At 69.9% G+C, this 112269-nt stretch carries 108 protein-coding genes, 9 tRNA genes and 2 pseudogenes (2 of these 119 cut by a window edge); 55 read left to right on the top strand and 64 right to left on the bottom strand.

Annotation, left to right across the window (positions count from 1 at the left end):
* A protein-coding gene (locus ACIA5C_RS16830) for a hypothetical protein (protein ID WP_396055354.1) crosses the window boundary here: on the top strand, nt 1-290 show its final stretch. 958 nt of this gene lie to the left of the window's left edge; the window shows 290 of its 1248 coding nt (coding positions 959-1248); its start codon lies off the left edge, out of view; the stop codon is at nt 288-290.
* A 113-nt stretch (nt 291-403) separates the two neighbouring features.
* On the opposite strand, the gene ACIA5C_RS16825 is transcribed toward ACIA5C_RS16830, so the two are convergent.
* The 4 genes from ACIA5C_RS16825 to ACIA5C_RS16810 all read right to left on the bottom strand — a co-directional run bounded on the left by ACIA5C_RS16825 (nt 404) and on the right by ACIA5C_RS16810 (nt 3025).
* On the bottom strand, nt 404-712 hold the full coding sequence (locus tag ACIA5C_RS16825; RefSeq protein WP_396055352.1) for a hypothetical protein: 309 nt from the start codon (nt 710-712) through the stop codon (nt 404-406).
* Nucleotides 713-875: 163 nt separating this feature from the next.
* The gene (locus tag ACIA5C_RS16820; protein ID WP_396055350.1) at nt 876-1676 is read right to left on the bottom strand and encodes a hypothetical protein; all 801 of its coding nucleotides are present in this window, start codon (nt 1674-1676) and stop codon (nt 876-878) included.
* Nucleotides 1673-2275, bottom strand: coding sequence for an RNA polymerase sigma factor (locus tag ACIA5C_RS16815; RefSeq protein ID WP_396055348.1), 603 nt, complete (start codon nt 2273-2275; stop codon nt 1673-1675). Before ACIA5C_RS16815 ends, ACIA5C_RS16820 begins: the two co-directional genes overlap by 4 nt.
* Before the next feature lie 21 nt (nt 2276-2296).
* Nucleotides 2297-3025, bottom strand: a complete 729-nt coding sequence (locus tag ACIA5C_RS16810) for a TetR/AcrR family transcriptional regulator (protein ID WP_396055346.1) — start codon at nt 3023-3025, stop codon at nt 2297-2299.
* A gap of 95 nt (nt 3026-3120) precedes the next feature.
* On the opposite strand from ACIA5C_RS16810, the gene ACIA5C_RS16805 reads away from it, so the two are divergent.
* Both ACIA5C_RS16805 and ACIA5C_RS16800 read left to right on the top strand, forming a co-directional pair.
* The gene (locus ACIA5C_RS16805) at nt 3121-4650 is read left to right on the top strand and encodes an MFS transporter (protein ID WP_396055344.1); all 1530 of its coding nucleotides are present in this window, start codon (nt 3121-3123) and stop codon (nt 4648-4650) included.
* A gap of 38 nt (nt 4651-4688) precedes the next feature.
* On the top strand, nt 4689-5441 hold the full coding sequence (locus ACIA5C_RS16800; RefSeq protein WP_396055342.1) for an SDR family oxidoreductase: 753 nt from the start codon (nt 4689-4691) through the stop codon (nt 5439-5441).
* Nucleotides 5442-5514: 73 nt separating this feature from the next.
* Here the strand turns inward: ACIA5C_RS16800 and ACIA5C_RS16795 are convergent, their stop codons facing one another.
* A complete protein-coding gene (locus ACIA5C_RS16795; protein WP_396055340.1) occupies nt 5515-6120 on the bottom strand; it encodes a TetR/AcrR family transcriptional regulator in 606 nt (201 codons plus the stop codon).
* A 94-nt stretch (nt 6121-6214) separates the two neighbouring features.
* On the opposite strand from ACIA5C_RS16795, the gene ACIA5C_RS16790 reads away from it, so the two are divergent.
* Nucleotides 6215-6625, top strand: coding sequence for a heme-binding protein (locus ACIA5C_RS16790; RefSeq protein WP_396055338.1), 411 nt, complete (start codon nt 6215-6217; stop codon nt 6623-6625).
* Between the two features lie 215 nt (nt 6626-6840).
* A complete protein-coding gene (locus tag ACIA5C_RS16785; RefSeq protein WP_396055336.1) occupies nt 6841-7968 on the top strand; it encodes a hypothetical protein in 1128 nt (375 codons plus the stop codon).
* 347 nt (nt 7969-8315) lie between these two features.
* Here ACIA5C_RS16785 and ACIA5C_RS16780 read toward each other — a convergent pair whose 3' ends face one another.
* Nucleotides 8316-8714 carry a hypothetical protein gene (locus tag ACIA5C_RS16780; RefSeq protein ID WP_396055334.1) on the bottom strand — a complete coding sequence of 133 codons (399 nt, stop codon included), beginning with the start codon at nt 8712-8714 and terminating at the stop codon, nt 8316-8318.
* Between the two features lie 546 nt (nt 8715-9260).
* On the opposite strand from ACIA5C_RS16780, the gene ACIA5C_RS16775 reads away from it, so the two are divergent.
* Nucleotides 9261-9572 (top strand): hypothetical protein, encoded by a 312-nt coding sequence (locus ACIA5C_RS16775; RefSeq protein WP_396055332.1) that lies wholly within the window; start codon nt 9261-9263, stop codon nt 9570-9572.
* A gap of 573 nt (nt 9573-10145) precedes the next feature.
* Here ACIA5C_RS16775 and ACIA5C_RS16770 read toward each other — a convergent pair.
* Nucleotides 10146-10871 carry a hypothetical protein gene (locus ACIA5C_RS16770; RefSeq protein ID WP_396055330.1) on the bottom strand — a complete coding sequence of 242 codons (726 nt, stop codon included), beginning with the start codon at nt 10869-10871 and terminating at the stop codon, nt 10146-10148.
* Nucleotides 10872-11979: 1108 nt separating this feature from the next.
* Nucleotides 11980-12345 (bottom strand): hypothetical protein, encoded by a 366-nt coding sequence (locus ACIA5C_RS16765; RefSeq protein ID WP_396055328.1) that lies wholly within the window; start codon nt 12343-12345, stop codon nt 11980-11982.
* Between the two features lie 1010 nt (nt 12346-13355).
* Between ACIA5C_RS16765 and ACIA5C_RS16760 the strand changes: the two are divergent.
* From ACIA5C_RS16760 to xerC, 3 genes and pseudogenes are all read left to right on the top strand, one after another.
* Nucleotides 13356-13703, top strand: a pseudogene (locus tag ACIA5C_RS16760) (replication initiator); the annotation flags it as partial.
* Nucleotides 13645-13926, top strand: coding sequence for an excisionase family DNA-binding protein (locus ACIA5C_RS16755; protein ID WP_396055326.1), 282 nt, complete (start codon nt 13645-13647; stop codon nt 13924-13926). The pseudogene ACIA5C_RS16760 and the gene ACIA5C_RS16755, both read left to right, overlap by 59 nt.
* Complete coding sequence (xerC, locus tag ACIA5C_RS16750; protein ID WP_396055324.1) at nt 13923-15089, top strand: tyrosine recombinase XerC; 1167 nt, start codon at nt 13923-13925, stop codon at nt 15087-15089. Before ACIA5C_RS16755 ends, xerC begins: the two co-directional genes overlap by 4 nt.
* 68 nt (nt 15090-15157) lie before the next feature.
* Here the strand turns inward: xerC and ACIA5C_RS16745 are convergent.
* The 3 genes from ACIA5C_RS16745 to ACIA5C_RS16735 form a co-directional block, all read right to left on the bottom strand.
* A tRNA-Val gene (locus ACIA5C_RS16745) sits at nt 15158-15229 on the bottom strand.
* A gap of 18 nt (nt 15230-15247) precedes the next feature.
* Nucleotides 15248-15318: transfer RNA gene (locus ACIA5C_RS16740), tRNA-Cys, on the bottom strand.
* Between the two features lie 38 nt (nt 15319-15356).
* A tRNA-Gly gene (locus tag ACIA5C_RS16735) sits at nt 15357-15429 on the bottom strand.
* A gap of 150 nt (nt 15430-15579) precedes the next feature.
* Here ACIA5C_RS16735 and eis point away from each other — a divergent pair.
* Complete coding sequence (gene eis, locus ACIA5C_RS16730) at nt 15580-16758, top strand: enhanced intracellular survival protein Eis (protein ID WP_396055322.1); 1179 nt, start codon at nt 15580-15582, stop codon at nt 16756-16758.
* On the opposite strand, the gene ACIA5C_RS16725 is transcribed toward eis, so the two are convergent.
* The 5 genes from ACIA5C_RS16725 to ACIA5C_RS16705 all read right to left on the bottom strand — a co-directional run bounded on the left by ACIA5C_RS16725 (nt 16745) and on the right by ACIA5C_RS16705 (nt 22060).
* A complete protein-coding gene (locus ACIA5C_RS16725) occupies nt 16745-18223 on the bottom strand; it encodes a glycosyltransferase family 39 protein (RefSeq protein WP_396055320.1) in 1479 nt (492 codons plus the stop codon). The genes eis and ACIA5C_RS16725 overlap by 14 nt on opposite strands.
* A gap of 37 nt (nt 18224-18260) precedes the next feature.
* Nucleotides 18261-18551 carry a protease inhibitor I42 family protein gene (locus tag ACIA5C_RS16720; RefSeq protein ID WP_396055317.1) on the bottom strand — a complete coding sequence of 97 codons (291 nt, stop codon included), beginning with the start codon at nt 18549-18551 and terminating at the stop codon, nt 18261-18263.
* 96 nt (nt 18552-18647) lie between these two features.
* Nucleotides 18648-19376: an FAD:protein FMN transferase gene (locus ACIA5C_RS16715; RefSeq protein ID WP_396055643.1), complete on the bottom strand. Its 729-nt coding sequence runs from the start codon at nt 19374-19376 to the stop codon at nt 18648-18650.
* Nucleotides 19377-19408: 32 nt separating this feature from the next.
* A complete protein-coding gene (locus ACIA5C_RS16710; RefSeq protein ID WP_396055315.1) occupies nt 19409-19897 on the bottom strand; it encodes an FMN-binding protein in 489 nt (162 codons plus the stop codon).
* Between the two features lie 18 nt (nt 19898-19915).
* Nucleotides 19916-22060 (bottom strand): ferric reductase-like transmembrane domain-containing protein, encoded by a 2145-nt coding sequence (locus ACIA5C_RS16705; RefSeq protein WP_396055313.1) that lies wholly within the window; start codon nt 22058-22060, stop codon nt 19916-19918.
* A 167-nt stretch (nt 22061-22227) separates the two neighbouring features.
* Here ACIA5C_RS16705 and cbiE point away from each other — a divergent pair, with 167 nt between their 5' ends.
* Genes cbiE through ACIA5C_RS16680 form a run of 5 tightly spaced genes read left to right on the top strand, consistent with a single transcriptional unit; the run spans nt 22228 to nt 26101 of the window.
* Entirely contained in the window at nt 22228-23442 is a 1215-nt protein-coding gene (gene cbiE / locus ACIA5C_RS16700) for a precorrin-6y C5,15-methyltransferase (decarboxylating) subunit CbiE (protein ID WP_396055311.1), read from the top strand.
* Nucleotides 23439-24182, top strand: coding sequence for a precorrin-4 C(11)-methyltransferase (cobM, locus tag ACIA5C_RS16695; RefSeq protein WP_396055641.1), 744 nt, complete (start codon nt 23439-23441; stop codon nt 24180-24182). Before cbiE ends, cobM begins: the two co-directional genes overlap by 4 nt.
* On the top strand, nt 24170-24934 hold the full coding sequence (locus tag ACIA5C_RS16690) for a cobalt-precorrin-6A reductase (protein ID WP_396055309.1): 765 nt from the start codon (nt 24170-24172) through the stop codon (nt 24932-24934). Before cobM ends, ACIA5C_RS16690 begins: the two co-directional genes overlap by 13 nt.
* A gap of 13 nt (nt 24935-24947) precedes the next feature.
* On the top strand, nt 24948-25577 hold the full coding sequence (locus tag ACIA5C_RS16685; protein ID WP_396055307.1) for a hypothetical protein: 630 nt from the start codon (nt 24948-24950) through the stop codon (nt 25575-25577).
* Complete coding sequence (locus tag ACIA5C_RS16680) at nt 25574-26101, top strand: hypothetical protein (RefSeq protein ID WP_396055305.1); 528 nt, start codon at nt 25574-25576, stop codon at nt 26099-26101. The genes ACIA5C_RS16685 and ACIA5C_RS16680 overlap by 4 nt, the downstream gene beginning before the upstream one ends.
* Here ACIA5C_RS16680 and ACIA5C_RS16675 read toward each other — a convergent pair.
* From ACIA5C_RS16675 to ACIA5C_RS16660, 4 genes are all read right to left on the bottom strand, one after another.
* On the bottom strand, nt 26098-26673 hold the full coding sequence (locus ACIA5C_RS16675; RefSeq protein ID WP_396055303.1) for an isochorismatase family protein: 576 nt from the start codon (nt 26671-26673) through the stop codon (nt 26098-26100). The two genes, ACIA5C_RS16680 and ACIA5C_RS16675, sit on opposite strands and share 4 nt — an antisense overlap.
* Nucleotides 26670-28049: an MFS transporter gene (locus tag ACIA5C_RS16670; protein WP_396055301.1), complete on the bottom strand. Its 1380-nt coding sequence runs from the start codon at nt 28047-28049 to the stop codon at nt 26670-26672. Before ACIA5C_RS16670 ends, ACIA5C_RS16675 begins: the two co-directional genes overlap by 4 nt.
* Nucleotides 28046-28483: a MarR family winged helix-turn-helix transcriptional regulator gene (locus ACIA5C_RS16665; protein WP_396055299.1), complete on the bottom strand. Its 438-nt coding sequence runs from the start codon at nt 28481-28483 to the stop codon at nt 28046-28048. Before ACIA5C_RS16665 ends, ACIA5C_RS16670 begins: the two co-directional genes overlap by 4 nt.
* A 159-nt stretch (nt 28484-28642) precedes the next feature.
* Entirely contained in the window at nt 28643-29203 is a 561-nt protein-coding gene (locus ACIA5C_RS16660) for a TetR/AcrR family transcriptional regulator (protein ID WP_396055297.1), read from the bottom strand.
* A 58-nt stretch (nt 29204-29261) separates the two neighbouring features.
* Between ACIA5C_RS16660 and ACIA5C_RS16655 the strand changes: the two genes are divergently transcribed.
* Together ACIA5C_RS16655 and ACIA5C_RS16650 are read left to right on the top strand one after the other, a co-directional pair.
* On the top strand, nt 29262-30134 hold the full coding sequence (locus tag ACIA5C_RS16655) for an SDR family NAD(P)-dependent oxidoreductase (protein ID WP_396055295.1): 873 nt from the start codon (nt 29262-29264) through the stop codon (nt 30132-30134).
* Nucleotides 30125-30859 (top strand): SDR family oxidoreductase, encoded by a 735-nt coding sequence (locus ACIA5C_RS16650; protein ID WP_396055293.1) that lies wholly within the window; start codon nt 30125-30127, stop codon nt 30857-30859. The genes ACIA5C_RS16655 and ACIA5C_RS16650 overlap by 10 nt, the downstream gene beginning before the upstream one ends.
* Here ACIA5C_RS16650 and zwf read toward each other — a convergent pair.
* Nucleotides 30830-32230, bottom strand: coding sequence for a glucose-6-phosphate dehydrogenase (zwf, locus tag ACIA5C_RS16645; protein WP_396055291.1), 1401 nt, complete (start codon nt 32228-32230; stop codon nt 30830-30832). The two genes, ACIA5C_RS16650 and zwf, sit on opposite strands and share 30 nt — an antisense overlap.
* Before the next feature lie 30 nt (nt 32231-32260).
* Nucleotides 32261-33211, bottom strand: a complete 951-nt coding sequence (locus ACIA5C_RS16640; RefSeq protein WP_396055289.1) for a GlxA family transcriptional regulator — start codon at nt 33209-33211, stop codon at nt 32261-32263.
* 93 nt (nt 33212-33304) lie between these two features.
* Here ACIA5C_RS16640 and ACIA5C_RS16635 point away from each other — a divergent pair, with 93 nt between their 5' ends.
* Nucleotides 33305-33427 carry a hypothetical protein gene (locus tag ACIA5C_RS16635; protein WP_396055287.1) on the top strand — a complete coding sequence of 41 codons (123 nt, stop codon included), beginning with the start codon at nt 33305-33307 and terminating at the stop codon, nt 33425-33427.
* A gap of 62 nt (nt 33428-33489) precedes the next feature.
* Nucleotides 33490-34224, top strand: coding sequence for a lysozyme (locus ACIA5C_RS16630; protein ID WP_396055285.1), 735 nt, complete (start codon nt 33490-33492; stop codon nt 34222-34224).
* Nucleotides 34225-34292: 68 nt separating this feature from the next.
* On the opposite strand, the gene ACIA5C_RS16625 is transcribed toward ACIA5C_RS16630, so the two are convergent.
* On the bottom strand, nt 34293-34475 hold the full coding sequence (locus ACIA5C_RS16625) for a hypothetical protein (RefSeq protein ID WP_396055639.1): 183 nt from the start codon (nt 34473-34475) through the stop codon (nt 34293-34295).
* A 303-nt stretch (nt 34476-34778) separates the two neighbouring features.
* Here ACIA5C_RS16625 and ACIA5C_RS16620 point away from each other — a divergent pair, with 303 nt between their 5' ends.
* Nucleotides 34779-35951 (top strand): hypothetical protein, encoded by a 1173-nt coding sequence (locus tag ACIA5C_RS16620; protein ID WP_396055283.1) that lies wholly within the window; start codon nt 34779-34781, stop codon nt 35949-35951.
* Between the two features lie 271 nt (nt 35952-36222).
* On the opposite strand, the gene ACIA5C_RS16615 is transcribed toward ACIA5C_RS16620, so the two are convergent.
* The 7 genes from ACIA5C_RS16615 to ACIA5C_RS16585 all read right to left on the bottom strand — a co-directional run bounded on the left by ACIA5C_RS16615 (nt 36223) and on the right by ACIA5C_RS16585 (nt 43216).
* Complete coding sequence (locus ACIA5C_RS16615) at nt 36223-37257, bottom strand: hypothetical protein (RefSeq protein ID WP_396055281.1); 1035 nt, start codon at nt 37255-37257, stop codon at nt 36223-36225.
* A 624-nt stretch (nt 37258-37881) separates the two neighbouring features.
* Nucleotides 37882-38397 carry an AAA family ATPase gene (locus ACIA5C_RS16610; RefSeq protein ID WP_396055279.1) on the bottom strand — a complete coding sequence of 172 codons (516 nt, stop codon included), beginning with the start codon at nt 38395-38397 and terminating at the stop codon, nt 37882-37884.
* 946 nt (nt 38398-39343) lie between these two features.
* Complete coding sequence (locus ACIA5C_RS16605) at nt 39344-39811, bottom strand: hypothetical protein (RefSeq protein ID WP_396055277.1); 468 nt, start codon at nt 39809-39811, stop codon at nt 39344-39346.
* Nucleotides 39812-39933: 122 nt separating this feature from the next.
* Nucleotides 39934-40461: an AAA family ATPase gene (locus tag ACIA5C_RS16600; RefSeq protein WP_396055275.1), complete on the bottom strand. Its 528-nt coding sequence runs from the start codon at nt 40459-40461 to the stop codon at nt 39934-39936.
* Nucleotides 40462-40596: 135 nt separating this feature from the next.
* Nucleotides 40597-41289 (bottom strand): hypothetical protein, encoded by a 693-nt coding sequence (locus tag ACIA5C_RS16595; protein ID WP_396055273.1) that lies wholly within the window; start codon nt 41287-41289, stop codon nt 40597-40599.
* Nucleotides 41290-41395: 106 nt separating this feature from the next.
* Nucleotides 41396-41953, bottom strand: coding sequence for a pentapeptide repeat-containing protein (locus ACIA5C_RS16590; protein ID WP_396055271.1), 558 nt, complete (start codon nt 41951-41953; stop codon nt 41396-41398).
* Nucleotides 41954-42004: 51 nt separating this feature from the next.
* The gene (locus tag ACIA5C_RS16585; protein ID WP_396055269.1) at nt 42005-43216 is read right to left on the bottom strand and encodes a hypothetical protein; all 1212 of its coding nucleotides are present in this window, start codon (nt 43214-43216) and stop codon (nt 42005-42007) included.
* 191 nt (nt 43217-43407) lie between these two features.
* On the opposite strand from ACIA5C_RS16585, the gene ACIA5C_RS16580 reads away from it, so the two are divergent.
* Nucleotides 43408-44112 carry a SemiSWEET transporter gene (locus ACIA5C_RS16580; protein WP_396055267.1) on the top strand — a complete coding sequence of 235 codons (705 nt, stop codon included), beginning with the start codon at nt 43408-43410 and terminating at the stop codon, nt 44110-44112.
* A gap of 81 nt (nt 44113-44193) precedes the next feature.
* On the top strand, nt 44194-44544 hold the full coding sequence (locus ACIA5C_RS16575) for a nitroreductase family deazaflavin-dependent oxidoreductase (protein ID WP_396055265.1): 351 nt from the start codon (nt 44194-44196) through the stop codon (nt 44542-44544).
* Between the two features lie 145 nt (nt 44545-44689).
* Here the strand turns inward: ACIA5C_RS16575 and ACIA5C_RS16570 are convergent, their stop codons facing one another.
* The 4 genes from ACIA5C_RS16570 to ACIA5C_RS16555 all read right to left on the bottom strand — a co-directional run bounded on the left by ACIA5C_RS16570 (nt 44690) and on the right by ACIA5C_RS16555 (nt 47190).
* Nucleotides 44690-45082 (bottom strand): type II toxin-antitoxin system VapC family toxin, encoded by a 393-nt coding sequence (locus tag ACIA5C_RS16570; protein ID WP_396055263.1) that lies wholly within the window; start codon nt 45080-45082, stop codon nt 44690-44692.
* Between the two features lie 16 nt (nt 45083-45098).
* On the bottom strand, nt 45099-45293 hold the full coding sequence (locus ACIA5C_RS16565) for a hypothetical protein (protein ID WP_396055261.1): 195 nt from the start codon (nt 45291-45293) through the stop codon (nt 45099-45101).
* An 81-nt stretch (nt 45294-45374) separates the two neighbouring features.
* Nucleotides 45375-46160 (bottom strand): SDR family NAD(P)-dependent oxidoreductase, encoded by a 786-nt coding sequence (locus ACIA5C_RS16560; protein ID WP_396055259.1) that lies wholly within the window; start codon nt 46158-46160, stop codon nt 45375-45377.
* A gap of 31 nt (nt 46161-46191) precedes the next feature.
* Entirely contained in the window at nt 46192-47190 is a 999-nt protein-coding gene (locus tag ACIA5C_RS16555; RefSeq protein ID WP_396055257.1) for a fatty acid desaturase family protein, read from the bottom strand.
* A gap of 109 nt (nt 47191-47299) precedes the next feature.
* Between ACIA5C_RS16555 and ACIA5C_RS16550 the strand changes: the two genes are divergently transcribed.
* The 3 genes from ACIA5C_RS16550 to ACIA5C_RS16540 all read left to right on the top strand — a co-directional run bounded on the left by ACIA5C_RS16550 (nt 47300) and on the right by ACIA5C_RS16540 (nt 50655).
* Complete coding sequence (locus ACIA5C_RS16550) at nt 47300-48586, top strand: sensor histidine kinase (RefSeq protein ID WP_396055255.1); 1287 nt, start codon at nt 47300-47302, stop codon at nt 48584-48586.
* Nucleotides 48538-49173: a response regulator gene (locus tag ACIA5C_RS16545; protein ID WP_396055253.1), complete on the top strand. Its 636-nt coding sequence runs from the start codon at nt 48538-48540 to the stop codon at nt 49171-49173. The genes ACIA5C_RS16550 and ACIA5C_RS16545 overlap by 49 nt, the downstream gene beginning before the upstream one ends.
* 258 nt (nt 49174-49431) lie before the next feature.
* Nucleotides 49432-50655 (top strand): ABC transporter substrate-binding protein, encoded by a 1224-nt coding sequence (locus ACIA5C_RS16540; protein ID WP_396055637.1) that lies wholly within the window; start codon nt 49432-49434, stop codon nt 50653-50655.
* On the opposite strand, the gene ACIA5C_RS16535 is transcribed toward ACIA5C_RS16540, so the two are convergent.
* Together ACIA5C_RS16535 and ACIA5C_RS16530 are read right to left on the bottom strand one after the other, a co-directional pair.
* Nucleotides 50652-51692: a WD40/YVTN/BNR-like repeat-containing protein gene (locus ACIA5C_RS16535; protein WP_396055251.1), complete on the bottom strand. Its 1041-nt coding sequence runs from the start codon at nt 51690-51692 to the stop codon at nt 50652-50654. The genes ACIA5C_RS16540 and ACIA5C_RS16535 overlap by 4 nt on opposite strands.
* A gap of 9 nt (nt 51693-51701) precedes the next feature.
* Nucleotides 51702-53393: an alpha/beta hydrolase gene (locus tag ACIA5C_RS16530; protein ID WP_396055249.1), complete on the bottom strand. Its 1692-nt coding sequence runs from the start codon at nt 53391-53393 to the stop codon at nt 51702-51704.
* A gap of 171 nt (nt 53394-53564) precedes the next feature.
* Between ACIA5C_RS16530 and ACIA5C_RS16525 the strand changes: the two genes are divergently transcribed.
* From ACIA5C_RS16525 to ACIA5C_RS16510, 4 genes are read left to right on the top strand one after another with little or no spacing between them, the layout of a single operon-like run.
* Complete coding sequence (locus tag ACIA5C_RS16525; RefSeq protein WP_396055247.1) at nt 53565-55346, top strand: diguanylate cyclase domain-containing protein; 1782 nt, start codon at nt 53565-53567, stop codon at nt 55344-55346.
* A 2-nt stretch (nt 55347-55348) separates the two neighbouring features.
* The gene (locus ACIA5C_RS16520) at nt 55349-57112 is read left to right on the top strand and encodes an acyl-CoA dehydrogenase (protein ID WP_396055245.1); all 1764 of its coding nucleotides are present in this window, start codon (nt 55349-55351) and stop codon (nt 57110-57112) included.
* 10 nt (nt 57113-57122) lie between these two features.
* Nucleotides 57123-58082 (top strand): non-homologous end-joining DNA ligase, encoded by a 960-nt coding sequence (gene ligD, locus ACIA5C_RS16515; RefSeq protein ID WP_396055243.1) that lies wholly within the window; start codon nt 57123-57125, stop codon nt 58080-58082.
* Between the two features lie 37 nt (nt 58083-58119).
* On the top strand, nt 58120-58302 hold the full coding sequence (locus ACIA5C_RS16510) for a hypothetical protein (RefSeq protein WP_396055241.1): 183 nt from the start codon (nt 58120-58122) through the stop codon (nt 58300-58302).
* On the opposite strand, the gene ACIA5C_RS16505 is transcribed toward ACIA5C_RS16510, so the two are convergent.
* The gene (locus ACIA5C_RS16505; protein ID WP_396055239.1) at nt 58266-58685 is read right to left on the bottom strand and encodes a hypothetical protein; all 420 of its coding nucleotides are present in this window, start codon (nt 58683-58685) and stop codon (nt 58266-58268) included. The genes ACIA5C_RS16510 and ACIA5C_RS16505 overlap by 37 nt on opposite strands.
* A 344-nt stretch (nt 58686-59029) precedes the next feature.
* Complete coding sequence (locus tag ACIA5C_RS16500) at nt 59030-59356, bottom strand: hypothetical protein (protein WP_396055237.1); 327 nt, start codon at nt 59354-59356, stop codon at nt 59030-59032.
* A gap of 396 nt (nt 59357-59752) precedes the next feature.
* Here ACIA5C_RS16500 and ACIA5C_RS16495 point away from each other — a divergent pair.
* The 6 genes from ACIA5C_RS16495 (at nt 59753) to ACIA5C_RS16470 (ending at nt 60340) form a co-directional block, all read left to right on the top strand.
* Nucleotides 59753-59826: transfer RNA gene (locus ACIA5C_RS16495), tRNA-Trp, on the top strand.
* 115 nt (nt 59827-59941) lie between these two features.
* A tRNA-Ala gene (locus ACIA5C_RS16490) sits at nt 59942-60014 on the top strand.
* A gap of 18 nt (nt 60015-60032) precedes the next feature.
* Nucleotides 60033-60104, top strand: a tRNA-Met gene (locus ACIA5C_RS16485).
* Between the two features lie 4 nt (nt 60105-60108).
* Nucleotides 60109-60182 (top strand) — tRNA-Arg (locus ACIA5C_RS16480).
* A 5-nt stretch (nt 60183-60187) separates the two neighbouring features.
* A tRNA-Lys gene (locus ACIA5C_RS16475) sits at nt 60188-60260 on the top strand.
* Nucleotides 60261-60262: 2 nt separating this feature from the next.
* A tRNA-Met gene (locus tag ACIA5C_RS16470) sits at nt 60263-60340 on the top strand.
* 65 nt (nt 60341-60405) lie between these two features.
* Here ACIA5C_RS16470 and ACIA5C_RS16465 read toward each other — a convergent pair.
* Nucleotides 60406-61218, bottom strand: coding sequence for a CDP-alcohol phosphatidyltransferase family protein (locus ACIA5C_RS16465; RefSeq protein ID WP_396055235.1), 813 nt, complete (start codon nt 61216-61218; stop codon nt 60406-60408).
* A 675-nt stretch (nt 61219-61893) separates the two neighbouring features.
* Between ACIA5C_RS16465 and ACIA5C_RS16460 the strand changes: the two genes are divergently transcribed.
* The 3 genes from ACIA5C_RS16460 (at nt 61894) to ACIA5C_RS16450 (ending at nt 65760) form a co-directional block, all read left to right on the top strand.
* Nucleotides 61894-62337 (top strand): hypothetical protein, encoded by a 444-nt coding sequence (locus ACIA5C_RS16460; RefSeq protein WP_396055233.1) that lies wholly within the window; start codon nt 61894-61896, stop codon nt 62335-62337.
* Between the two features lie 78 nt (nt 62338-62415).
* The gene (locus tag ACIA5C_RS16455) at nt 62416-64086 is read left to right on the top strand and encodes an AMP-binding protein (protein WP_396055231.1); all 1671 of its coding nucleotides are present in this window, start codon (nt 62416-62418) and stop codon (nt 64084-64086) included.
* Between the two features lie 9 nt (nt 64087-64095).
* Nucleotides 64096-65760, top strand: a complete 1665-nt coding sequence (locus ACIA5C_RS16450; RefSeq protein WP_396055229.1) for an ArnT family glycosyltransferase — start codon at nt 64096-64098, stop codon at nt 65758-65760.
* A 133-nt stretch (nt 65761-65893) separates the two neighbouring features.
* Here the strand turns inward: ACIA5C_RS16450 and ileS are convergent, their stop codons facing one another.
* Nucleotides 65894-69004, bottom strand: a complete 3111-nt coding sequence (gene ileS, locus ACIA5C_RS16445; protein ID WP_396055227.1) for an isoleucine--tRNA ligase — start codon at nt 69002-69004, stop codon at nt 65894-65896.
* Nucleotides 69005-69062: 58 nt separating this feature from the next.
* On the bottom strand, nt 69063-70682 hold the full coding sequence (locus tag ACIA5C_RS16440; protein ID WP_396055225.1) for an AMP-binding protein: 1620 nt from the start codon (nt 70680-70682) through the stop codon (nt 69063-69065).
* A gap of 64 nt (nt 70683-70746) precedes the next feature.
* On the opposite strand from ACIA5C_RS16440, the gene ACIA5C_RS16435 reads away from it, so the two are divergent.
* Nucleotides 70747-71562: a LuxR C-terminal-related transcriptional regulator gene (locus ACIA5C_RS16435; RefSeq protein ID WP_396055223.1), complete on the top strand. Its 816-nt coding sequence runs from the start codon at nt 70747-70749 to the stop codon at nt 71560-71562.
* Nucleotides 71563-71564: 2 nt separating this feature from the next.
* A complete protein-coding gene (locus ACIA5C_RS16430) occupies nt 71565-72551 on the top strand; it encodes a zinc-binding dehydrogenase (protein WP_396055635.1) in 987 nt (328 codons plus the stop codon).
* A 15-nt stretch (nt 72552-72566) separates the two neighbouring features.
* Here the strand turns inward: ACIA5C_RS16430 and ACIA5C_RS16425 are convergent, their stop codons facing one another.
* The gene (locus tag ACIA5C_RS16425) at nt 72567-72917 is read right to left on the bottom strand and encodes a hypothetical protein (RefSeq protein ID WP_396055221.1); all 351 of its coding nucleotides are present in this window, start codon (nt 72915-72917) and stop codon (nt 72567-72569) included.
* Nucleotides 72918-72950: 33 nt separating this feature from the next.
* Here ACIA5C_RS16425 and ACIA5C_RS16420 point away from each other — a divergent pair, with 33 nt between their 5' ends.
* Entirely contained in the window at nt 72951-73964 is a 1014-nt protein-coding gene (locus ACIA5C_RS16420) for a helix-turn-helix transcriptional regulator (protein WP_396055219.1), read from the top strand.
* A gap of 95 nt (nt 73965-74059) precedes the next feature.
* Here ACIA5C_RS16420 and ACIA5C_RS16415 read toward each other — a convergent pair whose 3' ends face one another.
* Nucleotides 74060-74908: an HAD family acid phosphatase gene (locus ACIA5C_RS16415; protein ID WP_396055217.1), complete on the bottom strand. Its 849-nt coding sequence runs from the start codon at nt 74906-74908 to the stop codon at nt 74060-74062.
* A gap of 20 nt (nt 74909-74928) precedes the next feature.
* Nucleotides 74929-77970 (bottom strand): EAL domain-containing protein, encoded by a 3042-nt coding sequence (locus tag ACIA5C_RS16410; protein ID WP_396055215.1) that lies wholly within the window; start codon nt 77968-77970, stop codon nt 74929-74931.
* A 56-nt stretch (nt 77971-78026) separates the two neighbouring features.
* On the opposite strand from ACIA5C_RS16410, the gene ACIA5C_RS16405 reads away from it, so the two are divergent.
* Nucleotides 78027-78662, top strand: a complete 636-nt coding sequence (locus tag ACIA5C_RS16405; protein ID WP_396055213.1) for a class I SAM-dependent methyltransferase — start codon at nt 78027-78029, stop codon at nt 78660-78662.
* A 17-nt stretch (nt 78663-78679) separates the two neighbouring features.
* A complete protein-coding gene (locus ACIA5C_RS16400; protein WP_396055211.1) occupies nt 78680-79045 on the top strand; it encodes an ATP-binding protein in 366 nt (121 codons plus the stop codon).
* Between the two features lie 62 nt (nt 79046-79107).
* Here the strand turns inward: ACIA5C_RS16400 and ACIA5C_RS16395 are convergent, their stop codons facing one another.
* The gene (locus ACIA5C_RS16395) at nt 79108-79452 is read right to left on the bottom strand and encodes an Lsr2 family protein (RefSeq protein WP_396055209.1); all 345 of its coding nucleotides are present in this window, start codon (nt 79450-79452) and stop codon (nt 79108-79110) included.
* Nucleotides 79453-79724: 272 nt separating this feature from the next.
* On the opposite strand from ACIA5C_RS16395, the gene ACIA5C_RS16390 reads away from it, so the two are divergent.
* Entirely contained in the window at nt 79725-80867 is a 1143-nt protein-coding gene (locus ACIA5C_RS16390; protein WP_396055207.1) for a cellulose binding domain-containing protein, read from the top strand.
* 63 nt (nt 80868-80930) lie between these two features.
* On the opposite strand, the gene ACIA5C_RS16385 is transcribed toward ACIA5C_RS16390, so the two are convergent.
* The 4 genes from ACIA5C_RS16385 to ACIA5C_RS16370 all read right to left on the bottom strand — a co-directional run bounded on the left by ACIA5C_RS16385 (nt 80931) and on the right by ACIA5C_RS16370 (nt 84796).
* Nucleotides 80931-82559, bottom strand: a complete 1629-nt coding sequence (locus ACIA5C_RS16385; protein ID WP_396055205.1) for an FAD-dependent oxidoreductase — start codon at nt 82557-82559, stop codon at nt 80931-80933.
* Nucleotides 82560-82717: 158 nt separating this feature from the next.
* Entirely contained in the window at nt 82718-83185 is a 468-nt protein-coding gene (locus tag ACIA5C_RS16380) for a GNAT family N-acetyltransferase (protein WP_396055203.1), read from the bottom strand.
* 122 nt (nt 83186-83307) lie between these two features.
* Nucleotides 83308-84039, bottom strand: a complete 732-nt coding sequence (locus ACIA5C_RS16375; protein ID WP_396055201.1) for an HAD family hydrolase — start codon at nt 84037-84039, stop codon at nt 83308-83310.
* A gap of 1 nt (nt 84040) precedes the next feature.
* The gene (locus ACIA5C_RS16370) at nt 84041-84796 is read right to left on the bottom strand and encodes an ROK family protein (RefSeq protein ID WP_396055199.1); all 756 of its coding nucleotides are present in this window, start codon (nt 84794-84796) and stop codon (nt 84041-84043) included.
* A 77-nt stretch (nt 84797-84873) separates the two neighbouring features.
* Between ACIA5C_RS16370 and ACIA5C_RS16365 the strand changes: the two genes are divergently transcribed.
* Entirely contained in the window at nt 84874-85704 is an 831-nt protein-coding gene (locus ACIA5C_RS16365) for a TrmH family RNA methyltransferase (RefSeq protein WP_396055197.1), read from the top strand.
* On the opposite strand, the gene ACIA5C_RS16360 is transcribed toward ACIA5C_RS16365, so the two are convergent.
* Nucleotides 85674-86387, bottom strand: a complete 714-nt coding sequence (locus ACIA5C_RS16360) for an SDR family NAD(P)-dependent oxidoreductase (protein WP_396055195.1) — start codon at nt 86385-86387, stop codon at nt 85674-85676. The genes ACIA5C_RS16365 and ACIA5C_RS16360 overlap by 31 nt on opposite strands.
* Before the next feature lie 86 nt (nt 86388-86473).
* On the opposite strand from ACIA5C_RS16360, the gene ACIA5C_RS16355 reads away from it, so the two are divergent.
* A complete protein-coding gene (locus tag ACIA5C_RS16355; RefSeq protein ID WP_396055193.1) occupies nt 86474-87304 on the top strand; it encodes a LysR family transcriptional regulator in 831 nt (276 codons plus the stop codon).
* Between the two features lie 9 nt (nt 87305-87313).
* On the opposite strand, the gene ACIA5C_RS16350 is transcribed toward ACIA5C_RS16355, so the two are convergent.
* The 10 genes from ACIA5C_RS16350 to ACIA5C_RS16305 form a co-directional block, all read right to left on the bottom strand.
* Complete coding sequence (locus ACIA5C_RS16350; RefSeq protein ID WP_396055191.1) at nt 87314-88231, bottom strand: DNA-3-methyladenine glycosylase family protein; 918 nt, start codon at nt 88229-88231, stop codon at nt 87314-87316.
* A gap of 285 nt (nt 88232-88516) precedes the next feature.
* The gene (locus ACIA5C_RS16345; RefSeq protein ID WP_396055189.1) at nt 88517-89722 is read right to left on the bottom strand and encodes a Pecanex-like protein 1; all 1206 of its coding nucleotides are present in this window, start codon (nt 89720-89722) and stop codon (nt 88517-88519) included.
* A gap of 45 nt (nt 89723-89767) precedes the next feature.
* Entirely contained in the window at nt 89768-90580 is an 813-nt protein-coding gene (locus ACIA5C_RS16340) for a DUF4142 domain-containing protein (RefSeq protein WP_396055187.1), read from the bottom strand.
* Nucleotides 90581-90625: 45 nt separating this feature from the next.
* Nucleotides 90626-91294: a hypothetical protein gene (locus ACIA5C_RS16335; protein WP_396055185.1), complete on the bottom strand. Its 669-nt coding sequence runs from the start codon at nt 91292-91294 to the stop codon at nt 90626-90628.
* A 192-nt stretch (nt 91295-91486) separates the two neighbouring features.
* Nucleotides 91487-92272 carry a zf-HC2 domain-containing protein gene (locus ACIA5C_RS16330; RefSeq protein ID WP_396055183.1) on the bottom strand — a complete coding sequence of 262 codons (786 nt, stop codon included), beginning with the start codon at nt 92270-92272 and terminating at the stop codon, nt 91487-91489.
* Entirely contained in the window at nt 92269-92961 is a 693-nt protein-coding gene (locus tag ACIA5C_RS16325; RefSeq protein ID WP_396055181.1) for a sigma-70 family RNA polymerase sigma factor, read from the bottom strand. The genes ACIA5C_RS16330 and ACIA5C_RS16325 overlap by 4 nt, the downstream gene beginning before the upstream one ends.
* Nucleotides 92962-93392: 431 nt before the next feature.
* Entirely contained in the window at nt 93393-94355 is a 963-nt protein-coding gene (locus ACIA5C_RS16320; protein WP_396055179.1) for a hypothetical protein, read from the bottom strand.
* Nucleotides 94352-96838, bottom strand: coding sequence for an AAA family ATPase (locus tag ACIA5C_RS16315; protein ID WP_396055177.1), 2487 nt, complete (start codon nt 96836-96838; stop codon nt 94352-94354). The genes ACIA5C_RS16320 and ACIA5C_RS16315 overlap by 4 nt, the downstream gene beginning before the upstream one ends.
* 70 nt (nt 96839-96908) lie before the next feature.
* Nucleotides 96909-98060 carry an exonuclease SbcCD subunit D gene (locus tag ACIA5C_RS16310; protein ID WP_396055175.1) on the bottom strand — a complete coding sequence of 384 codons (1152 nt, stop codon included), beginning with the start codon at nt 98058-98060 and terminating at the stop codon, nt 96909-96911.
* Nucleotides 98061-98069: 9 nt separating this feature from the next.
* On the bottom strand, nt 98070-99860 hold the full coding sequence (locus tag ACIA5C_RS16305) for an ATP-binding protein (protein WP_396055173.1): 1791 nt from the start codon (nt 99858-99860) through the stop codon (nt 98070-98072).
* Between the two features lie 192 nt (nt 99861-100052).
* Between ACIA5C_RS16305 and ACIA5C_RS16300 the strand changes: the two genes are divergently transcribed.
* Nucleotides 100053-100343, top strand: coding sequence for a hypothetical protein (locus ACIA5C_RS16300; RefSeq protein WP_396055171.1), 291 nt, complete (start codon nt 100053-100055; stop codon nt 100341-100343).
* On the opposite strand, the gene ACIA5C_RS16295 is transcribed toward ACIA5C_RS16300, so the two are convergent.
* Nucleotides 100331-101101 carry a pyrimidine reductase family protein gene (locus ACIA5C_RS16295; protein WP_396055169.1) on the bottom strand — a complete coding sequence of 257 codons (771 nt, stop codon included), beginning with the start codon at nt 101099-101101 and terminating at the stop codon, nt 100331-100333. The genes ACIA5C_RS16300 and ACIA5C_RS16295 overlap by 13 nt on opposite strands.
* A 155-nt stretch (nt 101102-101256) precedes the next feature.
* Here ACIA5C_RS16295 and ACIA5C_RS16290 point away from each other — a divergent pair, with 155 nt between their 5' ends.
* Both ACIA5C_RS16290 and ACIA5C_RS16285 read left to right on the top strand, forming a co-directional pair.
* Complete coding sequence (locus ACIA5C_RS16290) at nt 101257-101943, top strand: amino acid-binding protein (RefSeq protein WP_396055633.1); 687 nt, start codon at nt 101257-101259, stop codon at nt 101941-101943.
* Nucleotides 101944-101992: 49 nt separating this feature from the next.
* The gene (locus tag ACIA5C_RS16285) at nt 101993-102988 is read left to right on the top strand and encodes a GNAT family N-acetyltransferase (protein ID WP_396055167.1); all 996 of its coding nucleotides are present in this window, start codon (nt 101993-101995) and stop codon (nt 102986-102988) included.
* Here ACIA5C_RS16285 and ACIA5C_RS16280 read toward each other — a convergent pair.
* Together ACIA5C_RS16280 and bioB are read right to left on the bottom strand one after the other, a co-directional pair.
* A pseudogene (locus ACIA5C_RS16280) lies at nt 102950-103177 on the bottom strand (hypothetical protein); the annotation flags it as partial. The gene ACIA5C_RS16285 and the pseudogene ACIA5C_RS16280 sit on opposite strands and share 39 nt — an antisense overlap.
* Nucleotides 103123-104106, bottom strand: a complete 984-nt coding sequence (gene bioB / locus ACIA5C_RS16275; RefSeq protein ID WP_396055165.1) for a biotin synthase BioB — start codon at nt 104104-104106, stop codon at nt 103123-103125. The pseudogene ACIA5C_RS16280 and the gene bioB, both read right to left, overlap by 55 nt.
* 84 nt (nt 104107-104190) lie before the next feature.
* Here bioB and ACIA5C_RS16270 point away from each other — a divergent pair, with 84 nt between their 5' ends.
* The 4 genes from ACIA5C_RS16270 to ACIA5C_RS16255 all read left to right on the top strand — a co-directional run bounded on the left by ACIA5C_RS16270 (nt 104191) and on the right by ACIA5C_RS16255 (nt 110372).
* On the top strand, nt 104191-105327 hold the full coding sequence (locus tag ACIA5C_RS16270) for an 8-amino-7-oxononanoate synthase (protein WP_396055631.1): 1137 nt from the start codon (nt 104191-104193) through the stop codon (nt 105325-105327).
* Nucleotides 105328-106742: 1415 nt separating this feature from the next.
* A complete protein-coding gene (gene bioD / locus ACIA5C_RS16265; RefSeq protein WP_396055163.1) occupies nt 106743-107501 on the top strand; it encodes a dethiobiotin synthase in 759 nt (252 codons plus the stop codon).
* A 106-nt stretch (nt 107502-107607) separates the two neighbouring features.
* Entirely contained in the window at nt 107608-108903 is a 1296-nt protein-coding gene (locus tag ACIA5C_RS16260; RefSeq protein WP_396055161.1) for a hemolysin family protein, read from the top strand.
* Between the two features lie 113 nt (nt 108904-109016).
* Entirely contained in the window at nt 109017-110372 is a 1356-nt protein-coding gene (locus ACIA5C_RS16255; protein ID WP_396055159.1) for a discoidin domain-containing protein, read from the top strand.
* Here ACIA5C_RS16255 and ACIA5C_RS16250 read toward each other — a convergent pair.
* A complete protein-coding gene (locus tag ACIA5C_RS16250) occupies nt 110360-110890 on the bottom strand; it encodes a DUF1697 domain-containing protein (protein WP_396055157.1) in 531 nt (176 codons plus the stop codon). The two genes, ACIA5C_RS16255 and ACIA5C_RS16250, sit on opposite strands and share 13 nt — an antisense overlap.
* A gap of 167 nt (nt 110891-111057) precedes the next feature.
* Here ACIA5C_RS16250 and ACIA5C_RS16245 point away from each other — a divergent pair, with 167 nt between their 5' ends.
* Nucleotides 111058-111636 carry a GAF domain-containing protein gene (locus ACIA5C_RS16245; protein WP_396055155.1) on the top strand — a complete coding sequence of 193 codons (579 nt, stop codon included), beginning with the start codon at nt 111058-111060 and terminating at the stop codon, nt 111634-111636.
* A 34-nt stretch (nt 111637-111670) separates the two neighbouring features.
* Nucleotides 111671-112269: the 5' portion of a diacylglycerol/lipid kinase family protein gene (locus ACIA5C_RS16240; RefSeq protein ID WP_396055153.1), read on the top strand. 304 nt of this gene lie beyond the right edge of the window; 599 of the gene's 903 nt are visible here — the first part of the coding sequence; it begins with the start codon at nt 111671-111673; the stop codon falls past the right edge of the window.

Below are 112269 nucleotides of genomic sequence, written 5' to 3'. Positions count from 1 at the left end.
ACTTCAAACTCTACCTGGTCTACAGATCCGCGATAGCCGGCAGCATCTGGATCACGCTGGAAAAGCTCGAGTGGGGCTGCACGGCGCGGGTTAAAAAGAACGCGCAGGGCGTCTGGGACGCGCCTTATGACATCAAGCTGTCGCCCCCAGCCGGAGAGGACAAGAAAGGGGCGACGTCAGACGAACTGCCGACCTGGGACAGCAAGAGCAATGGGGATGTGTATGAAGCCGATAAGGCTGAGTTCGACGACGCGTGGTCAAAGATTCCCACTGACGAATTCCCACCATAGGCCGGCAACAGCCTCTCGGTGCACGGTTTCCGGTGGCGGCTCTCCGACACTGCCGGCGGAACGCAGCCGCCGCCGCCCCGATACGTCGGAGCGGCGGCGGTTGGTCAGTGCTGTCAGACGTCGGACGACTCGCGGCTGCCTGCCTTGGCCAGTCCACGGCTGACCATGTACCCGATGGTCAACAGGGTGATGTAAAGCCACGCCCGGTCGGCGCGGAAGTAGTCACCCGCGGACCCGTTGTCGCCGTTACCGTTGCCGTCGACCACCACCGAGGCGATCAGGATCGCCACCGTGATGACGACGTAGGCGACGAACTCGGTCGTCTTGTATGCGGCCTTGGTCTCGGACAGCCGGCGGCGCGGAACCCCGGCGACCGCGATGTCGTCGTCGTGCCCTGACGTGCCGGTGGCTGGGCTGGTCAATGTATCTCCCGGTGCGATAGTTCGCGGAACCGCATGCCGCTGGTGAGCGACGGGCGGTGGATTCGGGCGATGCCCGAGGAACGACATCGATCCATCGTTGTCGATGGCTGGGTACCCGGCATCGACGGGTCTAAACGGCCGGGCCCGGACACCTCCGTGCCGGCTATCCGATCGGAAGCCGGGCGGCGCGCGGGTCCACGGTCGTCATGCCGGCGCCGGTGCGTACTTCCAGTTCGCAGCCGGTGGGGTCGCCGCGGTCGCTGGGCCACCAGACGCCCCATATGCCGCCGCGCAGAGTGGCGGTCACTCGAAGGCCGTTGGTCAGCCGCAGGTCGACACCGGTCACGGCGGGACCGCTCAGCCCGTACAGCTGAAACGCCTGGATCCCGCCCCTGCCGCCGTGGGGCGGCGTCTCGATGTTGTCGCCGAGCACCAGAACGGATCCGTCCCGCGGTCTGGTGAACGGCTTGTCGGAGACGGTGGTCACCATGCCGTTGAGCCCGTCGCGCCCGTCGGCCTTCAGGCCGGACAGTGCGATCAGCGGATCGGTGGGCGTGCCGCTCCCCATCGAAACGTCGACGCAGTAGGTGAAGCCGCCGCGCCGGTCGACCAGGACCTCGCGGCGGGCGGCCGCTTTCGGACGAGCCGGGACCCCCTGGACGCCCACGCCGCCGACGCCGAGGTCGCTGCATTTCGACGCCCAGCGCTCGATTTCCTTGTCCGGGGCGGTCAGTGGTGGGGCGCCCTGCGGGACGGCGGTCCAGGCGGCGTAATTCGGCGGCACCGGGTCGGGCCGGACGGCGAAAACGATCGCACCGACGGCGACGACCACCCCGGCGAGGACGCCGGCGAGGGCCAGCCGGCGGCTGCGGGCCGCGGCGGTACGGGGAATGGCCCGCGCCACGAGCATTCGCCGGATGTCGGCTCGGCGCTGTGGTTCGAGGCGGGATCGCAGCTCGGTCATGGCATCTCCTGTCGGGGTGCTGAGGCGGCCACCGGGCCGGACGTTTCGGCCTCGAGCCGGGAACGCGCCCGCGACAGCCGCGATCGAACCGTGCCGACCGGCACCCCGAGCGCCACCGCCGCCTCGGCGTAGGTGAGGCCCTGCCAGACACAGAGAACGAGTACGTCGCGGTCGGACGGCTTCAGTCGCCGGAAGGCCGCCCCCAGCCGGACCAGGTGCCGCTCGTCGTCGAGCCGGGCGGCGACATCGTCGGCGTGGTCGGGGGTGGCCGGCGCGGGCCCCAGCCGTTCCAACGCCCGGCGATGCCGGAGTGCGGTACGCCAGCGATGCTGCATGGTCCGGCGCGCGATCCCGTACAGCCACGGCAGCGCATTGCTGTCGATCAGCTCGACTTCGGCCCGCCGCCGCCAGGCCTCCAGAAACACCATGGAGACCAGATCATCGGCGGCGTCGATCGAGCCGGTGCGGCGGGCGCAGAAGGCCCGGACCGCCGCTGCGTGCCGGTCGAAGAGCACGCCGAAGCACTCGGCCTCCCCCTGGCACGCGCGTCGCCAGAGCTCGCCGTCGTCGGCCCGCTCGATTTCCGCCGTGTCGCTCACACCCCTCTTATGGCCGCTGGGTCAGTCGAGTTCCCGGGTTCGCTGAATCAGGGCCGCCAGCCCGTCGAGGATGAGGGCCAGCCCGAAGGTGTACTGCGTGGTGTGGAAGTCCGGCTCGGGTGAGGCAGCGCCGGACTGCGAGAGGTGCGGGAAAGAAGCCGGGTCGACCAGGGCGGCCATCCGCTGCCCGTAGGTTCCCGGTTGCACGGACGGCTTGCGGTGCGCCCCGACCGCGCCGATCTGCAGGCTCAGCGCGGTCTGTGAGCGCACGTAGCCGTCGATGACCAGCAGGGTCGAGAGCTGGCGCGGGAGGGGCAGTCCGGTGCCGGCCAGCGCGGCCAGGCCGGCCTCGGTCCAGCGCAGCGGGTTCGGCTCCAGCGGCGGCTCGGCCAGCGGCACGCTCACGATCCACGGGTGCTCGATCAGCCGGGCGGCCAGCGCGGACGCCCATTGCTCGACGCCGGTGCGCCAGTCCGGGGCCGGCGGCAGGTCGGGCCGGCCGTAGGCCACGTGCAGCATGAGCGACAACAGCTCGTCTTTGGAGTCGAGGTAGCGGTAGAGCGACATGGTGCTCACGTCCAGGTGGGTGGCCATCGCTTTCATCGATACCGCGTCCAGCCCGTCGCGGTCGGCCACGTCGACCGCGGCCCGGCCGATCTCTTGAAGGCTCAGCGTCGGCTTGGGCCCGCGGCGGCGGGCCGTGTCGCGGCCCCAGAGCTGCTGCAGGTAGCGGGGGAGGTCGGCGTCCATGGGCCCACGTTATCAGTTTCTGCTTGACCCGTACGCAGTTAATCGTCTAGCTTCGTTTCTGCGTACCACGTACGCAGATTATGGAGGACCTGAAGATGCCTACCACCACCCGCCGCGAATGGATCGCGCTCGGCGTGCTCTGCCTGCCCCTGCTGGTCGTCTCGATGGACGTGTCGGTGCTGTTCTTCGCGGCCCCGTTCATCGCCGCGGACCTGCACCCGAGCGCCGTCCAGCAGCTGTGGATCTTCGACATCTACGGGTTTGTGCTGGCCGGACTGTTGCTGACCATGGGCGCGCTCGGCGACCGCATCGGCCGCCGCCGGCTGCTCATGATCGGCGCAGTCGGATTCGCGCTGAGCTCCCTGCTGGCGGCGTTCGCGCCCACAGCCGGCTTACTGATCCTCGCCCGCGCCGTGCTGGGCATCGCCGGATCGACGCTGATGCCCTCGACCCTCGCGCTGATCCGCACGATGTTCCCCGACCCGGCGCAGCGCATCAAGGCGATGTCGATCTGGAGCGCGGTCATGGCCAGCGGCGTCACCGTCGGCCCGGTGATCAGCGGCCTGCTGCTCGACTCGTACTTCTGGGGCTCGGTCTTCCTGATCAACATCCCGGCGATGGCACTGCTGCTGATCATCGCGCCGGCCCTGCTGCCCGAATCATGCAGCGCGAGGCCGGCCCCGGTCGACTGGCTGAGCTCGCTGATGGCGCTGGCGTCGATCCTGCCGGTGACCTACGGCGTGAAGAGTCTCGCCGAGAACGGCTGGGCCACCCGCCCGGCGCTGATCCTCGCGACCGGCCTCGTCGTCGCGGTCGCCTTCACCGCTCGCCAGCTGCGCCTCGACCACCCGCTCATCGACGTCCGCGCCCTGCGGCAGCGGCTGGTCGGCGGCTCCGTCCTGATCAACCTGATCGGCACGTTCGCCCTGATGGCCAGCTCGGTCGTCATCACCCAGTTCCTGCAGTCGGTGCTCGGCCTCGACCCGCTGATCGCTGCACTGTGGAGCGTCCTGCCGGCGGTCGGCGTCGGCGCCGCGGCACCGCTGGCCGCCCACCTGTCACCGGTGCTCGGCCGGCCCCGCGTGATGGCCGGCGGGTTCGTGCTCGGCGCCACCGGCTTCGGCGTCCTGATCGGGGTCCGGCTGGACGGCTTCATGCCCCTGGCGGTGGCCCTGATCGGCGCCGGACTGGTCGCCGCCGGCATCGTGTCGGTGATGACGCTGGTCGCCGACTACGTGCTCGGCGTCGCCCCGGCCGACCGGGCCGGCGCGGTCGGCGGACTGATCGAGACCTCCAGCGAGCTCGGCGGGGCACTCGGCATCGCCCTGCTCGGAAGCGTGCTGGCCGCCGCCTACAAGGGCGCCGCGACCACCCTGCTCCCGGCGGGGCTACCGACCGGCGTGAGCGGCCCGGCGAGCCAGACCATCGCCGGCGCCTCGGCAGCCGCCCAGAGCCTGCCGGCCGGCGCCGCCCACCAGGTCGTGCACGCCTCCCGCGCGGCCTTCGTCACCGCCATGCACACCACCAGCGTGGTCGCCGCGGTCATCCTCGCGATCGCCGCGGTCCTGACCCTGGTGCTGCTGCGGGTTCCGGCGCCGGGCCGGCATGCCTCCCTGAACCACTGAAGAGTTCACCCGACAACGAAGGGCCAAGAACCATGGGAATGTTGGACAACAAGACAGCACTGGTCACCGGCGGATCGCGGGGCATCGGCCGGGCCGTCGCGCTGCGGCTGGCCGCCGACGGCGCCGAGATCGCCGTCCACTACGCCGGCAACGACGCCGCGGCCGCCGCGACGGTGGCCCGGATCGAGGACGAGGGCGGCCGCGCGTTCCCGATCAAGGCCTGCTTCGGCGACGACGGCGCCCTGGACGCGCTGTTCGACGGACTGGCCGGGCGGCGCCTCGACATCGTGGTCAACAACGCCGGCCTGAGCTCGGGCAACTCAATCGCGCAGGTGACCCAGCAAGAACTCGAGCGCCTGTTCGCCATCAACGTCAGCACGCCGTTCTTCCTGATCCAACGGGCCCTGCCGCTGCTCAACGACGGCGGGCGCATCATCAACATAGGCTCGACGGCCAGCCGGTTCGCGGTCTCCACCCAGATCGGCTACACCATCAGCAAGGCGGCGTTGGAGTCGATGGCGCCGTCGCTGGCCAACGAGCTGGGCGCGCGAGGCATCACGGTGAACACGGTCGCGCCGGGCGCGGTACGCACCGACATGACGGCCGGCTACACCGCGATACCCGAGGTGGTGGCCAGCATCGAGGCGATCACCGCGCTGGGCCGCCTGGGCGAGCCGGAGGACGTCGCCGAGGTCGTCGGCCTGCTGGCGGGTCCGGCCGGCCGCTTCGTCACCGGCCAGACCATCGACGTCTCCGGCGGCGCCTTCCTCGGCCCGATCGTCCCGGCTTGACCGGCCGACCTCGCTGCTTTCTTCTTTCACACGAGTCGCCTTACCGCCGCTCTCGGCGACCGCTGACATCGCGTCAGAGTTGAAGGCCGACCAGTTTGGTCAGAAAGCGATCGAGCTGGTCGGTCAGGGGTGGCCAGGGCAGGTCCGGTTCGTTGATGCGCTGAGCCAGCATGCCGTTCACCGCGGTGCGCAGGTCGATCGTCACGGTGAGCGCGTCGTCGCGCGGGGCGGCGCCGGCGTCCATGCAGCGTTGAACGGCAGCGCGGGTGCGTTCGACCATGACCTCTTTGAACGGCATCCCGAGGCGGCGGTGGACACCGCTTTCGTGCAGCACCTTGTAGAGGCCCGGGTGGGCCTGGGCCCACTCGGACTGGGCCAGGATGCGGGCCCGCAGTTGTGCGGCGGGGTGGTGGTCGTGGGCGGCCTCGGCGGCGTCGCCGACGGCGACGAGTTCCTCGTGGCAGCGCTGGGTGGCGGCCAGCACGAGCGCGTCGCGGTCGGGGAAGTAGAGGTAGACCGACGTCGCGGCGACGGAGACCTCACGCGCGACCGCACGGAGCGACAGCGCCTGGTCATCGCCGAGTTCGTCGAGCATGCGCACGCCGGCCGTCAGGATCTCCTCGCGGAGCAGATCGCCCCGCCCGCGGGTGTTCTGCTTGCGCCGGCCGGTGGTGTCCATCCCAGCGAGAATAGCTGGACACCCATTGCGCTACGGCTGTATTCCAATCATGCTGGTCGGGCAAGGACTGCCCATATCACCCAAGGGGATCGCCATGCCGCTCACGCTCCAAGAGGCCCAGACAGTGATCACCGGCGCACACGAGCGCGCCGCCAAGATAGCCGCACCGGTCACGGTCGCGGTCGTCGACGAAGGCGGACACCTGCAGGCCCTCGGCCGCATGACCGGCGCCCCGCCGCTCTCAGCCCAGATCGCCGAGGCCAAAGCGGCCACCGTCGCCCTCTTCCGCCGCGACGGCGCCGCACTGCGCAAGATGCAGGAGACCTCGCCTGCCTTCTTCGCCCAGCTCGACCGGGCCGTGCGCGTGCCCATCCTGACGGGCGCCGGCGCGGCGCTCATCATGCGGGGGGACACCGTCCTCGGCGCACTGGCAGTGAGCGGCGGCATGGCACCTGGCCAAGACGACGAATGCGCTGAAGCCGCCCTTGCTGTCCTCGCTACCTAAGGTGTCGCCCTTCGATGGCGTCAAGCCACGGTGCGGGGCAGCCTTGGCCGGCCCGGGGCCGGTGTCGCCGCCGGTAGTGGGCAGGGCCGCTGACCACCGACTCCGCGACGGCCTGCGGTCAAAGCCGTCGAGAGCCGTTCAACGCAACTGGGAACACCGCGCTGCTCCCAATCTGCTTCGCAAGGCCGGGCTGGACAGTCAGAGATCATCGTCTGGTGAGTGACCTGACGTGGGACGACCCCGCCGGCGGCATTGTCGCAATCGCTTTGCCGGCGTCTGGCACGGTGGCGACCATGCGGTGGTGGGTGGCGGTCATGGTCGTGCTGGCCGGGGTGGTGGCGCTGCCGCCGCCGGCGGGGGCGGCCGAGCGGCGCCGCGTGTGCCAGGTGCGAGACGATCGGCTCACCGAGCTTTCCGGGCTGGTCGCTACGGGGTCGGGGTACGTCGTGGTCAACGACGGGTCCGACCTCGCCGGCCATCGGAAGATCTTCTACCTGAACGCCAGGTGCGCGGTGGTACGCACCGTCTCTTATCCGTCGCGGCCGCGCGACACCGAGGACCTGGGAATCGCCCGGGACGGCACGCTGTGGGTGGCGGACATCGGCGACAACGACGCCGAGCGCGGCACGGTCGCGCTGTGGCGGCTGGCGCCTGGGGCGAAGGCGCCGGTGTTGTACCGGTTGTCCTACCCGGACGGCGCGCACGACGCCGAGGCGTTGCTGCTTGCCCCGTCGGGCACTCCGGTCATCGTGACGAAATCGGTGGGCGCCGGCGGCGTCTACGTGCCGGCCGGCCCGCTGACCGCCGGCCGGATCACGCCGCTGCGCCGGGTGGGCGACGTGGCGTTGCCGGTGACGACCACGAGCAACCCGTTCTCATTCGGCGGGCGCCTGTTGATCACGGGCGGCGCGGTCAGCCCGGACGGGCGGTTCGCGGTGCTGCGTACGTACGCGGACGCCTTTGAATTCGCTGTTTCCGGTGGCGATGTCGTCGCCGCGGTGACTACGGGCCGGGCACGGCCGGTTGCGATGCCGGACGAACCGCAGGGAGAGTCGGTCGCCTACAGCGCTGACGGGACCGCCCTGTTGACCGTCTCGGAGGGCAGCGACCCGGTGATCCTGCGCTACCCGCTGCCGGGCCGTGCGGCCGTGACCTCGCCGGCGGCGACCAGGGCGTCGCGCGGGCCGTCGTCGTCCGCCCGGCCGTCCACGTCCGAATCGGCCCGGGTGGCCGCCGCCGGCCACAAGGGCGTGCTCTCCTTCGGCCGGGTCGTGACCGGGGCGATCCTCGTCGCCGGCGCACTGGTCCTCATCCTGACCGGAGCGTCGCGGCGTCGACGCTGACACCAGTCACCGGGCCATACGAAGTGTCGACCTCCACACGGTCGCCGACTCCTCTGCAACGCATTCGACCTCGCCAGAAGAGATCGGCGACAAACCGATCACACCCGTCAGGTCAACACACCTGGTAACTGCCACGCCTGTCACCGCTCACGAACCGCGGCGAATCCGGCTGCACCGCGATGCTCTGGAATACGTCGTAGACCAATGCCTGGAGGCGGCCAAGAAGGGCTCAGCGCTTACACGCCACCGGCGAATGGTGGTCCGGCCCGCTGGGCCGGACCGCCATTCGGCACTGGTCGCCTAGGGGCACTCCGCGGGCGGCTTCGGCCGCTTGCCGAAGACGAGGTTCACCTTCGAGCCGCGGGCCACCTGCGTACCCGCCGACGCGCTCTGCGAGGCACCGTGTTGAGGTGATCGCAGTCGACCGTCTGGCTCTGGGAACCGACCGACAGCCCGGCGTCAGCCGGCTCGGACGCGGCCGTGGTCGGGCCGTCGTCGATCACGTTGGGCACCGTCGAGGTCGTCGGCGCGTTGATCACCCAGGTGAAGCTGTATGTTCCGGCCGGGTTGGCCGGATTGGCGTCGTGTCCGGTGATCGCGGCCTGGAAGGTACCCGCGACTGTGGGCGTACCGGAGATGGCGTTCATCCGGGGTATCCGCACTCCGGTGGGCACGACATCGACTCCGGCGTCGGCCAGGACGGGGTCGAACAGGGCCGGGTACCTGTCGTCACGGTCGCGGATCATGTATTTCACCTGCGGGCGGTCCGGGCCACCCAGCCAGCCGTCGGGTGCGCAGTGGCGCCGAGGATCCGGATGCGGCGGCCGGCGTGCCCGATGACCGCGAGAACGTAGAGGCGGGCGCCGATGACGGCGTGGGCCGGGAAGCGCAGGAACGCGGGGGTGCCGGATCGGGAGAGTATGGCTGGTGCGGTGAACGGCAGCAGGGACCAGGCATCCGCGGCATCGTTGAATGGGGCCAGGCCGTACAGGACGACCGGGATGGGGTGCAGCGTGGTGAAGGCGTGCTCGCGCCAGGAGTACGGGGCCGCCGGTCGAGGCAGTCGGCTTACGGCCCAGGTCGCGCAGGTCCGGGCAATGGAAGCGCAGGGCCTCGGCCAGCTGGCCGTAGCGCAACTCGAGCGTGATCGAGTCCGTCTCGATCGGGCATCCGTTCGTGCCGACGGCGGGCAGCCGAGATAAGGGGCCAATCTGGCGGCTAGTTTGACCAGGGCACAAGCGGTCAGGAAGAGGCAGAAAGCCAGCCCGCCTGTGACGGACACCCCGGCCCGCATGCCGACGATCCTGCCCGGCCTACGGTTCGACGACCTGCGGCACACCCACCGCACCTGGCTGGACGAACACAACCTGCCCGAAGCCCTGAAAGCCAGCGTCTCGGCCCCCAGATCCCCGGACACCGCTGGCTCGACGCCGGCAGCCACTGGTAACGGACGAACCACCGACACCGGCGTTACCGTGAGAGCACACAAACAGAAAAGCACCGATGAGGAAGATCCTCGAATCGGTGCTCTGAACTGCGAGAACTTTCGTGGGCGATACTGGGATCGAACCAGTGACCTCTTCCGTGTCAAGGAACGATCGTGACAGTTTGACCTGTGCAAGAACCCTGGCTGAGCTGCACGGACGGTCCAACACCGTCCACGGTAGTCCGGCCCGGTGTTCCTTGGTTGTCACTCAGCTAGTCACCCGTGACGTCGAAAAGTGGCCTACGGGCACTTACCCTCCAGGGCGTGCACCCGCTGCTCAATGTTGAGAAGGAGCTCGGATGCAGACCGGGCTACCTCCCTGGTGGCCTTCACCTCGGTTTGATGCGGAGTTTCTTCTCTAGGACCGAGCTTCGCAAGATCCTTTTTTAACTGGTCAATCAGGTTCGCAGCTGGGCTAATCACGATTTGAGTCTAGGCTGTCTGTGGCCACTTGGAGGCAGAATTCGTGTTCGGCAGTTGTTGTCAAGACATCGCCCGTAGCTAGCCGTTCGACTCCTTGACCCCCAGGCAGCTTATGATCATGAATGAGCTTGGTCAACCGGACGTTCGCCCCCGGTAACTGCCGATTGTCACCCAGTTAGTCATCCAGCGGCCCCGGTGGCGGCTAGCGTGGCTGGAGCGACGTGAAGTCTTAGTTAACTGCCCGGTTCGTCACGATCGACAGGTCGGGTCAGTCACCATCTTTGGCATAGGTGGTGACGTCAAAAACAATCTTATTCGTAGCCATGGAGGTGATTTTTAGAGCTACAAAGCGCTTTTCACTGGTGATGATGCAGAGGTACGGGTGACTTTTTAAATAGTTAATCGCAATGGCACCGTTACTTGCATAACCACCAACGGTTCTGCAGGTCTGGTAACTCGGCTGGGTAGCGACTGAAACACCCATCGCGTTAGAGGCTGCGAAGTTGATCTCTGAATCCGCGTACCAGCCAATGTCACCGCTTCCACCGTTCAGTAGTCCCCATTGAGGATCATCCCGAGGAGCGTCCAAATCGGGATAAAAGTTTAGTTGCTGTGTCAACGTCAGAACTCCGTGGTGATAGACAGCCTGAGATCCATCTCCAGGAGAAGGGTTCGGGGAGGTGGAAGGGTCGCCGCGACTGGCCGTAGCAGAAGCACGGAGATCTTGGATCGTTTTGTTCGCAGTCGCTAACTCGGTTTGAAGATTTTCGTTGGCCTTCTGGAGCTGCTGGACTTGTTGATTCGAAGTGTCGACTTTGGTCGTAGCGTCATTCGCCTTTTTGGCGGTCAAGCCCCAGAAGGTACCTAGCGCTCCGGCGATCGCAGTCAATAGAGCTACAAGTGCGGTCAGGAGTTTCACCGCGCTCTCTCGACGCTCGTAGGTCTTCTTCAGCGCTTCTTGCTGATCATGAGAAGGAGGAGCACTGTACGCCATGGATGTCCTACCGGAGATTTATCGATGACTGTTGAGCTAGAGGCTTCCAGTGAACGTGTCGATATCAAGGCACACTATCGGTTACTCGGGTGTCTGCGAAGGTTCAGTCCGGTCGTTGATCTGACTCCGCAGACAGGCCAGATCAGCCTTCACCTCACCGCCCGACAGCGGCGCCCCGGCCGTCTTGCAGGCAAGAACTCGAACCCCTGACCCCCACACTGCCAGGACGGTACTCACACAAGATCACTGACGTGCAACGCGCTGATCAGCGGCGGAGTGGATCGACACCCCGTGGTTCCCTGCTACGCCCCGACGATGACCAGCCCGTCTGGCACGGATCTGGCACGTCTGGCACGTGGCACGTCTGGCACGGATGTGGCACGGCACCCGCCGTGCATAGATCTGGAATGCGTCCATCGTTGGTATCTTCACTGCACTGTCCACTGGCATGGTTGCTCAACTAGGAGTGGAACCATGGCGACTCCGGCAAGCGTTATTATCTCAAGCCTCGCCGCGGTGCTGGCGACCGTCACAGGGGTCGTACTCGGATCTCACCTAGGTAGCCAGTCGCAAGCCCACCAATGGTCCCGGGGCGCTCGCCTTGAAGCTTGCTCGGACGCACTTCGGAGCTATGCAGCGGTGTATGACAGCCTGAGCAGTGCTTGCAGGAGAGGCGTACTTCCAGAGTTCGACTGGACTAGATGGAATCAGTCGATCGCATTGTTGAGTCTGGTCGAGAGTCGAGAGGTGATGGAATCTGCTCTGAAACTAGACGAAGCAATATGGCGCGTCGATCATGACATAGCATCTGGCCGTTCAGGCCTGGAAGAATGGATCAGAATGCGTGAGGTACTTGAGGCAGCTCGATTGTTATACGTAAACGCAGTTCGCAAGGAACTTGGCTCTAGCAACGAAGAGTTGCATCGCGTCATCGGACGCCCGGGCCTGTCCGATCCTATGTGGGGCGCGGATGGTCGGCCGACGCCTTGAACCCCAAGTAACTTATGATCTTGAATGAGCTTGATCGACAGGCGGCCGACCTGCGCAGATCAATCCGTAGTCGTCCCTGGGTGTCCGGTGCGATCACTGGCGATTGTCACCCAGATAGTCACTCACCGGAAGGATCCTCGGTAGCTGAAGGATTTTGGTCCTCGAGCTTCTCAAGCGCTTCGATCGCATCTTTGCTTTGAGCAATCGCTCGCTTTGCTTGCTCATCAGCAAGAACTGAGGCTAATCCTGCATCACGGGCAGCCTGCTCTTTTTCTTCTAGGTCTTGTATGATCGCTTCCGCTTTTGGCAGAAGATCGTTCCTACCTTTTGCAATAACTTCGTCTCGCATTAGATATGCTTTTTGAAGAACTTCTCTTTCCGGAGAGTGTAACTCGTCTTTCATTGATTGGTGCACTATGGCGCCATCTTTCCGCATTGCCTCCAAACGGTCTATCCCGGCTTGAAGACCATCTTTCTCAGACATGCCTACACACTAAGATCACTTAGTGCCTCCTGTCGCACATTCCGTCTGATCGTCACCACCCGGGTTCCCTGGCAAAATGCAGACCGAGCAGGATCCAAGCATCCGTGGCGTAGCGCCATCCCGTCACCCTCGACCCGCCCATCGCGGGAGCGGGGCACCGCCGGCGCCCGCCACGTCAATACGGCCTTGACACTAGGCACCCAGGCTGGCGGGCGCCGGCGGGGGTCTGCTCGGCTTGCCCGGGTGGAAGGTGACGGGTGCGCGACCATCCCAGAGCTGGAGCGCCCCCGCCGGAGGCGCAGTAAACCGCGACCAACGCCAAGGCTCGGCACGCGTTACGGCCTGGGGCGGGCAGCTGCGCCGCGTCGTCCAGGCCGTAAGCCGGTCGGCTGCCGACTAACCTCATCACCAAACGACCACCCTGGGAGCCTGTCGTCGATGCGGCCCGGTCTGCCCTGCACGCCAGCCGCCGGGCGCTGGCATGCCCGCCGCCGTCCGGCTTGCCAGGCGGCGGGCATGACGCCCTGGGCGGCGGCGTGAGCGGCCCGTTTCGGGCCGCCTTGAAGACGTACAGAAAGTTTGAACAAGCATTCCGGCAGCCCGACAATTCCGGCAGCCGACCGGCCTCCGCTTGATCTTCGGAGCGTCGCTGTGGCTACGGGAGTGCCGCGAAGTCGGACAGGAGAGCGACTCCGTCATGTGCCCGTGCTGCTGGCCCGTCTTGCCGGAGTGCGTCAAGCATCCTTCGGCGTAGGCCGGGTCCATGCGATCCGTGATCTGCTCCGGTGACCACCATTCCACGTCACTGGTCTCGTCACTGACCCCAGCACCCCTCGCCGGCCGACCCGTGCGCCACCCCGAACCCGGAGAACGGCGCACCTTCGACACGCCCTGGGACTGCGCCCGACTGCGGCACCCGCACCCGATACGCCGAGTGCCCCGTCTGCGTCGCCGACCGTCAAGCCAGCCTTGACACCAAACCCGCGAATAGCGACCAGCCCAACCCGTACGCCCGGCTACGCCGCTACGCCCACCGGTTCGGCTTCAACGGGCACTTCCTCACCAAGACTCGGCACCGTGTCGTCCGCTTCCAAACCCTCCGGGACGACCGTGTCACCTTTCGCCGCGCTGAGGAAAAGACGAACGATGCTGCCGTCCGTGCGGCTGACCATGCCGACGAAGAAACCACGCTTGTCGTAGGGGCACTCACCTTTGCCGGTGTCGGCTGGCATTCCACCGGCGACGCGCTTCTTGCGAATACCGCTGCCACTATGGCTCGGGCTCGACAAGAAGCCGGTCGTGAGGAAATCGCTCACGAACAGGGGCAGTCCATTCCCGTCGTCATGGCAGTTGCGTAAAGTCGAGAGGAAACAAATCCGTGGAAGGGAACACCGCAAAGCGCTCTACACCGTCCGCGAGGCCGCAGAACAGCTCAACCTGAGCCGGTCACAAATCTACGAATTGATTCGCTCCGGCCGACTGCGAACAGTCAAGGAAGGACGAGCGCGACGCGTACCAGCAGCAATCGACGCCTACGTCGGTTTACTCATCCGTGAAAGCGAAGGGAGACAAGCCGCATGACCAAACGCCGCAGCCGGGGAGACGGCGGTCTGCACTGGGACGAGCAGCGCCAACGCTGGATCGCCTCAGTCACCGTCGGTTACACCCCTGCCGGTAAGCGCATCGTCCGTAAAGCAAGCGGAAAAACCAAAACCGAGGCCGGAAATTCGTTGCGGCAAAAGATCCGCGAATACGAAGACGGCCTGGCGCAAACTCAGACCGGATTTACAGTGGCCCAAGCGGTCGAGGACTGGCTCACCTACGGCTTGAACGGCCGGTCGCAAAACACCGTCGACAAGAACCGGCATTTGTGCAAGCACATCATTGCCGGGCTTGGCGCTCGCAAACTACGCGAGCTCTCCGCCACGGACGTCGACAAATGGCTGGTCGGCCTCGCCAAGAAACTGAGCACGAGCACCGTTCAACGAATCTACGAATGCCTGAATCGATCCGTCGACCGGGCAATGGCTCGCGACAAGGTCAAGCGCAACGTCGTCGCCCTATGCGAGGTGCCTACCGGCTTGCCTGGCCGCCCCTCCAAATCGCTGAGTCTCGCCGCCGCCAAGGCGGTACTCGACGCCGCTGAAGACACACGGCTCTACGCCTACGTCGTCCTTTCGCTGCTCAGCGGCGCACGTACCGAGGAACTACGCGCTCTTACCTGGGCGCTCGTCGACCTGGACGGTAAGCCGGACGTTGACGATCCGGTCCCGCCGTCGGTCCAGGTCTGGACATCGGTCCGGGAATCCGGGGATACGAAGACTCGCAAGTCCCGACGGACGCTGGCGCTCCCGCTGCGCGGTGTAGTCGCCCTCCGGACTCACCGGGACCTCCAAGACGTCGAGCGCGAAAGGGCCGGCCGGGACTGGCAGGATCTCGATCTCGTATTTTGCTCTTCGTCCGGCACGGCACTCGACGCCGCGAACGTGCGCCGGACCTTCCGTCGCATCGTCAAGGCCGCTGGCCTGAGCCAGACCAACTGGACGCCCCGGGAACTACGGCACAGCTTCGTCTCGCTGCTATCCGATGACGGGGTCTCGATCAACGACATTGCCGACCTGTGCGGGCACTCCGGCACCTCGGTCACCGAACGGGTGTACCGGCATCAACTTCGGCCCGTCCTACTCAAGGGCGCTGTGGCCATGGACCGGATCTTCCCGGCCGACCTTCCCGACGAGGCTTAGTCACTCAGTTGGTCACCCAGGAACGAGAAGAGGCCATATCCATCAATGGGATATGGCCTCTGAGCTCGTGGGCGATACTGGGATCGAACCAGTGACCTCTTCCGTGTCAAGGAAGCGCGCTCCCGCTGCGCCAATCGCCCTCGGTAAAACAACTGCCGAGGTGGAGACGGGATTTGAACCCGTGTACACGGCTTTGCAGGCCGTTGCCTCGCCTCTCGGCCACTCCACCGAGCCGGCCCCGCACGGTTTCCTGTGGCGGCCTCTCCGAGCGGACGACGGGATTCGAACCCGCGACCCTCACCTTGGCAAGGTGATGCGCTACCAGCTGCGCTACGTCCGCTTGTCAGCTCCGGCCCCGCTTCCGCGGCCCCGGCGACGGAAGAAACATTAGCGGGTCCACCTGACCAATGCCAAACCGGGGTCCCCGGCGCGTCGCCACCTCGTGAAACTCGGAAGCGGCGGGGAGCCGGGACAGGGTTGGATGGGCGGCATGGACTTTCGGCAGATCACCGCCGCGGAGCGCACGGCGCAGATGTTTCCGCTCACCGCGTACGCCTTCACGCCCTCGCCCTGGCCGGCTGAGGATGAGGAGCGGTACCGGGGGCGGATGCAGTTCAACGAGACCGCGCTCAACCTGGTCGCCGAGGAGGGTGGGCAGGCGCTGGCGTCGGTGGTCGGCTACCGGATGCGACAGAACGTGCGTGGGCTGGTGCACGGCATGGCCGGTGTGGCGTCGGTGGCGTCGCATCCGTCGGCGCGGCGGCGGGGGCTGGTGCGGGGGCTGCTGGAGCGGCTGCTGCGGCAGATGCGGGAGGAAGGGTCGGCGGTCAGCGCGCTCTACCCGTTCCGTCCGAGCTTTTATGCCCGCTTCGGCTTTGTGGGCATCCCGCGGCACCGGACGGCGACCTTTGCCCCGGAGGGGCTCGCTCACCTGATCCGGGCGGAGCTGCCGGGCGAGGTCGAGCGTCGGCCGATGGCGGACGGCTTCGAGGCGTACGAGTCTCTCACCCGCCGCCTCCTCGAGGAGCGTCACGGCTTCTCGGTTTTCGACGACAACCAGACCGCCGGCTTCCGGGACGACAAGGTGTGGCTGGCCGTCGCCCGCTCGGAGGGCGAGGTGGTCGGCGCGGTCCGCTACCACATCGCGGAGTACGGCGGTGACCTCGTCGCCGAGGACCTGCTGACCACTGGGCCGCTCGGCCGGGCGCTGCTGCTGCAGTTCTTCGCCCGCCACGTCGACCAGGTGGCGCGGGTGACGGTCACGGTCGGCACCGACGAGGTCCCGGAGTTGTGGGGCACCGACCTGGCGGTCACCACCGAGGGCCGGGTCAATCATCCCCGGAAGGGCGGACCGATGGTGCGGGCATTGGACATGCCCGCCCTTTCCGGTACGCCGGTGGGCGCGGGCGACGTCACGATCGAGATCCCGGACGACGAGTTCGTGGGCGGCGTCTGGCGCCTCTCCTCGGAGGACGGCCGGCTGGCCGTGGCGAAGGGCAGCAACCCGGCGGCAACGCTCACCGTGGGCGGTTTCAGCGCGCTGCTGTACGGCGTTCTCGACCCGGTCGAGGTCTTCACCCGCGGCCTGGGCGAGCTCACCGCGGAGGCGATCTCCCCGCTGACGACCCTGTTCCCCCGCCGGATGCCCTACCTGTTCAGCGACTTCTGAGCACGAACAGGACCAGGGTCGCCTTGGTGGTGTGCCAGACGCCGGCCTGCTGGTAGTGGGTGCGGAGGGTGGCGGTGAGGTCGCCGGCGTCGGTGAGGGGCTTGCCGGAGGCCCACTGCCGGAAGAACCAGACGCGCTTCGCCGTGCCCAGGCAGGCGACCTGGTCGGGGCACTGCACGGCTTCCAGCTGGCCGATGTCGGCGGCCGGGGTCCGCAGCAGGACGTCGCGGGGTTTCTGGCGGTTGCGCAGCTGGTACTCGATGCCGGCGCGGAGGGACCAGTTGCCGCTCGTGCCGTAGACGATGACGTCGCCCGGCTGCTGCTCGGCCGAGATCACCCGGGCGACGGCCCGGAAGTTGGCGCCCAGGTGGCTGGCCGGGCCGCGGACCTGGTGCTGGGCCGGGATCGCGACGGCGGCGAGCAGGACGACCGCGCCGAAGGCGGGCAGGCGTAGGGCGCGCAGGGCGGCCGCGGCCAGCAGACCGACCGCCGGGACGATGAAGAGCACGTAGCGCGGGACCCAGAACGACGGCCCGGCGAACGACACAGCCATCAGCAGCAGCGGTGGCACCACGGCGAGCATGGCGAGTTCGCGGACGACCCGGCGGTCGGCGGCGCGGGCGGCGAACGCCAGGCCGATCAGCAGCAGCCCGGCCGCGGCCGATCCGAAAATCGCGCCGGGTGCCTCCCAGACCTGGTGGAGGGTCATCGGCGCGATCCAGTCGAGCTGCTCGCCCTTCTGGTGCAGGCCCAGCCAGACCAGCGGCAGCACCGGCAGGACGGCGATCGGCGCGGCGATCAGCCAGCGCAGGAGGGCCCGGTCACGCTGCGCGTGCCATCGGCTCAGGACCGCGTACGCGTGACCGGCCAGCACCATCAGCGCGAAGATGTGCGCCCAGCCGATCAGGGTCACGATCACGGCGTACGCAATCCAGCGCGCCCACGTGGGGCGCTGAAGCGCCCGATAGAGCAGGAGTGTCGCCAGCGTCGCGAAAAGGAAGGCGATGCCGTAGACCCGGGCGTCCTGCGCGTAGCGCGTGAGCTGCGGAACCAGCACGAGCAGCGCGCCGCCGAGCAGGCCGACGCCGGGCGAGAACAGGCGCCGGCCGAGTTCGCCGGCGAGGCCGACCCCGAGCGCCACCGCGAGCAGCGACGGCGCCCGCATCCAGAACTCGGAGTCACCGAAGATCCTGGTCCAGAAGTGCATGAACAGGTAGTAGGGCGAGATCACGCCGTCGAAGTGCCGGGCCAGGTCGACGATCTGCCCGGGCGTGCGCTGGCTGGCGATCCAGGTGGCGTTCTCGTCCCAGCCGAGGGTCGGGTTGCGCAGACGGTAGCGGCCGACCACCAGCATCAGCAGGGCCGGCCCGACGGACGGCAGCCAGATCCACAGCGTGGCCTGCCACCGGCGCCCGGACGAAACGGGCGTGGGGGCGGGCGCGGTGATTGGCAGTACGTCAGTCACGGCGCCCATCATTCACCATTTCGCGTGAATCATGAATTTAGGTGACGATCACCTCAATGACCTGCTGATCTTGCGGCTGGGGCCGGTTTTCCCATGACCGTCGCTGTTCCAGGGTCACGGTCGCGCGGCCCGGATGCCGGCCCTCGATGACCGCGATCTCGTCGACGCTGGCACCGGGCGGGCGGCCGTCGATCTCCTCGCGGGGCGCCGGCCGCACCGAGACCGCCACCGCGTCACCCGAGACGTCCGACGCCCACCGGTAGCCGACCGTGCCGAGGCCGGGCAGGCGCACGGTAGCGCGTTCGCCGACCCGAAGTGTGACTTCCACCGGACCTCCCCTGTGGTCAGATCAGCCGGGTCGCCCGGGGCGGCCCGGCAGATCTCAGCATAGGCAGGCGGGGAGTGCCGCTCATCGCCTTGAATGTCAGACGGCGGCGGGGAGGTCGGCCGAGGAGAAGGCGCGACCGTCGTCGGTGACAACCGCTGACTGATAGCCGTCGGCGGCCCGCTTCGCGAGCCACGAGATGCCCGCCTCGCCCATGGCGAGGGCGGCGGTCGCATAGGCGTCCGCGAGCGACAGGTCGGGCCCGACGACGGTCACGCTGCGCAATCCTTGGGCGGGCTTTCCCGTACGCGGGTTGACGACGTGATGGCCTCGCTCGTAGGTGCCGGACGTCGCGACCGCGCCTTCGGTGACCGCCAGCACCCAGCTGACCTTGTCGGCTTCCCACGGGTGCCGGATGCCGACCCGCCACGGTTCGCCGTCCGGGTTGCCGCCGCGCATGCGGATGTCGCCGCCGGCGTTGATGTAGTGCCGGGTCGAGCCGGCGGCGGCCAGCCGGGCCGAGGCGACCTCGACCGACCAGCCCTTCACGTAGCCGGACGGGTCGAGCGATCCGCCCGCGTACGCGTCGAAGTAGCCGTCCGTGTCGCGCCACAGGTCGGCGCAGGCGTCGAGGACGTGCCGCAGGTCGGCCGAGCATTCGGCGAGGGTGATTTCGCCGCGCTGGAGGCGGCTGACCTCACTCTCCGCCTTGTACGTGCTGAATCGGCGGTCCACCTCGTGCAGCCAGTCGCACACCTCGGCGATCATGTCGCGGAGCTGTTCAGGGGGCTGATCGTCGGCCAGTTCGATGCTGACGACCGTACCCATGACGTGTTCGACGTGACGCACGAAGCGTGACCCTACGCCTTGGCGGCGTCCAATGCCGATTGAAGGGACTTGAGGTAGGCGGCGCTGGTGTAGGTCGCTCCGGAAACCGCCGCGATCTTGTCGCTCTGCGCTTTCAGGACTTCCTGTTTGAGCGCCGGGATGGCCCGCGGGTTGATGGTCGCGCTGTCGCCGGCCAGCGGATAGGTCGCTGCCACGTCGGTGATCGACCCGCCGTCGATCTTCAGCGTGACCTGGATCGCGCCGTACGGATATTGGATCTTCTTGCCCTGGATGTTGCCGTCCTTGAGGCCGGACTTGGCGGCCTCCTTCTTCTTCGCCGGCGCCTTGCCGCCGTCCTTCGCCGAACCGGACGACGGGGTGGGTGACGAGTTGTTGGCCACGTCGACCGGCGGCGGCGCTTCGGCGACCGGGGCCGCCGTCGGCGTCACGCTCAGTCGCACCCCGATGATCAGGGCGGCGCCGGTCAGGGTGCCGACGGCGGCTGCGGTACTACGTCGCATGACAGGAACTCCCGAAAGCTAGAACTCGAAGGGGTCGAGGTGGAGCTGGCTCTCCGGAACGTCGAGCTCGCGGAGGGTGCCGACGGCGGCCTCGACGAGTCCGGGCGGCCCGCAGAGGTAGACGTCGCGCCGGCTCACGTCCGGCACCAGGCCGAGCAGGCCGGGCGGGGTGAACAGCCGGCGCGGGCCCGGGTCGTTGCGGGAGCCGACGATGTAGCGCACCCACGCGTCCCGGCGTTCGGCCAGCTCTTCCAGTTCGCCGCGGAAGACCAGTTCGTCGGGGCGGCTCGCCCGGTAGATGACGATGGTGTCCGGCGGCATGTCCTCGAGGAGGGCCCGGATCGGGGCGATGCCGCTGCCGCCGGCGATCAGGAGGGCCCGGCGCCGGGTGCGCCGCTGCGCGGTGAACACCCCGAACGGCCCGGCCGCCCACACCGGCGTGCCCGGCTGCATGTTCGCGAGCCGCGAGGTGTGGCCGCCGACCGCGGTCACGGTCAGCCGCAGCCACTCCTTGTTCGGGGCCGCCGACAGCGAGAACGGGTGGGACTGCCACCAGCCGTTGCGGGTCAGGAACCGCCACCGCATGAACTGGCCGGCCTGGGCGGGCAGCTTGTCGAGCTTCTTGCCGTCGATGTAGATGGAGAACGTGTTGACGCCCTCGCTGACCACTTCGGCGACCTCGAACCGGTGCCGCGCGTTGAGCAGGAGCGGCTCGATCAGGCGGCCCCAGACCAGCGTCGAGATCACCAGGGCGCTGAGGCCGGGCCAGAACACCGAGGAGAACTTGCCGCTCAGGTCGGCACCGGTCGCGACCTGGTGGCCGTAGCCGAGCAGCAGCACCAGGTAACCCGCGAAGTGCAGCAGGTGCCAGAACTCGTACGGCAGCTTGGAGCGGGCGAACCGGATCGAGGTCAGCGAGATCACGACCAGGATGCCGGTGGCGATCACCGCGTTCATCATCTTCGGGAACGTGGTGATGATCGTCCAGCCCTGTGACACCACGCCGCTCTGCGCGGTCAGCGCGTAGCCGTAGACGATCAGCACGATGTGCGCGAGCACGCCGACGACCAGCGAGGTGCCGAGCCAGCGGTGCCAGCGCAGCAGGTCGCGGGCGCCGACCCATTCCTCGAGCCAGGAGACCCGGCTCATCATCAGCAGCTGGATGAACAGGACATAGCCGGAGACCAGCCCGGTGATGCGGCCGGCCGCGAGCATCAGCGTCGCGGTGTCGTTGACCGAGCCGCCGGGGGTGTCGAACAGCCACAGCGAGACGCTGGTGGCGAGCCCGGAGAAGAACAGCAGGATGGTCAGCAGGCGGTTGCCGGAAAGCGCCTCGGCGGGCGGCCGGTCGTCGGGGATCGGCGGCTGCGCCGGGCCGGCCGCCTTCCAGCCGCTCGGATCGGTCTGCGACTCGTGCACGATGTCGCTGCGCCGGTAGGGGTCGTCGGAATACGGATCCTGCGGATCCGCCCACGCCGCCGGCGCCGGCGCAAAGTCGAGGTCCGGTACGGCGTAAGCGTCGTCGAGACGCGCACCCGGGTCGTCGCCCCAGGGGTCGGCGGCCGGGCGGGTCCGCTCGGTGTCGTCGTCGCGGCGCCGGGGCCGGATCTCGTCGAATTCGCCCGAATCGGGGCGCAGCGTCTCGTAGGCTCCGGTGTCCCGCCGTGCCTCGCGCCGCGCGCCGAAGGAGCCGGTTTCGGTCAGCCGCACCTCGAACGAGCCGGTATCGGTGCCCCGGTCGGTGCGCGTTCCGGTGTCCTCGCGCCGCGGCTCCGACCGCCGCCGCTCGTAGGACCCGGAGTCATAGTCGTCGCCGCGGGCGTAATCGTCGCGGTCGGCGCTCCGCGGCCGGATCGACTCGAACTCGTCGCTGCGCCGGCGGACCGCGGAGGACGCGGCCGGGTCGGCGTACCCCGGAGAATCGGATCGCGGGCGGATCGACTCGAACTCGTCGGTGCGGGGCCGCACGGCGTCGAAGTCGTCGTCGGCCTCGGTGGTGTCCCACCCGCCGGACGGGTGCCGGTTCCAGGAGTCGTCGCGCCCGGGCCGGGCGAACGGGTCGTCCTCGTCGGGCATCGCCCGAAGATCAGCGAAGTAGTTCGCGTCGTCCTCGGCGGATCGTTGATCTTGAGGGCTCGGGAACACCGGCGGTCGCTGCGCCACGTCCTCAGCCTCCAGACGGTCGTCGTGGGCGTCGCCCACCACCCCCTGCGGCGGACGTGACGACCCGGTCTCGGGGAGCCGTCGGGCTGTTGTACGCAGCCGGGCCCGGCATCGCTCAAGCCGGGGGAGAAAAATCCCCCGCCGGGGCGCCGGGTTACGGTCTCGACGTGCAAACCGACAACCCTGACCTGGTCACTGTGGTCGGCGTCGGCGCCGGCGGGTGGGCGGACCTCGGGCGTACGCCCACCGAAGCGCTGCTCGCAGCGCAAGTGATCTTCGGCAGCGACCGCCAGCTGGATCTGCTCCCGCCCGAGGTCGCCGCCGAGCGCATCGCCTGGCCGTCGCCGCTGCTCCCGGCCCTGCCCGGCCTGCTCGAATCGCACGCCGGCCGGCGCCGGGCCGTGCTGGCCAGCGGCGATCCGATGTTCCACGGCATCGGGGCGACCCTGGTGCGGCTGCTCGGCGCCGAGCGGGTGCGGGCGCTCCCCCACCCGTCGTCGGTGTCGCTGGCCGCGGCTCGGCTCGGCTGGCCGCTGGCGACGACCGAGGTCGTGAGCCTGGTCACGGCCGACCCGGCGGTGCTGCGGCGGGCCCTCAACCCGGGGCGCCGGCTGCTCGTGCTGGCCCGCGACGCCTCGACGCCGGCCGTGGTGGCCGCGCTGCTGACTTCGTCGGGCTACGGCGCCGCCACGGTCACCGTGCTTTCGCAGCTGGGTGGGCCGTCCGAGCATGTGGTGGTCGGCACCGCGTCGTCGTGGGAGCACGCGGCGGGCGACCCGCTCGCGGTGCTCGGCATCGAATGCGGCGACGGCCCCCGCATATCCGTCGTGCCGGGACTGGAAGACGACGCGTACGAGAATGACGGGCAACTCACGAAGCGTGAGGTTCGTGCCGTGACCCTGGCCGCGCTGGCGCCCGTGCCGGGCGCCCTGCTCTGGGACGTCGGCGCCGGCAGCGGAAGCATCGGCATCGAATGGATGCGCAGCCACCCGACGTGCCGGGCGATCGCGATCGAGTCCCGTTCCGACCGCTTTTCGGCGATCCGGCGCAACGCGTCGGCCCTCGGCGTTCCCGGGCTCCGCGTCGTGCACGGTTCCGCACCGGCCGCGCTGGACGGGCTGCCGGCCCCGGACACGATCTTCGTGGGCGGTGGGCTGACCCGCGAGGGCGTGCTCGACGCCTGCCTGGCCGCGCTGCGGGCGGGCGGCCGCCTGGTGGCCAACGCGGTGACGCTGGAGACCGAGGCGGTGCTGGCCGCCGCGTACGGCAGGCTGGGCGGTGACCTGACCCGGGTCGCGGTGAACCGCGCCTCGCCGGTCGGCGGTTTCACGGGATGGAGAGCAATGATGCCGGTGACGATCTGGTCGGTGACCTCCCGATGACGGTCCATTTCATCGGCGCCGGCCCGGGAGCCGCCGACCTGATCACCGTACGCGGACAGCGCCTGCTCGCCGGCAGCCCGGTCTGTCTCTACGCGGGCAGCCTCGTGCCGGCCGAACTGCTGTCGGTGTGCCCGCCCGGCGCCCGCCTGATCGACACCGCCCGGCTGACCCTCGACGAGATCATCGCCGAGATGGTCGAGGCCTCCCAGGCCGGTCTGGACGTGGCCCGGCTGCACTCGGGCGACCCGTCGGTCTTCAGCGCCGTCGCCGAACAGATGCGCCGCCTGGACGCCGCCGGTGTCTCCTACGACGTCGTTCCCGGCGTGCCCGCCTTCGCCGCCGCGGCGGCCTCGCTGGGCCGCGAACTCACCGTTCCCGAGGTGGCCCAGACGGTCATCCTGACCCGCACCGCGGAACGCGCCACCGCGATGCCCCCCGGCGAGGACCTGGCGACGCTGGGCGCCAGCCGGGCCACGATGATCCTGCACCTCGCCGTGCAGCGCATCGACGCCGTGGTGGCCGAGCTGATCCCGTCCTACGGCCCGGACTGTCCGGTGGCCGTCGTGGCCCGGGCCAGCCGCCCCGACGAGTTGATCGTGCGCGGCACCCTCGCCGACATCGCCGCCCAGGTCACGGCGGCCGGCATCAAGCGCACGGCCGTGATCGTGGTCGGGGCGGCGCTGACCGCCTCGCAGTTCCCCGACAGCCACCTCTATTCGGCCACCCGATGCCGGACGTGACCGGCCGCCCGCGAATCCTGATCCTCGGCGGCACCACCGAGGGCCGTCACCTGGCCGCGGCGCTCGCCTCCGACGCCTGCACCGTGATCAGTTCGCTCGCGGGCCGCACCTCCGCCCCGCTGGAGATCGCCGGTGACGTGCGCGTCGGCGGCTTCGGCGGCATCGACGGGCTGGTCGAATATCTGACCGCCGAGCGGATCGACGCGGTCGTCGACGCCACCCACCCGTTCGCGGCGACGATGACCCGGCACGCCGTCGAGGCCGCGGCCCGGACCGGAACGCCGCTGCTCGTGCTCCGGCGGCCCGGCTGGATCGAGGAGCCCGGGGACGACTGGCGGCGCGTACCGGATCTGGACGCGGCCGCCGCCCTTCTCCCCCACCTGGGGGACCGCGTTCTTCTCACCACCGGGCGACAGAGCATCGCCGCTTTCGCCGGGGTCGAGGGCGCATTCTTTCTTTCGCGGTCGGTCGAGAAGCCGACACCGCCGATGCCGCGGAACCTCGAGGTCGTGCTCGACCGGGGGCCGTTCACGCTCGACGGCGAGCTCGGCCTGATGCGCGCGCACCGCATAAACGTGCTGGTCACCAAGGACAGTGGCGGATCCGCACCGAAGCTGGCGGCGGCCCGCGAGCGAGGAGTCCCGGTCGTTGTCGTCGACCGGCCGTCGATCCCCCCGGCATCGACCGTGGCGACCGTCGGCGAGGCGGTCGGGTGGCTGGCCGCGGCCCTATCCAAGGTTGCCGGGCGGTGACACGCTCGGGGGCATGCCGGTCCGTCAGCTCTACCAGGATCTCGCCGCCGTGCGCGCGCTGGTGGCCGACGGCCGCGACCGGCTGCGGGACGCGACCGGTGACCTCGACCAGTTCTGGCTCAACTCGGCGCGGCAGCGGCTGCTAGCGGTCGACGACGAGCTGATTCTTGCCGCGAGCCGGGTCGGCGGCTGGTCGCGGGTGCTGACCGGCACCGCCGCCATGCTGCTCGCCGCCGCGGCAACCGCTCTCGTGACGCGGGCGCTCGGTTTTTCGACGTTCTGGGTGGTCGCCTGCTCGTGGATCGTGGCGTTGGCGGCCGAATACCCGGTGCGCAAGTGGACGATCGTCCGGCTCGCGCCCCGGCTGGGCCGCCGGCGGCTGGCCCGGGCCGCGGTGACGGTCGAGCCGAGCCGCCCCCGCGACCTGGCCGGGCTCCCCGACGCCCTGGCCGACGCGCGAACCCGGCTGGTGTCGGCGATCCTCCGGGCGGCCGGCCCGAAGCACTGGCAGCCGGCCTACCTGGCCCGGGCGGCCGCCGAGAGCGTGACCTTCACCCGGCTGGCCGCCGCCGACACCCTGCTGTGTCAGGCGATCGACCACGTCGAGCACTACCTGGACGCCGGGACGAAGGAGCAGCCGTGACCGACGACGTCTTCGGCGGCACCGTCGAGCACCGGCTGCGCCGGGCGGCGGGCCGGGTGCGGGCGACGGCCCGGGACGCGCAGGCCCGCGACTGGGTGGCGGAGCGGCCCGACCGGGTCGGGTTCGCGCGGCTGGCGCAGGCCGACTACGAGATCGGGCAGGCCGCCGACCGGTTCGGCGCGGGCCTGCCGTGGAACTGGCTGCGGACGACCGCCGGGATGATGGTGGGCGCCGCGGTGTCGCTGACGATCCTGCTGACCGCCGGCGACGCCTCGTCGCTGCCGGTCCTGCTCGTGGCGATCGGGGCCTTCCCGGTCGTCACGCAGGCGGTGACGTCGCTGGTCACGGCCAGAAGGAGGGACGGTCGCAGCATCGACGACCCCTACTTCCGCGGTGACCTGACCCGCCGGCTCGAAGCGTGCGCGGCGGCGGCGCGGGCCGACCGCTCGGAGAACCACCGCGCGGCCGCCGACGACATCGGCCGCGCCCTGGTCTGGCTGGCCGCCGCGCGGCGCGAAGACTAGCGGGTCTTCGCGAGCAGCTCGATGATCTCGGCGGTGGTGCCGAGTTCGCCGAGCATTCCGAAGATGCGGTCGACGCTGTTGGCGTGGGCGTCGGTGTTGATGTCGGTCATCGCGTCGGAGGCCAGCGTGACGTGGTAACCGTGCTCGTGGGCGGCCCGCGCGGTCGACTCGACGCCGATGCTGGTCGCGATGCCGGTCAGCACGATCTGGGTGACCCCGCGCCGGCGCAGTTGCAGGTCGAGGTCGGTGCCGTAGAAGGCGCCCCAGTTGCGCTTGTGCACGATGATGTCGCCCGCGCCGCGGATTTCGTCGACGATCTCCTCGCCGCCGGCCGGGCGCGGCGCGCCGCCGGACCGGCGGCCCTGGATGCGGCCGGGGGTGGCCTCGTCCGGACCGGCGCCGACCTTGACGAGTACGACCGGAAGGCCGTGCTCGCGGAACGCCGCCGCCAGTTCGGCCGTGCGGGCCACCACGTCGGCGGCCGGGATCGGGCCGACCGGGGCGCCGACGATGCGGGCCTGCAGGTCGATCGCGACCAGGGCGGTCTTCGGGTCCAGTGTGGAGACGGTCATGTGGTTCTGCCTTTCGAGTGGCCGACCCGCGAGAGGGACGGGTCGGCGAGGATCACCGCGAGCAGGAGTGCCGCGACGACGATCAGGAAGACGGCGAAGTGGTGCAGCCCGGCCGTGCCGGCGCCGTTGCGGAAGAAGGAGCCGTACGCCGCCGAGGCGACCATCGCGCCGAGGTAGGCGAACGTCCGCAGAAGGCCGGCCGACGCACCCACCCGGGCCGGGTCGGCCTGGTAATAGACCGCGTTCTGGTTGGCGAGGCTGTTGAGGCCCTGCGGCAGGCCGTTGACCGCCGCGATCAGCACCGGCAACCAGATCGCGCTGTGCGCGTCGAGCAGCAGCATCAGCACGCAGCCGACGATCTGGGACGCGGCGCCGACCAGCAGTTTCGCGCGGAACTCGGTGCGCCGCCCGGTCAGCGTCGACACCCCGATGCCGACCAGCGACAGAGGCAGCAGCACCAGCCCGGCGTGCGAGGCACTGAGCCCGCGGCCCGCCTCCAGCCACTGGGTGAAGCCGTAGAGCACCGCGTACGCGACGGTCTGGGCGAGCAGCGTCCGCACGTAGGTGCGGATCAGCGGCCCGTTGCCGCCGAAGACCCGCAGGTCGATGAACGGGTCGACGGACCGCAGCTCGCGCCGGCCGAAGCCGGCCGCGAAGGCCAGGGTGAGCACGAGCAGCCAGATGTGCCCGGGGGTGGGCGACATCAGGAAGAGCATGAGGCCGGTCAGCATCCCGGCGAAGAGCGCGATGCCCAGGTAGTCGAGCGGCGTCGTGCCGCCCTGACCGGTGTCCGACCTGGGCAGCCGGAGCAGGCCGAGGATCAGGCAGGCCACGGCGAGCGGGATGTTCACCGCGAAGATCGTCCGCCAGCCGCCGAACGCGATCAGCAGACCGCCGACGGTCGGGCCGATCACGACGATGGTCTGTGCGCTGACGGCGAGCGCGGTCAGCACGCCGGCCGGGCTGTCCACCCCGGTGCGCCGGGATTCGGCCCGGATCAGGTACATCGCGGCGGGATAGCCGGCGCAGGTGCCGAAGCCGAGCAGGGCCCGGGCGGCGATCAGCACCCCGAGCGAGGGTGCGAGGACGCCGAGGATGCCGGCCACCCCGACCAGGGCGGTGCTGATCAGGTAGAGCCGGCGGGGGCCGTACCGGTCGACGAGCCGGCCGACCACTGGCTGGCCGGTGGCGGTGGCCAGATAGAGCGCCGAGACGAGCCAGGCGGTCTGCGCGGGCAGGGCGTGGAACGCGACCCCGATCGGCACCAGCGCGACCGCGAGAGTGGACGAGTTGACCGGGTTGAGGATGGCGCCGAGGACCATCGGGGCGATCAGCCGCCGGTCGAATCCCGCCTTTTCGCCGGTGGGAGCGGTCACAGCTCCGCCAGCCGGTCGAGGAGCCGGAGCGCCTCGATGACGGTCTGCCGCTCGGCCTCGGTGTAGTGGTCGGTGAGTGCGCGGGCCAGCCACTCCTCGCGCTGCCGCCGGGAGCCGGCGATGGCCTCCCGTCCGGCCTCGGTGAGCGAGATCAGCTGCCGGCGCCCGTCGGCCGGGTCGGGCTGCCGCTCGATCAGGCCGTGCTCCTGGATCGCGGCGAGCGTGGCCGCCATCGACTGTGGCCGCACCCGTTCCAGCGCGGCCAGGTCGCTGGCCGAGCAGGGAATGCCGCGCTCGAGCCGGCTGAGCACCGACGTCTGGGACGGCGTGAGGTCGCCGAGCCCGGCCACCTCGCGCAGGCGCCGCCGCAGACGGCTGAACACCGTGCGGATGTCTTTGGCCGCGCGGACCGAGGAAGCCGGGATCGTCGCCATGCCGACCACGATAATTTCTTCAGTTAAAACTGTCCAGTTGCACCTGACGGTCATACCGGCCCGGCCTCCGCCAAGGCCGGCCGCGAGAGGTACGGCCTGTGGTCCGGCGGGCCGACGACCCGGAGGGCGCGGTCGGCCCGACCCACCTGATCGCGACCCTCATCCGAGCCACACACCGTCGAGCAGGCGGTCGAGGAAGTCATCGGTGACGGGTACGCCGATCTGCATCGTGGCGCGCCAGACGAGCGGGCCGATCAGCCGGGCCGCCGCGTCGGCCGGGACCGGGCGCTCGGGGAGCTCGCCGGTGGCGACGGCCAGGTCGAGCGCGGCGCCGATCCGCTCGACGATCGCGGCGGTCGAGCCGTCCCGCTGACGGGCCAGCTGGGCGTCGCCGAAGGCGCCGTGCATCAGCGTGACCGTGACCGCCACCGCCTCCGGGTGGGCCAGCTCGTCGGCCATGCCGCGCAGCTGCCGGAAGAGCCACGGGCGCACCGGCGTCGGAGGGTCCTTGAAGTACGGCAGGTCGGAGCTGGCCATCGCGTCGAGCAGCAGCTGTTCGGTGCGGGCCCAGTGCCGGTAGACGGTGGCCCGGCCGACGCCGGCCAGTTCGGCGACGCGCTGGTGGGTGACCGCGGCCGGGCCGTGGTCACGCAGGAGTTCGCGCGCGGCGGCCAGGATCGCGTCCCGGCTGCGGACGGCGCGCGGATCGTTCGGGCGCATGCCGAACATTCTATGAGACGACTTGACTCACATCGGCGCCACGAATAAGGATGAACCTATGAGACAAGATGACTCAGAAAGCGTCAGCCTGCTGACCGGAGCGGCCGGTGGGCTCGGTCGCGTGGTCGCGGCCGCCCTGGCCCGCCGGGGCAGCCACGTGGTGGCGGTGGTTCGCGACCAGCGCACCGGCGACGCACTCCAGCACGACATCCCCGGCCTCGAGGTGCTCACCGCCGACCTGTCCGAGCGCAACGCAGTCCACGCGGTCGCCGACCAGTTCCTCGGGCGACACTCGGCTCTCCACCTGCTGGTGAACAACGCCGGCGCGCACTTCGGCCGGCGATCGGTCAACGCCGACGGCGTCGAGATGCACGTGGCGGTCAACCATCTGGCCGGATTCCTGCTGACCGAGCGGCTCCGCCCGGCACTCGTCGCCGGCGCGCCGTCCCGGGTGGTCAACGTCGTTTCGGCGGCGATGAACGACACCCGGCAGATCAAGATCGGGCGGCGTCCGCGGCCGGTGACGCTCGACCCGGCCCAGCTCGACGACCTCCGTTCGGTGAACCCGGCGCAGGGCTACCGGCCGTTCACCGCGTACGCGCGGTCGAAGCTGCTCACGCTCATGGCCGGCTACCGGCTGGCCGAGCAACTCGACGGCACCGGCGTCACGGTGAACGCCGTGCATCCCGGCCTGGCCGGCACCGGGGTCGTCGACGACATGACCCCGGCGGTGATGAAGCCGCTCTCCGGGCTGATCAAGCGCTCGCTGCTCACCCCCGAGCAGGCGGCCCAGGCGATTCTGCGCGTCGCGACCGATCCGGGCCTGGACGGGGTAACCGGCCGCTACTTCGACCGGGACACCGAGGCGAGCACCACCCCGGTGTCCCACGACAGGGTCCTGCGGCAGCGCATCATCGAGCTATGCGGATAGTGATCGTCGGTGGCAGCGGACAGGTCGGGCGGGCCGTCACGGCCGTACTCCGGGGGCGCGGCCACGACGCCCGGCCGGTCTCCCGGTCGAGCGGTGTCGACGCGTACACCGGTGAAGGGCTGGCCGCAGCCCTCGAAGGCGCCGACTCCGTGCTCGACACGATCCGGACGCCGTCGCTCGAAGAGCCGATCGCCACCGACTTCCTGCGGACCACCACGAGCAACCTGCTCGCGGCGGAACGCGAAGCGGGCGTCAAGCTGCACGTACCGGTGTCGATCATCGGGATGGAGCGGGTGCCGGAGCTCGGCTACTACCGGGCGAAGCTGGTCCAGGAAGCGACGATCGCGGCCGGCGGCGTGCCCTACACGATGCTGCGGGCGGCCCAGTTCATGGAGTTCCTGCCGACCATCCTGGCCGGCAACGTGCACGACGGCGTGGCACGGCTGCCGGCCTCCTACCTTCAGCCGATCGCGGTCGCCGACCTGGCCGAGATTCTGGCCGACGTGCTCACCGCACCACCGGCGACCGGCGTCGTCGAGGCGGCCGGGCCCGAGGCGCTGCCCTTGGACGAGATCGGGAGGCGCCTTCTCCCCGGCGTACGCGTGATAACCGATCCCGCCGCCAAGCCGCTCTTCGGCGCCTCGCTGCCGGCCCGGGCGCTCCTGCCCGGGCCGGAGGCCCGGACCGGGCGTACGTCACTCGCCCAGCAACCACCGGTGGGGTGAGGCCAGCGACCGCGCCTTGGCCGGCCCCCACGACCCGGGCTGGTAAGAGATGATCCGCGGCCGGTTCTCGAGCAGCGGAGTGATCGTCTTCCAGGCGGCGGCGAGACCGTCGGGGCGGGTGAAGAGGGCGCGGTCGCCGAGCAGCACGTCGTGGATGAGGCGGGCGTAGGGCGGCAGCGGGTCGGCGTCGGGCAGTTGAGCGAGCGGCAGGCTCACCGAGGCCGGGTCGACCTCCAGCGCGACGCCGGGCTTCTTGGCCAGCAGCGACAGGTCGATCTCGCCGTTGCCGGCCAGCGAGAACGTGAGCACGTTGGCCTGCGGCGGCAGGTCTTTCAGCGGCTGCGAGGGGGTGCGCAGCACCAGGCTGACCCGCTGCTCGCTGGCCGCCATCCGCTTGCCGGTGCGCAGCAGGAACGGCACGCCCTTCCAGCGCCGGTTGTCGATCCACATGCGCGCCGCGACGAACGTGTCGGTGGACGAGCGCTTGGCCACGCCCTTGACGTCCTTGTAGCCGGCGAACTGACCGAGCACCACCTCGGCCGGGTCGAGCGGACGGAACGAGCGGATCACCTTTTCCCGCGCGGCCTGCAGGTCGTCGGCGCCCAGGCTGGCCGGGGGTTCCATCGCGACCTCGGCCGCGACCTGGAACAGGTGGGTGACCAGCATGTCGAGCACCGATCCGGTGGCGTCGTAGAACACCGCACGGTCGTCGATGCCGAGCGTCTCCGGCACGTCGATCTGCACGCTCTCGACGTGCTCGCTGCTCCACAGGGCGGCGACCGCCTGGTTGGCGAAGCGCAGCACGTGCAGGTTCTGCGTCGCCTCCTTGCCCAGGAAATGGTCGATCCGGTAGACCTGCGACTCTTCGAGCACGCCGTGGACCTGGCGGTTGAGCGTACGGAAGCTCTCCGGCGAGGTGCCGAACGGCTTCTCGTAGACCACCCGCGACTTGGCCGCGAGCCCGTGCTGCGCGAGCGCCTTGGTGATCTCGGGGAAGGCGACCGGCGGGATGGCCAGGTAGTGCACCAGTTCGGTTTCGGCGCCGAGGTCGCGCCGGGCATCGCCGATCACGTCGAGCAGGCTGCCGGGATCGTCGCTGTTGAATCCGCCGCCGGCGAACCGGAGGCGCTTGGCAAAAGAGGACCAGGGTCCCTGCGACGGCTTCGGGCCGAATTCCTCGAGCGCTTCCCGTACGCGGTCACGAAAGTTCTCGTGCGAGACATCGCCGCGGCCGTTGCCGACCAGAATCCACTCGTCGGGCAGGAGCCCCTCGATCGCCAGGGTGTAGAAGGCCGGCAGCACCATCCGCCGGGCCAGGTCGCCGGTCGCTCCGAAGAGCACGAACACGGTCGGGCCGGGAGTCGTCGCCATGGCCGCCAGTCTGCCCGCTCGGAGGCGCCGTTACACCGGTTGTGACTTGAACGTGCCGCGATAGGCCTGCGGGGTGGTGCTCAGCCGCTGCGCGAAGTGGTGCCGCAGGGTCTGCGCGCTGCCGAATCCGGCCCGCTCGGCGATCGAGTCGACGCCCAGGTCGCTGTCCTCGAGCAGTTGCCGGGCGAGCAGCAGGCGCTGGTTGGTGAGCCAGTCGTGCGGGGTCGCGCCGGTCTCGCCGCGGAACCGGCGGGCGAACGTCCGCGGGGCCATGTGCGCGAGTTCGGCCATCGTGTCGACGGTGTGCGGGTGGTCGAGGGTGGCTAGCACGTGGTTGAGCACCGGCTGGAGGGTCTCGCAGCTGACGGTCGGGACCGGCATTTCGATATATTGAGCCTGGCCGCCGTCGCGGTGCGGCGGCACCACCATCCGCCGGGCGATCATGTTGGCGACCGCCGAGCCCTGCTCCTGGCGGATCAGGTGGAGCCCGGCGTCGACGCTGGCCGCGGTGCCCGCGCTGGTCAGGATCTTGCCGTCCTGCACGTAGAGCACGCCTGGGTCGACCCGGGCGGCCGGGAAGCGCCGGGACAGTTCGGCGGTGTGCCGCCAATGCGTCGTGCAGCGCCGGCCGTCGAGCAGGCCGGCCGCGCCCAGCGCGAACGCCCCGGTGCACACGCTCATCACCCAGGCCCCGCGCTCGTGGGCCCGCTGCAGGGCGGCGCGCACGTCGGGCGACTCGTCGCCGGTGCCATAGGGCACCACGGCGACGAGGTCGGCCTCGTCGGTGCGGGAGAGGTCGGCGTGCACGGAGATCTCAAAACCGGCATGCGTACGCACCGAGGCCCCGTCGGCCGAGCAGACCGCGAAGTCGTACGCGGGGAGCCCGTCGTCGGTGCGGTCGTAGCCGAACAGTTCGCAGAGCACGCCGAGCTCGAAGACGGCCACCTCGGGCAGCGCTATGACGGCCACATTACGAAGCATGTGAGGCAGCCTACGTCGTGTTGGCAGAATGTTGAAGGCTGTTGGCATCTCTGCCACTGTCGACGCGACGCGACGGCGAGAAGGCTCAGAGTCATGGAAATCGTGCTGGCCATCTTCTTCCTCGTGATCACCGTCGCCGCGATCGCCGGCTGGACCGTCGACTCGCGCGACTACGCCGACCGGAGGCCCTCGAACGAGGGATTCAGATCCGTGTAGTTGTCTTTCATCAATCGATGTGAGTGAATGACTGACCTCCCCACCTTAACGGAGGTTCAGTCGTGTCATTCCGTACCCGGCGCGCCGGGCTGCTCGCGACACTGACCGCGGCGGCGACTCTGCTGGCCACGCTCGTCGCCACCGCGCCCGCGCAGGCCGCAACCGTCACCTACGGCCAGGACGTGTCCGGCTACCAGGGCAGCGTCAACTGGACGGCTCAGTGGAACGCGGGCTCCCGGTTCGCGTACGTCAAAGCCACCGAGGGCGACTACTACACCAACCCGTCGTTCGCCCAGCAGTACAACGGGTCCTACAACGCCGGCATGATCCGCGGCGCCTACCACTTCGCGATCCCGAACGGGGCCGGCGGCGCCGCGCAGGCCGACTACTTCGTCGCCCACGGCGGCGGCTGGTCGAAGGACGGCCGGACCCTGCCGGGCGCCGTCGACCTGGAATACAACCCGTACGGCGCGACCTGCTACGGCCTCTCCCAGGCGAGCATGCGCTCGTGGATCTCGGCCTTCCTGAACGAATATCACGCACGAACCAACCGGTGGGCGGTCATCTACACGACCACCGACTGGTGGACCAGCTGCACCGGCAACTACAGCGGCTTCTGGGCCAACTCACCACTGTGGCTCGCCCGGTACGCGAGCGCGCCCGGAACCCTGCCCGCCGGGGCGCCGGCCTGGTCGTTCTGGCAGTACTCGTCGTCGGGCCCGTTCGCCGGCGACTCCGACCAGTGGAACGGCACCCTTGACCGGCTCAAGGTGCTGGCCTGCAACGGAACGTGCTGATGAGGGTTGGGGCGGGCCCCCTCGGCCCGCCCCAACACGTTCTCAGTGGTCCGACTCAGTGGTCCGGGTCAGGATCGACCGGGGACGCATGAAACCACCGGCGGCAGTTGCTTGCCCTTCCGCAGAGCCTGCACCGAAGAAGGCAGCGGCGAACTGAACGGCTGCGGCGCGTCGGTGCAGAGCATGCCCCGGGCCGGCAACGCCCCGGACAGCAGATAGTTGTCGATGGCCGCGGTCGCGCAGGCGCCGATGCCGTACGCGGTGTGACCCCAGTTGTTTACTGCTCAACAGCCGCGCGGTCGAATGCAGCCCGCTGGCCGCGACCGCCGAGTCGTAGTTGGTCGCCGGATCCCACAGGCGGCCAGGACGCCGGCCAGCGCCGCGGTCAGGAGTCGGTGCGCCTTGCTCAAGGGCATGCGGTCGACCTTTCTGACGGGTAACGCCGCGGCCGCGGTGGCGCGACGGCAGGCATAGTGGGAGGTCGATGCCATGACTCGCCCTCGCGTGATCGGCCGGTCAGGGCCTAGAGTCGGCCGGTGCGCAAGCGGCGAGTGATGATCGTAACGTCCGCCCTGGTGGCGGCCCTGGTGAGCGGCTGCGGGCACGATGCCGACAAAACGGCCGCGGCGCCCCGGTTCGTTCCGCCGCCCGCGCCCTCGTCGACCGGACCGGCGCCCTCCGCCCCCGCTTCGGCAACACCGTCGAAATCGGCCACACCCAAGCCGTCGGCCACCAGGAAACTCCTGCCGAAACCCGGCAATCCGGCCGGGCACGCGACGATCCCGGCCGACGCCCGGCCGGTCGACACCAGCCACCCCACCCACAAGATCGGCAACGGCACCCCGTCGGGCTGCACCTCGGCCGCGGTGGTCAAGGCGGTCGCGCAGGGCGGCATCATCACGTTCGACTGCGGCCCCACACCGGTGACGATCACCATGACGTCCACGGCCAAGGTGCGAAACACCAGCTCGAGCGTGGTCCTCGACGGCGGCGGCCGGGTCACGCTCAACGGCGGCGGCAAACACCGCATCCTCTACCTGAACACCTGCGACAAAGCCCAAACCTGGGCCACCTCGCACTGCGACAACCAGGCGACGCCGAAGCTGACCGTACAAAATCTGGCCTTCGCCGACGGCAACAGCATCGGCCAGAAAACCAACGACAGCGTCGGCGGAGGCGGCGGCGCGATCTTCGACCGCGGCGGCCGCCTCAAGGTGATCAACTCACGCTTCACCGGCAACCGGTGCGACAGCACCGGCCCCGACCTGGGCGGCGCGGCGATCCGCGCCCTGGAGCAATACCAAAACCTTCCGGTGTACGTCGTGAACAGCACATTCACCGGCGGAGTCTGCTCCAACGGCTCCGGCCTCAGCAGCATCCAGGTCAGCTGGACGGTGCTCAACAGCGTCTTCACCGGCAACGCGGCAATCGGCAGAGGCGCCAACCCGGCCCGCGGCGGCACCCCCGGCGGCGGCAGCGGCGGCGCCATCTACCTGGACGGCGACAACTTCACACTGACCCTCGACGGCACCCGCATCGAAAACAACAAGGCGAAGGAGGGCGGCGGCGCCATATTCTTCGTCAGCAACGACCGCACCGGCACGCTGAAAATCCGCAACTCGAAGCTGCTCCACAACCCGAGCGCCGGCTTCGAAACCGACGGCCTCCCCGGCATCTTCTTCCTGGGCCGCTCCCACGCCGAGAGCGGCTCAACCCTGAAGAAGTAGAACGTCGCCCGCCAGCGGCCGCCCCTTGCCCGTCTCGGTTATGGTCCAGAGCCATGGGCGCGATCAGACCGTGGCACTTAATCCTCTGCCTCATAGTCACCGCGCTGCTCATCGGAGCAGCCGCGATAGCCATCAACTCCGCCCGGCGAAGGTAGCGCACCCACACGACGATGACAGCGTGGTCCTTGAAGCCGCAGATACCATTCCGCAGGCCGTTTCAGGATTCACGTCCGCAGCAGTTTTCCACGTCATCAGATGTTTCCTGGCGTTGTTAGGATTTCCGCGCCGAGGAACGGTCCGCACGCGGATTATGCGTGTCTTTCGCTGGCTGGATCCCGCGTGTCGATGCCAATCGGCGTGCTCCGCCTTCGCCGATCCGGGCATCGTTGTGGGCACTGGCCGGCTTGGCGTTCGCCCGGTGGGTGAACGACGGTCGGTCGACCGGCCCGGCACTGACCGGCAGGCCCCGCCCCGGTCGGCTGCGTCGTGCTGGGTAGTCGCAGCGCCGCAGGCAAGAGGCTGCCGCTGCTGCCCGACGAGCAGGTGGCGGCTTGGCTGCGCTCGGCTTGGCCACGCTCGGGTCAGCGGTGATCGGCTTGGCTGCGCTCGGGTTGGCCACGATCGGGACAGCCGTGATCGGCTTGGCTGCGCTCGGCTTGGCCACGCTCGGGTCAGCCGTGATCGGCTTGGCTGCGCTCGGGTTGGTCGCGATCGGGTCGGATTCCGACTGGACGGCCTGTGTTGATGTGGCAGATAAGCCGTTCTTTAACGGCGCCGTTACGGTTGGGGCGGTCTGGGTTCGGCTCGGCTCGGCTGTTGCGGTAACGGTCCGGATTGCTGCGGGTGTTACGTGTTCGGATGTAGTGGTTCCGGAGATGATCGGAATGCGTTCCGGCTGGGTGCACGGCGCGACCACGGGTGCGATGGCTTCGGGCGCGACGACTGAAGGCGGGATGGCCTTGGGGACGGCCGGGACAGCATCGGGCGCGGCGGGTGCGGGCCCGGCGGGTGGGGTCTGGGTCACGATGTCGGACCCGGCCCGCACGGACGGATCCGCCTGACCGGCGGTGGCCGGGCCGGGCGGCGTCAACGCCTCGTCGACGCGGTCGCGGTACGTCGCCCACGCGGCCACAGTGCTGCCGTGCAAGCGTTGCATCTTGCGGGCGTGCCGCTGCTGCAGCCCTCGGTCCCGGCGGCCTGCCTGTTCACCACGGAACTCCTCGGCTTCCGCCGAATAGTTGCGACGCTTCGTGCAATCACGCATTCCAGAGGTTTGAAGAGCCGTGAAAAATGATATCTGCCCCACCCGTCGATTATCCCGCAAATCCGTTCAGTCCGGCCATTATTCGATCACGCGAAAACTTGCGTTCCAGGCATGGCCCCGGCGAATTCGGAAGCCCTAACATGTGCCTTCCCGTCCGACCGTAAAGGACGGCGACGCCGGCCATTCAACATCCGGATCTGCCGCCGCCCGAGCGCGCCTACTCGTACACCACTGCCGCACGGAATATGGCGGCTACCGTCGCCCAGTCAGGACGGTCGGGAACGGGCTCCTTCGGAACGTTCGAGAAGACTTCGTCCAGCGGGCCGCCGCGTCAATGAAGGCTTCTGCGGACGGGTTCTCCGTCGAAATATCGCCCTCTCGCGAAGCCTCACCGCCAGGCTCGCCAAGTAGCGAGCAAGATCCTCGCGACTCTCTATCCCGGCTAGCTCAGCATCCTGCCAGTTCACGATGCGCACCTTACGGGAAGCGCACTCGCCCCAAGTGTCCGGATTCGCCAGTGATCCGCACATAGCCGATCCGGCACGCTCGTCACATGCTGGTCCTCGGCATGACCGGAGATGAGTCATAGTTTTTCGCGCGCGGGGTGGTCAAGTGCGGCGAACCGGTTGAGGATGCCGCGCTGGGCTGATCGTGGCCATGCGTTATCTACGTTCTGGCTCGCTTGATCCGCGCTTCAAGATCGTCCAGGTCGATCGCGCCGCTGGTGTCGACCGGTATCACTGGGCAAATGCCGATAGGCGCCGCCTCTTTCTCCCACCGCGGCCACGCGTCGAGGAGCTGGCGCCCGTCGTTGTGGACGCGGTGTCTCCGCCGAGCTGCGTACCGGGTCTTAGCGAGCTGTGCCGGCACGTCGCACCAGAGTTCGACCACACTGGTCGGGGTGCACCGGCGTAGTCCGGCCTCGACGAAGTGCTGGTCTCGCGGCTTGAACCACCATGACTCCACGATCACCTCGCCGGACATGGCCGCCGCGAGTGTCCACATCATCTCGCCGGCCGCAATCCCAAGAGTCCGGTACGCGGCCGCGGGCAACACGTCCGCGAAGGCCTCCTTGATCGCGTCCTTGGAGATCAAGGGGGCATGGAGGACCTGCGCCAGTTCTGCCGCCAGGGTGGTCTTGCCCGATCCGGGCAGTCCGTTGACGAGGACCAGATCGAGCATGTTGAGATGGTGCCAGCAAACCGCATGCGCCGCCGTCATCGGTGCACGGATTTGGCGCCGATAATGCTCGGTGAGTAGATATCGTCGTTACGCCTCGCTGAGCGCCAACGTAAATGCTGGGCCTGGTCGGTGCGGCTGCCAGCCAGTGGACAGTGCCTGGCTGATGGCCGCAGCCACGGTGGACGGGCGAACAGGCGCGCTCGGCAGGCTGAGCCAGTTCCCGGAATGTGCATATGGAAGCGTCGCCACGAGCCGGGTCCCTGGTTCGCCGGTGAGTTCGGCAACGAACATCAACGGCGACCAGCCGAGCGCCTGGCTATAAGTCGGCTTCCGTCTGACCAGCCAGCGAAACACGAGCCCATCGAGGGCAATGCTCCTAGATCCTCTACGGGCCGGTGCCTTGAACCGCCTCCACAAGTTCGCTCCCCGCCAGTAGTTTCACCTGCCAGTTCGTCGAGGGCCCGGTCGCCGATCGCTACGCGCAGGCCCAGACCTGCGGGGCCGCGACGGCTGACCAGCCGGGCCGTCGACGGCACCGGGGCTGGAGAACGACACCGAAGGCGCCGCAGGCCGGGAAGACACAGGTGGCGGCCATTGCGATGCCGTGATCTGCGCTCCGGTGACCGGCGGCGTGGGCGTGATCTGGTCGAGCAAGCGCTGCGCCAAAGTGGCGTCGATCTCGAGGTCAGCGCTGATACGAACACCGGCGGCGGTCGCCAAGTCCACGACGTCGTCGCTGGTGAACGCATCACCTCCAAGAGTGCTCAGCCGCCGCGCGAACTCCTGCATGTTAATCATCTGCAGCCTCATCCTCGGGTTGCTATCTATCCACCGTAAACCCCCGCTTCGGTCGGCGGTCCTGCACCACCACCCCGGGCTACCGCGGCCAACAACGATGCCCAACTGCTCGGCGGCCCCCATCTCTCTGGCGAGCCGATAGACCGCATTAGGTCATCTGGTCCAGCGCGGCCCCTCCGCTATCACCATTCAGGTCTGACGGCGGGCACCGTACCGTAGCCTGCCCAGTGAAACGATCCCGAATCAAGGCTGCGATTCTGAGGTTGGTCGCTTCATTGCTTGATTCTTCCTCGGCGCCGACGGTAGCCCATCGCTCGAGCGACGAGACAACGAGTCCCCACTGCCGCGCGGTGAGTTTCATCGCCTGGGTCATACCAGGTGGTGGCCAGGACTGAAGTCCGTCATAGGTCTCGGGCCAGTCGGGCAACTGGTCCCATCCCGCTTGGCGGATACTTTCGGCCATCTCGGTCATTTTGACCCAGTGCGGGGCACCTTTACTTTCCCATTGCTGTTCCCGCAGACCTTGGATCTCGTTATCCATCGTTGCATCGATGAAAGTCCAGTCCGCTACCTCCATCACGATCGGGTGCTCGTGGTAAGGCACGGCTTCACCCATGTCGTTATCGTCGTCGTTCTCCGACCGGGAGCGCGGGAAACCTGCACGAAGCTCCTACGCTGCAGTTCCGGCTGCCCTTGGTGCACGTGCCGGCGCACCACCGCCTCTGGGAGAGGAGTCGGTCAGCGAATGTTGATCTTGGCCTCGATCGCAGCAGCGATCTGGTCGGCGCTGAGTTCTTCGGAGTTGAACGCTTGGTCGGCCGGGATCATTGGCAGCAACTCGCGGAAACGGCGATGTGCGGCGTGATGGAACTCCGGCTCGCGCGACACCCCGCGCCCGGGGTCAGCCTGAGCACGCGCGAAGGTCACTTCCACTGAGGCGTCGATGACGACCCAAAGCACCGCTGCCTGCTCCGGAAGAGCATGTGTAAGGACAGTCTGTTCTTTCACGGTGTAGATCGGCCCTACAGCCACGACGTACTCCACGCTCGATCGCATCCACTGGCCGACGAGCGCACCGTGAGCCTGGTGGGCGGCGAACCACAATCCGGCCTGGGCCGCACCGGGGACCGCCACCATTGCCGCGACGTCGTCGACATCGGCCACCACAACGGTCTTGCCCTGGCGGGTCAAGCGCTCGGCGAGCTTGTCAGCGACAGTGTTCTTACCGGCCGCGATCGGGCCCGTGAGGATCACCAGTTGAGACATCGTCCAAAACTGCCGGATAAGTGAGCGCGATGGCAAATCCAAGAAACACGCGAATCGCCTCGGCGCTCGCCGTTCATCTCAGCGTCACGACATCCGGATTAGCCGCCGATAATGCGGCATTCACGCGAAGGGCGTTCAGTTGTCGCAGCGTGGATCAGCGCGCACGCGATGGACGATGACCGTGTCCAGTGGGGCCGTCAGACCCGGCGGCGGCTGTCGGCTCGGCCAGTACGTGGCGTCGCCCTCGACCTCGGTGACCACCCCGACGAGATAGGCGACCTGCTCCTTGTCGTGTTCGAAGACGCTCAGGGTGTATTTCTCGTCCGCCGTGAGCGCTTTGGCCCCGGCCTGGACGCGCCCGGTGTAGACGTCGCTCCCCGACGGCGTCAGGTCCGTCTCGAAGTAGTAGCCCGACCGGGCATTCCGCGCCGCCACCACGAACGCCTTCCCAGGTGCCGGCCGGCCGTGGAAGCGAACGTCGACCAGGCACCGCCCGACTTCCGTGCCGCTCTGCGGGCTGTCGATCGTGGCCGTCCCCCGGGCCGTCGGCGCCGCAACCGGCCGCGCCGCGGGCGCCGCCGCGGCGGCGTTCCATCCGGCCAGCCCCGCCCCGGCGATCAGCATCGCCGCGCTCAGGTAGCCGAGCACCGGCCTGTGCTCCGGTGGCCGGCTGCGCAGGACCGCGATGAGCCAGCACAGCCCGACCACCACCAGGGTCCCGGCCGCCGCCCACCGCAGCGCCCCGGGTGGCGCGTTGATGATGTCGATGACCGAGGCGACGGAACCGAGGACGGCCAGGAGGACGGCGAGCCCGCTTACGCCGGTCATGACCCGATGGGCCGTCGCCAGGCTACGTGGATCGTCGGGCACGCACACAACAGTGGCGCGCCTCCGCGTCCGGGACATCGCCCGGGCGAGTGACCGCCGGTGGGGGTCAGGCGTCGCGGACGTCGAGGCCCAGGGCCATGGCCAGCATGATCGCCTGCTCGCCGGTGATGATCGCGTGGCGTAGGACCGTCTCCGTGGGGTCGATCGAGGAGATGTCGCTTCCTCGCAGGTCGGCGCGGGTCAGGTCGGCTCCGGTCAGCGTTGCCGCCGACAGGTCGCAGTCGCTGAGCGTGCCGCCCTCGCATTTGACCTCGGTGAGGTCGGCTTCGCGCATGCGGACGTTGCGGAAGGTGGCGCTGCCCAGGTCGGTGCGGGACAGGTTGACGAACGACCAGTCGCCGCCCGACACCTCGGTGATGTCGAAGGTGCAGCGCTCGAACGTGCTGCCGACCAGCTTGCAGCGGGTGAACTTGGCGTCGAAGAACGTGCAGTTGACGAAGGTGCAGTTGAGGAACGCCACGTCGGTCTGAGTGGAGCAGTTGAAGCGGACGCTGCGGAACTCGCACTTGTCGAACTCGAGGCCCTCCATCTCCTCCTCGACCAGGTCGACGTCGACGAAGGTGGAATCGGCGTGCCGCTGCTGGGCGAAGTCGATCTCAGACATGACGCGACCCTACTCACCGAGGGGAGCATCGAACCGGTACGCCGGAACGGGTCAGACCGGGCGGTACGCGACCTCCGGGTCGAGCAGGGTGATCCAGCCGGGTCGCCAGGCCGCGGCCCGGCGGTCCATCTCCTCCTGCAGGTTGGTGCGCCACGGGCCGGAGACGCCGTCGTCCGGCCACCAGTCGGGCCACGAGTCGTACCGCCGTTCGATCTGTACGCCGCTCGCCGAGACCTCGACCCGCAGGAACAGCCACCGGCCGTACCGCGGGTCGGATTCGGCCGCGCGCAGCGCCCGCACCCGGTCGGCCAGTTCGTGGAACAGTGCGAACCGTTCCTCGCCGGGCCGCTCCGCCGGGGGGAACTCGCCCGGCTGAGCACTCAGACTGGTCGCATCGGCGTACGCAAGAAGCGAACACCGCCCGTCGCCGGCGGGTGACCGCCCGCGCAACCAACCGACCAGATCGTCCAATGCGGAGACGGCCGGCGGAGCCGGGCGGCGCAACTCGCTCGCGTCCTGCATCGCCGACCAGACCAGCCGGTCGTGTTCGCCCTGGCTGAGCCGTCGCACCCGGCGCAGGGCGGGCCGCTCGCCGGCCGGGATGCGCGGGGGCCGGGTGCCGCTGGTGATGCCCGCCCGGCCGGCCGCGAACAGGGCCGCCTTCAGGTTGAGGGCGGGGTCGTCGAGCCGGCCGAGGAGCCGTTCGAACGCCGAACCGCTCACCTCGCCGCGCACGGCCGCGGCCAGCAGCTGTTCGCCGGCCGCCCGCACCTCGTCGCGCTCGGACGGCGTACGCAAATCGTGCCGGCCCCATTCGGTGACGATCTCGCTGAGCTCGACCAGCGTGTTCTCGGCGCTCAGCACCGAGCCCACCACCTCGACCAGGCCGTCGCCGACGCCCTCGCGGTAGCGGGCGCGCGACCACCGGCCCTCGGCGTGCCAGACCACGAACCCAAGCTGATCATTTTCGGCCAGCGGGGACAGGTTCTCCCACGGGAGCCAGTCCGGCGCGCCGGTCAGCAGGTCGATCGGCGGGTCGGCGTCGGCCGTCCCGCTGTGTTCGCGGCCGTAGCCGTAGAGCACCGCACGGGCGCCGTCGAGCAGCGCGAACCGGGCCCAGCTGCCGCCGTGATCATCGTGGTGGGCGCCCTGGTCGTCGACGAACCACACATCGGCGTAGCCGATGCCGGCCAATGCGGCGGAGATCGTCGCCCACCGGGTCCAGAGCAGGCCGGGCGCCGGCAGGTCCACGTCGGTCAGCATCTGTCCACTGTGCCAAATGCATGCGGCATGCTGTCCACCGCCCCGCGGGTCGGAAAACGCGCAGATAGTGCTGCAGATCACGCCGATGGTCCGTCCGGTGGCAAGACGGTTGCGCGGGTCAGATCTTCGTCAGCACCACCCGCCGAGAGGTCGAAGGGACACGTGGCCCTGACCTCAACCGGAAACGGATCATGCTTACCCACGCTCTCGGCGTTCTCGGCGCCACGCTCTCCATGTCCCTGTCCTGGCCTCAGGTCGTCAAGTCGTGCCTCCAGCGGCGCACCCGCGGCCTGTCGCCCACCGCCTGCGCTCTCGGGGTGGCCATGCCGCTCGGCTGGATCACCTACGGTCTGCTCAGCGGACAGAAAATCCAGGTGGTGACGAACGTCGTCACCGGCGCGGCGGGCCTCGCGATCCTCACGGCGCTGCTGATCACCCAGCCGGAGATGCGCTCGCCGCGGGCGCTGCGGCTCAGCGCCGCCAGCGCCGGCGCGGTCCTGACGGCGGTCCTTCTGAGCGGTCTGGCGGCGGCCCTTCCCGGCGTACGCGGTGAGCAGGTAGCCCCACTGCTCGGCCTGCTGCTGGCCGGCGTCTCGTTCCTGTCGGCGATCCCGCAGCCCCTGGCCCTGCTCCGCGACCGCACCCAGGACCTGTCCGGCCTGTCCCCGCTGCGCTGGCGCCTGGGCGCCGGGGCATGCTCGTCGTGGCTGCTCTACGGCCTGCTCACCGGTCAGCCCCCGGTCGCCGCGTCAGCCTTCGTCGGCCTGATCAGCGCCTCGATCGTGTGCACCCTGCTGTTCCTGCGCCGCGAGCCGCGCCCGGTCGTCGCCTTCGACCAGGCCGCCCGCTGGCGCGACTCGATCACCACCCGCAACCTCGCCACGGCCGGCGTCTGACCATCGATTCATCGCGCCCCGGCCGGCGTCCGGCCCCTCCGCTATTGACGTGAAGTCAGCTCGAGGTCGGAGCATGGGCGGATGACGGATGAGATTCGGCGGGCGTTGGAACGGCAGCAGACGGTCGACATCACCACGGTCGGGCGCCGCAGCGGACAGCCGCGGCGGATCGAGACGTGGCGCTATCGGGCGGCCGGCCGCTACTGGCTGACCGGCAGCCCGGGCACCCGCGACTGGTATGCGAACCTGCTGGCGCACCCCGAGTTCACCCTGCATCTGAAGGGTCAGGATGTGCCCGTGCACGCCCGTGTGGTGACCGACGCCGACGAGCGGGTGCGCGTGTTCGAAGAGATCGTGCCGGCCCTGAGCTGGGCCGAAGGGCTGCAGAGCTGGATCGCCGGAAGCCCGCTGGTCGAGATCGAGTTCGATTGACGGCCGGCGGCGCCCGGACCGACTGCCGAACACCCACGGACGCCGCCCCGCCGTCCTCCGGGTGAGCCTCGCGGCACGCCGGCGTCACCGCCACCGGGCGGTCACGCCGGCTACAGCGTCGTACGCGAGGGCTGACCGCCGCTGACTAGACAGTGATCAGCTCGAGCCCGTGGTGCTCAGCGAAGTCGCGGAAGTCCTTGACGTTCAGCGTGGCCAGGGGAAGCTCGCGAGCCACGCAGCAAGCCGCGATCCACATGTCATTCTGCTGTCGAGGACGGCCACGACGTCTGGCGGCGGCGGATAGCCGCCCGTAGAGGTTCGCGACAATTTCATCGCCCTCGAGGAAGGGCGTCTTGTCTATCCAGCCCAAGACCTCGCCTTTCCGCCGAAGCCCCAGGTCACGGACAAGCGTCCAATTCACCAGCTCCCCTTGAGTCACAAATGTCATGACAGGGCTCAAGCGGACCAGTTTGGCGCCCAAAGCCGGAGGGAGCTGGCCCTTGATAACCATGGAGGAAACGTCCGTATCGAGAACCACGGGCCTCTTCACCGGCTCAGGCGAGGCCACTGCGGCGCGATTCGCGAACCATGGCGATGAGGTCGTCGACCTCCTCGTCGGAGCGAAAGACGTTGGCCCCGTTGGCTATGAATTCCTCCATCGTGATCAGCGGTCGATCAAAACCGCTGTGGTCATAGACCTCTTCTCTAAGGTCGTCGACTGCATGTTGATCGGTGTTGGCTGTGGTCATGGGAAAGCCTCCTGAACCAGAGGTGCGGGGACCTCTCTAGTTTAGGCGCTAGTTGACGCATGTCTAGATGCTGAGCGAGGTTTATGTAGTGACGTTGAGCCAGCCGCCGTCGACGTAGTAGGAAGAGCCGACCGAGTACGACGCGCGCGGGGAGCAGAGGAAGACGAAGAAGTCGGCTACCTCCTCCGGGGTCGCGAAGCGGCCGATCGGGGCGTTGTCGTCGGCGATCTTCTGCAGGTACTGCTCCCAGGTCTGGTCGGTGCCCTCGGTGAGGAGCTTTGCCGTCTTGACCCAGTCGCCGGTCATGACCAGGCCCGGGTTGACCGCGTTGACGCGGATGTTGTCGCCGATCAGTTCGTTGGCCAGGCACTTGGAGAACATCACCAGCGCCGCCTTGGTGACGTTGTAGATCGGCTCGTAGCCGAGCGGCTGGGTCGCGCAGATCGACGCGTTGTGCAGGATCACGCCGCCGCCGCGGGCCTTCATGCCGGGGGCGATCGTGCGGGCGAGGCGGACCGCCGCCATCACGTGGAGTTCCCAATAGTGCTGCCAGCGCTCGTCGGAGGCGGTCAGGATCGTCTCCTCGCTGCCGGTGCCCGCGTTGTTGACGAGGATGTCGGCGCCGCCGAACTCGGCCGTCACGGCCTCGGCCAGCCGCTCGGCCTCGCCGGGAACGGCGAGGTCGGCGGCGACGGTCAGGACGCGTACGCCCGGAAGCTCGGCCGCCGCCGAGCGCAAGCGATCCTCGTCGCGGCCGCACAGTGCGAGGTTGACGCCTTCGGCCGCCAGGCCGTGCGCGATCGCCAGGCCGATGCCCGCACTGCCGCCGGTGATTACGGCGACCTTGCCGGTGAGTTGAAGATCCATGCCGGGTTCCCCTCGGATTGAAGACTTGCGGCTATCGCCGCAAATCCTCCCCGACGGCGTGGAGGTGGCGCAGCGCTTGACCGTACGAGTCGAGCAGTCCCGTCATCTCGTAGGACACGTCGATCTCGGCGCAGTAGGCCTGCACGATCGGCTGGGCCTTGCGCAGGTTGGGTGTCGGCATGGCCGGGAACAGGTGGTGCTCGATCTGGTAGTTGAGGCCGCCCAGCGCCGTGTCGACGAACCGGCTGCCGCGGACGTTGCGGGAGGTCAGCACCTGCTTGCGAAGAAAGTCCTCGGTGCCGTCGGGATGCGGCATGCCCTTGTGGTTGGGGGCGAAGGTGAGGCCCAGGTAGACCCCGAAGAGCGCCTGGTGGACGACGAAGAAGGCCAGCGCCTGCAGAGGGCTGAGCACCACCAGGAGCGCGCTCACGTAGAAGACGAAGTGGGCCGCCAGCAGGGCCGCCTCGAGACCCCGCCGCTTTACGGTGCCGTTGCGCAGCGCCCGGATGCTGTCGCGCTTGAGCGAGAGGCCGAGCAGAGTGAGCAGCGGGAAGAAGAACCACGCCTGGTAGCGGGTGAGGAAACCCTTGCCCCGGGCGGCCTCGCGGCTCCAGACGAGCACACCGGGACCCACGTCGGGGTCGAGGTCGTCGTGGTTGGGGTTGGCGTGGTGCTTGGTGTGCTTGTCCATCCAATAGCCGTAGGACATGCCGATCACCAGGTTGCCCGCGACCATGCCGGCACGGGCGCTCGGGGTGTTGGTGCGGAAGACCTGCCGGTGCGCGAGGTCGTGGGCGATCAGCGCCACCTGGGTGAACACGACGGCCAGCAGGCCGGCCACGGCCAGCGTCCACCAGGAGGAGCCGACCAGGAAGAAGGCTGTCCAGCCGCCGATCACGGCCAAGGACACCAGGCTCAGGCGCGCGACATAGTAGGCCGGGCGTCGCCTCAGCAGACCGGCCGCGTTGATCCGGCGGCCGAGCTCGGCGAAGTCGGACGCCGTGCGTGGTGGCTCGATCGTTGTCGTCATGACGCTCAAGCAAACCGGGCCGGGCCGTCGAAGTCAGTGAAGCCAGTACCCGACTCATGGTAGGGCTAGCACTACTGAGTTTTCCGCGCCCGCGGACCAGGATAAGGGCATGGAGACGCGTGACTGGATTCGCAACGGCCGGCGGGCGGTCGGCTGGGGAGCCGTGTCGATCGTCCTCGCCTTGACCAACATCCCGCTCATCGTCCTCTTTCTCGTGTCGCTCGCGCTGACGCCGGTGCTCGGCCTCGGGCTGGTCCTGTTCCCGCCGGTCGTCCGTCTGGTCCGGGCGCGCACCGACCTGTCCCGCCGGCTCGCCGCCGACTGGGGCGTCGCGGTCGACCGGCCCTACAAACCCGAGCCGCCGGGCATGCGACCGGTCGGCTGGTCCCGCTGGCGCTTCCTCGTCACCGACTCGGCGACGTGGCAGGACCTGGCCTGGCTCCTGCCCGGGTTCCTGGCCGCCCTGGTGCTCGGCCTGCTCACGCTGGTGCTCCCGGCGTACGGTCTCGAGGGCATGCTGCTGATCCCGCTCTGGGTCTGGCTCGGCGTCGGCGACTACGGCTACGGCGTTTTCTGGCCTTTCCACAGCGTCGGCGAGGCCTTCCTCTCGCTGCCCCAGGGCACGCTGTTCCTCGGCATCGGACTCGCGCTGGCGCCCTACCTCCGCCGGTGGGACGCGCAGTTCGCCCGGCTGCTTCTCGCACCGACCCCGGCCGCCCGGCTGCGGCTGCGAGTCACCCAGCTGACCGTCACCCGGGCCGATTCGGTCGACGCCCAGGCGGCCGAGTTACGCCGCATCGAGCGCGACCTGCACGACGGCGCCCAGGCCCGGCTGGTCTCGCTCGGCATGGCGATCGGGCTGGCCGAGGAGATCGTCGAGCACGACCCGGTGGCCGCCCGCAAGCTCCTCGCCGAGGCGCGCGAGTCGAGCACGACCGCGCTGGTCGAGCTGCGCCACCTGGTGCGCGGCATCCACCCGCCGGTGCTGGCCGAGCGCGGCCTCGACGGCGCGGTACGTGCCCTCGCCCTGCACCTGCCGGTCCCGGTCAACGTCGACTCCGAGGTCACCGGGCGGCTGCCGACGCCGGTCGAGTCGGCGGCCTACTTCGCGGTCGCCGAGGCGCTGGCCAACCTGACCCGGCACAGCGGGGCCCGCTTCGGGTTCGTGGTGCTGCGGCACGACGACGACCGGCTGCAGATGCAGGTGGGCGACGACGGGCACGGCGGCGCCGACCCGACCGGCGGCACCGGGCTGCGCGGCATCCAGCGCCGCCTGGCCGCTTTCGATGGCACGATGACGCTGTCCAGCCCGCCGGGCGGGCCGACCCTCGTGACCATGGAGCTGCCGTGCGTGTCGTCATCGCCGAAGACCATGCTCTCCTCCGAGACGGGCTGACCCGCATCCTGGAGGCGTTCGAGTTCGAGGTGGTGACGACGGTCGACAACGGGCCGGCACTGCTGCCGGCTCTGACCGCGGAGCGGCCCGACGTGGCGGTGGTCGACGTGCGGCTCCCGCCCACGTTCACCGACGAGGGGCTGCAGGCGGCGATCGCGGCCCGGGCGACGATTCCGGGACTGCCGATCCTGGTGCTGTCCCAGCACGTCGAGCCGCTCTATGCGCGGGAGCTGCTGGGCGACAGCGGGGGCGGCGTCGGCTACCTGCTGAAGGACCGGGTGTCCAATGTGGCGCACTTCGTCGACGCGGTGCGGCGGGTGGCGTCCGGCGGCACGGTGATGGACCCGGAGGTGATCGGGCGGCTGCTCGAGCGCAGCGGGCCGCTCGACGTGCTGACGCTGCGGGAACGCGAGGTGCTGGGCCAGATGGCCGAGGGCCGGTCCAACGGGGCGATCGCGGCCAGGCTGTTCGTCACCGAAAAGGCGGTGAGCAAGCACATCAACAGCATCTTCGCCAAGCTCGGGCTCCCACCGTCCGATGACGACAATCGCCGGGTGCTCGCTGTACTGGCCTATTTGGACGCCTGACGGGTGTCCACCGCACGGGTGACTCTCTGGGCGGCAAAACCGGTGTTAACCGGGTGAAGCGCCCAATGATCACGAAACTTGGCACGGAGGCATCGATCGGACCGCCCTAATCTCCCCGCGTCACAGCGGGCTAGGGAGGTTACGGTGCGCAGAAGGACGTTCGTGGTCGCCGGGATCGCAGCGCTGACCGCCGGATGCAGCGGTTCGAAGGACGACGCGGGGCCGCCGGTCAAGGTCACGCTGCTGACCTCGTACGGGATGCGCGGCCGGGATGCCTATGCCTATGTCGCCTTGGAGAGGGGCTATTTCCGGGCGGCCGGGTTCGACGTCTCGATCGAGCCGGGAGGCGATTTCGCGGCCGGTCTGCGGCGGCTGGTGAACGGTGGGGGCCCGGTTTTCGCCGCGCTCGACCTGACCGCATGCCTGCTCGCGGCGGCCGCTCCGGCTCTGCCGAGCGACATCGGCCCGGGCGACCCCGCAGCAGCAGCGGCCGGGACGGGCCGCGGTAAACCCGGAGCAGGACCGGTCGCACCCGCGGCAGGGCAGGCCGGCCCCGGCACGGCACAGGGCGGCCCGGGCGCAGGACCGGGTGGACCCGGCGCAGGACCGGGTGGACCCGGCGCAGGATCAGGCGGACCCGGCGCAGGACCAGGCGGACCCGGCGCAGGACCAGGCGGACCCGGCGCAGGACCAAGCGGACCCGGCGCAGGACCAAGCGGACCCGGCGCAGGACCAGGCGGACCCGGCGGGCCCGGCGCGGCGGGCGGAGCGGGCGGACCGGGCGGGGGCAACGGAGGGGGCGGGTCGGGTCGGATTCGGGTTCTGGCCGGCATTCATCAGCGGACGACGGCCGCGATCCTCGCGCCCGGAGGCGGGAAAATCGGCACGCCCCGGGACCTTCGGGGCAAGGTCCTCGCCGACCTGCCCGGGTCGACCGTGCGGAGCCTGTTCCCGGCCTATGCCCGGCTGGCCGGGATCGACCCGGCCCGCACCGCCTGGGTGGCCGCCACCCCGCAGAGCGTGGGGAAGGAGTTGGCGGCCGGCCAGGTCGCCGGCGTCGGGGACACCGTCGTCGGGCGCTGGGCCGTTGAGGCGGCGACCCACGGGCGTACTGCGGTGGTGCTGGCCTACAGCGACCAGTTGCAGGATCTCTACGGTGATGCGCTGGTGACTTCCGCGGCGTACGCGCAAGCCGAGCCGGGCAGCGCCCGGAAGTTCGCCGCCGCGCTGCTCCGCGGCCTGGCCGATGCGATCGACGACCCGGCGGCGGCCGGCGTGATCATGCACAAGTATGTGCCCGCGGTCGGCGCGCAGGCCGCCGCGGCTGAAATGGCGCTGCTGGCGCCTTATGTCCGTTCGTCGGCCGAGGGTCTCCCGGTCGGCGCCCTCGACGCCAACCGGGTGGCCCGCGGCATCGCCCTGTTGCAGGGCGCCGGCCAGATCGGTCCGGGCCTCACCCCGGACCAGGTGATGACCGTTTAGCGGCCCCAGCTGAGTTTCGCGACCCGGCCCTCCTCGCCGGAGGCCCAGCAGGCGCCGTCGTGGGCGCACATGACCGCGTCGAAGCTGCCGGTGTCGAACGGCTTCCAGTTGCGTCCGCCGTCGAGCGAGACGTCGCTGCCGGTGGGCCCGACCGCCAGGGTGGCTGGTCCGTGGCCGATCCAGGCCGCGCCGGACCGGTACGCCCCGGGCACCGTGGAGGACACCGTCCAGCGGTGCCCGGCGAGGTAGGCCGACCCGTCGGGTGCCGCCGTGGGTGTCACGTAGTCGCCGCCCACCGCGATGCCGTGGGACGGGTCGGCGAAGGCCAGGCTGTAGATGCCGGCGCTGGCCCCGCTGGGCAGCGGCGAGTCGACCACCTTCCAGCTGTGTCCGAAGTCGGCCGAGGAGAAGATGCGCGAGGTCGCGCCGCCGCCGGACGCGAAGTAGGCCCGGCCGTGGGTCGACACCAGGCAGGTGCCGCTGGCGGCGAACGCGAACTCGCCGGTGAGCGCGGCCGGCATGCCCGCCGGTGAGCGCAACGCCCAGTGCCGGCCGCCGTCCGAGGTCGCGAGAATGCGGAACTTGCCGTCGACCGGGTCGGACAGGGCGAGCCCGTGCCGCGGGTCGAGGAAGGTCATGCAGTCGTAGAAGGCGGCCGGGTCGTCATTTTGAAATGTCTGCGTCCAGGAGGAGCCGCCGTCGGACGTCGAGTAGATGCGCGAGTCGGTGCCTTCGCCGATGGTGAGGGCGACCGCGTGCCGGGCGTCGAACGCCTCGATGTCGCGGAATTCGAGCGCCGACGCGTCGGCCGGGCCGACCGAGGCCCAGTGCCGGCCGCCGTCGACCGTGCGCAGGACGGTGCCGGCCGTGCCCGCGACCCAGGCGACCGAGGCGCTGACCGGCGACAGGCCACGGAAACGCGCGGTTGAAGACGTGTCCGTAAGGTGCCAGGACAGGTGGGGGCCGGAGGTGAAGCCGGTCAGGCCGGCAACCGTGGTCATGGCGAGTGCGGCAATCGACAACCTTCGCAGTCTCATGATCAGACTCTAGCGATCCAACAGCGCGCGCAGCCGGAGCGTGTCGGCGACGGTCCATCCGGGCGGTGGGGCGAGCGCGGCCCAGCCGTCGACGGTCGCCGATTTGTAGACGTGGCCGTGCCCGATCGGTGCCTTGTTGGCGAAGACCAGATCGACAGTGGTCTGCCAGAACGTGATCACCGGGTACCAGTGCATGTCGCGGGTGACGTCCGGGCCGCGCTCGTTCTGCAGCCACGGTGGACGATGCCAGAGCAGGCTCGGGTTCCAGTAGACCACCGGGTCGGACGAGTTCTGCATGTAGACGACCTTCGGCCGGGCGATGGCGAGGTCACGTAGTTCGGCCGGTCTGGAGGCGAACGCGACCGGCAGGTCGGGGTAGTCCGGGTCCCAGACGGCCGACCCGGGTGCGCGGCTCTCGGTCAGCCGCTGGTGGACCGGGTTGGCGAAGGTCGGGCCTTCGAGCAGGATGCCGTCGGCGCCGTCGACCATCTTCTGGGCGCTGCCGAACGTCTTCTCCGTCCCGTACGTACCCAGGCTCTCGCCGAAGATCAGCAGCTTGGGCCGTGCGCCGGGCGGCATCGCCGCCCAGCGGTCGTGTACCGCCGTGATCAGCGCCGCCGCGGCGTCGGTGACCTTGGACCGGTCGACCAGGAACGAGATCCAGCTCGGCAGGTACGAATATTGCATCGAGACCAGCGCGGTATCGCCCGAGTACATGTATTCGAGCGAGCTGGTCACGTCGTTGTCGACCCAGCCGGTGCCGGTCGGGGTGAAGATCGCGACGACCGCGCGGTCGAAGGCGCCGGTGCGCACCATCTCCTGCACGACCAGGTCGGCCCGGGCCTGTGAGGTGCCGGCCGAGGCCAGCCCGGCGTAGAGGCGGATCGGTTCGACGGACGGCCGTCCGGAGAACGCGGTGAGCTGCCGCTCGGTGGGCGCGCCGGCCACGAAGTTGCGACCCTGCCGGCCGAGCGAGTCCCAGCCGATCAGCGACTGCGGGCTGCCTGAGCGCAGCGGCGAAGCCGGCCGCACGATGCCCCGCCCGGTGCCGCTGTCGGTGACCGCGGCCGACCGGTCGGCCGTCGTGTAGAAGTAGCTGATCGTCAGCCGGTCGAACGCGGTGTAGCTGAGCAGGGCGACCACCACGAAGCCGGCACAGTAGGCGGCGTTGGTCGGCACGACGTGCCCGAACGCGTGGGCCAGTCCGTGGGTGAACAGCCGCAGTGCACGGGCGATCAGCAGGATCACGCCGAAGGTGAGCAGGCTGAACCCGACCGTGCGCACCAGGTCGTACTCGTGCTGGGGGGCGATGCCGAGCCGCACCCGCAGCTGGCGCTGCCACCGGGTGCTGAGCCACAGGAAGATCAGGACCAGGATCGGGACCAGGCCGGACAGCACCCGCCACGCGACCTTGACGGTCCGCTCGCCGGGGCGCCAGTAGATGCGGGTCAGCGCACCGGCCGCGGTGCCGGCCCCGTAGCCGGTGGCCGCGGTGATGCCGGCCACCACGCCCTGCAGGTAGTAGGGCCGGGGCAGCAGGGACGGCGTGTAGGACAGGCAGTAGAAGACGGCGGCGAGAGCGAAGCCGGTGACCGTCAGGCCGCGCAGGATCAGCGGCGGGCAGGTTTTTTCTTCGACGGAGCGCCGCGGTCTCGGGATTCTCGCAAGACGCGGCGCGGGAATGTCTAAGAGATCAGTCACCGCCGGTATTCGCATGTTCGCTCCTGGGTAGCGCGTCCTTCCATCTTCGACCGCCGATGTCCTCCCGTCGTCATACCGGGGGTTGATCTGCGAGTGATACCGAGGAGCCAGGCCCGATTCGGTTCAGTCCGGCACCTAGCTGCCGATCACAGCCGAAGAGGAGGGCAGGTCATGCGCTTGCGCAACTGGATCGCGGTGGTCGTCAGCGTCATCCTGCTGGCCGCCGCGGGAACCATCGGTTTCCTGGTCAACCGCTCGGCGCTGCGTGCGGCCGACGCGGTTCACCGGGCCGACAGCACCGCCCTGGGGGCCAACAACGCGACGCTGACCGGGCAGATGCAGCTGCTCTCGGCCCGGGACCTCGAGTCCTTCGCCGAGAGCCAGAGCTTCAGCCTCAGCGCCGGAAACCGCGGCGACCGAGCGACATTGCAGGCATTTGCCGCCAAGAGCGGCACCTTTTCATACGGCGTGCTGCTCACCGACCTCACCGGCCAGGTCCTCAACGCCAGCCGTGACACCGGGCTGCCGTCGCCGACCGACCCCGGCTGGGTTCCGCTCCACAACTCGCTCGCTGCCGGCCGGCCCGGGTTCTCGTCGATCATGACGGTGAACAGCATCCGCCTCGAGGCCGTCGCCGTGCCGATCATGATCAGCGGGGCGCCGGTCGCGATCGTCGTCGGCCTCAACAACGTCGCCGAGACCGACCTGCAGAAGTACACCCAGACCCTGAAGTCGGACACCTTTCTCACCACGATCGTCGACTCGACCGGCGCGGTGGCCGCGTCCGGCAACCCGCAACTGCTCGGCACCCGGGTCGACCCGGCGATCCGGGCCGAGATCGCCAAGCAGCCGGACCAGGCTTTCCTGCGCTACACCGCGCTCGACAACACCCGGATGATCGCGATCGTCATCGGGAACCTGCCCGGCGGCTGGGCGTACGTCCGGACGCAGACCCAGACGTCGTACGACGGCGCGGTGCACAGCAAGAGCCAGACCCTCAACCTGACCCTGCTCGCCATGCTGCTCATCGGCGTGGCCGGCATCGCGGTGCTCGGCTACCGCGGCTCGCTCCAGCGGCGCCGGGCCCACCAGCGGTTCGAGGCCCTCTTCCAGCACGCGCCCGACCTGGTCTCGGTGCTCGACGCGCACGGACGGATCGCCTACTCCAGCCCGAGCGCGATCTCCACGCTCGGCTTCGGCGGCAGCGGGCTGGTCGGCCAGAGCGTCTTCGACCTGGTACACCCCGACGACCGGCCGATCATGGTCGAGCGCTTCGGCGCGCTGCTGGCCGAACGCGACGCGGTGCTGCGGCTGCAGTGCCGGGTGCGCTCGGCCGACGAGCGGTACCGCTGGTTCGAGTTCACCGCGTCCAACCAGATGCAGAACCCGTCCCTCAACGGCGTGGTGATCAACGCGCGGGACATCTCGGAGACCCGCGCCTTCCAGGAGCGGCTCGCCCACGAGGCCCAGCACGACGCGCTGACCGGCCTGCCCAACCGGCGCCGCATGCAGGACGTGCTCGACTCCACGCTGCGGCAGGACGCCGTGGCGGTGCTCTTCGTCGACCTCGACGGATTCAAGCCGGTCAACGACGCGCACGGCCACGAGGCCGGCGACGAACTCTTGCGCCAGGTGGCGCAGAGGCTGAGTGCCTGCGTACGCGAGCAGGACGTGCTCGCCCGGGTCGGCGGCGACGAGTTCGTGGTCCTCATGCCCGGCGTACCGGGCGCCGGCGACGCCGAGGCGATGGCGGCCCGCCTCCGGCACGTGGTGGATCAGCCGTTCCTGATCGACGGCAGCAAGGTGGTGATCGGGGCCAGCGTGGGCCTGCACGTCGGCGCCCCGGCCGAGGACCCGGACGAGGTGCTGCGCGCCGCCGACCACGCGATGTACACGATGAAGAAGTCCCGCGGCATCGGAATGCGGGTGGGACGGCATCGCGCCGGCGGGTGAAAATGGAGGGGCATGCCCCTCTACGAAACGGCGGTGCCGGTGTGGCCTCCAAGGTTATGTCGCGGCGCGACCTCGACTTTCTGCTCTACGAGTGGCTCGAGGTCGAGGCGCTGACCAAGCGGGAGCGGTTCGCCGAGCACTCCCGCGACACGTTCGACGCGTTCCTCGACCTGGCGGCCCGCATCGCCGAACAGGACTACGCGCCGCACAACCGCAGGAGCGACCTCGAGGAGCCGACCTTCGACGGCACCCGGGTCCACGTGATCCCCGAGGTCGGAGCGGCGCTGAAGACCTTCGCCGAGTCCGGTCTGCTGTCGGCCGGCTTCGACGAGGAGGACGGCGGTGTCCAGCTCCCCCACGTCGTGCTGCGGGCCTGCGTGATGTGGGTGCAGGCGGCCAACATCGCGACCTCGGCCTATTCGATGCTGACCATGGGCAACGCGAGCCTGCTGCTCGCCCACGGCACGTCCGGGCAGGTCGAGCGGTTCGTCAAGCCCATGCTCGACGGCCGCTTTACCGGCACGATGTGCCTCTCCGAGCCGCAGGCCGGCTCCGCGCTGAGCGACGTGCTGACCAGGGCGGTCCCGGCCGGCGACGGCACCTACCGGGTGACCGGCAGCAAGATGTGGATCTCGGGCGGCGACCACGAGCTCACCGAGACCATCGTCCACCTGGTGCTGGCCCGCACCGAGGGCGCGGCGGCCGGCGTCAAGGGCCTGTCGCTGTTCGTCGTACCCAAGCACATGGTCGGCGAGGACGGCACGGTCGGCGAGCGCAACGGGGTGTCGCTGGCCGGGCTCAACCACAAGATGGGCTACCGCGGCACGACCAACGCGGTGCTCGCCTTCGACGACGCGGTCGGCTACCTGGTCGGCGAAGAGGGCCACGGCCTGGCCTACATGTTCCACATGATGAACGAGGCCCGGATCGGGGTCGGTGCCGGCGCGGTCGCCCTCGGCTACACCGGCTACCTGCACGCCCTCGACTACGCGCGCGAGCGCCTGCAGGGCCGGCCGCTGGCCGACAAGGACCCGACGGCCCCTCCGGTGCCGATCGTCCAGCACCCGGATGTACGCCGCATGCTGCTCGCCTCCAAGTCGTACGTCGAAGGAGGTCTGGCCCTGGTCCTCTACGCCGCGAAGCTGCTGGACGAGCCCTCGGACGAAAACACGCTGCTGCTCGACGTGCTGACGCCGGTCGTCAAGGCGTGGCCGTCGCAGTGGTGCCGCCTGGCCGACGACCACGCCATCCAGGTGCACGGCGGGTACGGCTACACCCGGGAATATCCGGTCGAGCAGTTCTACCGCGACAACCGCCTCAACTCGATCCACGAGGGCACCGACGGCATCCAGGGGCTCGACCTGCTCGGCCGCAAGGCGATCATGAAAGGTGGGGCGGGACTCGGTCTTCTGCTGGACCGCATCCGTGCCACCGCCCGGTCCGCGGGTGATCTCGGCCCGCCGGTGCTCGCCTTCTGCGACCGGCTGGCGTCGACCACACAGCGCTTGTGGGCGGACGGCGACCCGCGGATCGCGCTGGCCAACTCGACCGCCTATCTCGAAGCGGCCGGACACCTGGTGATCGCGTGGATGTGGCTCTCGCAGGCGGCCGCCGCATCGGACAAGACGGGCGACTTCTACGAGGGCAAGCGGCTGGCCGCGCGCTACTTCATCACCCACGAACTGCCACGCATCGGCCCGCTGCTCGACCTTCTCGACCAGCGCGACACCCTGCTTGCCGATCTCGATCCGGCCTGGTTGGGCTAGGTTCGGTGACATGGCCGGTTCTTCGCCCGCGACGACCGTCGAGGTCGGCGACTACGAGGTGCGCGTCTCCAACCCGGACCGCATCTACTTCCCCGACCTCGGCCTGACCAAGCTCGACCTGGTCAACTACTACCTCTCGGTGGGCGACGGCATCGTGCGGGCGCTGCGCGAGCGCCCGTGCATGCTGCACCGCTTCCCCGACGGCCTGGCCGGCGAAAAGGTGCACCAGAAGCGGGTGCCGCACGGCGCTCCGCCCTGGCTGGAGACGGTCCGGGTGAAGTTCCCGCGCTACAACCGGCACGCCGACGAGCTGTGCGTGACCAAGCCGGCCGACGTGGCCTGGGCGGTCCAGATGTCGACGGTCGAGTTCCACCCGTGGAACTCGCGCCGCGCCGACACCGAGAAGCCCGACGAGTGGCGCATCGACCTCGACCCGATGCCCGACTGCCCGTTCGACCGGGTCCGTCTCGTCGCCGGGGTCGCCCACGAGGTGCTCGGCGAGCTGGGCATCACCGGCTACCCGAAGACGTCGGGCGGCCGCGGCCTGCACATCTACGTACGCGTCGAGCCGCGCTGGGGCTTCTCGGACGTACGCCGGGCCGCGCTCGCCTTCGCCCGCGAGGTCGAACGCCGCGCCCCTTCCGACGTGACGACGACGTGGTGGCGCAAGGACCGAGACCCGTCGAAGCTCTTCGTCGACTACAACCAGAACGCCCGCGACCACACCATCGCCAGCGCGTACTCGATCCGCGGCGTTCCCGCCGCGACCGTCTCCACCCCGGTCACCTGGGCCGAGATCCCCGACGTCGACCCGCGCGACTTCACGGTCAAGACGGTCCCGGCCCGCTTCGCCGAACTGGGCGACCTCCACGCCGCCATCGACGACCGGCCGTTCTCGCTGGAGCGGCTGCTGGAGTGGGCCGAACGCGACGAGCAGGCCGGCCTGGAAGGCCCGGCCGACGCCGACTGACGCGTTTGAGCCGGGCCGGCACGGGAAGCCTTGGGCCATGTCCGATCAAAGCTCCGGCAAGACGCAGGCACCGCTCGAGCCGATCGGCGACCCCGACGACACCGGGGATTTCGCCGACGAACACGACCACACGGTCGTCGACCCGGACGAGCCGGACAGCGGCGGGACCGAGAGCCCGGACCGCTACTCCGGCGGCCTCGACCGCGAAGGCCCGCCATAGCCGACGACCTCCAGCTCACCGGCGAGCCAGTCGAGCAGGAAGTCGCCGTCCCGGCGTCCGAGGGCGAAACACACGCCGACCAGCCCGGCCCCCAAACCGAACAGTCCAAGTCCGGCCGCGGCGACGACCGCAGGCCCACCGGCTTCGCGCGCGTGGCCGGTCGCCAGCCCGGCGATCGTGGCCAGCAGGCCGATCAGGAAGAAGACGCCGACGCCGCCGAGCCAGATCGCGCTGAAGATCAGCACCGGCAACGGTGCGCGCAGGGTTCCGGTCAGGCGGCAGCCCGTGCCCTCCGGGCGAAGCTCGCCACGGGCCACCGGACGCCAGGAGTTGCGAACCATCGCATAGCGGCCCGCGAGCCGGACACGGCCGTCGTCCCGCACCCAGCCGACCACGCGGCGGTCGCCGAGTCCACCCAGGGCCGTCGCCCAGAGGCCGCCAGATCCACCCGGGCCTGACTGCCGACCCCCGCCAGATCCACCCGGGTCCACCGACCAGCGGCTGCCAGATCCACCCGGGCCTGCGTGCCGACGGCCGTCGGATTCAACCGGCGAGCGGCCGCCGGATCCGTCCAGGCCTGTCCGACGAGGGCCGTCAGATCCCGGCCAGAGGCTTGTCACGCCGGCCTGGAGGCGCGCCCGGGCGTCCTCGATCGGGAGCGGCGAGCGCATGTCGATCGCCTCGCCCCGCCAGCCGTCCCGCCAGCGCCTGACGCGGCCGGGCACGATCAGGACCTGCCGGTGAGTTGGGCGATCTCCTTGATGAAGCGGTCGCGGTCGCCGACCACGAAGCGCACCTCGAGGCCGAGCTTGGTGGTGACCGCCAGACCGTTGGGGATGATGCCCATCGTGCGGGTGCGGCGCACCTCGACGATCTCGTCGACCGGGATTTCGAGCGGCTCGGGCTGCCGATGGAGCAAGTGGGCCCGGAACTCCAGCCCGGCCCGGCTCAGCGTGAGCCGGCCGCCGACCGCCTCGGCGCCGCGCCACAGATTGGCACCGGCGGTCACCAGGACGCCGTCATCCTCCGACAATTCGAACCCACCCAAGATCATCAGCTGTAGCGGACGGACGCTTCTCGCTCACGCCCGGCCGGGCGACCCCGCGTGGGGTGTCCACAATCTAGTGTCACCGCGCCGGGCCGCGATCGGCGGCCCGCCTATTCTCCGATGACAGAAATGGCGGCGATAAAAGGATTGCCTGCGCGGCCGGGCGTGCACTAATGTTTGTCTCGTTCACCGCTGGAGCGCCGGAAAGGGGAAGTCAATGATGTGGCAGGCCGCCGATCAGGTCGTCCTCGCTGCGCGAGCCGCCAAGCGCGTGCCCGTCGCCGTGCGACGAGCGCAAATGTGGCGCACCATGGGAGTGAGCTGGCACAACAGCTGAAGTCACACCGGCTTCCGCTGCCGCCCTCCCCCTGTGGGACGGGCGGCTTTTCGTTTTCACGACCTATGGGCGTAGCTCAATCCGGTAGAGCAGCGGCCTCCAAAACCGTGTGTTGCAGGTTCAATTCCTGCCGCCCGTGCGCGCCATTTTCTGGTCAACAATTGAATAGCGATCGGCATCGGACGCGGGCCGGCTACGGCTGGCTGGACGGGAATATTTGCGCTACCCGGCCAACGCGCCGACGCCGTCGCCCCGGGCTCGTAGCTCATTCGGAAGAGCGCCCGCCCTGCAAGCGGGAGGCAGCCGGTTCGAAGCCGGCCGGGTCCACGGAGCAGGCCCAGACATGTCGTCGTAGCTCAGCGGTAGAGCGCCGCCCTCATAAGGCGGAGGCCGGTGGTTCGAGACCGCCCGACGGCATCACACCCCTGTAGCGCAGCTGGACAGCGCGCCGGACTACGAATTCGGAGGGCGGGAGTTCGAGTCTCCCCGGGGGTACGCACGCGCCACTAGCTCAATGGGTAGAGCATCCGCCTCTTAAGCGGCTGGTTCGGGGTTCGAGTCCCCGGTGGCGCACGCGCAGGGTAGAGCAGCTCGGAGTGCTCGCGGGCCTCATAAGCCCGAGGTCGCGGGTTCAAATCCCGCCCCTGCAACCAGTCGCGGGCCCTTCCCTTGCACGGGGAAGGGCCCGCAAAGGCGGGGACGGCTCCCCCGCGTACGCCTAAAGGGTGACCGAGACGGCCTTGCCCTCTTTCATCGCGGTTTCCAGCTGGGCCGGGAAGGCCTGGGTGTGGCGGTAGAGCTTGTAGATCAGCCAGGCCTCGAAGATCAGCAGGAGGGCGCCGGCGACGACCGTGACTCCGATGATCCAGCCGGTGAGCGGGGCGATGATGAAGACGGTCATCTCGAATTCGATGCCGCTGAACAAATGCGTGCGGATGCGGCGGTTGCGGAGCGCGTCACCGATCCGGCGCTTCCGCGAACCTGGGTTTCCCGGGGGCTGGTCGAGCGGTTCCTCGACCGGGCCGCGGGCCTCGGCCAGGCGCTCGCGCATCTCGGTGCGGACCTTGGTCATCTGCGAGCCGTTGAGGTAGCGGAAGAGGTCCAGGAAGATCACGACGGCGAGGAGCCAGAGGTAGACGGTGCGGTCGGTGCGCAGGTATTGCCCGCCGAACAGGGTGAGCGCGCAGGCGAAGACCCGCAGCCGGTCGAAGACGAAGTCGAACCAGGCGCCGAACAGCGAGCCGGTGCCGTTCAACCGGGCGATCTTGCCGTCCATGCAGTCGACCACGAAGCTCACGTGGAACAGCAGCGCTCCGGCGACCAGCCACCACCGGGTCTGCTGCGCGAAGCAGGCGGCCGCGGCCAGACCGATGATGGTCGCCACGGTGGTCAGCACGTTGGGGGTGATGCGGCGGTGCGGCGCCACGATCCGGACGAGCCGGGAAGCGAGGGGATCGACCAGCAGGACGGTCCACCAGGCGTCCCGCGGCTTGTAGGTGCGCTCGCGGATCTCCTGCAAGGTCACGTTCACCGGCGGCACTTTAGACAGCGTTGCTTTGAATCCGCTATGGCGACCGATCTTGATCACCTCGATAAGTCCGCTGGTCACCGCCGTTTCCCGCTTGACTACCAAGAATTCAGCCCGGTTGTGATATTCGTCTCACTTAACTCGCCCCTGACTTTCTCGCATCGGAAGGGCGGTTCGCCCAGGCGCTTTGATCGCCACCGCGCGGCCGACAACCGCGCTTCTCACGGAGATGTGGCAGCAGGCGGAGACCGTCCGCCGGACATGGCTCGACGTGGGTCTCTCCATCGAGCCGGCCGATCGCTCCACCACCGAAGAAATCCTGGCCGAGCTAGCCCTGGCTGTCGCTGCCGCCGGCCGAGGCGCTCCGCGTGCGGATCCCGTTCCTCGAGATCCTGCGGCACGGCGTCCGGGAAAGTCTCTGGCGAAGCCTCGGGCCGGAGATCTACAGCGGCCGGTCGAACTCCGTGTCGCACCCGTGCCGGGCGGCCTCGACGGCGAAGTGGAACTCGACCGGGGCGGCGGCAAACCGGCTGTCGTCTACCGCGACGGATGGTCGACGTGATCTGACGCTTTCGTTCGGTCGGGTTCAATGCGGTTGCGAACCGCGGCTCACCATCCGCATGCGGGTTGCCCTGCCGATTCGGTGTGTAGGAAGCACCGAACCTCAGGAGAGGCACGATGACCGATCTGCTGCAGGAAACCCGTACCGACCTGTTGACGACGCTGACCGTGCGCCTCCAGGTGGTCAGCACCAACTCGGGGCGGCCACTGCACGGGTGCACGGTGCGTCTGTGGCGCTGCGACGAGCGGCCCTGCGGCGACGAGCGGCCGGTCGGCGAGGTCGTCGAGGTGCGGATCAGCGACAAGAGCGGGTGGACCGAGTTCGACGGGCTGCTGCCGGCGGCCGGGCCGGGGCGGTGGCCGCATCTGCACTTCGACATTCACGGGCGGGCGGGGCGACTCGCGCTTCCCGGCGACTGCTCCCCGGCGTACGCCGCAAGCAGCTTGACCGGCAGCGACCTGGCCGCCGCCTTCGGCGTGGGTGAGCCCCTCCTGATCGCGTCGGTGACCGGGGACGGGCGCCGCGGCCTGGTCGCGACCCGCACCCTGAACGTCGGATAGATCTTCACCCCCGGAAGGGGGTAGCGCCGGGCCCCGGGCAGCGCAAGGCTGTCCGGAAAGCCCGGCGAGGAGACCCACATGACTCAGGGAACGGCCGCGTTCCGCGAGGCCCGCGACTTCCTGCTCGCCCACCGCGAAAACTACGCGGAGGCGATCGCCCGGTTCGGCTGGCCGCAGCTGGACGAGTTCAACTGGGCGCTCGACTGGTTCGACGTGATCGCCGAGGGCAACGACCGGCCGGCCCTCTGGATCGTCGAGGAAGACGGGTCGGAGCAGCGGTTCTCGTTCGCCGAGATGGCGCACCGGTCCAACCAGGTCGCCTCGTGGCTTCGCGCGCAGGGCGTCCAGCGCGGCGATCGCATCGTCCTGATGCTCGGCAATCAGGTCGAACTGTGGGACATCATCCTCGCGGTGATGAAGCTGGGCGCCGTGCTCATTCCGGCCACTCCCCTGCTCGGCCCGGCCGATGCGGCCGACCGGGTGGCCCGCGGAGGCGCCGGACACGTGATCGCGACGTCGGCGGCGGCCGGCAAATTCGCTGAGGACGGCATCACCCGGATCGCGGTCGGTACGCCCGTCGACGGCTGGCTCAGCTTCCACGACGCCTACCTCGGCGACGGCACGTTCGAGCCGGACGGCGTGACCAAGGCGAGCGACACGCTGCTGCTCTACTTCACGTCCGGCACCACCGCGCGTCCCAAGCTGGTCGAGCACACCCACGCGTCCTATCCGGCCGGGCACATCTCGACCATGTACTGGATCGGTCTCGAACCGGGCGACGTGCACCTCAACATCTCCTCGCCCGGCTGGGCCAAGCACGCCTGGAGCAACGTCTTCGCGCCCTGGAACGCCGAGGCGTGCGTGTTCATCTACAACTACGCCCGGTTCGACGCCGGCCGCCTGCTGGGCGAGATGCAGCGCTGCGGGGTCACCAGCTTCTGCGCGCCGCCGACCGTGTGGCGCATGCTGATCCAGTCCGACCTGTCGGCGCTGCGCACCCCGCCGCGGCTGGTCGTCGGGGCCGGGGAACCCCTCAACCCCGAGGTCATCGAGGTGGTCCACAAGGCGTGGGGCGTGATGATCCGCGACGGCTTCGGCCAGACCGAGACGACCGTGCAGATCGCCAACACCCCCGGCCAGCCGGTCAAGCCGGGCTCGATGGGCCGGCCGGTGCCCGGCTACTCGATCGAGCTGATCGACCCGCTGACCGGTTCGCCGGCCGACGAGGGCGAGATCTGCGTGGCACTCGACCCTCGGCCACTGGGGCTGATGGTCGGTTACCACGGAGACGCCGCCCTGACCGCTGAGCGGATGGCCGGCGGCTACTACCACACCGGGGACGTCGCTTCCCGGGACGCCGACGGCTACATCACGTACGTCGGGCGCACCGACGACGTGTTCAAGGCGTCCGACTACCGGATCTCGCCGTTCGAGCTGGAAAGCGTGCTGATCGAGCACGAGGCGGTGGTCGAGGCCGCGGTGGTGCCGTCGCCCGACCCGGTTCGCCTGGCCGTGCCGAAGGCCTACATCGTGCTCGCCGCCGGCTTTTCGCCGGACGGCGCGACCGCGGAGGCGATCTTCGCTTTCGCGAAGGAACACATGCCCCCGTACGCGCGGATCCGCCGCCTCGAATTCGCCGATCTCCCGAAAACGGTGTCGGGCAAGATCCGCCGGGTGGAGTTGCGCGCGGCCGAACGGGAGAAGCACGCCGACTCCACCGCCACACCGCCCGGAGAATTCACCGGCTAGATTTGCGCGGTGCCGCGACGCCTGAGTTATCTCCTGGCCGTTGCTGCGCTGCTCGGCTGGATGGCGTTCGCCATGGTCACCGAGGCGGTGCAGCAGTCGCCGACGATCGACGAGCCGGTCTACGTCGGCGCCGCGGTCGTCTACGAGCAGCAGCACAGCCTTCGCTACAACCCGGAACACCCGCCGCTCGGCAAGCTGGCGATGGCGTCCGGTCTGGTCTTCTCCTCACCCGCCCTCGACCCGGCGTACAACCAGAACCAGACCCTGCTCGGGCGTCACCTGCTGTACGAGAGCGGCAACAACCCCTACCGGCTGATGCTCGACGCGCGCATCCCGATGATCGTGTTGACCCTCCTGTTCGGGTTGGTGGTGCTGGGATTCGCGCGCGACCTGGCCGGCCCGTGGGCGGGGCTGATGGCGTTGGTCCTCTACGCCTTCGACCCGGACGTGCTGGCGCACGGGTCGCTGGCGACGCTCGACGTGCCGACGGCTGGGCTGATGCTGACCAGCTTCTGGATGCTGTGGCGGGCCCGAACGCGGCCCGGCGTCTATCTGCCGCTGGCCGGGGTGGCGCTGGGGGCGGCACTGGCGACCCGGGCGAGCGCACTCCCGGTCGTACCCCTGGTCCTGATCTTGTCGTTTCTCGCGGTGCGCCGCCGCTGGTGGATCCGGGCGCTCGCGGCAATCGGGGTCGGCGCGCTCGCGGTGGCCGTGGTGTGGGCGGTCTATCTGGCGGTCGACCCGTCGCTGCGGTGGTCCACACCGGCCGGGGTGACCAACCCGGGCGGCCTGCGCGGGCTGGCCGTCGACCTGCTGCCGTTCCCGGCGCCCTACCGCGACGGGGTACTGATCCAGTTCCAGTTCGAGTCGTCCAGCTTCAACGGGTTCCTGCTCGGGCACGCCTACCACGGGCGGCTCTGGTACTACCTGCCGGTCGCACTGCTGATCAAGACGCCGCTGGGGTTGCTGGCCCTGTGGGCGGCCGGGGCGGTGACGATGCTGGTGCGCCGGTCGTTGCGGGTGGCCGCCTTGTACACGCTGCTGCCGTCGCTGGTGCTGTTCCTGGTGGCGATGACGGGGGCGCGCGATTTCGGCACCCGGTACGTCATCTTCATGCCGATGTTCATGACCGTGGCCGCGTCGACGCTGTTGACCATCCGGCGGCCGGCGCCGGTGGGCGATCCGGCCGGCGACGCGCCGAGGGAACAGGCGGGGGCGGCCCCGGATGCGGTTGGGGGGCGGGGCGCCCGCGTACGGAAAATGGTGCTGTGGCCGACGCTGGCGTTGGTGGTGTTCGCGGCCGTGAGTTCCGCCCGGGTTTTTCCGTATTTTCTGCCCTATTCCAACGAGGCGTTCGGCGGCCCGGCGAAGACCCATCTCCGGCTGCACGACGCCAACGTGGACTGGGGACAGGATCTGGCACGGCTGGCGACGCGGCTGCGGGACCGTTATCCGGGGCAGCCGGTGTGGCTCGTCTACAAGGGCAGCGGAGTTCCGGAATATTACGGCATTCACGGGCGCGATCCGCTGAGCGCGTCCAACCAGGAGGTGCACGGGCTGCTGGTCGTCTCCGACTCGCGGGTGGCCCTCGCCGGCGGGCAGCTCAAGATGCTGATCGACTCCAGCACGCCGATCGACGAGGTCGGCTACTCGATCACCGTCTACCGCCGCTGACCGGTGGGACCGGCCCGGGTCGCCGGCGGACTCCATCCGGGTCTGGCTCGAGTCGCCGGTCGCCGCGGCGCAGCAGCCCCGGTGACGTCGGCGGTGCTCGAGCCGGGCCGCGCGGCCCGGCTCGAGCACCGGGTCAGGCGGTGCGGATCCAGAAGGTGAGGCCCAGGTCGGGCTCCTCGTGGGGCTTGGCGTCCCAGGTCGGCTCGCCCGGGCCGAACGTCGTGGCCAGCACCTCGTCGGCGATCAGGTCGCGGTGCTCGGACAGGGCTCCGGCGGTGTCCTCGCGGTCCGCCGCGTAGCGCAGCTCGATGCGGTCGGAGACCTCGAGCCCGCTGGCCTTGCGGGCCTCCTGGATCAGGCGGATCGCGTCGCGGGCCAGGCCGGCCCGCTTCAGCTCCGGGGTGAGGCGCAGGTCCAGCGCGACCGACGCGCCGGACTCGGAGGCGACCGCCCAGCCCTCGCGCGGGGTCTCGGTGATGAAGACCTCGTCGGCGCTCAACGAGATCGTCTCGTCCCCCACCACCAGCGAAGCGTCGCCGGATGCCAGCGCACTCTTGAGCGAAGCGGCATCAGCGGCCGCGATCGCGGCCGCGACCTCCTGCACCCGCTTGCCGAAACGCTTGCCGAGCGCGCGGAAGTTGGCCTTGGCCGAGGCGTCCACCAGGGACTGTGCCATCGGCTGGACCGTGCCCACGTTGAGCTCGGACGCGATCTCGGCGATCAGCTCGGGGCCGAGCTGGTCGAAGCCCTGGGCCGACGCGAGCGCGCTGGACAGCGGCTGCCGGGTCTTGACACCGGACTCGGCGCGGGCGGTGCGGCCCAGCTCGACGAGCCGCCGGGCGAGCGCCATCTGGCGGCCCAGACCGTCGTCGATGAGAGTGAGATCGACCTCGGGATAGGAGGCCAGGTGTACCGACGAGGCGGCGGCCGGGTCGACGGCGACGACCATGTCCTGCCAGACCCGCTCGGTCACGAACGGGGTGAGCGGGGCCAGCAGCAGCGTGACCGTGCGGAGCGTCTCGTGCAGGGTGGCCAGGGCGGCCGGGTCGCCGCGCCAGAAGCGGCGGCGGCTGCGCCGGACGTACCAGTTGGAGAGGTCGTCGACGAAGGCCGCGAGCAGCTTGCCCGCCTCGTGGGTGTCGAAGGCCTCCATCGCCGCGTCGACCGCGCGCACGAGAGTGTGCAGTTCGGAGAGCAGCCAGCGGTCGAGAACCGGGCGGTCGGCCGGGGCGGGGTCGGTCGCCGACGGCGACCAGTCGGCCGTACGCCCGTAGAGCGCCTGAAAAGCAGCCGTGTTCCAGTAGGTCAGCAGCGTCTTTCGCACGACCTCCTGAAGCGTGTTGTGCCCGACCCGCCGGGACGACCAGGGCGAACCGACCGCGGCCATGAACCAGCGGACCGCGTCGGCGCCGTGCCGTTCGAGCAGCGGCATCGGTTCGAGGATGTTGCCGAGGTGCTTGGACATCTTGCGGCCGTCCTCGGCCACGATGTGCCCCAGGCAGACCACGTTTTCGTAGGCCGAGCGGTCGAAGACGAGGGTGCCGACCGCCATCAGCGTGTAGAACCAGCCGCGGGTCTGGTCGATCGCCTCGGAGATGAACTGGGCCGGGTAGCTGCTCTCGAACAGCTCCCGGTTCTTGTACGGGTAGCCGAACTGGGCGAACGGCATCGAGCCCGAGTCGTACCAGGCGTCGATCACGTCGGGCACCCGGGTGGCCGTGTCGCCGCACTCCGGGCACGCGAAGGTGATCTCGTCGATGAAGGGCCGGTGCGGATCGAGGTGCTTCAGGTCGCGGCCGGTCAGCGAGGAGAGTGAGGCCAGCGAGTCGATGCAGGTCAGGTGCGACGAGGGGCAGCGCCAGATCGGCAGCGGCGTGCCCCAGTAGCGCGACCGCGACAGCGCCCAGTCGACGTTGTTGTCGAGCCAGTCGCCGTAGCGCCCGTACTTGATGTTCGACGGCTGCCAGTTGGTGCGCTCGTTCTCCCGCAGGAGCTTCTCGCGGATCGCGGTCGTGCGCACGTACCACGACGGCTGCGCGTAGTAGATCAGCGGCGTGTGGCAGCGCCAGCAGTGCGGGTAGCTGTGCTCGTACGCCATCTCGCGGAAGAGCAGACCCCGCCGGCGCAGGTCGTCGACGAGTGCGGCGTCGGCGGTCTTGAAGAACACCCCGCCGACCAGCGGGACCTCGGGCTCGAACGTGCCGTCGGGCCGCACCGGGTTGACCATCGGCAGCCCGTACGCCCGGCAGGTCGCAAGGTCGTCGGCGCCGAACGCCGGTGACTGGTGGACCAGGCCGGTGCCGCTCTCGGTGGTCACGTAGTCGGCAAGCACGACGTAGTGCGCGTCGGGCACCTCGACCAGGTCGAACGGGCGCTGATAGGTCCAGCGCTCCATCTCGCGCCCGGTGAACGACTCCCCGGTCGGCGTGAAGCCGTCGGGGATCAGCTGTTCGGCGACGAGCAGCTTCTCGTGACCGTCGGTCACCACGACATAGGTGACCGACGGGTTGACGGCCACCGCCGTGTTGGACACCAGCGTCCACGGCGTGGTCGTCCAGACGAGCAGCGAAGCGTCGCCGGCCAGCGGGCCCGAGGTCAGCGGGAAGCGCACGTAGACCGACGGGTCGATGTCGTTCTCGTAGCCCTGAGCCAGCTCATGGTCGGAGAGGGCGGTCTGGTCGCGCGGGCACCAGGGCGCCACGCGGAAGTCTTCCACCAGCAGGCCCTGGTCGAAGATCTGCTTGAGCGACCACCACACCGACTCGATGTAGTCGGGGTCCATGGTGCGGTAGGCGTCGTCCATGTCGACCCAGTAGCCCATGCGCTCGGTCAGCGCGGCGAACGCGTCGGTGTGCCGGGTGACCGATTCGCGGCACTTGGCGTTGAACTCGGCGATCCCGTACGCCTCGATGTCCTGCTTGCCGGTGAAGCCCAGCTCCTTTTCGACCGCGAGCTCGACCGGCAGGCCGTGGCAGTCCCACCCGGCTTTGCGGGCGACGTGGAAGCCCTTCATCGTCTTGTAGCGCGGGAAGACGTCCTTGAAGACGCGGCTCTCGATGTGGTGGGTGCCGGGCATGCCGTTGGCGGTCGGCGGCCCCTCGTAGAAAATCCACGCCGGCCGGCCCTCGGTCTGCTCGAGACTGCGGGCGAAGACGCTGTTGGCGTGCCAGAAGTGCAGCACCTCGTGGTCGAGGGCGGGCAGGTCGACCTGCGCCGGCACCGGCCGATAGCTCGGATTTTTCACCGGACCACCCTATCCGCGCTCCGCGATCACCGGGCACGAACCCCACCGATGGGGTTGCTCAGGCGTTGCGGATCGAGGCGGCGCCCTCCAGCCCGAGGATGCCGACCGCCGCCTGGCGCATCTCGACCTTGCGGACCTTGCCGGTGACGGTCATCGGGAAGCCGTCGACGATGTGGACGTACCGCGGGATCTTGTAGTGGGCGAGCCGGCCGGTGCAGAACTCGCGAACGTCGCCGGCCGAGAGCGGCTCGGCCCCGGCGCGAAGAACGATCCAGGCCATCAGCTCCTCGCCGTACTGTGCGTCCGGTACGCCGATCACCTGCACGTCGGCGATGTCCGGATGCGTGTAGAGGAACTCCTCGACCTCGCGCGGATAGACGTTCTCTCCGCCACGAATGACCAGGTCCTTGATCCGCCCGACGATGTTGAGGTAGCCGTCGGAGTCCATCGTCGCCAGGTCGCCGGTGTGCATCCAGCGGGCGGCGTCGATCGCCTCGGCCGTCGCCTCCGGCTGCTCCCAGTAGCCGAGCATCACCGAGTAGCCCCGGGTGCACAGTTCGCCCGCCTCCCCGCGCGGCACGACCAGACCGGTCGCCGGGTCGACCACCTTCGACTCCAGGTGCGGCATCACCCGGCCGACCGTCTCGGTGCGGCGGGCCAGTTTGTCGTCCGGCCGGGTCATGGTCGACACCGGGGAGGTCTCGGTCATGCCGTAGCAGATCGCGACCTCGGACATGTTCATCTCGGCGACGACCCGCTTCATCACCTCGACCGGGCAGGGCGAGCCGGCCATGATGCCGGTGCGGAGGCTGGACAGGTCGTAGTCGGCGAAGTCGGCGAGGCCGAGTTCGGCGATGAACATGGTCGGTACGCCGTACAGCGAGGTGATGCGCTCGGTGGCGACGGCCTGGAGGGTGGCCGCCGGGTCGAAGCCCGGCGCCGGCAGCACGATGCAGGCACCGTGCGTGGTGGCGCCGAGGTTGCCCATGACCATGCCGAAGCAGTGGTAGAGCGGCACCGGCAGGCACACCCGGTCCTGCTCGGTGTAGTTGACCAGTTCGCCGACGAAGTAGCCGTTGTTGAGAATGTTGTGGTGCGAGAGGGTCGCGCCCTTGGGAAACCCGGTGGTGCCCGACGTGTATTGAATGTTGATCGGGTCGTCGAAGGCGAGCGTGGCTTTTCTCTCGTCAATGCTCGAATTGTCCCCGTCGACGAACAACTCGGCAAAGCTCCCGGTCCCGATGAAGACGGCCTCGGAGAGACCGACCGAGGAGATCATTCCGCGGTAGTCGCTGGTCTTGAACGACACCGCGCTGACCAGCAGCCTCATTCCGGACTGCCGGACCACGTAGTCGAGCTCGTGCGTCCGGTACGCCGGATTCACGTTGACCAGAATCGCCCCGATCCGGGCCGTCGCGTACTGCGTGATCACCCACTCGGCGCAGTTCGGCGCCCAGATGCCGACCCGGTCACCCTTCTCGATGCCCCGGGCGAGCAGACCCCGGGCCAGCCGGTTCACGTCGGCGTCGAACTCCGCGTACGTCCACCGGCGCCCGGCCGCGACGTCGACCAGCGCCTCCCGATCGCCGAAGCGGGCCACGGTGCGTTCGAGGTTTTCCCCGATCGTCTCGCCGAGCAGGGGCAGATCGGAAACGCCGGAGGCGTACGAGGGCTGCATTTGCGCAGCATGGACCGGCCGATCGAGCCTGGCTACCCCCGTTCGGGGGTGCCATGCTGGCACCGTGCTCGAAACAGCTCTCGAACGGGTCCGCCGGGTCTCCGGGCTGCCGGTCGCGTTCGGCGGCCTGGCGTCGGCCGACGGCCGGTCGACGCGGCTGACCGACTTCGCCGGCACGACCACGCTCGCCCTGAACGGGCTGGTGGTGAGCGCGGGCAGCGGGCTCGGTGGACGGGTCCTGACGACCGCGCGGCCGGGCCGGGTCGAGGACTACGCGGCCGACCCACGGATCAGCCACGAATACGATGCGCCGGTCATCACCGAGGGGCTGCGCGCGATCGCGGCGGTGCCGGTGGCGATGGGCGGGTCGGTGCTGGCCGTGCTCTATGCGGGCACCCGCGAGCCACTCGCGGTCGGCACGCGGGCGCTCGACGCCATGAGCCAGGTCGCACTGCGGCTCGGCACCGAACTGACCGTGCGCCGGGAAGTCGCGCGCCGCCTCGCCGAACTGGAGACCGCCGCGGCCCGCTCCCCGCGGCATTCCACCGCCGGGGAGTGGGAGAACGTGCGGTTGGCCCATGCGGAACTGCGTACGCTCGCGGCCGAAACCCACGACCCCGGCCTGCGCATCCGCCTGCAGGAGATCTCCGGCCGACTGGCCGGGGCGGCTCCGCCACCGTCGGTAAATCCGCTCTCCCCGCGCGAACTCGACGTGCTCGCCATGGTCGCGGTCGGCTGCGGCAACGCCGAGGCGGCCCGGCGGCTCGGCCTGCTGCCCGAAACCGTCAAGAGTTACCTGCGCAACACGATGCGCAAGTTGGGCACGCACGGCCGCATGGAGACCGTTGTGGCGGCCCGGCGGCTAGGCTTCCTCCCGTGATCATGCAGCGTGTGGTGGCCGGTCCGTCGGGTGTTTCGGTCGTCTCGGCGGAAGCCCCGTCGCCCGGCCCGGGCGAGGTTCTGGTGCGCACCGTCCTGGCCGGCATCTGTGGCTCGGACACGCACGCGCTCGCCGGCCGGCACCCGTTCATCGACCTGCCCTACCTTCCGGGCCACGAGGTCGCCGGCGTGCTCGAGGCGACCGGCGAGCGGGTCGTGCTGGAGCCGTTCCTCCCCTGCTGGGAGTGCAAGCAGTGCCTGGCCGGCCGGCAGAACGTCTGCGAGCGCCTCCGCTTCTTCGGCTGCGCCCACGACCAGGGCGCGATGGCCGGGTTCTTCACGGTCGACCGGCGCCGCCTCCACGTCGTGCCCGACGACCTGTCGTGGGAACAGGCCGCGATGATCGAGCCGCTGGGCACGCCGGTCCACGCGATCGGCCTGGCCGGCGGGGTCACCGGCCGCACGGTGGCGATCCTCGGCGCGGGCACGATCGGCCTGCTCACGCTCCTGGTCGCGCGGGCCTACGGCGCTTCGCGGGTGGTGATGACCGCGCGGTCGGCCCGGAGCCGCGACCGCGCGCTGCGGTTCGGCGCCTCGTCGGTGGTCGACGCCTCCCTGGAGGACGCGGCCGACCAGGTGCGCCACGCGCTGGGCGAAAGCGCCGACGTCGTCTTCGACTGCGTGGCCGAGCAGTCCACGATGGACCAGGCCCTGGCGATGGTCATGAAGGCCGGGACGGTCGTCGTGGTCGGCGTTCCCCCGGCCCCGGTCACGATCCCGCTCCCGGCGATCCAGGACGCGCAACTACGCATCCAGGGCAGCGCCACCTACCTCCCCGACGACTTCACCGAGGCCATCCGCCTGCTCTCCACGGGCCAGGTCGTCATCGACGACATCATCACGTCGGTGCGGCCTCTCGGCGAGGCCGCCACCGGCTTCGCTGAGGCCGCCTCCGGCGACCACATCAAGGTGCTGCTGAAGGCTGCTTAGAGGTACGCGGTCAGGTCACGTCAGGTTGTACTGGTAGTCGAGGCGGACGCGACCGTCGGCGTCGAGGAGCAGGAAGATCTCGCCGCGCCAGGTCGACTCGCCCGTATCGGTGGCGAGCATGTCGACGGTGAACAGAACGCTGTCGTGGTGGGCGTGGGCGGTGCCGGTGGGGACGAAGCGGTATTTGCCGTCGGCCACGAGCTCTCGGTAGGCGTCGGTGACCCGCCGATAGAGGTCGTCGTGCCGGTTCTCCGGGGTGTACTGGACCGCGCCCGGGGCCCAGATCCGCTCGACCTCGGCCCGGCGCTCGTCGTCGGACGGGAGGTTCCAGACGCGGACGTAGCGCTCGATGAGTTGTTCAGTCATGCCCGGACGGTAGATCGGCTTCCCTGACAACCGATGGCAGTGAAGGTGCGCGAGAATCAGACGGTGCGCGCCAGCCGCCTGATCTCGATCCTGCTGCTCCTCCAGGTGCGCGGCCGGATGAGCGCCGACGACCTGGCCGCCGCGCTGGAGGTGTCACCGCGCACGATCTACCGCGATGTGGAGGCGCTCGGCGCGGCGGGCATCCCGGTCTACGGCGAAGCCGGCCACGGCGGCGGCTACCGGTTGCTGGACGGCTTCCGCACCCGGCTGACCGGGCTCACACCGGGCGAGGCCGGCTCGCTGGGGCTGGCCGCGCTGCCCCGCGCGGCCGCCGACCTCGGGCTGGAACCGGAAGCCCGCGCGGCCTGGATTAAGATGGTGGCCGCGCTGCCGCCGCCCCTGCGCCAGGCCGCGGCCGAGTTCGACGACCGGTTCCTCGTCGACGTCCCGGCCTGGTACCACGAGGCCACCCGCACCCCGGCCCTCGCCGCCGCGGCCGACGCGATCCGGCACCGCAACGTGGTGCGGATCCGCTATCTGCGCTGGGCGGAGCCGCACGAGGTGACGCGCACGGTGCGGCCGTACGGGTTGGTGCTGAAGGCCGGTCACTGGTACCTGGTCGCCGAGCACCGGGCCGGGATGCGCACCTACCGGGTGGATCGCATCCGGCGCCTGGACACGTCCGGCGAGACCTTCGACCGGGCCGCCGATTTCCGGCTGGGCGCCTTCTGGGACTCCTACCTGATCGGGCTGGCCGGGCGCCGCCACACCGGGACGGCGACGCTGCGCATCAGCCGGTCGGCGTTCGAACTGCTGCCCTACACCGCCGATCCGGCCGTGGCCGAGGCCGCCCGGCAGACCGCGACACCCCGGCCCGACCCGGAACAGCTCGAGATCGTCATTCCGATCGAGTCGGTCGACCACGCGGCGGCGGACATCCTACGGCTGGGCACCGATGTCGAGGTGATGGCGCCGGCCGAGCTGCGCGAGAAAGTGGCGGCGGTGGTCCGGAGCCTGGCGGTTCGTTACCGGCTCGCCTTTCCCTGACGCCGGGCCGCAGCTGGTCTACGGCCCGGCGTTGCAGTGAGGTCCGGCCGTCGGGATGGTTCGGACGGACGGCCCGTACAAAAAGGGTTTTTGTCTTATGGCAGGAAGTAATTCGGGTTGGGCAGCTTGAAGGTCTTGTCGGCGAAGCCGCCCTTGAGGTCGCTGTATTGGTCGCCGAAGTTGCCGACGATGTCGTATCCCAAGGATTCGATGTGGGCGCGGGTGGCCGACTTGTAGTGAATCGTCGTGCATTTGCCGGCGGGGTCGGCGGCGCAGGCCTGCTTGAGGTAGTCGGGGTAGACGGCGACGTCGGGCTTGGTGAAGAGGCCGTCCTCGCCGTCACGCAGGGTGGTCGGCTTGGGATAGCCTGCGTCGACACCGATCTGGTCGGCGGTCAGGTTGCCGAGGGTGGCCGGCTCCTGCGAGGTGGGGCGGCCGGTGAGATAGAAGATCGCGTAGCCCTCGCGCTCGGCGGTGGTCACCATCGAGACCATGCCCGGTACGGCCGGGAAGCGCTGGTTGTTGACGTAGTCGGCGTTCGTCGCCGGGTTGTACGCCCAGTTGCTGAAGACCTCGTAGTTCCAGGTCGCGAGCGTGGTGTCGTCGACGTCGAGGATGATCGCCTTGGTCTTGTGGTGGTCCGCGCGGGCGCCCTGCAAGAACCGCGCGCCGGAGAAGGCGACGCTCCGGGCCTCGCGGGCATAGTTGCTGTCGGCGCCGAACTGGCCGGTGCCCAGCGCGTCGCCGTAATAGTTGCGCAGCTGCTGGCGCAGAACGTCGATGTTGGTGACGTCCTTCTCGGACCGCGGGGTGATGGTCTTGATCGCCGGCTGCGGGGTGGTCGCCGATGACGCTGCGTAACCAACGCCGGCGCCGCCGAGCGCGGCCACCGCGAGAGCGGCGACCGCGGTGATGCCGAGCCGCCGGGTAATGGTGAATGTCATTCCAGTGAACTTAGTGGAAACTAAGCGGCCAGCAAGCTGGTCATCTGGCCGATCGCGGCCGTGCCGTCGACCGGGCTCGAGAAGAGGAAGCCCTGGCCGAGGGGGCAGCCGAGCCGGGCCAGCAAATCGCGGTGTTCCGGGTCCTCGATGCCCTCGGCGATCACCGTGAGCCCCTGCGACTGGGCCAGACTGATGATGCCGCCGACGAGCGCCAGCTGCTGCTCGCTCTCGACCATGCCGTCGATGAACATCTTGTCGATCTTCACCACGTCGATCGGGCGCTGCCGCAGGTAGCCGAGCGACGAGTAGCCGGTGCCGAAGTCGTCGATCGCCACTCGTACGCCGTTCTCGCGCAGCGCCGCCAGGTCCTGCCAGATCGTCTCGTGGTCGCCGACCAGCAGCGTCTCGGTGATCTCCAGCATCAGCGCGTGCGGTGGCACCCCGGCGTGCTCCAGGGAGTGCAGCACCTGCTCGACGAAGCCGGACTCGCGGAACTGGCGGACCGACACGTTGACGCTGACGTACGGCTGGCGGACCCGTGGCAGCACCCGCCGCCACTGGGCGAGGGTGTGCAGGGCCTGGTCGAGCACCCAGCGGCCGATCGGCACGATCAGCCCGCTCTCCTCGGCGACCTCGATGAACTCGGCCGGGGCGATGATGCCCTGGGTCGGGTGGTGCCAGCGCACGAGGGCCTCGAACCCGACCGGCTCGTCGTTGGTGAGGTCGACGATCGGCTGGTACTGCAGCAGGAAGTGGCCCTCGTTGACCGCGTGGTCGAGCGCCGACCGCAGTTCCAGCCGCTGCACCATCGCTTCGTGAAGGTGCTTCTGGTAGCGGCGCCACTGGTTCTTGCCGGCGCCCTTGGCCACGTACAGCGCGAGGTCGGCCTGGCGCAGCAGCTCGTCGGCGGTGTCCGCCTCGGGGGTGGTCGTGATGCCGATGCTGGCCACGGCGTACAGGCTTTTCTGACCGCCGTCGACCGGCACCGGTTCGGCCAGCGCGGTCAAAATGCGCTGGGCGGTGTCCTCGACCCCGTCGGGGTCCCAGACGTTCTCGATCAGGCAGGCGAACTCGTCGCCGCCGAGGCGGGCCGCGGTGTCGTCGGCCCGCAGGGCGCCGCTGATCCGCTCGGCGACTGCGATCAGCAGTTGGTCGCCGACCGCGTGCCCCAGGGTGTCGTTGACGACTTTGAAGTCGTCGAGGTCGATGAAGAGGACGCCGACGACCGAGCCGTCCCGGGCGGCGCGGGCCAGCGCGTGCTGCAGCCGGTCGGCGAACAGGACCCGGTTGGCCAGGCCGGTCAGGGCGTCGTGGAAGGCCTGGTGGGTGAGCTCGCGCTCGAGGCGGCGGCGCTCGGTGACGTCGCGCAGGGTGACGACCAGGCCGGCCACCGTACGTTCGGCGCGCAGGTCCCGGCAGTCCATCTCGAGGAGGAGTTCGTTGATGGCGCGGAAGTCCTCGTGGGATATCTGGCGCCCTTCGCGGGCGGCGCGCATCGCTTCCAGCAGTCGCCGATGATCTTCCGGCATGATCACCTGGGTCAGGCCGAAATTGGTCGGGTCGGCGCCGAAGACAGCGCGGGCCGACGGGCTCGCATAGCGGATCCGGTTGGCCTCGTCCACGATCAGAATGACGTCGGACGTGTTCTGCACCAGCGTCCGGAAATAGACCTCGCTGTTGCGCCGGACCACCTCCTGATTGAGGCCGATCCGCTCGAGGGCCAGCGCGGCCTGCCCGGCCAGCACCTCGATCGAGCGTTGCAGCCCGGGCAGCGCCCAGGTCGGAGCGCCCACATGCAGCACACCGACCAGCGGGTCGCCGGTCGGACGGTCGCGGAGCACCAGCGGGCAGCGCAGGGCCATGTGGAAGTGGCTCAGGCGTACGCCGACCGCCCAGTCGATGTCGCGGGTCGGCACCAGCCGGGCGGCGGTGCCGGCCTGCCGGTCCGCCGCGGCCTGCGCGGCCGCCTCGGCCGAGGGCGGCTCGGCGATGGCCAGCCCGAGCACCACCCCGTGCGGCACGTCGCCCGGCAGCAGGTCGCCGACGGCGGTCCGCACCGCGACGATCACCTGCTCGGCGTCGGACGCCGAGACCAGCGCGGCCGACGCCTCGCGCAGGGCCCGCTCGCGGGCCAGGGCCAGGCGGTGGTTGCTCATGATGTCGGCCATCCGGGCGAGCACGAGCAGGAAGGTCAGGGCGCTGAGGCCGGCCACGACCGTACGCGACGGCTCGCTGTACATCTTCGCCAGCAGAATCGCCGGCGCGATCATCGAGGCGCACCCGAGCAGCACCAGGCGGGCCCGGCTCGTCTCGATCGGCGGGGCGGGCATCGGCCGGCTGAGCTCGTTCATCGACGGGTGCAGGGCGGCCAGGCCGGCCGCGGCGTCGAGCGCGAGGCGTCCCAGGCCGGCCAGTGCGATCGTGCCGCCGCTGAGCAGCATCAGTTCGTAGCCGACGTCGGCGATCAGCATGGCGACCAGGCCGGCGCCGAGCAGGCCGGCCGACACGGGCTTGCGGCCGGCCGCGGTCAGCAGCCGGGTGAGCACGCCCAGGCAGAGCAGGTCGCCGACCGGGAACGCGATCGCGGCCAGCATGCTGCCGTGCAGGGTCCCGCCGTCCTGAAGGCGCGGCCCGAGCACGAACGTCCAGGCTAGGAGGGTGACACCGGAGGTCACGGTGAGGGCGTCGAGCAGCGCGGCCCGGTCCCGGGCGCCGCCCGTACGCCGCCGGATGAAGATCAGAAGCACGGCCGCGAGCAGCCCGTAGGCGGCGATCATGAGGACCGTCCCGAACAGGCCCAGCTCGGGCATCGCGTCGGTCGTCCAGCGCGGCGCACTGAACGCGGCGGTGCCGAGCGCGGACAGCATGACCGCGACCATCAGCAGGTGCCAGCCGATCCGGTCGTCGGGCCGGTTGCGGCGCAGGCCGGCCGCGATCGCCACCGCGGCCGAGACCCCGGCGGCTGCCCGCACCGGAACGTGGGCGGCCGGCACCAGAAGGAACACCAGACCGAGCAGGCACATCCACCCGCCGAAGGCGAGCGACGCCCTACGAGTCGGCATGACGCTCCCATCGGCCCGCCAGCGGTGCAACTGAGCGAAACGGGCACAATCGGGAGGTGCTCCTGGAATTCGTCCGTACCCACACCGCGCCCGCGCCGGTCCCGTTCGTCCCCGAGATCACCCTGTGGCAGGCCGACGAGCCGATCGCCCTGTGGGAGGAGACCGAGGCGGACGGGGTCGAGCAGCCGCCGCCGTTCTGGGCGTTCGCCTGGGCCGGCGGGCAGGCGCTCGCCCGCTACCTCCTCGACCGTCCCGACCTGGTGTCCGGGCGCAGCGTGCTCGACCTGGCGACCGGCTCGGGGCTGGTCGCGGTGGCGGCCGCGCTGGCCGGAGCTCAGCCGGTGACGGCCAACGACATCGACCCCCTGTCGCTGGCCGCGGCGGCAGTGAACGCCGAGGTCAATGCCGTACGCGTGGAGACCGTCGAGGCCGATCTGCTGGACGGCCCGCCGGACGCCTATCGGGTGATCCTGGCCGGCGACGTCTTCTACAGCCGGGAAATGGCCGGGCGGGTGCTGCCGTTCCTGCGACGGGCGACCAACGCCGGCTGCCTGGTGCTGGTCGGCGATCCGGGCCGCGCCTACCTGCCGTCCGAGGGGCTGGTCGAGCGGGCGACGTACGACATCCCGGTGGTCGAGTCGCTGGAGAGCGTGCCGATGCGCCGCACCACGGTCTGGCAGGTTCTCGGCTGATACCGGATGATCACAGGGTGGAGTTGTTACGTCTGGCCTTCCGAAACGACGAACCGGCGGGCCCGGTGCGCTGGAGGGCCCGGGCGGCGCTCGACGACTGCCCGTCCTCCGACGCCGTCGACGACGTGCTGGTCGTGATCTCGGAGCTGGTGGAGAACGTTTCCCGGCATACTCGGGGCGGCGGCGAGCTCCGGCTGGCGCGCGAGGACGGGGTGATCGTGATCGAGGTGCACGACGGCGATGCCGCCGAGCCGCGACTGCTGCCGCCCGACGACCGCCGCATCGGCGGGCGGGGTCTGCTCGTGGTCGCCGGCATGGCCCGGCGCTGGGGTGTGCGCCCGGAGGAGACCGGTAAGACGGTCTGGGCCGAGATCGGTTGCTGATTATTTAGACGAATGCGGTGCCACCGTTACCGGGGCACCGCATTTCGTGACGCTGAGGCGAACTATCGGCGAGCGTGGTACGCCTCGACGATGTGGCTCGGGATGCGGCCGCGCTCGGACACCGGGTGACCGTTCTTGTTGGCCCACTCGCGAATGGCCTGATTTTCGTCGCGGCTGGCGCGACCGCCGGCGTTCGCACCGTTGCGCCGGACCGGCGAGGCGACCGGGCTGCGGCCGACCCGGGTGGCCGAGTTGAGGAACGGGTCAAGCGCCTTACGCAGCTTGCCCGCGTTTTTCTCGGAGAGGTCGATCGTGTAGTTCACACCGTCGAGTCCGAACTCGACGGTGCGGTCGGCCTCCCCGCCGTCGAGATCGTCGGTCAGAAGGGTAATTACCTGCTTGGCCATGGTGTGCTTGCTCCTACAGCGATGTCATTTTACTGACGACTATGCGTCCGCGGCGGGCCCGCGAATCTTGATACCGCATTCATTCTGTCTCTGACCAGTTCACAGTGCAAATTGCGCTTCCGCATGTCGCAATTGAGCTTTCCTTCCGACGGTCGCTGGACGGGCCGCTGGGCCGGATCGATGTCACACACTTTTCAGGAACGTCAATGTCCTGTAACGTGTCGTGGGAGCGCTCCCACGGTCCCTCCCCCACTCTTAACCTGGAGCACGGAATGCGACGTGCCATCCGCGCCTTGGCGGCGGCCGCTCTTCTGGCCGGCGCCACACTCACCACGTTCGCGGTCGCCGGCCCGGCCAGCGCCGACACCCAGATCTGCGACCAGTACGGCTCGACCACCATCGGCGGCCGCTACGTGGTCATGAACAACCGCTGGGGCACCTCGGCCCAGCAGTGCATCAACGTGACCTCGACCGGCTTCTCGATCGCCAGCCAGCAGGGCACCGGCAGCACCAGCGGCGCCCCGGTGTCCTACCCGGCGGTCTACTACGGATGCCACTACACCAACTGCTCGCCCGGCACCGTCCTTCCGATGCAGCTCAGCGCCATCTCCAGCGCGACCAGCAGCATCAACTACACGTTCGTGTCCGGCGCGACCTACGACGCGTCGTACGACATCTGGCTCGACCCGACACCCAAGAAGGACGGGGTCAACCAGCAGGAAGTCATGATCTGGTTCAACCGGCAGGGCTCCATCCAGCCGATCGGCTCGGTCATCGGCTCGGCCACCATCGGCGGCCGCACGTGGCAGGTCTGGCAGGGCGGCAACGGGTCCAACCAGGTCATCTCGTACGTGGCGCCGTCGCCGATCAGCAGCTGGAACTTCAGCGTGCTCGACTTCCTCAACGACGTGAAGACGCACACCTCGGTCACCAGCTCGTGGTACCTGACCAGCATCCAGGCCGGGTTCGAGCCGTGGAGCGGCGGGGCCGGACTGGCGGTCAACAGCTTCTCCGCGTCGGTCAACGGTGGCGGCGGCGGTGGCGGCACCACGACGCCTCCCACGACGACGCCTCCCACGACGCCGCCGGCCGGTAACGCCGCCTGCCGCGTCACCTACGGGACCAACGTCTGGAACAGCGGCTACACCGCCAACGTCACGGTCGCCAACACCGGCAACGCGCCGGTCAACGGCTGGACCCTGGGCTTCACCCTCCCGGGCGGACAGTCGATCACCAGTTCCTGGGGTGCCACGGTGACCGGCACCAGCGGGGCGATCACCGCTCGCAACATGTCCTACAACGGCGCGATCCCGGCCGCGGGCAGCACGTCCTTCGGCTTCCAGGGCACGTACAGCGGCAGTTTCGCCGCACCGGGCTCGTTCACCCTGAACGGTTCCACTTGCACGACCGCATGACCCGGCCCCGATGACCCGAGCCGCCTCGTCGCCGATTCTCCGGTGCCGGGGCGGTTCGTCCATTCAATTTCGCAGAGCACCCGGCGCGCCCGGCGGAACGGCCGGCGCTTTCGGCGCCACCGACGTGAGCCGGCGATATTCCGCACCCATCGGCGGACGCGGATCGGCGTCGCCCTTGTTGGGCCAGAGCGACATCGCCCGCTCGGCGAGCGCGGTGATCGTCAGCGACGGATTCACACCCAGATTGGCCGGCACCGCCGAGCCGTCAACGACATGCAATCCGGCGTAGCCGAATACGCGGTGATACGCGTCGACCACTCCGCGTTCGGGCGAATCACCGATCGTCGCGCCGCCCAGAATATGTGCGGTCATCGGAATGTCGAACACGTCTCCGACGGTGCCGCCCGGAAAGCCGTCAATCTTCTCCGCGAGCCGGCGCACGACCTCGTGCCCGATCGGAATCCACGTCGGATTGGGTTCGCCGTGACCCGGACCGGTGGTAAGCCTTCCGCGCCGGGTCCGGCTCACGGTGAGCGAATTGTCGAGCGTCTGCATGACGAGCGCGATGATGGTGCGTTCGCTCCACTGACGGGCCGACAACGAGCGCGCCAGAACGTACGGATGGCGCAGCGCCTGCGCAAGGAATTTCACCGGCCGGGGCAGCCGGCCGCCGCCGTCGACGAGCAGCGTCGACAGCAGGCCCATGGCGTTGCTGCCCGGGCCGTACCGGACCGGTTCGATGTGCGTGGTCGCATCCGGATGGAAGGACGACGTGATGGCCACGCCCTCGGAGAACGGCCGGGCCGGCCGGGACCGCGCCTCGGCGCCCAGCAGAGCCTCCGAGTTGGTGCGGGTCAACGCCCCCAACCGCCCCGAGATCCGCGGCAGGACGCCGGTGTCGCGCATCGCATGCAGGAGCCGCTGCGTACCCAGAGCGCCCGCCGCGAGGATCACCTGCCCGGCCGTGAAGCGACCCCGCTTCGTCTCGACGACCCACCCGTCGCCGCCCGGCCGCAGCGCGGTCACCTCGGTCTCCGGATGCACGGTCGCGCCGGCCCGCTCGGCCAGATAGAGGTAGTTGACGTCGAGCCGGTTCTTCGCACCCACCCGGCATCCGATCATGCAGTCGCCGCATTCCGTGCAGCCGGTCCGCGCCGGCCCGGCCCCACCGAAGTACGGATCGGCGACGGTCTTTCCCGGCTCGCCGAAGAACACGCCGACCGGGGTACGCCGGAACGTGCCGCCGACGCCCATGTCCTCCGCCACCTGCCGGATGACCAGATCGGACGGCGTCATCGTCGGCTGCTCGGTCACGCCGAGCATCCTCGACGCCTGGTCGTAGTGCGCCGCCAGCTCGGCCGCCCAGTCGGTGATGCCGGCCCACCGCGGGTCGGCGAAGAACGCGGCCGGCGGCCGGTACAGCGTGTTGGCATAGACCAGCGACCCACCACCGACGCCGGCCGCCGACAACACCACGACGTCCTTCAGCAGCGTGATCCGCTGAATGCCCTTCAGGCCGAGCCGCGGCGCCCACAGAAAATTGCGCACATCCCACGACGTCTTCGGTAGCGTCCCGGCGTCGAACCGCCGACCGGCCTCGAGCACCCCGACCCGGTAGCCCTTCTCGGCCAGCCGCAGCGCACTCACGCTGCCCCCGAATCCACTTCCCACGATCACGACGTCGTAGTCCATCACCCGACTCTCCCATTACCGGCCGGTAACCACCAGAGAGCTTCTCGAAGACAATCGATGCAATCGCGGAGCTGCGAACTGTCCGGGGCGTCACTGGCCGAGGTCTCTAAGCAAGCCCGGAGGCGGGCGAGTTCCGGCGCAGCCGGCGCTGGACGTCGTCATTCCCCCTCGCCCTGATCCGCGACTGCGGCTGAGCTGCCGGTCGGCTCCCAGAGCAGGAGCCGGCGGTGGTGGCTGAAGCCGTTGCGTACGTAGAAGTCGACCGCTCGGCGGCCGGAGTGGACGGTCACGTGCGACAGGCCGCGCACGCGCGCCTCGGCCAGGACCGCCGCCATCAGTGCGGCGCCGATGCCCCGGTTGCGGTGCTCCGGGCGAACCATGACCGACTGGACGTCGCCGTAACGCCGGTCCAGCGAACCCGAAGCGGGCACCCGTTCCGCGACGTGCAGCCAGGCGCAGCCGACGACGCAGCCGACGACGCAACCATCGACCTCGGCGACGAACGGCAGATGGGTCGCGGCGTGGGCGGCCACCCAGGCGGTGTACGCCGCGAGCTGGTCCGGTTCGATCTCCCGCAGCTCGGCCAGGGCCGCCGCGTCGGGCGCGCCACCATTCCGCACGATCATCCGCCGAAGTCTATGGCCGAGAATGTGTCGTGGCCGGAGGGGCCGGGCCGGCGCGGGCCCGCGGCCCGGTGTTGCACTCAGGCCGGACTGACGGGCCGGGTTCGGATGGACGGCCCGTACTTCTACAGAGCGTGAGCGAGCAACGCAGCCAAACCATGTCCGTCGGTGACCGTGTCGTCGGGCTGGGGCCAGCGGTCGGGGTCCTCGGTGGCCGTGCGGGCGGACGGCATCAGCACGGCCCGGGCGACGTCGGCCCGCCGGGCGCAGAGGATGTCGCGGCGGCGGCTGTCGCCGACGAACCAGCAGGTGCGGGGGGAGACGGCCATCTCGTCGGTGGCCGACCAGATCATCTGGGGGTTCGGTTTGCGGACGCCGGCCTCGTCGCTGTAGACCTGCACCCGGAAGAGGTGGCCGACGCCCGCCTTGGCGAGGAAGTCGCGGTGCGCGGCGCCGGAAAGCGTGTTGCTGACGACGGCGAGAGGGATGCCGGCTGCCTTGCCGAGATCCAGAGCGGAGCGGATGCCCGGCCGCAGCGCCCAGTTGTTGCGCCAGGCCCACTCGTAGCTGAGGCTCTTGATCGCGCCGCGCACCGCGACCTGGTCGAACGCGGGCCAGTCGGCGATCACGAAGCGTTCCCAGACCTCGGCCTGTGGCAGTTCGTCGGGCCAGTCCTCGTCGCGCCAGCGGGACCAGGCGGCCGCTCCCTCGGTGAGCGAACGCTGGATCTGGCCCGGGGTCATCCGCCCCTTGAGGAGGTTGAACAGGCGCAACACCAGTTCGGGCGGGGCGGCCCGCTGCGGTGGCGCGTCGGCCAGGACACCCCCGAAGTCGAGCAACAGCGCGCCGGGACGCATGTCAGCGGGTCGTGCCCAGCTGCCAGGCGCGCACGCCGCCGACGATGCCGGCCGTGTTGGGCACGACCACCACGTCGTCGCCCATCCGGGACAGCTGGGCCGGGGTGATCAGGCGGGAGTTGCCGCCGCCCAGGTAGAGCCGATCCCAGAGGAAGACCGGGCGGAAGCCCTCGACGACGTTGCGGACGCGGCGCGACCAGAGGGCGTCGCCGAGGCGGCGGCGTTCGTGTTCGCCGATGTAGGTGTCGTAGGACATGCCCCAGCGGACCGGTGCCTGCGACATCTCGAGGTGCGGGGCGAGCACGCCGCCGTCGAAGAGGGCGCAGCCGAGGCCGGTGCCGAGGGTCAGCATGAGTTCGCAGCCGGTGCCGGCGACCACGCCCGCGCCGTGCACCTCGGCGTCGTTGAGCACCAGGGTGGGCAGGCCGAACGCCTCGGCCAGCGCGGTGCGGGCGTCGAAACCGTGCCATTGGGAGACCAGCTCGGGGTCGATGCGGGTGCGCGGGCCGCTGCGGGTGATGTAGTGCGGGGTGGCCACGACCACGCCGTGCCGCAGCATGCCGGGCATGCCGACGGTGACCCGGTCGGCGGTCGGCAGGCTCTCGCCCAGCTGCACCAACGTCTTGACAAAGAGGTCGGGCGGCAAGGGGTAGGGCGTCGGCACGCGTAACGGCTGCGCGCGCATCGTGCCGGCCTCGTCGAGGACCGAGCCCTTGATGCCGCCGCCGCCGCAGTCGATCGTCAGGGTGAAAGCCACGCCGCCAGTTTGCATGGGCAACACCTCCCGGCACAGCAATTGTGACCCGTGCGCAATCGGTTCGGTAAGGTCCTGCGGTGCCCAGGACGATGCGAGTGACGACACGGAACGCGAGTTTCCAGCAGTGGCAGGCGCTGCTCACCAATCGGACGAAGCGCACGCGGGCCGGCGAGTTCCTCGTGCAGGGTGTGCGGCCTCTCACACTGGCGGTCGAGAACGGGTGGGAGATCCGCGCCCTGATCTATCCCGATCGGCGGTCGCTGTCCGCCTGGGCCCGTTCGATGCTGGACTCGGTCGACGCGCAGCCGGTGGCGATGGCTCCGGAACTCGTGGACGAGCTGGCGGACAAGGAGGGGGCCGAGCTGATCGGGGTCGTCGGCATGCCGGAGCAGACCCTCGCCGAGATCAACGACCCGCGTCTGCTCGTCGTGGTCCTCGATCGGCCGAGCACGCCGGGCAACATCGGCACGGTGGTGCGTTCGGCCGACGCCTTCGGCGCCTCGGCCGTCGTGGTGGCCGGGCATGCGGCCGACCCTTACGACCCCAAGGCGGTACGCGCGAGCACCGGTTCCCTCTTCGCCCTCCCGGTGGTCCACGCCGACTCGACGGGGGAGGTGCTCGACCAGGTCGCGTCGTGGCGTTCCGCCGGCCTGCCGGTCGAGCTGGTGGCGACCGACGAGCACGGCTCGGTGGACGTCGCCGACTACGACCTGACCGGCCCGCGGGTGCTGCTGATCGGCAACGAGACGACCGGCCTGAGCGCGGGCTGGCGCGAGGCGGCCGACGTGACCGTGCGGATCCCGATCACCGGGGCGGCCAGTTCGCTGAACGCGGCCACCGCGGCGACGGTCGTGCTCTACGAGGCGGTGCGCCAACGTCACCAGGGGATGCGGCCGGCGTCCTCGTAGAAGCCGCCGGTACCGTCCGGCCGCGTCGCCAGCTTGACGGCGATCGCGGCGCCCTGCGACGGGGTCCGGACGCCCCGGAAGTTGTTGAGGTCGGTGGCGGTAAAGCCCGGGCACCCCAGGTTGATCTGGATGTCGGGGAGTTCCTTCGCATACTGCACGGTGACCGCGTTGAGGAACGTCTTCGAGGGCGCGTAGGCGGCCGAGATCGGCCCGGTTTCGCTGCCCGGCACCGACTGCCGGGTGAGGGAGCCGACACTGCTCGACATGTTCACGATCCGCGGCCGGTCCGAGCGGCGCAGCAGCGGCAGCATCGCGTTGGTGACCCGGATGACGCCGACGACGTTGGTGTCGACGACCTTCAGCACGGTGGCCGGGTCGACCCGGGTCGGCTCCTGCGGCACCCCGCCGGTGACGGCCGCGTTGTTGACCAGCACGTCGAGCCGCCCGAACCGTTCCTCGATCAGCGCCGCGGCCGCGGTCACGCTAGCGTCGTCGGTCACGTCGAGCGGCACGCCGAACGCGTCCACCCCGTCCGCCCGCAGCTTGGCGACGGCGGCCTCGCGGCGTCCGGCATCCCGCGCGCCGACGCCGACCTGCCAGCCGAGGGCGCCGAGGCCGGCCGCGATCTCATACCCGATTCCCTTGTTCGCGCCAGTGACCAGCGCAATCGTCGATTCGCTCATGAGTCGATCCTGTCCGCGCCGCGGCCGGGCGGCCAACACCGATGCGGTAGGCACCGATACCCGGCGGGTATCGGTACGGTGGAGGGGTGGAGACCCGCGAGCTGCGCTACTTCGTGGCCGTCGCCGAAGAGCTGCACTTCGGCCGGGCCGCGCAGCGCCTCGGGATCGCGCAGCCGCCGCTGTCCCGCACGATCAGCCGGCTGGAGCGGCGGCTCGGGGTGACACTGTTCCAGCGCACCAGCCGGGCGGTCGTGCTGACCGAGGCGGGTTCGGTGCTGCTGCGGGAGGGGCGGGTCGCCCTCGATGCTGTCTCGGCCGCCGAACGCCGCACGCGGCGGGCTTCCGACGGCCCTTCCGGCCTCGTTCTGGTCACCAAGGCGGGTGCCTCCGGCGAGCTTCTGGCGAAGCTGCTCGACGCGTACGCGTCGGAGCCCGGCTCGGTCCCGGTCGACGTGCTGCTGTGCGGCCCGGGCGAGCAGGAGCGACTGCTGCGCGACGGGCGGGCCGACGTCGCGCTGCTGCACCGCCCGTTCGACTCGACGACCGGGTTCGACACCGAGGAGTTGCACACCGAGGGACAGGTCGTGCTGCTGCCGGCCGGGCACCCGCTGGCGTCCTCGTCCCGGCTGCACCTGGCCGACCTGGCCGGCCTGCCACTCCCCCGCTGGCCCGACCGCGAAGGCCACTACCCGGAGGGCCCGGGCCCGGCCGTCCGCGACAACACCCAGCTGCTGCAGCTCATCGCCCTGGGCCGCGCGGCCGCCGTTCTGCCCGAATCGGTCCGCGGCCACCTCAACGACGGCCTGGCCACCGTGCCGGTGCCGGACGCACCACAGGTGACGACGGTGATCGCGTGGCCGCCGCACAGCCGGTCGCGGGCGCTGGCCCTCCTGGTGCGGACCGCAACCCGGCTATAGGGGCGTGCGCTAGAAGCGGGCGAACGACCGGATCGGCATGCGCGGACCGAACTTCGGGGCGCCGATGCCACCGGCCGCCAGCAGGTCGCACACCCGGCCCCGGTGCCCGCGGAACGGTTCCAGCAGCTGCAGCATGCGCTCGTCGGTGCCGCGGGCCTCGCCGGCCAGCGCCCAGGCCACCGTGTTGGGGATGTGGAAGTCGCCCACGCTGACCGCGTCCGGGTCGCCGAACGTCACCCGCACCGCCTCGGCCGCCGTCCACGGACCGATGCCGGGCACCGCGACCATGCGCCGGGTCGCCTCCTCGGCGTCCGCACACTGCTCCAGCCGGTCGGCGATCAGGGCCACCCGCTGCAACGCCTGGGTGCGCCGCTGCTCCACACCGAACGGATGGAAGACCCAGTAGGGCGTCGCCGCTATCGCGGCCGGATCGGGTGGCAGCATCAGATCGGCCGCCGGGCCGGGCGCCGGCTCACCGAATTTCCGGCAGATCATCCGGTACGCGCGGTGCGCCTCCTGGCCGGTGACCTTCTGCTCGAGGACCGCGCGCAGGAGCCGGGGGAAGAGGCGGTGGGTGGCCGGAAGGCGTACGCCCTGGAAGGTGCGCGCGAGGCGGGCGACCAGCGGATGGGCCGCGGCGAGCGCGGCGAAGCCGTCGAGGTCGTCCCGCAGCCCGGCGACGGCGTCGGCGTGCTCGGCCAGCCAGTCCCGGCCGGCGCCCCAGGTCGTAGCCGTGACGCCGGCGTCGTCGCGGGTCAGCCGCAGCGTGGCCGGCCCGTCCGGCGTGCGCACGGCGAGCCAGAAGGCGGTGCCGTCGAAGCGGCCGCAGGGATCGTGCTTGGGGACCAGGATCGGTCGCACCGAGGCACCGAAGTGGTAGCGCTCCGGCGTCACCAGCCGGCGGGTCACCTCGGAAGTCACGCGCACACTCTGCCACCCGATCGCCGCGTTGCCCAATGGTTCGCTACCCCGGCTTCCCGCGGGCAGGCCGATGGCCCTGACCGCGCTCCCGGTCAGGGCCATCGGTGCAAGGGCGACCGGACACCCGAGTGGTCCGAATCGCCCGGAGCGAGCCGCTACCGCCGTCCGTCAGGGGGAAGGACGGCACCGGGGCCGACGGGGGGTCCCGTTCGGGACGAGGTCGTGTCGGCGACCTCGCCCCGCGCGGGTTCGGATCCCGGTCGAGCGGCGATGCTCCACGTCGGGTCGGTGCTAGTTGCGCACCGTGATCCGCATCGAGTCGAACGAGGGCAGCTGGTTCGCGCGCTGCATCATCGGGATGCGGTGCGAGCCGTCACCGGCCCACGAGGCGCACTGCGCGGTGCCCGCGGTCGGCAGGCCCGGCACCTGGATGGTGACCACGTCGGGCGTGGCACCGCCCTTGGTGTCCTCGGTCGCCACGAAGAACGCGGGGACCGGCGACGGGTCGGGAGCCTCGTTGGTGTTCGGCAGCATGCGGCACGCGGTGTGGAAGTGGCCGCGCTCGATGCCGTTCTGCAGGACCGAGCTCTCGACGTAGTAGCCGCCCGCGCCGGCCGCGAGGAAGCGGTCCCGGATCAGATTGCGGGTGCTGACCTTCAGGGTGAACGGGGTGTTCACCTTGACCGAGCGCGGCGACTCGGTGATGAGCAGCGACGGGTTGTTCGCGGCGACGCCGACCTCACCGAACTCGGTCGAGACGCAGCGGTCGCCGTCCTGGAAACCGGCGTGCGGGGGCAGCGTGCTGGTGTCACAGCTGTTGGTCAGGATGCCGAGGCCGGCACCGGGCGGCGGGCTGGTGGCCGCGCCGCTGTCGGTGGGAGCGGCGGTCGGCTGGTCGGTCGCGTTGCCGCCACCGTTGTTGCCGCCACCATTGTTGCCGCCACCGTTGTTGTTGCCACCGCCGTTGTTGTTGCCGCCGTTGCCGGCACTCGCGCCGGCACTCGGGTCGACGCTCGCGCCGGCGCTCGGGTCGACGCTCGCGCCGGCGCTCGGGTCGGCCGCCGGTGCGGTCGAGGCGTTGCCGGCGCCGTTGTTGCCGCCGCTGTTGTTCTTGCCGCCGCCGGTGTTGTTGCCACCGACGTTGTTCATGACCCAGCTACGGCAGCGCTGGCGCAGCGTGTCGACACTCGGAACGTCGCCGGCGCCGTCATCCGCGTGCTGAGTGATCTTGCCGCCGTTGGGGCCGCCGCTGGTGGTGTACGTGCCCGGGCGGGTCTTCGTCGAGAGCTTGGTCTTCGGCGGGGTCGCGATGTTGTCGCAGGCCGACAGCGCCTTCTTCTGCGTCTTGGTGGTGCTGGCGTTCGAGACCTGGGTGACTGCGACGATGCCGCCGAACACCGCCAGGGTGGCGACCGCGGCTAGGATCCGTCGCCGGCCGGTCAACCAACTCGGCATCCTGCTCTGCTGGGATGCGCGCCGGTACTTGGACCTTCGCATGGGTGACACCTTTCTTTGTCGCATCGATGGGCTGGGCGGTGGGGGTTACCGCGATCGGACGATGCGCATCGTTGTGAACACGCCGGCCACAAGTGCGGCGGCGAGGACGAGGAAGACCACGGTCTGACTCACGCCGGGCAGCCCACCGGTGTTGCTCTGGGCCGCCGCGACCATCTGCCCGTCGACCGGCACCGGGCCCTTGCCGGCCGCTGCCGGGGCGGGCGCCGTGGGAAGTGCGCCGTAGTTGACGATGTTGCTGTCCTCCAGCAGCGTCATGTGCGTCATGACGAACTGGTTCGACGCCTGGGCGAGCTTGCGGACACTGTCGTTCCGCGTGCTGGAACGGATGGTCGCGATGGCCGGGAAGATCTTGCCGTGCGCGGCCCGGAGACGGTCGATGTAGATCTGGTCGAAGGTCGCCGGGTTGGCGTTGTGCATCTCGCTCAGCCAGTACTGCTGGTCACTGTTCGGCTGGCTGGGCAGGTCGATGCCGAGCTGCTTGGCCACGTCGCGGTCCATCTTGTCGAGGGCCACGTGCTCTTTGCCGATGTTCCTGGCGATGGCGACGATGCGCGGGTCGTCGGACTTGGTCTCCGCCATGTTGCTGGCCATGATTTCCCAGAGCCCGGCCAGCCGTACCTTGATGACGAAGTCCTTGTCGGCCGGGCTCACCTCGCCTTGGCCCTTCTGGCTCTGGTCCAACGGCGGCAGCGGGACACCCGCAGTGGTCGTGGGCACGACGCCGATCGAGTCGTCGGCGTGTGCCGCGTCGGCCGGAGCCAGCAGCAGCGCCAGAGACACGGTGGCGACGCCGGCGGCCAGGCGCCGAAGGGTGCGGCGGGGCGAAACCGCAGTCATTCTTTCCAACCTCCGATTGAAGCTAATTCTTAAAGGGCTCTTAAGTCAGTAGCTGTAATCGCTACCCGAGTCACCGCTGTCACCGGAATCGCCCTTCGGAGGCGCGACCGGCTTCGATACGGCGGGAACACAGGTCAGGTTCTTCGCACCGTCCGGCTTGATGACGAACCACTTGCCGTTGACGTTCTGACCCTTCCAGGTGTCGGCCTTCTTATCGCCGATATAGGCGTAGAGCGGCCAGCCCTTCACGGTCAGTTGCTTGGTGCCGTCGGCGCGGGTCACCGTGGCCACGACCTTCGAGTCGACGCCCTTGAGGGTCGGCTTGCCGTCGATCGTCAGCGCGGGCTCCCACACCTTGGCGCAGTCACCGTCGCAGGTGGACTTCGGCGGGTTGTTGGAGTCAGCGTCGAACCGGTAGAGCACGTGGCCCTGCTCGTTCTCGATGACCTCGCCCATCTTGGACACCTTGGTGGCGTTCAGTTTGTGCGTGACCTGGGCGTCGCTCAGCTTGGGAACGCCGGAACCGTCGTTCGCCGCGGCGGCCGAGGTCGACGAGGGCGATGCGGTCGACTCAGGGCCGGCCGTCGCGCCCGAGGAGGCGTTGGGCTGGGCCGCGGGCGCCGCCCCGTTGCCGTAGTCGGCGGCCTGGTTGAAACCGGCCGGGGCACAGCCGGGCAATGCGAACGCTGCCGCGATGGCCGCACCCACGACCATCAACTTTCGCTTCTCCGGTATCACTGGCCCTCCAGCTGATTCAACGCACTGGTGTTTCCGGGCTGTAGTACGAGGGCGAGGGCGATGCGGTTGAAGAATCGGCCCAATCAGTTTTCTTAAGTTTTTTTGAACTGCTCCGGCACAAAAGAAGGGTCCGGCCTGCGTGGCCGGACCCTTACTCTGTGCTTTCTTTTACAACGCGCTCACCAGGGTCTGGGTGGAACCGTTCGGCTCGACCTCTTGCACCTGGACGTGCGCGATGTTTTGCTGCTGCGTCGCGGTGACCGCCTGGAGCAGCAGCGGCGCCGGCTGGGCGGCGGTGCCCCAGCCCTTGTCGCCGACGTTCCACGAGGCGAGCGGCTCGGTCGTGCCGTCGGTGTGCACGAGGACCAGCTTGCAGGTCTTCGGGCCCTTGATGTTGGAGATGGCGAAAGAGATCTGGGTGCCCCAGTCCTTCTTCTCCAGGGCGACATCGGCGCGGACGCCGGTGCGCGGGTCGGTCTGGCCGTACCGCTGACCGGCGAGGTCGGGCCCACCGATGCCCGGCCCGTCGTCGGAGTTGGGCAGCGGGTCGAGTTGCTTGCTGCCGCGCTGCGCGGTCGTGTTGGCGGCCGGCTTCGAGTCGGGCGCGAACAGCTTGCCGCCGGCGAACAACGCGCCGATCGACAACACCGCGAAGACGACCACGGCGGCGGCCAGAGAATAGAGTCGGCGCTGGTTGGCCTTGCGGCGCTCCAGCTTGACGTCGCCCATCAGGTTTTGCAGGAGCGCACCCTCGCGGTGCGACTCCTCGGCCGCGATGACCGCGTCGGCGTCGACGTCGGCCAGCAGGTCGGCGACCTGAACGAAGGACTCCAACTCGTACGCGCAGCGCGAGCACTCGATGAGGTGGTCCTCGAAGCGGGCGGCGTCGCGGTCGTCAAGAATGCCCAACGCATATGACGCGACGTCGAAGTGTTGCTCTTCCTGCGGCATCATTCCGTCACCCCCCGCTGCTGCAAGGCCGTCCGCAGGGCCCGCAGAGCGTAATACACGCGCGATTTAGCGGTGCCCAACGGAAGGTTGAGCACCTCCGCCGCCTCCGGAACCGTCCGGCCGCGGAAGTAGGTCTCGATCAGGATCTCGCGGTGCGACTGGCTCAGTTCCCGCAGCGCGTCCGACACGGTCATCGACTGCAGGACGCGGTCGGTGTCGTCGGCCTGGCTGGGGAAACTCTCCAGCTCCCGATCGTACGTCTCCGCGGGCCGGGCGCTGGCGCTGCGGTGATCGTCGATCGCGATCCGCCGGGCGACCGTGACCAGCCACGGGCGCAGGGACTGCTGGCCCTGCGCGCCGAGCCGGTGCGCGTTGCGCCAGGCCCGCAGCAGGGTCTCCTGGACGATGTCCTCGGCGCGCTGCCGGTCACCACCGGTCAGTCGCAGCACGAACATCAGCAGGGGACCCGCGTGCTCCTCGTACAGCATCCGGACGAGGGTGTCCTCGTGGCTCTTGCCGCCAGGGCCGGCCTCGTGCCGGGGGGCCTGTCGCGGCATCACCGCTTCATCGTTCGCACTACGGCCTCCGTCGAGTGACTGCCACCGTCCACCGGAACGCGACTGAGTCATCAGGCGCACCCCGCCCAGCGCGAGCCCAGTCTGGGCCGGCCCTGCCTCGGCCACCGCATGCATCGATACCTCCGCCCGGAGTTTTCTCCGTCGCCTGTCATACGGCCGGGGGTGCCTGCCGGGATCAACGTGGGGCGGGAAATTTCCTGGGCGGGGGCAGTCAACGGTCCTCCGGGTCTCGTGCGGGAGCCACGAGGCACGGGCACAGACGATCCATACGATCTATATAGATCGATCTGCACCGATATGGTTATGGGGGCAGCCGAATAATACTCAGGCTCACCGGTCCCACGAAACAGCACTTTCAACAGGGATGACGCACCAGACGTCCGGCTCTACCGGACAGTAGGCAAGCGCTCTCGCAGCGTTCCCGCCGTCCGCCCGGAAAGCGTTCCCAGCACCGGAGGATCGGCCGTTCGGAGGAGGTCAGGGCGCTATCCGGACCCTTCGCACGGCAAGTGTCCGAAATGTGAGCGAGGCCGAGAAGGCCGCTTTCAGCGAGCGCGCGCGGTAGCCAGCGTCAGCGCGCGGTGAAGCACCCTCGCATCGCCGAGCAAACCCCGCAGCCGCCGCTCGAGCCCGGCGATCGGCACCAGATTTTGCGGGGCACGCGGATCCTTGTACGCCGACGAGGCGAACCGGGGCAGCGTCGCGGCGGAGATGTCGGCCAACTCGACCGCCTCGGCCGGGGTGAGGTCCGGCGAGCACTCCACCCGCACGATGCCCGACCAGGGCGCTCCCGAGGCCCCCGGCAGCCGCAGGTACCACGACCAGCCGCCCCAGACCGTGCCCAGATGGAACACCGGGGTGCGCTGGGCCGGCTTGAGCGAGGTGACCACCGCGGTCAGCGCGGCCGGCAGATATTGCTTCTGCTGCGTCTTGACGTAGCCGATCGTGCGCGGCAACTGCCGCCGGTTGCGCAGCGGTCCGTCGACCACCAGCAGGTCGGCGCCGCCCTCGCGGGCCATCGAGGAGATGTCGATCTCGAGCGCGGTGAGCGGGCCCTGCACGGCGGCCGGCAGCTTGCTCGCCTCGCCGGTGCCCGAGACCCGGTGCACCTCGTAGCGCACCGAACCGGCCTGCACATCGGCGGCCGACGGACTGGCGGTGAACAGACCCCGGGCGACCCGGGCACCGACCAGTTCGGCGGCGCCCCGGGCCAGGTCGCAGCGGACCACGCCGGCCGCGTACGACGCGGCCAGACCGGCGTACGACGTCCCGTCCTCCTCCGCCGTCCACAGCCCGGCGTCGTTGCGCCGCACGCCGTCGACCAGGAACACCACGTCGGGGCGGCGGACCGCGGACGAGACGTCGATCGGCGCCCACTCGGCGGCCGGCACCTCGACATCGGTGTCGACCTGGGCACTGCTCGCCGACGCCGGCCCCTCCCCGCCGTCCGAGCCCTCGAAGGACGACCCGTACGACGGATCCCAGGCGTCGACGAACATCCGCGTCACAGACCGACCCTCTCCACGTGCGCCGTACGCGCGTCCTTGTAGACCTCGAACCGCACCGGCACCCGCTCGGCCAGCGCGTTGACGTGGGTGACCACCCCGACCATGCGGTCGCCGCGGGCGGCCAGGTTTTCCAGCGTCGCCGCCACCACGTCGAGGGTGGCCGCGTCGAGCGTGCCGAAGCCCTCGTCGAGCACGATCGACTCCAGGCTGGCCGCGGTCGTCGACATGCCGGCCAGCTGCTCGGACAGGGCCAGGGCGAGCGACAGCGAAGCCTGGAACGTCTCCCCGCCGGAGAGCGTGCGTACGGCCCGGCGCAGCCCCGCGTCGTGATGGTCGATCACGTAGAACTCGCCCTTGTCGTGCACAAGATCGTATTGCCCGCCGGTCAGCTCGCGCAGGATGCGGGAGGCGCCGGCCACCAGCAGGTCGAGCGCCTCCTCGAGCAGCCAGCGCTCGAAGTTGTTGGCCCGCAGGTGCCCGGCCAGCGCCCGGGCGACCCGGCCCTCGCGCTGCAGGCTCATCCGCTGTTCCGACAGGTCGCGGGCCTGCTCCCGCCGGTCGGCGAGCCGGCGCAGGGCCGCATCGGAGCGTTCGGCGGCGACCGCGGCCCCCCGGATCAGCTCGGCCTCGTCGGCTGCCGGCGGCCGGACACCGGCCGCCGTGAACAGCGCCTCGACCGCCGCGAAGGCGCCGATGGTCGCGCGGTGGGCGTCGTCGAGGGCGGCGTTTGCCCGCTCCCGCTCGGCCGCGCGCCGGGCGCGCTGCGATTCGGCCCAGTCGACCAGGGTCTGCCAGGCGCCGGCCAGATCGTCCCGATCGGCCGGGGGCGGCCCGAAGCGGGCGACCCCGTCGCGTACGGAATCGAACTGCCGCCACGCCGAGCGCTGGCGTTCCTCGGCCTGGACCACCGCCGCTTGGGCCTTGCGCTGCACGTCGCGGGCGGTACGCACCGCGCCGCCCGCCTGCTCGAGCAACTTCCGGAGCCGGGTCAGCTCGGCCAGCCGGCTCTTGAGCGCCTCCGCGCCCGGCGAATCGGTCAGCGCGGCCCGCACCTCGGCCAGCCGCGACTGGTGATGCTGCTGCTGGCCGCGCTTGCGATCAAGGTTGATCTCGAGCTTGCGGGCCACCGCGTCGCGCTGCTTCCACGTCTGCTCGGCCTGCTCGGCGGTGGCGCGCGCGGCCTTGCCCGCCGCCTCGGCGGCGCTGACCGCCGAGGCCTCGGACAGCGCCGGAACGCGCTCGACCACCTGCTCGCAGACCGGGCACGGCTCGCCCGCCACCAGATGGGCACGCACCGCGGCCGCCTTGTCGAGCCGCTGCGCCTCGGTGTAGTCGAGACGGGCCTGTTCGAGCAGCTGGCGGGCGCCCAGGTGGCTGTTGTGCGCGAGGTCGGCCGCGGCCACCGCGTCGGCGTGCTCGACCTCGGCCACCTGCACCTCGCCGGCGAACCACTCGGCCTGCCCGAGCAGCCGGTCGAGCTCGACGTGCCGGTCGAGCAGCAGGCTCAGCGATCCGGCATCGCCGGCCGCCGCCAGCTCGCCACGCAGCTTTTCCTCGGTCTCCTCGGCGCCCCGGACCGAGTCCGCGGCCTCGGCGGCCCGCACTCTCGCTGCCGCGGTGGCACCCGCGATCTCGGCGCTGCCCGCGGGCGTACGCACGGAAGCGAGCTGTTTCAGCTCGGAGTCGATGAGATCGCGGGCGGCGGTCGCCTCGGTCTCGGCGGCCCGGGCCGACCGGAGGCCGGGTATCGCCGCCTCGACCGCGGACGCCAGCTCGCGCATGCGGCCGACGTGCGCCTCGGCCGCCTCGACCGCCTCGTCGGTGGCGTCGGCGAGCCCGGCCAGGCTCTGGTCGACCACGGTCAGCTTGTCTTCGGCGCTGGTGGCCCGGCCGGTCGCCTTGGTCTGCACCTCTTCGTAGACGTGCAGGCCGAGCAGGTTGACCAGGATCTGCTGGCGGGTGGCCGGCTTGGCGTGCAGGAAGTCGGCGAACTGGCCCTGCGGCAGCACGACGCAGCTGGTGAACTGCTCGTAGGGCAGCCCGACCGCGTGCAGGATCGCCTCGTCCATCTCGGCCGGGGTGCCGGCCAGCACGTCGCCGAGATCGTCGAGGTCCATGCCGGTGTCGAGCTTGGTCACGTCGAAGCCGGGCGGCATCAGCTGAAGGCCAGCCCCGGCGGTCTTGACGTTGCCCCGGCCGTCGCGGCGCACCACCCGGGTCGCCACATAGCGGTCGCCGGCCGACTCGAAGACCAGCCGCACCCGGGCCTCGTTGGCGCTCGGGGCGAGCGCGTTACCGATGCCGCGGATGCCGCCCCAGCGCGGGACGGTGCCGTAGAGGGCGAAGCAGATGGCGTCGAGCACCGTGGACTTGCCCGAGCCGGTCGGCCCGACCAGGGCGAAGTAGTCGGCGTCGGTGAAGTCGACGCTGGTCGGGTCGCGGAACACCGTGAACCCGGCCATATCCAGCCTGATCGGTCTCATGATTCGACACCGCTCCGCTCAGTCGGATCTGCGACCTGGCCGCTGCTTGCCCGACGCTCGCTTCGCTCGCTCATTGAGTGCTGCTCACCTCGTCGTAAAGCTCGTCGAAGAGCTCGCGGACCCCGTCCTGGGCATCCCCCCGGGTGTCCAGGTAGTCGCCGAAAAGCTCGCGCGGGGAACGGCCGGCCCGCTGGGCCATGCGCTCCCCCGCCTGGTTGGGGATCATGTCGGGGTCGATGCGGATCTCGAGCGCGTTGGGCAGCAGCTCCTGCACGTCCTCCCGGAGGCCGACCCGCGGCGTCTCGCGCACCAGCACACGGAGCCAGGCGTCGAGAAGGTTGACCGTGGCAAGCTGTTCGAGCGTGCCGCGGACCGTGCGCAGGCTCTGCGCGCCAGTGATCGGCACGTCGCGGACGCGGGCCGCCTTGTCGACTGCCACGTCCACGATGGCCACCGAGCAGACGTTTTCCTCCTCGCCGAAGTCGATCGCGAGCGGGCTGCCGCTGTAGCGCGTCGGGCAGGGGGCGATCACCTGCTGGGCCCGGTGCAGGTGGCCCAGTGCGACGTAGTGCGCGTTGCGCGGGAAGACCGTGGACGGAACCGCGTAGCCCATCACGGTATGGGCCTCGCGCTCGCCGCCGCCGCTCGACGCCCCGACGATCGTCAGGTGTGCCGTGAGCAGGTTGACCACGCCCGGCTCGCTGAACTTGTCGCTGAGCCGCTCGATCAGGCGGGCGATGTGGTCGGCGTACGTCTGGTTGGCCTCGGCCGCGGTCAGCTCGTACATCTCGGCGGCCCGGATCGCGTAGCGCTGGGAAAGGAACGGCAGCGTGACCAGCTGCCACTTCTCGCCGCCCGCGGTGGTGCCCGAGATGACCAGGTCGGCCGGGTTGTCGCCGACCGAGCCGCGCAGCTCGATGCCGGCCGCGTCGGCCCACGGGCGCAGCGCGTCGAGCGCCGGGCCGTTGTCGTGGTTGCCGCCGATCGCGACCACCCGCGCGCCCGTACGCCGCAGGGCCGACAACGCCCTGGTCACCAGCTTGGTCGAGGCCGACGACGGCGCCGCGGTGTCGTAGAGGTCGCCGGCCACGATCACCAGGTCGGGCTTCTCCCGCGCCGCGATCTCGATGATCTCGGCGAGGACCGCGGTGTGCTCCTTCTCGCGCGGGCGGCCCTTGAGGACCTTCCCGACGTGCCAGTCGGAGGTGTGCAGAATGCGCATCGGGGAACCTTAGAACGGGATCTCGTCGTCGGACGAACCACTGCGGCCGCCCACGACGGCGAACGGGTCGACGCCCTGGACGATCGAGCGCATCGTCTCGGCGGGCGGCGGACCGGACTCCGACTTGCGGGTCGCCCAGGCCGGGAACGGGAACTCGACGCAGAGCGGTACCGGGATGTCGGGCTGGTTGACGAACATGGTGCCGGGCCGGGCGAGCAGCGCGCGCTGGCGCATCGCGGGCGGCAGGAAGCCGTATTCCGGCCGGGCCGCCTCGGCCGGGTCGAGCCGGCCGACGACCCGGATCGCCGAGTTGGTCACGATGCGCCGCTCGACCTCGGAGGCGGTCTGCTGGGCGCCGATCAGGATGACGCCGAGGGAGCGGCCGCGCTCGGCGATGTCGAGCAGCACCTCCTTGATCGGCGACGTGCCCTCACGCGGGGCGTACTTGTTGAGCTCGTCGAGCACGACGAAGAGCAGGGGACGGCCGGTGCCGGCCTTCTCCTTCTCCTCGAACTCGGTCTTGAGCGTCACGCCGACCACGAAACGCTGCGCGCGATCGGGCAGATTGTGCAGGTCGACGACCGTGACCTGGGCCGACTCGGCGGTCTTGATCTGGTGGGGCCGACGCTGGGCCAGGTCACCCCGGATCAGCCGGGACAGGTCCCGCTTGCTGCCGATCAGCCGGCGGGCGAACGCGTTGACGGTGCCCATATTGATCGCGCTGCCCGCCCAGGTCGACCGGGTCTCGTCGTCGGTGAGCTGCTCGACGATGTGGTCGACCAGGTCGCCGTACGATCCGATGCGCCGCCCGTCGATGCTCACGCCACCCTCGGCCGGCACCGCGTAGCGGTTGAGGTGGGCGGTCACCGAGTGGACCACCATCGTGTACTGCTGGCGCTCGTCGTCGGCGTCGGCGAACACGTACGGCAGGAGCTTGTCGCCGCAGAACTCCTCGAGCGTCCAGTAGAACGCGTCGACCCCGGTCAGGCGGCTGCTCACGTCGGGCGCGCCGGACGAGTCACCGGCCCGCGGCGGGGCGTAGACGCGTACGTCGGAGAACGGCGTGGCCGGGAGCTCGAGAAGTTTGTAGGCCGACCTCGTGGGCTCGTCGAGCTTGGTGTTGGGGTGGTCGAGGAACAGCAGGTCCTCGCCCTTGACGTTGAAGATCAGCGCGCGGGCGTTGGGGCCGTCGGCACCGAGCTGGCCGGAGCGGAACACCGAGTAGAGCAGGAACGTCGCGAAGCTGGTCTTGGTCGCGACGCCCGAGATGCCGGAGATGGACACGTGCGCGCCGCGGGTGCCGTCGAGGAAGTCGGCGTTGAGGAACACCGGCACCCCGTCCCGCCCGGTGCCCATCGGGATGCGCCGCTCCATGCGGTCGAAGTGCAGCGCCGCGTCGCGTGCCTCGCCGGTCGCCCGGTGCACCACCGCGCCCGGGGCGGGCGGAACGTAGAGCTCCGGGTCGACCCGGGTAGTGGTGATCTCGGCCGCCTCCTGGACCAACGCGGGCAGCGTGCCCTCGGCGATCGCGAAGACGTCGGAGTCGAACTGCGCGCCCTCGTGCCGCGCCCGAACCTGGGTGACCACCCCGGCGATCGTCACCGGTTCGCGGTCCGGCAGGTCGCGCTTGGTGACCACGACGTCGTCGAGCTGGAGGTAGCTGCCCGGGGTCACGGCCGTCCAGAAGCTGAGCGGCGTTGCGTCAGCTGTTCCGAGCACCCGCCCGACGGGGTCTACATCCGATTTGTCATTTTGTTTTCCGCCGCGGGGATACACAGCTTCGTCAGACACGCCGATCATGTTGCACCAGGGGTACGACAGAACCCACAGGCGCCCGGGGTTGGCACTAGTTGTCCACAACTTATGGTGGCCATCCACAGATTTATCCACAAGATCTTGCTCGATCGGTGGAGGCGCGCCCACCATCGAACCGATCGCGACCGATCGGCCAATAACCGGGTGACCCACATCTGACGACCGCGGGGAGCCCCTATGAGACCGGCACCGGTCACCGCCGACGACAGTGAACTGATCCAGGGAGTCCGGCAGTACCGCACCACCCTTCAGAAGCAGGCCGACCTGGCCGGGCGCGAGGGAGTGGCGGTCTCGCTGCTCTCCGGCCCGGTGCGCTTCGACTACATATTCGACGCGAAGACCTACGAGTTCCTGGGTGAGCGGGTCGTGGTGGTGGGGCACCTCCCGCCGTACCCGAAGGGAGTCGTGTCCCGCTGGACGGCGCAGCTGCGGATAACCGTGGTCGACCGGGCCGGTCAGCTGCCCTGAGTCACCGCGTACCGCAAGAAGAGCATGTCCTGCAATGAGAGTGCGTGCCGCAGGGACATCGGCCGCGGCAGGCCGGCCGGGCCGGCCGCGATGCGGCCCGGCCCGCCGCCGACCAGCAGCGGGGAGACGGTGAGGCAGAGCTCGGTGATCAGGTCGGCCGCGATCATCGAGCTGAACAGGCGGGGGCCGCCCTCGCAGAGCAGTTGGGTGGCCCCGCGGGCGTTCAGTGTCTTGACCATGGCCGCCAGGTCGATCTCCTCCTCGCCGACGCTCAGCGCCTCGGCGCGTCCTTCGAGTTTCGCCACCGGCGCCGACCTCGTCGTGACCACGATCGGCGGGATCGGCGCGTCGGTGAAGACCAGCTGGTCGAGGTCGAGGTCGAGCGACCGCGAGACGATCACCATCAACGGGAACTCGGGCAGGCCGTGCCCGATCCGCCAGGCGCGGGCCGGCTCGGTCAGCCGCAGGGCGTCGTAGTTTTCCGCCATGACCGTGCCCGAGCCGACGATCAGCGCGTCGCAGAGCATCCGGAGCGTGTCGAAGATTTCTTTGTCACCCGGGCCGTGCAGGCCGCCGGAGAGCCCGTCGACCGAGGCCGCGCCGTCCGCGCTGGCGATGAAGTTGGCCCGGACCACGGGGCTGGGCTCCCGCGGGTAGAGCTCGACCAGATCGGCGGGCCATTGGCGGAAGACGCTCACGGCTCGGCCGGCCCGGTCACCGGCGGCGTGGGTTCGGGCCGTCGGTGCTGGCAGTCGCACCACGACCCGCCCCGGCAGTCCTCATGGCGCCGGTCCCGGCAGGCGAGGCAGATCACAGGCCCTAATATATGCGGGCTTGACGACCGGGACACGGCGCCGCAACAGGTGCGAAACGCCGAGTTGGCAGGCTGGTGGCCTACAGACCGGAGGAGTTCATGTTGCTGCGGGTTCGAGTCACCCTGCCCGACCGTCCCGGCGCCCTCGGCCAGATCGCGCGCACCCTCGGCGTCGCCGGTGCCGACATCGTGCAGGTGGTGGTGCTGGAACGCCTCGGCGGCCGCGCGGTCGACGACTTCACGGTCGTCTGGCCGGGCGCGGCCCGGGTCGAACGGCTCCTGGCCGGCCTCGCCGCCATCCCCGGCGTGCAGGTCGACGGGGTGTGGAAGGCGATCGGCGCGCCGGTCAACGGCGGCCACGACGCCGAACTGCTGGCCCAGGTCGCGGCCAACCCGGCCGACGGTCTCGCCACCCTGGTCGACGCGGTGCCCGGGCTCCTCGCCGCCGAATGGGCGGCCGCCGCGGTGGTCCCGGCCGACTGGGCCGCCCGCAGCAGCGCCCCCGCGGTGGCCTACGCCAGCTGGCGCTCCCCCGATCCGCTCCGGCTGCCCGAGGTCACCCCGCTGCGGGCCCGCCCGCTGGCCGGCGCCGACGGCACCCGCTACGCGGTCGCGCCGTTCGGCCGGGCCGGGCTGGTACTGGTCGTGGCCCGCTCGGACGACGACGACCTGACCCCGGCCGCCTTCCACATCACCGAGGTCGACCGGGTCGCCCAGCTGGTGCGGGCCGCTGCCACGATCCTCGGCGACCGGCTCGACGCGACTGTGACCGTGCTAACGGCGTAATCGCAGCTCAAGCAATGTCTGGTTAACAGCCGCGAGGGAAAATGGAGCCATGGCGCTCTGGCGGATCCGGGCAACGGTCGACGACCGGCCGGGCTACCTCTCCGTTCTCACCGCGAGCCTGGCTCTGCGGTCGGTCAACATCCTCGCCGTCCAGGTGCACACCACCGAGGCCGGCGCGGTCGACGACTTCCTCGTCGACGCGCCCGACGCGCTGACCGAGGCCGACCTGCACGCCGCGGTGGCCCGGGGCCGCGGGCGCGACGCGTTCGTCACCCGGGCCGAGGCACAGGGCCTGGCCGATCAGCCGACCCGGGCGCTCGCGCTGGCCGGGCGCGTCGCCCACGACCCCGACGGACTGGGCGAGGCGCTGATCTCGCTGCTCGACGCGACCGAGGTGCGCTGGCGGCCCGAACCGCCGGCCGGGCGCCCCGGCTTCGACGACACCCACATGCGGCTGGCCGACCCGCTCGGCGGGTCCTACGAGGTGCTGCGGCACCGGCCGGCGTTCACCCCAGCCGAGTTCGCGCGGGCCCGGGCGCTGGTCGCGCTGGCCGGCACGATCCAGCGCCGGCACGACGAGCAGGTCAACCTGCTGCTGCCGGCCGGCGGCGAACTGGTGGTGCGGCCGGCTGCCGCCGACGACCTCGACGCCGTACGCGGTCTGCACGACCTTCCCGACGCGCGCCTGCGGCGGCTCCTCGCCCCGACCGGCGGGGTGTGCCTCGTGGCCGAGGACGCCGGCGAGCACGTCGTGGCGACGGCGTCGGTGACCGTCGAGGGCGACGTCGGCGAGCTGTCGGTGTTCGTCGACGCCGGCTGGCGGCGGCGCGGGCTGGGCTCGTTCCTGGTGCGCCGGCTGGTGAAATGGGCCGCGCGCCACGACCTGGCCGTTCTGGTCGCGCACGTGCCGTCCGGCGACGTGGCGATGCTGCGCACGCTGGGTGGTTCCGCCACCCCCGTCGGAGATGGCACGGTCGACGTCACGCTGGCCGTGCCGACCGAATCCCTATCCGGCGACGGTGCCGTGCTCAACGCAGGTGGCTGACCAGCCGGTCGGCACCACCTGCACCTTCATGCGGCGGCGGCACTGCGGGCAGAAGCGGGGCGGCTCGAGTTGCCGGGCCGCCGCGCAGGCGGTGTGGTCCTTCTCGAGCGGCTCGCCGCACCGGTCGCAGTAGTTCACAGGGTCGCCGACAGCGCCTTGACCGGCATCTTCAGATCCTCGAGCAGGGCCAGGTCGTCACCGGCCGGCCGGCCCAACGTCGTCAGGTAGTTGCCGACGATCACGGCGTTGATGCCGCCGAGCAGTCCATCCCGCGTACCCAAATCACCGAGGGTGATCTCCCGGCCGCCCGCGTACCGCAGGATCGTGCGCGGCATCGCCAGCCGGAAGGCGGCGATGGCGCGCAACGCGTCGCGTCCCTCGACCACCGGCTGATCGCCCAGCGGGGTGCCCGGCCGCGGGTTGAGAAAGTTCATCGGAACCTCGTGCGGGTCGAGCTCGGCCAGCTGAGACGCGAACTCGGCCCGCTGCTCGACCGTCTCGCCCAGGCCGAGGATGCCGCCGCAGCAGACCTCCATGCCGGAGTCGCGCACCATCTTGAGCGTGCCCCAGCGCTCCTCCCAGGAATGCGTGGTCACGACGTTGGGGAAGAAGGAACGGCAGGTCTCGAGATTGTGGTTGTAACGGTGCACACCCATCTCGACCAGCTCGTCGACCTGCTCCTGGGTCAGCATGCCCAGGCTGGCCGCGACCTGGATGTCGACCGCCTCCCGGATCGCCTTCACGCCCTCGCGCATCTGGTCCATCAGCCGGCGGTCCGGCCCGCGCACCGCGGCGACGATGCAGAACTCGGTGGCCCCGGTCGCGGCAGTCTGCCTGGCCGCCTCGACCAGCGAACCGATGTCGAGCCACACCGACCGCACCGGCGAGGCGAACAGGCCCGACTGCGAGCAGAAGTGACAGTCCTCCGGGCAGCCGCCGGTCTTGAGCGACACGATGCCCTCGACCTCGACCTCGGGACCGCACCACTTCATGCGCACGTCGTGGGCGAGTTGAAGCAGCTCGGGAAGGTCTTCGTCGGGGGTTTTCAACGCCTCCTCGATCGCGGTTCGGTCAAGCCCGACACCGGTCGTCAGCACCTGTTCGAAGATCTCCCGCATGGCCGTACCCTACAAGCCGTCAGGCCCGGTAGGACTGTCGGTGGTGGGTGATAGTTTCCTCGTCTCGTGAGCGTGGGGGGTGCCTTGACGGGCTGGTTGGATGGGCTGGAGCGCCTGGCCGAGACTCGGTCCAAGGCCGGGCTCACCCGTCAGCTGCGGCCGCGCCCGGCCGACGACTCCGTCGTCGATCTGGCCGGAAATGACTATCTCGGCCTCTCGGCCCATCCGGCGGTGGTCGGTGCTTCCGCTTCCGCTTTGCGGGCGTACGGGTTGGGAGCCACCGGTTCCCGGCTCGTACGCGGATCGACACCGGCCCACTTGGCTCTGGAAAGCGGGTTGGCCACCTGGCTCGGCTCGGCCGCCGCGCTCGTCTTCTCGTCCGGCTATCTGGCCAACCTGGCCGCGGTGCGTTCGCTGGCCGGCGTCTGTGACCTGATCGTCTCCGACGCCTACAACCACGCCTCCCTGATCGACGGCTGCAAGATCTCGGGCACGCCCACGGTGGTGGCGCCGCACAACTCGCCGTCCGCAGTCGCGACGATCCTCGACGCCCACCCGGGCAAGACCGCGGTGGTGGTCACCGAGTCGGTCTTCTCGGTCGACGGTGATCTGTCGCCGCTGTCCTCGTTGCACTCGGTGACGTCGTCCCGGGGCGCCCTCCTGCTGGTCGACGACGCACATGCGCTCGGCACCCTCGGGCCTGGCGGCGCCGGCGGCGTGGTCGCGGCCGGCCTGGGCGGTCTCGACGACGTGATCGTGACCGCGACCCTGTCCAAGTCACTCGGCGGCGCCGGCGGCGTCGTGGCCGGCCCGGCCGCCTTCATCCGGCACCTCGTCGACACCGGCCGCACCTTCATCTACGACACGGCCCTGCCCCCCGCGGTCGCCGCCGGAGTTTCGGCGGCCCTGCCGATCGCCCAGGCCGCCGACGACCGCCGCGCCCTGCTCGCGGCCCGCGGAGCCCAGGTGGTGTCCCGGCTGGGCGCGGCCGGCTTCGACGTCACCCCGCCGGCGGCCGGCGTCCTGTCGGTGCTCACGCCGGGCCCCGAGGCCGCCCTGACCTGGGCCGCCGACTGCCGCGACCGCGGCGTCGCGGTCGGCTGCTTCCGCCCGCCGTCCACCCCCGACGGCACGTCCCGCCTGCGCCTGACCCTCAACGCGGGCATCACCGAGCCCGACTTCGCCCGCGCCCTCGATGTGATCGTAGAGACGGCCCCATGACCACCGACGACCGCCGCTCCTTCTTCCGCCGCCTCTTCACCCGCCGCCTCGACGAGGCAGCGGCGGCCACAGAGCCAACACCCGACAACGCGACGCCAACCACCCCGACCGCATCCGCCACAGCCCCGACGCCGCCCCCGGCCTCAGCCCCGACTCCGGCCCCGGCCCCGGCCCCGACCCCGGCCCCGGCCCCGGCCCCGGCTCACGCGACACCGACCTCATCAAGCTCCGCCGACCCCACACCAGCTGATGCAGAGCGGGGCGTTTCAACGGTCGCCGACGACAGCACATCCGGCGACGCGGTCACCGACGACTCTCCGATCGGCGAGGTGCGCGCCGAGGCGCCCGCGGTCATGCCGTTGATTCCGGCTCCGCGGAGCGGCATTGACGATCTTCTGACGGTGCCCGAGCCGGCTCATGCGGACGTCGCGGCGGTCGATGCCAGGACTGGCCCGGCTGCGTCTGCGACCAGAGGCCACAGCCGCGGGAGCGAAAACCTCGCAAGCGAAAACCTCGCAAGCGAAAGCCGCCCGGTCGCGGTAGCCGGGGCTCCGGTGGCCGGGGCTCCGGTGGCCGGGGCTCCGGTGAGCAAGATCCGGCCCGAGGGTGAAGGCCCTGACGCCGGCGGTTCGGCTTCGCGGTCGTCCGCGTCAGCCCCTGCCGTCGCGTTCCCGGCGGCAGACTCGGTGAGCGAGCCTTTCTCGTCCGCCCGGGACAAGCCGGAAATATCCGTCGTAGAGGCCGAGGTCTCCGACGGCACCGCGACAGCGGTGGCGCCGAGCGACGGAAGTTCCGGCGAAGACCTGGCCGGGGCCACGGGCCACTCCCCTGACCCGGGAAAGGCCACGAGTGGCCACGTGCCGTCGTTCCTCGACTCCGACTTCGACGAGCCCGACGACGATTTTGCGGCCGGCATGACATCGGCCGCCTCCCTCGCGGCGGGCGACCCCGCTGCCGGACCCGGGCCGGAAGAGCCCATCTCCGAAGCTATGCCTGAGGAACCTGCCGCCGACGCCAAGCGGCTGCCCACTTCCGACACTGCGGCTGCTGAATCCGCTGCCGATGCCGCCCCGGCGAAGCGTCCGCGGGCCGACGCGGCTCGCGGGCGCACGGCCGACGCTGACGCTGGGAAGCACACCGCCGACCCTGCGACTGGAGAGCGCACTGCCGAGGCTGAGGCTGGAGAGCGCACTGCCGAGGCTGAGGCTGGAGAGCGCACTGCCGAGGCTGAGGCTGGAGAGCGCACTGCCGAGGCTGAGGCTGGGGATCCCACCGCCGACCCAGCGGCTGGCGAGCCCACTGCCGACGCTGCGGCTGGGGAACGCACTGCCGACGCTGCGGCTGGGGAACGCACTGCCGACGCTGCGGCTCGCGCGCACACCGCTGCCGACGCCGGGGGTGCAGGGGCTGCGCCGGTGCGGGCTGCTTCGGCTGCGCGGCGGGCTGAGGCTGGGGAGTGGCGGGGGATCGTGCTCGTCACCGGGACTGATACCGATGTCGGGAAGACTGTTGCTACCGCGGCGGTTGCGGCGGCGGCGCAGGCTTCCGGGCTGCGGGTGGCCGTGATCAAGCCGGGGCAGACCGGCATCGCTACCGGGGCGCCTACGGACATCGAGGTGGTTACGCGGCTGGCGGGGCCCGACACCGTACGGGTGCTGGCCGAATATCCGGAGCCGATGTCGCCGCTCGCGGCCGCCACCATCGCCGAGATGGCGCCGCTTGAGCTTTATGAGGTGGTCGACGCTATCCGCGCCGAGGCCGACAAGCACGACCTGGTTCTGGTCGAGGGTGCGGGTGGCCTGCTGGTGCCGATGGGCGTGCGGCCGTCCGGCGAGGCCTGGACGCTCGCCGACCTGGCGACGACGCTCGGGGTCGGCGCCCTGGTCGTGGCCCGCGCGGGGCTCGGCACGCTCAACCACACCGCCCTGACCTTGGAGGCGTTGGCGCGGCGTGGGGTGCCGGCCGGGGTGATCATCGGGGCTTGGCCGGGTGACCCGGAGCTGGTGCACTGGGCCAACCTCAGTGAGCTGGTTCCGCACCTGGTCGGGGCACTGCCGGAGGGGGCCGGGCGGATGGATCCGGGCGTGTTCCGGCGGTCGGCGCCGGGCTGGCTGACGCCGGCGCTGTTCGGTGTTCTCGACAACTGGCGGGTCTGGGCCGAGGAAACCGGCTGAGAAGGCGTGGCGGGGACGACAAGAACGGCGTACTGCCGCGTAGGCGTGACCTCGGGTGGGTACCTTGTGTCCCTCGTGATCGGTTTGTCCCAGGGGCGGGAGCGAAATGGGTGGCACAGGCGGCGAGATCGTCCTGGTGCTTGTGCTGGTGCTGGTCAACGCGGCCTTTTCGGGCAGCGAGATGGCCCTGGTCTCGCTTCGGGAGAGCCAGCTGCAGCGGCTGGAGCGGCAGTCCCGCGGCGGGCGGGTGCTGGCCCGGCTGAGCCGCGACCCTAACCGGTTCCTGGCGACGATTCAGATCGGCATCACGCTGGCCGGCTTCCTGGCCAGCGCCGCGGCTGCTGTGTCGCTGTCGAAGCCGCTGGTCAAGCCGCTGAGTTTTCTCGGGTCGGCGGCGCAGCCGGCCTCCATCGTGGTTGTCACGATCGGGTTGACGTTCGTGACGCTGGTGATCGGGGAGTTGGCGCCGAAGCGGATCGCGATGCAGCGTACGGAGGGGTGGGCGCTGCTGGTGGCGCGGCCGCTCGACTTCCTGTCGATGGTTTCGCGGCCGGCGGTGTGGCTGCTGGGTGTGGCTACCAACCTGGTCGTACGTCTTGCGGGCGGTGACCCGACCGCCCAGCGGGAGGAGGTCACCACCGAGGAGATCCGGGACATGGTCGCGGCGCAGCAGGACTTCTCGGCCGAGCAGCGCACGATCATCAGCGGGGCGTTCGAGATCGCCGACCGGATTCTGCGGGAGATCCTGGTGCCGCGGCGGGACGTGCTGACGCTGGCGACCGGTACCCCGGCGCACGAGGCGCTGCGCGCGCTGATCTCCGGTGGGCATTCGCGGGCGCCGATCGTCGGTCCGGCCGGGCTGGACGACGTGCTGGGGGTCGTGCATCTGCGGGATCTGGTCGACGCGGAGGGTGCGGTCGACGACCATTGCCGGTCGGGGCTGTTCCTGCCGGAGACGTTGCGGGTGTCCGACGCGTTGAAGCAGCTGCGGTCGGAGCGCCAGCAGCTGGCGATGGTGGTCGATGAGCGGGGTGCGATCGACGGCATCATCACGATGGAGGACCTGGTCGAGGAGATCGTCGGTGAGATCTACGACGAGACCGACCGGGATGTGGCCGCGGTGGTGACCGAGGCCGACGGCGCGCTGCTGATGCCCGGTTCGTTCCCGATCCATGACCTGCCTGATCTGGGGTTGCGGGACGATTCGCACAATCACGACGACGGCGATTACACGACGGTCGCCGGCATGGTGCTGGCGGCGCTCGGGCACATCCCGACGGGGCCGGGCGAGGTGGTGACGCTGCCGGAGTTCACGGCCGAGGTGGTCGAGGTGACGGGTCGCGCCATCACCCGCGTACGGCTGAGGGCCACGCCGAAAGGCACCGCGTCCGATCCCGAGTGACAAACGATGGCAAAGTATTGACGCCTACGGTTCTCCGATTGCTAGGTTCCCGGTGAGAGAGCGCTCTCATCCCCCAACGGAGAGCGCACCACCCTTTTCCCCGAGGGAGAACCGTGAACCGACTACGTAGGTCGCTGCTTGCGGCCGCCACCGCCACTGCCACCGCCGCGCTGGGAGCGATCACCATCTCGGCCCACGCGGCCACCAGCGCGGCCCCGGCGGTGCAGGCCGCCGCCGTTGCCGCTCCCCCGGCCGGCTTCTCGCTGACGTGGAGCGACGACTTCACCGGAGCGGCGAACACCGGCCTCAACACCGGCACCTGGAAGTACGACACCGGGCCGGGCAGCAGCTTCGGCACCGGCGAGATCGAGACGATGACCAACAGCACGGCGAACGTCTACCAGGACGGCCAAGGTCATCTGGTCCTGAAGGCGCTGCACTCGGGCACCAACCCGACCTCCGGCTGGACGTCGGGCCGGGTCGAGACGCAGGCGGCGACGTTCGGAGCGCCGGCCGGCGGCGTCGTCCGGATGGAGTCGGTGCTGCAGCAGCCGAACGTGAACACCTCCAACGGCCTCGGCTACTGGCCGGCGTTCTGGATGCTCGGCGCGCCGCTGCGGTCCGGAGTTTCCTGGCCGGGGTCGGGCGAGGTCGACATCCTGGAGGACATCAACGGCCGCAGCTCGGTCTTCGGCACCCTGCACTGCGGCACCAACCCGGGCGGCCCCTGCAACGAGTCCAGCGGCATCGGCTCCGGCGAGCACGCCTGCCCGGGCTGTCAGACCGGCTACCACGACTACGCGGTGGAGATCGACCGGTCCACCTCGCCCGAGCAGATCCGGTGGTACCTCGACGGCAGCAACTACTTCACGTTGCCGCAGAACCGGGTCGACGCCACCACGTGGGCCAACGCCGTTGATCACCCGTTCTTCATCATCTATGACCTGGCGATGGGCGGCGGCTTCCCGGGCGCCTTCGGCGGCGGCCCGACCGCGGCGACGGTGTCCGGCGGGCAGATGAACATCGACTGGGTCGCGGTCTACAACAAGGGTTCGGGTGGCGGCACCACGCCTCCGCCGTCCGGCACCAACCTCGCGCAGGGCAAGCCGACGACTGCGTCGTCGGTCGAGAACGCCGGGACCGCGGCTTCGGCGGCCACGGACGGCAACACCGGTACGCGGTGGTCGAGCGCCTTCAGTGACCCGCAGTGGCTGCAGGTCGACCTGGGCGCCACACACACCATCAACAAGGTGACGTTGAGCTGGGAGGCCGCCTACGCCAAGGCGTTCCAGATCCAGACGTCGAACAACGGCACCAGTTGGACGACCATCTACTCGACCACCTCCGGAGCCGGCGGCAATCAGACGCTTTCGGTCTCCGGCTCCGGGCGGTACGTGCGGATGAACGGCACCCAGCGCTCCACCCAGTACGGCTACTCGCTGTGGGAGTTCGGGGTCTACGGGTCCTGATCGTCCGAAGCCAGTGAGAGCAGTTTGGTGATGGTCGCCCAGTTGCGTTCGGTGCCGTGCAGGCCGAGCCGCCGGGCGACCATCGCCGCGCTCAGCGAGTTGCCGTGGAAGCGGTCGCGGTAGTCCACGTAGACCTCGCGGTCGAGCACCCGCACGTCGTCGCGTTCCTCGAGCCGCTCGACCCGGTCGGGCGCCGGATGCTCGCCGAGGAAGATCACCCGCACCATGACCGGGCGTTCCCGGGCCGCCGCCGCGAACGGGTTGGCGGCGGCGATCTCGGCCAGCCGGTCGCGGCTGCGGACCATCACCGGCTCGTCGACCCCGAACTCGTCGCGCACCACGCACCGGATGATCGGGCCGACGTCGCGGTCGCTTCGCAGGATCACGTTGCCGCTCTGCAGGTACGTGCGGACGTCTTCCAGACCGGCTGCCTCCAGATGCGAGCGCAATGCGGCCATCGGGACCTTGTTCCGCGTGCCGAGGTTCACGGCTCGCAGCAGGGCGATCCACACCGTCACCGCCGCATCTTTGCAGATGCACGCGCATGACCCACAGTTTGTGCGACATTCGCGTTCCCGTCCGCGGTCGACCGGAAATTTCGCGGCCTCGAGGATTGCGGCGGCCCGGGGAAACACCAATAGGCTCGCCAGTGACCACAACCGATCATTTGCGTGAGGGGCCTTCCGTGACCAACAGCAACCCGGTGTCGTCGAACGCGTACGAATACCTGGACAACGTCGGGCCGGAGGAACAGGCGCGACTCGCGGCGGTGCGCCGCTACCGGCTGGTCGACCAGCCGGTCCAGGATGCGTACGACCGGATCGCCTTCGTGGCCGGCGCCATCTTCGACACTCCGATCGCGACGGTCTCGCTGGTCGAGCAGGACCGGGTCTGGCTGGCGGCGTGCCAGGGGCTTTCCGGCGTACGCGAGGTGGGCAAGGAACCCGGGCTCTGCGCCTCGGTGATCGCCCAGGACGACGTCTACGTGATCAACAACGCGGCGGTCGACCCCCGTACGCTCGAACACCCGCTCGTCCGCGGCGACCTGGGCCTGCGTTTCTACGCCGCCGCGCCGATCCGCACCCACGACGGCTACCGCCTCGGCACCGTCAACGTGATCGACAACCGGCCGCGCGAGGCCACCCCGCGGCAGCTCCAGGCGCTCGAGCACCTGGCCTCGATGGTCTCCGACGAGCTGGAGCTGCGCCTCATGGTGATCCGCAGCGCGGCCGCCGAGCAGCGCATGCGCGAGACCGTGAGCTGATTACCGCTCGCCGGTTTCGGGTAGTGGCGCGGTCATGCGTACCCCTCGGACCGTCGCCGTCGTGGCCCACCAGCGTAAGACTCTGGACGGCGGCCTCGACGAGCTGCGCCGCCGCATCTCCGACGAGGGCGTCGACCGGCTTCTCTGGCACGAGGTGCCGAAGAGCCGGAAGGCGCCCAAGCCGCTGCGCAAGGCCATCAAGGCCGGGGTCGACCTGCTGATCGTCTGGGGCGGTGACGGGATGGTGCAGCGTGCCCTCGACACGCTGGCGTCGGTCAAGGGCGGCTCGAAGATCCCGCTCGCGGTCATCCCGGCCGGTACGGGCAACCTGCTCGCCCACAACCTCGACATCCCGATCTCGCTGGCCGACTCGGTGCACGTGGCGTTCCACGGCCGGCGCCGGCGGATCGACCTGGGCACGCTCGACGGCGAGCATTTCGGCGTGATGGCCGGGGTCGGCTTCGACGGCGCCATGATCAGCGACGCCGACCGCAAATTGAAGGACCGGCTCGGCAAGCTCGCGTACGTCTGGACCGGCCTGCGGCACCTCGACGGCGAGCCGGCCCGGGCCAAGATCACGATCGACGGCACGAAATGGTTCGACGAAGAGGCGAGCTGTGTGCTGATCGGCAA

Source organism: Actinoplanes sp. NPDC051343, assembly GCF_044455125.1.
Lineage (GTDB): Bacteria > Actinomycetota > Actinomycetes > Mycobacteriales > Micromonosporaceae > Actinoplanes.
This window is presented reverse-complemented; position numbering and strand designations above follow the sequence as displayed.

Coding starts and splice junctions, on each gene's coding strand:
- ACIA5C_RS16820 (WP_396055350.1), bottom strand. CDS start 1,676: ATGACCGAGCTGCGATCCCGCCTCGAACCACAGCGCCGAGCCGACATC.
- ACIA5C_RS16810 (WP_396055346.1), bottom strand. CDS start 3,025: ATGGACGCCGACCTCCCCCGCTACCTGCAGCAGCTCTGGGGCCGCGAC.
- ACIA5C_RS16805 (WP_396055344.1), top strand. CDS start 3,121: ATGCCTACCACCACCCGCCGCGAATGGATCGCGCTCGGCGTGCTCTGC.
- ACIA5C_RS16800 (WP_396055342.1), top strand. CDS start 4,689: ATGTTGGACAACAAGACAGCACTGGTCACCGGCGGATCGCGGGGCATC.
- ACIA5C_RS16795 (WP_396055340.1), bottom strand. CDS start 6,120: ATGGACACCACCGGCCGGCGCAAGCAGAACACCCGCGGGCGGGGCGAT.
- ACIA5C_RS16790 (WP_396055338.1), top strand. CDS start 6,215: ATGCCGCTCACGCTCCAAGAGGCCCAGACAGTGATCACCGGCGCACAC.
- ACIA5C_RS16780 (WP_396055334.1), bottom strand. CDS start 8,714: ATGATCCGCGACCGTGACGACAGGTACCCGGCCCTGTTCGACCCCGTC.
- ACIA5C_RS16775 (WP_396055332.1), top strand. CDS start 9,261: ATGCCGACGATCCTGCCCGGCCTACGGTTCGACGACCTGCGGCACACC.
- ACIA5C_RS16770 (WP_396055330.1), bottom strand. CDS start 10,871: ATGGCGTACAGTGCTCCTCCTTCTCATGATCAGCAAGAAGCGCTGAAG.
- ACIA5C_RS16765 (WP_396055328.1), bottom strand. CDS start 12,345: ATGTCTGAGAAAGATGGTCTTCAAGCCGGGATAGACCGTTTGGAGGCA.
- xerC (WP_396055324.1), top strand. CDS start 13,923: ATGACCAAACGCCGCAGCCGGGGAGACGGCGGTCTGCACTGGGACGAG.
- eis (WP_396055322.1), top strand. CDS start 15,580: ATGGACTTTCGGCAGATCACCGCCGCGGAGCGCACGGCGCAGATGTTT.
- ACIA5C_RS16715 (WP_396055643.1), bottom strand. CDS start 19,376: ATGGGTACGGTCGTCAGCATCGAACTGGCCGACGATCAGCCCCCTGAA.
- ACIA5C_RS16710 (WP_396055315.1), bottom strand. CDS start 19,897: ATGCGACGTAGTACCGCAGCCGCCGTCGGCACCCTGACCGGCGCCGCC.
- cobM (WP_396055641.1), top strand. CDS start 23,439: ATGACGGTCCATTTCATCGGCGCCGGCCCGGGAGCCGCCGACCTGATC.
- ACIA5C_RS16690 (WP_396055309.1), top strand. CDS start 24,170: ATGCCGGACGTGACCGGCCGCCCGCGAATCCTGATCCTCGGCGGCACC.
- ACIA5C_RS16685 (WP_396055307.1), top strand. CDS start 24,948: ATGCCGGTCCGTCAGCTCTACCAGGATCTCGCCGCCGTGCGCGCGCTG.
- ACIA5C_RS16675 (WP_396055303.1), bottom strand. CDS start 26,673: ATGACCGTCTCCACACTGGACCCGAAGACCGCCCTGGTCGCGATCGAC.
- ACIA5C_RS16665 (WP_396055299.1), bottom strand. CDS start 28,483: ATGGCGACGATCCCGGCTTCCTCGGTCCGCGCGGCCAAAGACATCCGC.
- ACIA5C_RS16660 (WP_396055297.1), bottom strand. CDS start 29,203: ATGCGCCCGAACGATCCGCGCGCCGTCCGCAGCCGGGACGCGATCCTG.
- ACIA5C_RS16655 (WP_396055295.1), top strand. CDS start 29,262: ATGAGACAAGATGACTCAGAAAGCGTCAGCCTGCTGACCGGAGCGGCC.
- ACIA5C_RS16650 (WP_396055293.1), top strand. CDS start 30,125: ATGCGGATAGTGATCGTCGGTGGCAGCGGACAGGTCGGGCGGGCCGTC.
- zwf (WP_396055291.1), bottom strand. CDS start 32,230: ATGGCGACGACTCCCGGCCCGACCGTGTTCGTGCTCTTCGGAGCGACC.
- ACIA5C_RS16640 (WP_396055289.1), bottom strand. CDS start 33,211: ATGCTTCGTAATGTGGCCGTCATAGCGCTGCCCGAGGTGGCCGTCTTC.
- ACIA5C_RS16635 (WP_396055287.1), top strand. CDS start 33,305: ATGGAAATCGTGCTGGCCATCTTCTTCCTCGTGATCACCGTCGCCGCG.
- ACIA5C_RS16620 (WP_396055283.1), top strand. CDS start 34,779: ATGATCGTAACGTCCGCCCTGGTGGCGGCCCTGGTGAGCGGCTGCGGG.
- ACIA5C_RS16610 (WP_396055279.1), bottom strand. CDS start 38,397: ATGCTCGATCTGGTCCTCGTCAACGGACTGCCCGGATCGGGCAAGACC.
- ACIA5C_RS16605 (WP_396055277.1), bottom strand. CDS start 39,811: ATGGGTGAAGCCGTGCCTTACCACGAGCACCCGATCGTGATGGAGGTA.
- ACIA5C_RS16600 (WP_396055275.1), bottom strand. CDS start 40,461: ATGTCTCAACTGGTGATCCTCACGGGCCCGATCGCGGCCGGTAAGAAC.
- ACIA5C_RS16595 (WP_396055273.1), bottom strand. CDS start 41,289: ATGACCGGCGTAAGCGGGCTCGCCGTCCTCCTGGCCGTCCTCGGTTCC.
- ACIA5C_RS16590 (WP_396055271.1), bottom strand. CDS start 41,953: ATGTCTGAGATCGACTTCGCCCAGCAGCGGCACGCCGATTCCACCTTC.
- ACIA5C_RS16585 (WP_396055269.1), bottom strand. CDS start 43,216: ATGCTGACCGACGTGGACCTGCCGGCGCCCGGCCTGCTCTGGACCCGG.
- ACIA5C_RS16580 (WP_396055267.1), top strand. CDS start 43,408: ATGCTTACCCACGCTCTCGGCGTTCTCGGCGCCACGCTCTCCATGTCC.
- ACIA5C_RS16575 (WP_396055265.1), top strand. CDS start 44,194: ATGACGGATGAGATTCGGCGGGCGTTGGAACGGCAGCAGACGGTCGAC.
- ACIA5C_RS16565 (WP_396055261.1), bottom strand. CDS start 45,293: ATGACCACAGCCAACACCGATCAACATGCAGTCGACGACCTTAGAGAA.
- ACIA5C_RS16560 (WP_396055259.1), bottom strand. CDS start 46,160: ATGGATCTTCAACTCACCGGCAAGGTCGCCGTAATCACCGGCGGCAGT.
- ACIA5C_RS16555 (WP_396055257.1), bottom strand. CDS start 47,190: ATGACGACAACGATCGAGCCACCACGCACGGCGTCCGACTTCGCCGAG.
- ACIA5C_RS16550 (WP_396055255.1), top strand. CDS start 47,300: ATGGAGACGCGTGACTGGATTCGCAACGGCCGGCGGGCGGTCGGCTGG.
- ACIA5C_RS16540 (WP_396055637.1), top strand. CDS start 49,432: ATGCGCGGCCGGGATGCCTATGCCTATGTCGCCTTGGAGAGGGGCTAT.
- ACIA5C_RS16535 (WP_396055251.1), bottom strand. CDS start 51,692: ATGAGACTGCGAAGGTTGTCGATTGCCGCACTCGCCATGACCACGGTT.
- ACIA5C_RS16525 (WP_396055247.1), top strand. CDS start 53,565: ATGCGCTTGCGCAACTGGATCGCGGTGGTCGTCAGCGTCATCCTGCTG.
- ACIA5C_RS16520 (WP_396055245.1), top strand. CDS start 55,349: ATGGAGGGGCATGCCCCTCTACGAAACGGCGGTGCCGGTGTGGCCTCC.
- ligD (WP_396055243.1), top strand. CDS start 57,123: ATGGCCGGTTCTTCGCCCGCGACGACCGTCGAGGTCGGCGACTACGAG.
- ACIA5C_RS16510 (WP_396055241.1), top strand. CDS start 58,120: ATGTCCGATCAAAGCTCCGGCAAGACGCAGGCACCGCTCGAGCCGATC.
- ACIA5C_RS16500 (WP_396055237.1), bottom strand. CDS start 59,356: ATGATCTTGGGTGGGTTCGAATTGTCGGAGGATGACGGCGTCCTGGTG.
- ACIA5C_RS16460 (WP_396055233.1), top strand. CDS start 61,894: ATGACCGATCTGCTGCAGGAAACCCGTACCGACCTGTTGACGACGCTG.
- ACIA5C_RS16455 (WP_396055231.1), top strand. CDS start 62,416: ATGACTCAGGGAACGGCCGCGTTCCGCGAGGCCCGCGACTTCCTGCTC.
- ACIA5C_RS16440 (WP_396055225.1), bottom strand. CDS start 70,682: ATGCAGCCCTCGTACGCCTCCGGCGTTTCCGATCTGCCCCTGCTCGGC.
- ACIA5C_RS16430 (WP_396055635.1), top strand. CDS start 71,565: ATGCAGCGTGTGGTGGCCGGTCCGTCGGGTGTTTCGGTCGTCTCGGCG.
- ACIA5C_RS16425 (WP_396055221.1), bottom strand. CDS start 72,917: ATGACTGAACAACTCATCGAGCGCTACGTCCGCGTCTGGAACCTCCCG.
- ACIA5C_RS16420 (WP_396055219.1), top strand. CDS start 72,951: ATGGCAGTGAAGGTGCGCGAGAATCAGACGGTGCGCGCCAGCCGCCTG.
- ACIA5C_RS16415 (WP_396055217.1), bottom strand. CDS start 74,908: ATGACATTCACCATTACCCGGCGGCTCGGCATCACCGCGGTCGCCGCT.
- ACIA5C_RS16410 (WP_396055215.1), bottom strand. CDS start 77,970: ATGCCGACTCGTAGGGCGTCGCTCGCCTTCGGCGGGTGGATGTGCCTG.
- ACIA5C_RS16395 (WP_396055209.1), bottom strand. CDS start 79,452: ATGGCCAAGCAGGTAATTACCCTTCTGACCGACGATCTCGACGGCGGG.
- ACIA5C_RS16390 (WP_396055207.1), top strand. CDS start 79,725: ATGCGACGTGCCATCCGCGCCTTGGCGGCGGCCGCTCTTCTGGCCGGC.
- ACIA5C_RS16385 (WP_396055205.1), bottom strand. CDS start 82,559: ATGGACTACGACGTCGTGATCGTGGGAAGTGGATTCGGGGGCAGCGTG.
- ACIA5C_RS16380 (WP_396055203.1), bottom strand. CDS start 83,185: ATGATCGTGCGGAATGGTGGCGCGCCCGACGCGGCGGCCCTGGCCGAG.
- ACIA5C_RS16375 (WP_396055201.1), bottom strand. CDS start 84,039: ATGCGTCCCGGCGCGCTGTTGCTCGACTTCGGGGGTGTCCTGGCCGAC.
- ACIA5C_RS16360 (WP_396055195.1), bottom strand. CDS start 86,387: ATGAGCGAATCGACGATTGCGCTGGTCACTGGCGCGAACAAGGGAATC.
- ACIA5C_RS16345 (WP_396055189.1), bottom strand. CDS start 89,722: ATGCGAAGGTCCAAGTACCGGCGCGCATCCCAGCAGAGCAGGATGCCG.
- ACIA5C_RS16340 (WP_396055187.1), bottom strand. CDS start 90,580: ATGACTGCGGTTTCGCCCCGCCGCACCCTTCGGCGCCTGGCCGCCGGC.
- ACIA5C_RS16335 (WP_396055185.1), bottom strand. CDS start 91,294: ATGGTCGTGGGTGCGGCCATCGCGGCAGCGTTCGCATTGCCCGGCTGT.
- ACIA5C_RS16330 (WP_396055183.1), bottom strand. CDS start 92,272: ATGATGCCGCAGGAAGAGCAACACTTCGACGTCGCGTCATATGCGTTG.
- ACIA5C_RS16325 (WP_396055181.1), bottom strand. CDS start 92,961: ATGCATGCGGTGGCCGAGGCAGGGCCGGCCCAGACTGGGCTCGCGCTG.
- ACIA5C_RS16315 (WP_396055177.1), bottom strand. CDS start 96,838: ATGAGACCGATCAGGCTGGATATGGCCGGGTTCACGGTGTTCCGCGAC.
- ACIA5C_RS16310 (WP_396055175.1), bottom strand. CDS start 98,060: ATGCGCATTCTGCACACCTCCGACTGGCACGTCGGGAAGGTCCTCAAG.
- ACIA5C_RS16305 (WP_396055173.1), bottom strand. CDS start 99,860: ATGATCGGCGTGTCTGACGAAGCTGTGTATCCCCGCGGCGGAAAACAA.
- ACIA5C_RS16300 (WP_396055171.1), top strand. CDS start 100,053: ATGAGACCGGCACCGGTCACCGCCGACGACAGTGAACTGATCCAGGGA.
- ACIA5C_RS16290 (WP_396055633.1), top strand. CDS start 101,257: ATGTTGCTGCGGGTTCGAGTCACCCTGCCCGACCGTCCCGGCGCCCTC.
- ACIA5C_RS16285 (WP_396055167.1), top strand. CDS start 101,993: ATGGCGCTCTGGCGGATCCGGGCAACGGTCGACGACCGGCCGGGCTAC.
- bioB (WP_396055165.1), bottom strand. CDS start 104,106: ATGCGGGAGATCTTCGAACAGGTGCTGACGACCGGTGTCGGGCTTGAC.
- ACIA5C_RS16260 (WP_396055161.1), top strand. CDS start 107,608: ATGGGTGGCACAGGCGGCGAGATCGTCCTGGTGCTTGTGCTGGTGCTG.